Below are 109,295 nucleotides of genomic sequence, written 5' to 3'. Positions count from 1 at the left end.
GGGCGGCGCCGCGGCGCGCGGCCCGGCCGGCCTGGGCGACCACCGCCACCGGGGCGCGCCGCCGGGCGGCGGCGCCGGCCTCGGCGAGGTCTACTTCACCGGCTGGCCCAAGGCCCAGCGCGCCGCCGACCGCGACCGGCGCGCCAAGGCCCCGGTCCGCGGCGGAGGCCTGCCGCCACGGGCCGACCGCGACCTGACCGGCGCCCGCGCCCCGCTGGCCGCCGTGCCCGCGCGGGCCGCGGCGGCCGCCGACGCGGGCACCACCGCCCTCGTCCTGTACGACACCGCAGGCCCCTACGGGCACCTCGGCGAGCTGTACGCCATGGCCACCGCCAACCTCGCCGGCCACTTCGGCTCCGTGACCGCCAAGCCCGTCGCGCAGTACACCGCGGGCATGGTCGACCAGTACACGGCCACCTTCTACATCGGCTCCACCTACTACGGCGGGAGCGTCCCGGACGCCGTCCCCGCCGCCTTCTACCAGGACGTGGTCACCACCACGCGCCCGGTGACCTGGCTCGCCGACAACATCTGGTCGCTGGCGAACGCGACGGGCGTCGCCCAGTTCCAGAACAAGTACGGCTGGGACCCCACCGCGTCGTACTTCGAGGCGAACGGCAGCGTCGGCGCCGTCACACAGGTGACGTACAAGGGCCAGGCCCTCACCCGGAAGGTCCCGGCCGGCCAGGATGGCGGCGTGCTCCGCCCGGCCGTCATGACGGGGCCCGGCTACCCGGCGGTGACGCGGCTGGCGACGGCCCGTGACACCAGTACGGGCACCGACTTCCCGTGGGCGGTGCGGTCGGGCAACCTCACCTACGTCGGTGAGATCCCCTTCGCCTACGTCTCTGAGAGCGACCGGATCATCGCCTTCGAGGACCTGCTCTTCGACTCCCTCGCCCCCGCCACCACCGAGCGGCACCGGGCCATGATGCGGCTGGAGGACATCAGCCCCAACTCCGACCCGGCGCAGCTGCGGGCCATCGCCGACTACCTCGCCGCGGAGCAGATCCCGTACGGCATCAACGTGATCCCCGTCTACACCGACCCCAAGGGCACCTACAACAACGGCCGGCCGGAGACCGTCACCCTGGCGCAGCGCCCGCAACTGGTCTCCACCCTGAAGTACATGCTCCAGCACGGCGCCGTCCTGATGAACCACGGCTACACCCACCAGTACGGGAACACCGCCAACCCCTACAACGGCGTCACCGGTGACGACTTCGAGTTCTACCGGGCCCACGTCGACGCCTCCGACAACGTGGTCTACGACGGCCCGGTCGCCGGGGACTCCGCCCTGTGGGCGCAGACCCGGGTCACCCTGGGCCTGACCCAGTTCGCCCTCGCCGGACTGCCGGCCCCCAAGCTGTGGACCACCCCGCACTACGCGGCGTCCGCCACCGACTACAAGGTCTTCGCCCAGAACTACACCGCGCGCCTGGAGCGTTCGCTGTACTTCTCCGGCACCCTCGGCGGCGGCACGGCCGACCCCAACCGCTTCATCGGGCAGTTCTTCCCCTACGTCGTCAAGGACGTCTACGGCACCAAGGTGCTGCCCGAGAACATCGGCAACTACGAGCCCGAGGCCTACAACAACCACCCGGCACGCCTGCCGGCCGACCTGATCGCCTCGGCCAGGGCGAACCTCGCCGTCCGCGACGGCTTCGCCAGCTTCTTCTACCACCCCTACTACCCGGTCCAGCCGCTCAAGGAGACGGTCGAGGGCATCCGCGCCCTGGGCTACACCTTCGTCAGCCCCGCGACCGCCGCGTGACCCTGTTCCGGAGGACCGCCGCCGCGACCGTCGCGGCGGCGGTCCTCGCCCTCACCGCCGGCTGCGCCGCCGTCGGCGCCTCGCCCGCGGACCGCCCCGACGACCGGCCGCAGGAGCACCCCGGGACCGCCGCGGATGACCGCGTCCGCGGCATCGCGCTGCCCTCCTGGGCCTCCGACGACTACGACAGCCCCGCCGCCGGGCGCTACCTGCGCGGTATCGCCGACACCGGCGCGCGGTGGGTGTCCTTCACCCCCACCTGGTACCAGTCCGCGGTCCACGACTCCTCGATGCGCACCACGGAGGAGACCGCGAGCGACGCGAGCCTGCGGCGGATCGTCCGGCAGGCCCACGCCGCCGGGTTGAAGGTGCTGCTCAAGCCGCACGTCGACCTCACCGGCGGCGGCGACCGGGCCGGCATCGCACCCGCCGACCCCGACGCGTGGTTCGCCGCCTACACCCGCTTCATCACTCACTACGCGGAACTGGCGGGCCCGCTCGGCGTCGAGCAGTTCTCCGTCGGCACCGAACTGGCCGGCACCTCACGGGACGGCGGGCGCTGGCGTGCGGTGATCCGCGCCGTCCGGCGGGCCTACGACGGTCCGCTGGTCTACGCCGCCAACTACGACGAGTACCGGCACGTCCCCTTCTGGGGCGCCCTCGACCTGATCGGCGTCGACGCCTACTGGCCGCTGGCCGACCGCCCCACCACCGACGCCGGCCGGCTGCGTGACGCCTGGCGGCCCGTCATCCGGGAACTGGCCGGCTACTCCGCCCGGCACCACCGCCGCGTGCTGTTCACCGAGGCCGGTTACGTCAGCCAGCGCGGGACGACCACGGCGCCCTACTCCTGGACCGTCAGCCGGCAGCCGGGGGATGCCGAACAGGCGGCCGCCTACCAGGCGCTGCTCACCGCGCTGGACGGGGAGCGCTGGTGGGCGGGGGTGTGCTGGTGGATGTGGGACGACTGGCCGGACAGCGGGGAGACCCCGGCCCGGCTCGCGTACAGCCCGCACGGCAAACCCGCGGAGGAGGTACTGCGCCGCTGGTGGCGCACATGAGCGTGACAATTCAGGCGAAACGCTGACATTGTGTCGTCATGACGGCTCTCGCACCCGGCGCAACCGAGGACACGACGGACTTCGCCGACGCCGACCGGGGATTCCTCGGTGCCCTGACCCCCGGCCGCATCACCGACGGCGAGGGCCGGGTGGTCTGGGACGGCGACGCGTACTCCTTCCTGCAGGGCCCGTGCCCCGACACGGCGCACCCGGGCCTGTGGCGGCAGAGCCGGCTCGCCTCCAAGCAGGGCCTGTTCGAGGTCGTCGAGGGCATCTACCAGGTACGCGGCCTCGACCTGTCGAACATGACCCTCGTCGAGGGGGACCGCGGGGTCGTCGTCATCGACCCGCTCCGCTCCGCGGAGTGCGCCGCCGCCGCGCTCGCCCTCTACCGCGAGCACCGGGGCGACCGGCCCGTCACCGCTCTCATCTACAGCCACTCGCACGTCGACCACTTCGGCGGCGCCCGCGGCGTCCTGCCCTACGGTCACGACCCGGTGCCCGTCCTCGCCCCGGCCGGCTTCCTGGAGCACGCCGCCGGCGAGAGCGTCGACGCCGGGGTCGCGATGACCCGCCGCGCCGTCTACATGTACGGCTCCGAACTGCCCAAGGGCCCGGCCGGGCAGATCGGCTGCGGCCTCGGCCAGACCGCCTCCACCGGCACCGTCACCCTGATCCCGCCCACCGTGCACGTCACCCGCACCGGCCAGGACGAGACGATCGACGGGGTCCGGATCATCTTCCAGCTCACCCCGGGGGCCGAGGCGCCCGCCGAGATGAACTTCCACTTCCCCGCCAAGCGGGTGCTGTGCATGGCGGAGAACGCCACCCACACCATGCACAACGTCCTGACCCTGCGCGGAGCGCAGGTCCGCGACGCCCGGCTGTGGGCGCACTACCTCAACGAGGCCCTGGTCCTCTTCGGCAACGCCTCCGACGTCGTCATCGCCTCCCACCACTGGCCGACCTGGAGCCGCGAGGGCATCCACCGGCTGCTGTCCCACCAGCGCGACCTGTACGCCTACCTCCACGACCAGACTCTGCGGCTGATCAACCAGGGCCTCACCGGCAGCGAGATCGCCGAGGAACTGACCCTGCCCCCCGCCCTGGAACGGCTCAACGCCAACCGCGGCTACTACGGCTCCCTCAGCCACAACGTGAAGGCCGTCTACCAGCGCTACATGGGCTGGTTCGACGGCAACCCGGCCCACCTGTGGCAGCACCCCCCGGCGGCGGAGGCGCGCCGCTACGTGGACTGCCTCGGCGGCACGGACGCCACCGTCGCCAAGGCCAGGGAGTACACCGAGGCGGGCGACCTGCGCTTCGCGGTCACCCTGCTGGGCCACGCGGTCTTCGCCGACCCCGGCCACGCCTCCGCGGCGGAGGAACTCGCCCTGCTCTACGAGCGCCTGGGGCACGGCTGCGAGAACGGGCCCTGGCGCAACTTCTACCTGATGGGCGCACAGGAACTGCGGCAGGGCGTCACCCGGACCCCGGTCGTCATCGCCAACCCGGACGTGATGACCGCCCTCACCGTCGACCAGCTCATCGACTCCCTCGCCATCCGCGTCAACGGCCCCAAGGCGTGGGACGTCCACCTGACCATCGACTGGCGCCTCACCGACGAGCACCGCAGCTGGCACCTGACCCTCTCCAACGGCGCCCTCACCTACTTCTCCACCCAGGACGGGCGCCCCGCCGTCCGGCACGCCGACCTGACGCTCACCCTCACCCGGCCCGAGCTGCACCGGCTCCTCGCGGGCGGCCGCTTCGAGGGCGTGGAGCACGAGGGGGACCTGAAGGTGGTCGCCACCCTCGTCGGACTGCTGGACGCCGCCGACCAGGACTTCCCGATCGTCACACCGTGAAGACCCCCGGACATCGCACCGTCGAGGCGAACGGAATCCGGCTGCACATCGCGGAGGAGGGCGAGGGCCCGCTCGTACTGCTGCTGCACGGCTTCCCCGAGTGCTGGTACTCCTGGCGCCACCAGTTCGCGCCGCTCGCCGCCGCCGGCTACCGGGTGGTCGCCCCCGACCAGCGCGGCTACGGCCGCAGCGAACGGCCCACCGCCGTCGACGTGTACACCGTCCTCGACCTCGTCGGCGACGTCGTCGGCCTCGTGCACGCCCTCGGCGAGAGCCGGGCCGTCGTCGTCGGCCACGACTGGGGCGCCCCCGTCGCCTGGCACACCGCGCTGCTGCGGCCCGACGTCGTCCGCGCCGTCGCCGGCCTCAGCGTCCCGCCGGTCCCGCGCAGCGGCGGCACTCCGCCGCTGCGGTCCGTGCGGGAGCTGTACGGCGGGCGCTTCTACTGGAACTACTTCGAGCGGCCCGGCGTCGCGGACGCCGAGTTCGCTGCCGATCCGCGGACCACCTTCCGCCGCTTCCTGTACGGCGCCTGCGGCGACAACCCGGCCAACGACCCCGTGCCGGCCCAGCCCCTCGTCCCGCCCGGCGGCGGCTTCCTCGACATCGTCGAGGAACCCAAGGAACTCCCCAACTGGCTCACCGAGCAGGACCTGGACGCCTTCACCGCCGAGTACGCGGGGTCGGGCTTCACCGGCGGCCTCAACTGGTACCGCAACCTTGACCGCAACTGGCGGCTGACCGCGCCCTGGGCCGGCGCCTCCCTCCAGGTCCCCGCCCTCTACGTCACCGGCGACCGCGACCTCGTCCACGGCTTCCCGGGGATGTCCGAGCTGATCCCGGCGCTGCGGCAGCTCCATCCCACCCTGCGCGAACCGGTGGTGCTGCCCGGGTGCGGGCACTGGACCCAGCAGGAGCGCCCGGCGGAGGTCAACGCGCTGCTGCTGGACTTCCTGCGGGAGGCCGCGCCCCCCACCGGCTGATCACGTGCCGGATCAGGTGTCGCACTCCAGCACGGTCCGGCACAGCCCGCACCGTGCCTTCACCCGGCCCCGCACGGGCACCCGGATGCGCTGGTGACAGGTGGGGCAGGGGAAGGAGACCCGCTGGGGGTCGCCGTCCTCGAAGGCGTAGCCGGCCGACGGGTACGCGCCGCCGCGGCGCCGGTCGTGGGCGTACCGGCGGCGGCCCGCCCAGCCGCAGCCGACCATCGGCGGATGGCGCAGATCGGCCTCGGCGACCCGCAGCCCGGCCCGGTAGGCCTCCCGGGCCCGCGGGCTGGTGAGCCACGGCTCGATGTCGTCGCCGAAGGCCAGCGCGCGTTTGGCCAGGACGTAGCCGAACTCCTCCGGGGTCAGATAGCCCAGCTTGGAGGCGGCCGTGGTCAGCCGCTCCCCGCGCAGCGCCGGCTCCTCGCGGTAGGAGTCCAGCAGCAGCCAGCCCGCGCCCAGGTAGGTCGTGGCGGTGTCGGTCAGGATCTCGTTCTCCCGTACCCCGGGGAACTCCAGGCCGAGCCGGTGCAGGTAGACGTGCATGACCTCGTGCGCCAGCACCGCCCCCACGTCGCGCCGGTCGTCCCGGAAGCGGGCGTGCAACTCCACGAAGTACTCGGGCCCGGCGGCCAGTTCCACATTGCCCGCGTGCACCATGTCCCGGAAACTGACCACCATGCGGGCCTCCGGCAGACGGAAGTGCTGCACGATGGCCCGGGCCACCCGCTGGGCGCCCAGATGGAGGTCCTCGTCCGCGGGGAAGGCCACCGCCTCGGGGCGCACGCTCGCCGGGAAGCGGCTCACCGTGTCGTACGACAGCCGCCGGTACAGCGCGGTCAGGGCGGCCCGCACCTGCTCCAGGTGCGGGAAGCCGTGCTCGATCGGGCTGGACGACGGCTCGGTCACGGCGCCTCCCCAAGCGGGTACGACGCTTCGAGCCTACGCGTCGACCCAGGCCGTTGTCGCCGTGCGTTCCGGCCCGGTGCCGCTCGCCGCGCCGGCCACCGGCACGCCCAGCGCGGCCAGCCGCGCGGCGGCGCTCGGCGCGGTGCCGCCCTCCGCCTGGTACACGCTGAGCAGCAGCCGCCCGCCAGGCTCCACGAGCTCCGCCAGCAGCCTGTGCACCAGGTCCGCGAGCCTGCGCTCGGGCACGCAGTCGGCGAGGGTGTGCACGAAGGTGAACCGCGCGCCGTCCGCCGGCCGCCAGTCCAGCGCGTTGCCCACCGATATCCGCCCGGCCCAGTGCGGCAGCCGGCGCCGGGCCAGCTCGACCAGGCGCGGGGCGAAGTCCACCCCGTGGGGCTCGACCACCCGGCCCCGCTCCGCCGCCCACCGCCGCACGGACTCCATCAGCAGCCCGTTGGCGCAGCCTACGTCCAGGAAGGTGCCGTCCTTGTGCAGCGCCTCGACCACCATCGAGCGCCGCGCCCGCCACTGCTCCGGCTCCCGGCCGAAGCCCGATCCTCCCTCGGGTGTGGTCGCCCGCAGGTAGGCGGGCTCCAGCAGACGCAGGTTGTCGGCGAAGTACGAAGCGTCGTCCTGCTCCCGGAAGGAACGCGCCGCGTCCAGTACGGCGCGCCGCTCGGGGCCGCGGGGGAGCATGCCCGCGATCGTGCCGGCGTCGGCCACGACCAGGTCCGCGTCGGCGGCGTGCGGCCGGCGGCCCCGGTAGCGGTCGCCGTCCAGCCAGGCGTAGAGCCGCTGTTGCCCCGCGTCAAAGGCGAAGGGGTGTACCCGCTGCCGGTAGTAGCCGGCGGTCTCCAGCGGCACGCGGGCGGCGGTGTCGAGCATCCAGTCCTCACCGGGCAGCACCTCGCCCGAGGGCAGGCGGACCACCCCGTCCCCGCCGCGCACCGCGCCCGTCAGGCCGCCCGGCAGGAACGGTACGAAGGTGACCCGGCGCACCGATGCCGGGTCCGGGTCCCGCTCGAGCGGTTCGTACGTTGTCCGCCCCGTGTCCATACCGCCCCCCTCGGCCGAGTCCGCCCGTGGCGGCGGCATACAAACACCGTACAACCGGCCACCGACACCCGGCCGGTGTCCTTCGGCGGGTCCGGGGCGACGGCGTGACCGTCACGCCGGGCCCGCGGGATTCGGCGCCTGCCCGTAGCAGAGGCAGAACGGGTGCCCGGCCGGGTCGGCGAAGACCCGGAAGCCGCTGCGCTGGCCGCCGCTGTCGTGCAGGAAGGTGGCGCCCAGCGCCACGACCTCTTCGTGGGCCCGCTCCACGTCGGCGCGGGTGGGGACGTCGAAGTCCAGGTGGAACTGCTGGGGGTGTTCCGGGTCGGGCCAGCGCGGCGGCCGGTGGAAGGGCACCTCCTGGAAGGCGATCCGGGTTCCGTCCGGGGCCGTCAGGGTCACCCACGAGGGGTCCGCGGTGTCCAGGGCCCAGCCCAGGATGCCCTGGTAGAAGCTGCCCAGCGCGGCCGGGTCCGGGCAGTCGATCACGGTGCACTGCAAGGTGGCGATCATCCGCCGAGCCTGCCCGGCGTCCTCCTGCGGACGCAAGGCCCGCCGCCGGGACCATACTTTCGGCTGATACGGAACCGGTCCGGCGGGGGAGGCCCCGGCACCCCCGGACTCCGTACGGTGGGAGCCGTGGCCGGCCGTCCGTCGCCCGGCGGCCGGCCACGACATCCGTACCGTCGTCGCCCGAAGGACCCCGATCCATGTCCGCCGCATGTGCCGCCTCCGCCGCAACCGTCCGGATCTCCTCCGCGCGGAACGCCGCCGTCGTCCGGCGCGCGGCGCTCGCCGTCCTCGCGGTCGCCGCGGTGTGCGTGGCCAAGGCGGCCGGGGTCCCCGGCTCCCTCGGCGTCCCCGGGGCGGCGCTGACCGGCGTGCTGCTGCTGGCGGCGGGCGTCTGCGGCGTCCTCTACGCCGTCCGCTCGAGGTGAGCGGGCGGATGCGGATGACGCACCGTCGCATCAACGTCCTCGCCCTCGTCCTCCTCGCGGTCGCGGCCGCCGCGACCGTCTGGGCGGTCACCCATGCCGGGCAGGGTGACGCCGTCGCCGTGGTCCACGGCAGCACGCCCGCCCGCGCCTCCGACCCGGACGGGCACACCCCCGTACGGATCGACATCCCCAGCGCCGGCGTCCACGCCCGGGTCGTCGACCTCGGGGTCACCGACGACGGCACCCTCCAGACCCCCGCCACCGAGCAGGGCCGCTACGCCGGCTGGTACGACCGCAGCGCCACCCCCGGCGACACCGGCACCTCCGTGATCGTCGGCCACGACAACGGCGGGCGCGGACGCGCGGTCTTCCACGACCTGCACGTGGTGCGCCCCGCCGACATCGTCGTCGTCACCCGTCGTGACGGCAGCCGCGCCCGCTTCACCGTCACACGGGTCGAGCGCGTCCCCCGGCAGGCCTTCCCCGCCCAGTACCTGCGCACGGAAAGCGAGGGAACCGCCCTGCGGCTCGTCACCTGCGCGCGCGAACGGCAGGAGGGCGGCCGGCCCGCCGGGATGCTGGTCGTGGAGGCGGCCGTCGTCCGCACCTCTTGAGCCGCATCTCCTGAGTCGCGCCTCTTGAGCCGCGCCGCCCGGGTCGCGGCCCCGCCACCGCCCCGGTTGCCGCGGCATTTCCGGCGGAGGATCGTGAAGAGCGGGGCTGTCCTCGCATCGGACGACGGAGCCGAGGGCCCTCGCCGCCGCCGGCCACCCGGTTCCCCGCCGCCCCGGGCCCCGCCCGCCGCTCGCACGGTCACGCCCCCGTCACCCGGGTCGCTTCGGGCACCCGGGACGCAGGGTCACGGGAGGCCGCGATGTGTTTCGTCCATTCCGGTACCGCAGGCGCCGCCGGCCTGGTGCAGCAGGCCTCCGCAGGACCGGGGGCGGCCGCGCTGTCGGCACTGGCCGCGGGTGGCGGAACGGTCGGCGGCATGGACGTCGCCGGCGCCGGCAGCCCGGACGTGACGACGGGACCGGACGGGGACAGGGTCGTGGACGGGTTCGGCCGGGTGCTGCACAACCGGTGGAACCGGGACCTGCGTCCGGTCACCACGGTACGGCCGGGCGAGGTCGTCCAACTGCTGTGCCGCGACGCCCTGGACATCGGCGCCGCGGCCCGGACGATGACCCCCGAGGGGACCCTGACCATCGACCTGGGGAAGGTCCATCCGCTCACCGGCGCCATCGAGGTGGCGGGCGCGAAGCCGGGCGACATCCTCGAGGTCGAGGTGCTGGACATCGCCCCCCTCGTGGACTTCGGCTACGTCGTCATCAGCCCCGCCCTGGGCCTCTTCGGATCGCTGCGCCCCGAACTGCTCGCCCCGCTCGCCCCCTGGAGCGAGGCCTCCCAGCTCAGCGACCCCACCCCGGGACCGGCCGCCGGGGCCCTGCCGGAGGACCAACCCCACAACAGCGGCGCCCCGTTCATCCAGTTGTTCGGCTTCGAGCGCGGCCAGAACGCCGGGTTCGCCACGTTCACCGGCGCCGACACCGGACGGCAGGCCCGCATCCCGATCGCGCCCTTCATGGGGATCATGGGCGTCGCGCCCCTGCGCAAGGGCATGTACCGCACCTTCCCGCCCGACGTCAGCGGCGCAATGGGCGGCAACACCGACATCCGGCAGCTCGTCAAGGGAACGCGGGTACAGATCCCTGTCTACGCCGAGGGGGCGCTGTTCTCCGCCGGGGACGGACACATGGCGCAGGGCGACGGGGAGGTGACCGGGACGGCCATCGAGACGCTGATGGCGGTCACGGTGCGCTTCGGCCTGATCCCCGACACGGTGATCGCCGGCCCCCGGGCCGTCGTGCCCGCCGCGGACCCTACCCAGTTGGTCATGCCCGAGGAGATGCTCGCGCAGGGCTATTACCAGACGACCGGCACCGGACCGGACCTGATGGAGAACGCCAAGAACGCGGTCCGGGACATGATCGACTGGCTCGTCTGCGACCAGGGGCTGAGCCTGCACGAGGCCTACACGCTGTGCAGCGTGGCGGGCGACCTGAAGATCAACGAGACCGTGGACCTGCCGTCCTGGCTCGTGTCGATGACCCTGCCGCGCGGCATCTTCACATGACGGCACGCCGGGACCGGACGTCCGGATGCCCGGGCGGCCGATCCCCGCGGCGGCGGGCCACGGGGAACCCCCGTGCGCCGCGGGCCGGGCATGGGGCAGCATGACGGCATGCCTGCTCTCACGCGTGCCGAGGCCGAGACCCGCGCCCGGCAGATCGCCGTCCAGCACTACACCGTCGACCTGGACCTCAACCGCGGCGACGAGGTGTTCGGATCGACCACCGTGATCCGCTTCACCGCCCTCGCCGACGGCGACACCTTCGTCGAGCTGAAGCCCGCCGCGCTGCACAGTGCCGTCCTGGACGGGCGGCCGCTGGACGTCGCGACCCTGGACGACAACCGGCTGCCGCTCACCGCTCTCGCGGCCGGCCCGCACGAACTGCGGGTCGAGGCGGACATGCGGTACTCCCGCACCGGCGAGGGCATGCACCGCTTCACGGACCCCGCCGACGGCGAGACCTACCTGTACACCCAGCTCTTCCTGGACGACGTGCAGCGCGTCGTCGCCGCCTTCGACCAGCCCGACCTCAAGGCCGTCTTCGAGGTCACCGTGACCGCGCCCCCCGAGTGGACCGTCCTCGGCAACGGCGTCGCCGAGCGCACCGGGGAGGCCGAGGGCCGCTGGCGCGTCGCGGCGACCCCGCCGATCAGCACCTACCTGCTCGCCGTCGCCGCCGGACCCTGGCACTCGGTGCGCACCGAGCACGCGGGCCTGCCCTTCGGGCTGCACTGCCGCCGCTCCCTCGCACCGCATCTCGACGCCGACGTCGAGGAGCTCTTCGACATCACCCGGCGCTGCTTCGACCGGTACCACGAGCTGTTCGAGGAGCCGTACCCCTTCGACTCCTACGACCAGGCCTTTGTGCCCGAGTTCAACGCGGGCGCGATGGAGAACCCCGGCCTGGTCACCTTCCGCGACGAGATGGTCTTCCGCTCCGCCGTCACCGACACCGAGCGGCAGACCCGCGGCATGGTCGTCGCCCACGAGATGGCCCACATGTGGTTCGGCGACCTCGTCACCCTGCGCTGGTGGGACGACATCTGGCTCAACGAGTCCTTCGCCGAGTACATGGGCTACCAGGTGCTCTCCGAGGCCACCCGGTTCACGGGCACGTGGACCGACTTCGCCGTCGCCCGCAAGGGCTGGGGTTACGACGCCGACCAGCGTCCCTCCACCCATCCCGTCGCCCCCGCCCCGGAGGCCGTCCCCGACACCGCCTCGGCGCTGCTCAACTTCGACGGCATCTCCTACGCCAAGGGCGCCTCCGCGCTGCGCCAGCTCGTCACGTGGCTCGGCCGCAAGGACTTCCTCGCCGGCATCAACGAGCACTTCGCGCGGCACCGCTTCGGCAACGCCGCCCTCGCCGACTTCATCGACTCCCTCTCCCGCGCGACCGACCGCGACGTCCACGCCTGGGCCGACCGCTGGCTGCGCACGACCGGCGTCGACACGCTCACCCCCGTCCCCGTGGGCGCCGACGACGGCTGGCGGCCGGACGTCACGCACGAGGGCAGCCGGCCGCACCGCATCTCCGTCGCCGCGTACGACCGTGCCGACGCCGACCCGGCCCGGCTGGTGCTGCGCGAGCGCTTCGAGACCGACGTGCCCGCGAACGGCGAGACGCCCGGTGTGCGTCCCGGCCCCCGCCCCGACCTGGTGCTCCTCAACGACCAGGACCTGACGTACGCCAAAATCCGCTTCGACGCGCAGTCCTGGGACACCCTGGTCGCCGCGCTGCGCGGCCTGCCGGACCCGCTCAGCCGCGCCCTGGTCTGGAACGCCGCCCGCGACCTCGTCCGGGACGGCGAACTCCCGCCCACCGCCTACCTCGACGTCGCCCGCGCCCACCTGCCGCACGAGACCGACATCGCCGTCGTCCAGGGCGTGCTCGGCTTCGCCCGCGGGCAGATCGCCGACCGCTACCTCCCCGCCGCGGAACGCCCCGGTGCGCTCGCCACCATCGAGGCGCTCGCCCGCGACCTGCTCACCCGCAAGGACCCCGGGCTGCGGCTGGCCGCGACCCGCGAGCTCATCGCCGCCACCGCCGACCCCGGCGCCCTGCGCGGCTGGCTCACCGAGGGTGCCCTGCCCGGCGGGCCCGGGCTCGACCCCGAACTGCGCTGGCAGATCCTCACCCGGCTCAGCGTGCTGGGCGCGGCCTCGGAGGAGGACATCGCGGCCGAACTGGCCTCCGACCCCAGCGCCACCGGGCAGGAGGGCGCCGCCCGCTGCCGGGCCGCGCTGCCCGACCCGGAGGCGAAGCGGGACGCCTGGGCCCGGATGTTCGACGGCGACACCCTGTCCAACTACCTCTTCACCGCGACCGCCCAGGGCTTCTGGCAGCCCGAACAGCTCGACCTCGTCCGGGAGTACGTGCCCCGCTTCTTCCCCGCCGCGGTGGCGGTCGCCGCGCGCCGGGGTCCCGCACTCGCCGAGGCCGCGGGCCGCTGGGCCTTCCCCGTGCCCGTCGTCGAGCCGGCCGTGCTCGACCTCGGGGAGGAGTGCCTTCGTACCGGTGAACCGGCGCCCACCCCGGCCCTGCGGCGCCGCCTCGCCGACCAACTCGACGACCTGCGGCGCGCTCTGCGCGTCCGCGCGGCCTCCGCGTAGCGGGTGCGGTGCCCGGGGTTTGTGCGGGCCGGTCGTCCGTGTGCGGGTCGTTTGCGCCTGCGGCGGGCGGTTTCCCCGCCGCCCGCCCGTGGCCCCGGTCGGTCAGTGACCGCCTCGCTGCGTGCGTTGGGGGTCGGGGCCGCGCCGGCGCACGTCCTCAGCGCTCGCGGATTTGCCGGGCCATTGCGTCACCGGCATCACCGCTCGTCGCTTCCGGGCGCACCCCGCCACACCCCCTCCCGTCGTGTGGGCGCATGACGGCCGGTGGGGGTGAGGAAGCGGTCCGGGGTTGCCGCACATGCCCTACTGACCCCCCACCGGGCGTTGGTCGCTCGTGATACGGAGGGGGTGGGGTCGTAGGGGTGGGCGTTCTGGACGCTGACGTGTATTTGTTGTGCGGCAGAGCGGCACCGATCCGGACCGCCCGCCATGCACATAAATATGCGGTACAGAATGCCCACCCCGGAGGCTCCACCCCCGGCCCACCCACGAAACCCGGCGAGACCCGCACCAACCAACCGGGGCCACGGGCGGGCGGCGGGGAAACAACCGCACCGCAACCACGAACCGCGCCGCACATGACGGCTGGGCGAACACCCCCGTGGGCGCGCCGGGGCGGCGACCGTTCGGGGTGCGGGGCCAACACCCGGGGCGGGGGAGCGTCGTTACGCAGGTCGCCCAGCGCGTACGCGCCGGTGATCCGCGACAACGGAGGCGCCGACTCCATGCCACCCCATCTCGCCGGCGGAAGTGAAGGGCCGGACAGACTGCGCCCGTTGGTCGACGTCGTGCTCGACGCGCTCGCGGCGGGGGCGGCCGTCCGCAAGGGGCCGCTCCCCGCGGGTGGTCCGGGGGCGGTCGTGCGGCGGGTGGGGGAGGTGCTGGGGGAGGCCCTGCCGGAGGACGGCACCGGGGCGACGGAGGCACTGCGGGCGCTGGTCGGGGTCGTCGCCGAGGGCGCGGCCGATCCGGCGGACCCGTTGTGCGCGGCGCATCTGCACTGCCCGCCGCTGGGCGCGGCCGTGGCGGCAGACCTGGCCGCGAGCGCGCTCAACCCCTCGATGGACTCCTGGGACCAGGCCCCGGCCGCGACCGCGCTGGAAGCGGAGGTCACCCGCGCGCTGGCGCGCTTGGTCCACCCGGACGCGGCGGCACCAGACGCGCTGATCACGACGGGCGGCACGGAGTCCAACCAGCTCGCGCTGCTGCTGGCCCGGGAGGGCGCCCCGCGAGTGCGGATCGTCGCCGGGGCCAACGGGCACCACAGCGTGCCGCGCGCCGCCTGGCTGCTCGGGATGCCCGCCCCCGTCGTCGTGGACACCCCGGGCGGGGTGCTCGACCCGGAGCGGGCGCGGGCCGTGCTCGCCGCGGACGGGGGCCCGGCCCTGCTGGTCGCCACCGCGGGCACCACGGACGCGGGCGACATCGATCCACTCCCCGAACTCGCCCGCGCCGCAAGGGAGTACGGGGCGCGCCTGCACGTCGACGCCGCGTACGGCGGTTCGCTGCTGTTCAGCGACCGGGAGGCGCCGAGGCTCACCGGGCTGCGGGAGGCCGACACCGTCACCCTCGACCTGCACAAGCTCGGCTGGCAGCCCGTGGCGGCCGGGGTGCTCGCGGTGCGCGAGTCGGCGGCGCTGCGCCCGCTGGACCACCAGGCCGACTACCTGAACGCCGCCGACGACACCGAGGCCGGCTTCCCCGACCTGCTCGGCCGCTCGCTGCGCACCTCCCGCCGCCCCGACGTGCTGAAGATCGCCGTCACGCTGCGCGCCCTCGGCCGCCGCGGCCTGGGCGGGCTCGTGGAGGCGGTCGTCGACCGGGCCCGGCACCTCGCGGACCTGGTGGAGCGGCATCCCGCACTGACCCTCCGCGGCCGCCCGGCCGTCAGCACCGTGCTCTTCCGCCCCACCGGCGCCGCCGACGAGGAGGTCGCCGCCGTCCGCCGCCGGCTCATGCTCGACGGCCGCGCCGTCCTCGGCCGGGCCCGCGCCGACGGACGGCTCTGGCTCAAGGCCACCCTGCTCAACCCGACGACCACGCCCACCGACCTCGAGGCACTGCTCACGCTCGTATGCGCGACCCACCAGGAAGGCAGCACCCCCCGATGACCACCACCGACGACCACGACCCCCACCGGGACCAGCCCTTCGACCTGCTCGGCATCGGGATCGGCCCGTGCAACCTGTCCCTGGCCGCCCTCGCCGACGGCGTCCCGTACCTCAGCGCGGCCTTCTACGAGCAGGAGCGCTCCTTCCGCTGGCACCCGGGGCTGCTGCTCGACGACGCCACCCTCCAGGTGCCCTTCCTCGCCGACCTGGTGAGCCTGGTCGACCCCACGAGCCGGTGGAGCTACCTGAACTACCTCAGGACGCGTGAGCGGCTCTTCCCCTTCTACTTCGCCGAGCGCTTCCACACCCACCGCGCCGAGTACGACGCCTACTGCCGCTGGGTGGCCGAGTCGCTGCCCAGCACGTACTTCGGCCATCAGGTCGACACCGTCCGCTGGAACCCGGGGCGCGCCGTCTTCGAGGTGGACCACACCCGGCTGGACGCCGACGGGCAGGCCGAGGCCCTCGGCCGTACCTACGCCCGCAACCTGGTGGTCGGCGTCGGCAGCGCACCGTACGTGCCGGAGCCGCTGCGGCCGCTCGCCGAGTCCCCCGCCGTCCCCGTCGTGCACTCGGCGCACTACCTGGAGCACCGGGACCGGCTGCTGGCCGCCGAGCACGTCACCGTCGTCGGTTCCGGGCAGTCGGGCGCCGAGGTCTTCCTCGACCTGCTGCGCGCCCGGCCCGCCGGACGCGAACGGCTGACGTGGATCGCCCGCAGCCCCGCGTTCGCCCCGATGGAGTACAGCAAGCTCGGCCTGGAGCAGTTCACCCCCGACTACACGCGCTTCTTCCACGGGCTGTCCGAGCCGGTCCGCGACAACCTCCTGCCCCGCCAGTGGCAGCTGCACCGGGCCATCGACCACGGCACGATCGGCGCCGTCCACGACGAGCTGTACCGCCGCACCCTGGGCGGCGGCTGGCCGGACGCCGTGCTCACCCCCGGCGTGACGGTCCGCACGGCCGGCCGGATGGGCATGGGCGCCGTCGAACTCCACCTGGAGCACGAGCAGCAGGGCACCCGCAGCCGGCTGGTCACCAACGCGGTCGTCCTCGCCACCGGATACCGGGAGCGCTCCCTCGACGCGCTGCTCGCGCCGATCCACCCGTACATCCGCCGTGACGCCTCCGGCCGGCCCCGGATCGACGAGTGCCACCGGCTGGAGCTGGACCCGGTCGTCGCGGGTACCGGCGCGGCCGTCCACGTGCAGAACGCCGAACGCCACACCCACGGTGTCGGTGCCCCCGACCTGGGGCTCGCCGCGTGGCGTTCGGCGGTCGTGCTCAACGCGGTGACCGGCAAGGAGCCCTACCCGCTGCCCTCCCGTACGGCCTTCACGACCTTCGGGCTCGGCGCGGCCACCGAACCGGTCAGCCCTTGGACCGCGACTTCTCCTTCCGCAAGGCCCGCAGGTACTCGCGGTTCATAGCGGCGATCGACGGCAGCGGGATGCCCTTGGGGCAGGCCGTCGCGCACTCCCCGGTGTTGGTGCAGCCGCCGAAGCCCTGGTCGTCCATGGCCGCGACCATGTCCAGCACCCGGGTCTCGCGCTCGGGCTGCCCCTGGGGCAGCACATTGAGGTGGTTGACCTTGGCCGAGGTGAACAGCATCGCCGAGCCGTTGGGGCAGGCCGCCACGCACGCGCCGCAGCCGATGCACTCCGCGTGCTCGAAGGCGAAGTCGGCGGTCTCCTTCGGCACGGGCGTGGCGTGCGCCTCGGGCGCGCTGCCCGTCGGCACGCTGATGTACCCGCCGGCCTGGATCACCCGGTCGAAGGCCGACCGGTCGACGACCAGGTCCTTGACCACCGGGAAGGCGGCGGCCCGCCACGGCTCGACGTCGATGGTGTCGCCGTCCTGGAAGTGCCGCATGTGCAGCTGGCAGGTGGTGGTCCGCTCCGGGCCGTGCGCCTGCCCGTTGATCACCATGCCGCAGGCGCCGCAGATGCCCTCGCGGCAGTCGTGGTCGAAGGCGACGGGTTCGTCGCCCGCGAGGATCAGCTCCTCGTTGAGGACGTCGAGCATCTCCAGGAACGACATGTCGGGACTGATGTCCTCGACGCGGTAGGTGACCATGGTGCCGTCGTCCTCGGAGGACGGCTGGCGCCAGATGCGCAGGGTGAGGTTCACGCGTAGCTCCGCTGGGTGGGGTGTACGTACTCGAAGTCGAGGGCCTCCTTGTGGAGCACCGGGTCCTCGCCGGCGCCGGTGAACTCCCAGGCCGCGGCGTACGAGAACGCCTCGTCGTCGCGCAGCGCCTCGCCGTCCGGGGTCTGGCTCTCCTCGCGGAAGTGGCCGCCGCAGGATTCGGCGCGGTGCAGGGCGTCCAGGCACATCAGCTCGGCCAGCTCCAGGAAGTCCGCGACCCGGTTGGCCTTCTCCAGCGCCTGGTTGAGCTCGTCGCCGCTGCCGGGCACCTTCACCCGGCGCCAGAACTCCTCGCGCAGCTCGGGGATCCGCTCCAGCGCCTTGCGCAGGCCCGCCTCGTTGCGGGCCATGCCGCACTCGTCCCACAGCAGCTCGCCGAGCTCCCGGTGGAAGGAGTCCGGGGTGCGGTCGCCGTCCACGGCGAGCAGCAGGTTCAGCCGGTCCTCGACCTCGGCGACGGCCTCGGCGACCGCGGGGTGGTCCGGCGTCACGGTGTCGTGCAGGCCGCGCGCCAGGTAGTCGTTGATCGTGGCCGGGAGCACGAAGTAGCCGTCCGCCAGCCCCTGCATCAGGGCGCTGGCACCCAGCCGGTTGGCGCCGTGGTCGGAGAAGTTGGCCTCGCCGATGGCGAACAGGCCGGGGACGGTGGTCTGCAGGTCGTAGTCGACCCACAGGCCGCCCATCGTGTAGTGCACGGCGGGGTAGATCCGCATGGGCCGGGTGTACGGGTCCTCCGCGGTGATCCGCTCGTACATCTCGAAGAGGTTGCCGTACTTCTCCTCCACCTTGGCGCGGCCCATGCGGGCGATCGCGTCGGCGAAGTCCAGGTAGACGCCCTGGCCGCCGGGGCCGACGCCGCGGCCCTCGTCGCAGACGTTCTTGGCGGCGCGGGAGGCGATGTCGCGCGGCACCAGGTTGCCGAAGGAGGGGTAGATCCGCTCCAGGTAGTAGTCGCGCTCGTCCTCGGGGATCTCGTGCGGCGGACGGGTGTCGCCCTTGGCCTTCGGCACCCAGATACGGCCGTCGTTGCGCAGCGACTCGCTCATCAGGGTGAGCTTGGACTGGTGGTCGCCTGAGCGCGGGATGCAGGTGGGGTGGATCTGCGTGAAGCAGGGGTTGGCGAAGTACGCGCCGCGTCGGTGCGCCCGCCAGATGGCGGTGGCGTTGGAGCCCTTGGCGTTGGTCGACAGGTAGAAGACGTTGCCGTAGCCGCCGCTCGCCAGCACCACGGCGTCGCCCATGTGCACCGACACCTCGCCCGACACCAGGTCGCGGGCGACGATGCCGCGGGCCCTGCCGTCCACCACGATCAGGTCGAGCATCTCGGTGCGCGGGTGCAGTTCCACGTTGCCCGCGTCGATCTGCCGGGACAGCGCCTGGTAGGCGCCGAGCAGCAGCTGCTGGCCCGTCTGGCCACGCGCGTAGAAGGTGCGGGAGACCTGGACGCCGCCGAAGGAGCGGGTGTCGAGCAGGCCGCCGTACTCGCGGGCGAAGGGCACGCCCTGCGCCACGCACTGGTCGATGATCTGTACCGACACCTCGGCGAGGCGGTGCACATTGGACTCGCGGGCGCGGAAGTCCCCGCCCTTGACGGTGTCGTAGAACAGGCGGTGCACGCTGTCGCCGTCGTTGCGGTAGTTCTTCGCGGCGTTGATGCCGCCCTGGGCGGCGATGGAGTGCGCCCGGCGCGGCGAGTCCTGGTAGCAGAACTGCACGACGTGGTAGCCCTGCTCGGCCAGCGTGGCGCCCGCGGAGCCGCCCGCCAGGCCGGTGCCGACCACGATCACCGTGTGCTTGCGGCGGTTGGCCGGGTTGACCAGCTTCGCCTCGAACCTGCGGCGGTCCCAGCGCTCCGCGATCGGCACGTCCGGCGCCTTGGTGTCGGCGATCGGCTCGCCCAGTCGGTAATCCACGGTCAGTCCACCAATCCGGTCATCACGGAGACGGGTACGACGAGGAAGCCGGCGGTCAGCGCCGCCGCCAGCACGTTCGCCGTGATCTTCAGCGCGCGGTCGCGGCGCTTGTTCACCGCTCCCAGGGTCTGCGCGGCGCTCCAGAAGCCGTGCCTGATGTGCAGGCCGAGGGCGAGCATCGCGACGATGTAGACGACGTTGACCCACCAGATCCGGAAGTCGGCCACGATGTTCTCGTAGGGGTGGTGCTCCTTGCCCAGCGGGTTCACGGTGAGCGTGGTCAGGTCGAGGATGTGCCAGACGATGTAGAGGCCGAGGATCACCCCGCCCCAGCGCATCGTCCGGGTCGCGTAGCCGGCCCGCTGGCGCTTGTGCTCGTACTTCGCCGGGCGCGCCTTGATGTCGCGCTTGCTGAGCTGGTAGGCGGCGACGCCGTGCAGCACCACCGCGACGACCAGGCCGGTGCGCTGGATGTACAGGTACCAGCTGTTGTGCAGGGCCGGCTCTCCGATGGTGCGCAGCCACGCCGCGTAACCGTTGAACTCCTCCGGGCCGAAGAAGATCTTCAGATTGCCCAGCATGTGCGCGACCAGGAACAGCAGCATGATCACGCCGGTCCCGGCCATGACCGCCTTCTTGCCCACGGTCGAGCCCCACAGTGCCCGTAGGAGCGACGGGCGGCGGCCGGTGCCCGTCGTCGCCCTCGTCCTCGTCGTCGCCAAAGCCATGGGCTTGACGCTAGGTCTGCCTGCAACGAAAGGTCCAAGACATGTTCCGGCTCGTTTCGATAGGTGACACCTATCGCGTTATCGTGCCGACATGCAGCTGCAGCAGCTCGTGTACTTCCTGGCGGTCGCCGACACCCTGCACTTCACCCGTGCCGCCGAACGCGTCCATGTCGCGCAGCCCTCGCTGTCACAGCAGATCAAGGCCCTGGAGCGGGAGCTGGGCGCCGACCTGTTCAGCCGCGCCCGCGGCAACATCGCGCTGACCGACGCGGGGGAGGCCCTGCTGCCGCTGGCCCGCCGCATCATCGCCGACACCGAGACCGCCACCCAGGAGGTCCAGGAGCTGGTGCACCTGCGCCGCGGCCGGGTGCGCCTCGGTGCGACCCCCAGCCTCGCCACCGGCCTGCTGCCGGACGTGCTGCGCGACTTCCACGACCGCTACCCGGGCATCCGGCTGGTCGTCGAGGAGGGCGGCTCCCGCGACCTGGTGCGCGAGCTCGCCTCCGGCAGCCTCGACCTCGCGCTGATCGTGCTGCCGCTGCAGAGCCACGACCCCGCCCTGGACGCCACGCCGCTGCTCCACGAGGACCTGGTGGTGGTGACCGCGGCCGACGCGCCGCCGCCCTGCGCCGGCCCCGCCATCCAGGTCGGCGACCTCAGGGACCGTCCGCTGGTCATGTTCCGCAACGGCTACGACCTGCGGGAACTCACCGTCACCGCATGCCGGGCGGCGGGTTTCGAGCCGCGCTTCGCGATCGAGGGCGGCGAGATGGACGCCGTGCTGGGCTTCGTGGAGGCGGGACTCGGTCCCGCGGTCGTGCCCAGCATGGTCGCCGGACGCCGTCCCAGGCTGCGCACCACGCCCTTCGAGGCCCCCGGGCTGCAGCGCACGGTCGCCCTCGCGCACCGCAAGGACGCCGAGCCCCCGCGCGCCGCCCGGGAACTGCGCCGCGTGCTCCTGGAACACGTACCGGCCTGAGACCCGCGGAACGCCCGGAGGGCACGTGCGCGGCGCGCTCGTGCCCTCCGGTCCACCGCTGCGAGCCGGCCGACGGCCTAGAACACCGGGACGCCGCCGCGGGTCAGCTTCCAGTCCTGCGAGCCGAACCGCGCCGGGTCGATGGAGCCGTTGGCCTGCACCCAGGTGATGATGGTGTTCCGGATCTCCTCGGAGTTCGCCCACACCTGCTGCGCCGTGGCGACGGCGGGGAAGTTGCCGCCGCCGTTGGCCCGGTAGTTGTTGACGGCCAGCACGAAGCGGGCCGACTCGTCGATCGGCGCGCCCTGGAAGAGCACGTTCGACACCCGCGAACCGGCGGGGCGGGAGATGTCGATGTCGTAGGTGACGCCGCTGACCACGTCGTAGTTGTAGTCGGGCGTGCCGTTCGCGTTGGTCAGCTTCGCGACGTCGACGGGCGCGTCGGGCGCCGTCTGCACGAAGTAGTTCGCGGAGAACTCGATGTACGCCTTGACCTGGGCGCCGGTCAGGACCCGGGCCTCCAGGGTGTTCTCGAAGACGTACAGCCCCGCGACGTCACGGATGGTGACCTGGCCCGCCGGAATGGCTGCCGTGCGCGAGAAGCACGCCGCCTGCGACAGCACCGGCAGGGCGGCGTGCTCCGTCCCCGCGAGCGCGGCCTTGACCGTCTCGGCCTGCACGAAGTTGATGAAGTCGATGATCGGCGTGTCCTTGTACGGGGACTCCTCCGCCGACATCGCGGCGGCCGAGGTGCCGATCACCTGGTTGACGTACGCCACGACCTCCTTGTGCTCGTCCGAGAGCAGCCGGACGATCTTCGGGTCCTCCTCGACCGTGTTGGAGTTGAGGACGGACGCGCCGACGGTGACGACCTCCCACTTGCCCCGGACCAGCTCCAGGTCGAAGTCGAACACGGTCAGGCGCTGGCCCCACTTCAACGGCTCGGAGAGCACCACGCCCTGGCCGGTCTGCTTGTTGGCCACCACGTACTCGGGGATCTCGGAGTGGGCGTGGCCCACCAGGATCGCGTCGATGCCCGGCACCTGCTCGGCGACGAGCGCCGCCGCGTTCTCGATCCAGGGCAGCTGGTCACCGTAGGAGGAGGTGCCGGAGGAGCCGCTGTGTGCCGAGACGACGACCACGTCGGCGCCCATGGCGCGCAGCCGCGGGACGTACTTCGCGGCCTGCTCCTCCAGGCCCGGGAAGGTCATTTTGCCCTGCACGTTGGCCTTGTCCCAGATCGCGATGCCGGGGTTCGTCAGGCCCAGGACCGCCACCTTCACGTCGGGCGCGCCCTTCACGCGCAGCCGGTGGAAGGAGTAGGGCGGGAAGGCCGGCCGGCCCGTGCGCGCGTCGAGGGCGTTGGCGCCGAGCAGCGGGAAGTCGCACTGCTCCTCGAACTTGCGCAGCACGGGGATGCCGTAGTTGAACTCGTGGTTGCCCAGCGCCGCCGCGTCGTAGCCGATGGCGTTCATGGCCTGCGCCATCGGGTGCACCGGACCGTGCTTGGCGGTGATCGGGTCGATCTTGGCGTAGTAGTACGACAGCTGGGTGCCCTGGATGGTGTCGCCCGCGTCGATGAGCAGGGTGTTGCCGCGGCCCTTGGCGGCGCGCTGCTGGGTGACCAGGGTGGAGATCTTGGCCAGGCCGACGTCGTTGTGCGCCTTGTCGTCGTACTCGGCGTCGGTGAAGTAGTCCCAGTTGAAGACGTTGCCGTGCAGGTCGGTGGTGCCGAGGACGCTGAAGGAGTACTTCTTCGGCGTGTGTCCGTGCCCGTCCCCGTGGCGCCCGGTGGCCTGGGCCGGAGCCGCGCCGGCCACGGTGCCCGCCGTGCCGGCCAGCGCGAGTCCCGCGCCGGTGGCGGCGGAGCGGTTGAGGAAGTCCCTGCGGTTCAGCGGCATACGTCGGCTCCTGGAGTCCGGGGGCGCCCCCGGCGGTCGCCAGGGGCGGGATGATCGTCTGTTTGTGCTGTTAACGCGCGTAGATTCTGGCGCAAGGGTGCTCCCGGCAACACCCCCGCCAGGTTGCGAACAGATGACTCGTCACGGCCGCACGGGCCTGGCAGGGTGGGACGCATGACCACAGAACAGGCCAGGACGTACCCGACGCCCGAGACCCCGCACGTGGGGGTACGGGGTGAGGCGACCCTCGAGGTCGAGCCCGAGCTCGCCCGGATCGCCGTCACCGTCAGCGCCCGGGGCACCGACCGCCGCGCCACGCTGGACGACCTCAGCCGGCGCAACGCGCAGGTGCTCGACCTCGTCAAGGGCTGTACCGACGCGGTCGAGAAGCTGGAGACCGGCGCCTTCGTGATCACCCCCGAGCTGCGGGAACGGGGCCGGGGCGAGCGCGTACGGGCGTACCACGGCAGCGTGCGCGTGGGCGCCACCCTCACCGACTTCACCGCGCTGGGGGAGCTCACCACCCGGCTGGCCGATCTGGAGCTCACCCGTGTCGACGGCCCCTGGTGGTCGCTGCGCCCCGGCTCTCCGGCCTACGGCGAGGCCCGTCGGCAGGCCGTGCGCGACGCGGTGCAGCGCGCCCGCGAGTACGCGGAGGCGCTCGGCGCCCGCCTGGTGGCCCTGGTCGAGCTGACCGACGAGGGGCTGCAGCAGTCGGCGCCCTTCCGCGCCGCCCGTCCGGCGATGCGGACCGCCGCCTTCGCGGCGCCCGGCGGCGCCGAGGAGGCGGCCCCGGCCCTTGACATGGAACCGGAGCGACAGAGCGTGTACGCGCAGGTCACCGCTCACTTCACGATGACGGCCCCCGACCTGTCCGCCTGAGCCGGCCGCTCCGGCGGTGTGCTCATCAGAGCGGACCGCGGCTCACTTCACCACTTGTCAACATCCGTTAATCAGGCTGACGTTGGACAGTCGCCTTCCACGAGGTACCTACTGTGAAGTAGGTCATAGGCTCGCTCCATGCGCCGAGCAAAAATCGTCTGCACCCTCGGGCCCGCCACCGACTCCTACGACCGAATCAAGGCCCTGGTCGAGGCCGGTATGGACGTCGCCCGCCTGAACATGAGCCATGGCTGCCACGCCGACCACGAGGAGCGGTACCGGCGCGTGCGCAAGGCCGCCGACGAGAGCGGCCGGAGCGTCGGGATCCTCGCGGACCTTCAAGGCCCGAAGATCCGGCTGGGACGCTTCGCGGAGGGCCCCGTACTCCTTGAACGCGGTGACGAGTTCACGATCACCACCGAGGAGATCGAGGGCGACCGCCTGGTCTGCGGCACCACCTACAAGGGCCTCGCCGCCGACGTCACGCGCGGTGAGCGGATCCTCGTCGACGACGGCCGCGTCACCCTGGAGGTCACCGGCGTCGAGGGCCCCCGGGTCCGCACCCTGTGCATCGAGGGCGGTCTGATCTCCGACAACAAGGGACTCAACCTCCCCGGCGTCGCGGTCTCCGTCCCCGCCCTGTCCGAGAAGGACGTCGAGGACCTGCGCTGGGCGCTGCGCACCGGTGCCGACGTCATCGCGCTCTCCTTCGTCCGCAGCGGCCGGGACGTCGAGGACGTGCTGCGCATCATGCGCGAGGAGGACCGCCGGGTCCCCGTCATCGCCAAGATCGAGAAGCCGCAGGCGGTCGACAACCTGGAGGAGATCGTCGCCGCGTTCGACGGGATCATGGTGGCCCGCGGCGACCTCGGCGTCGAGATGCCGCTGGAGGCCGTGCCCATGGTGCAGAAGCGCGCCGTCTCCCTCGCCCGGCGGAACGCCAAGCCGGTGATCGTCGCGACGCAGATGCTGGAGTCGATGATCGACTCCTCGCGCCCCACCCGCGCCGAGGCCTCCGACGTCGCCAACGCCGTCGTGGACGGCGCCGACGCGGTCATGCTCTCCGGTGAGACCAGCGTCGGCAAGCACCCCGTCGAGACGGTCCGGACCATGGGCCGGATCGTCGCCGCCGCCGAGGAGGACATGCTCGCGGCCGGCCTGCCGCCGCTGACCGAGCAGAACAAGCCCCGCACCCAGGGCGGCGCCGTCGCGCGCGCCGCCGCGGAGATGGGCGACTTCCTCGACGCCAAGTACCTGGTGGCCTTCACCCAGTCCGGCGACACCGCCCGGCGGCTCTCCCGCTACCGCTCCCCGATCCCCGTGCTCGCCTTCAGCCCCGAGCCGGCCACCCGTTCCCAGCTCAGCCTCACCTGGGGCGTGGAGACCTTCCTCGGGCCGATGGTGCAGACGACCGACGAGATGGTCGACCAGGTCGACGAGGAACTGCTGCGGATCGGCCGCTGCCAGGAGGGCGACGTCGTCGTCATCACGGCGGGCTCGCCGCCCGGTGTCCCGGGGACCACCAACCTCGTGCGCGTGCACCGTATCGGGGAGGACGACTCCCCTTCGGCCCGCTGACGTCGCCGGCGCCGCCCGTGGCCGGGCGGCGGCCGCGCGCCTCCAGCACGAGCGCGAGCGACAGCAGTGAGAGGCCGAGCAGCAGGGAGCCCCACGGCAGGTAGGAGGTCATCAGCAGCACCGCCTGCCGCTGGGACTTCACCAGGGCCACGGTGTGCCGGACGTAGTCCTCGCGCATCTTCACGTGCCCGGCGAACGCGGTGATCGGCTGCTGCTTCCCGTCGGTGAAGCGCATCTCCTCGCGGTGGACCTCCTCCCCGTTGACCGGGGCCCCGGTGACGGGGTCCACCCAGAACATGCGCTTGGTGGTGTACCAGCGCTCCATGCCCATCGCCGCGACGGTCTGCGGGGTGACGCCCTCGACCGGCATCCTCTGCGGCAGCGGCACCTTGGTCCAGGGCACGGTCTGCTCGAAGTAGTAGACCTCCAGGCCGCGGAACTGCTGCGTGCCCCGGTAGTGGATGGGCGCGGAGGTCCGCGCCTGCGCGTCGAAGTAGTAGTAGTCCCGCTTCTCGGTGAGGAAGGGGAACTTGAACTCGACGCCCCGGCGTTCGACGGCGTCCCCGTCGACGCTCTCGCCTCCGGCGTGGACGGGCTCCTGCGTGTGCGCGTCGAAGACGTACCGCTCCGGGACCTGGGAGACCATCGCGCCGTCCGGGCCCACCACGTAGGCCAGGCCGTCCCACACGACGACGTCACGGCCGGTGGCCCGGTCGACCCGGCGGGCCTCCTCCACGTTGCCCTTGAGGGTCTGCACGATGCTGACCTTGGAGACCTTCTTCGGCCGCATCGTGCCGTAGTCGAGCAGCGTGGCGTCCCGCGCCTCCAGGACGACCGCCTGGTACTGGCCCGCGGGGATCTTGGCCAGCCGGGGGAACGCGTACCAGCGGACGAGGGGCGACAGGGCGGTGAAGAACACCGCGAGGGACAGGAGGACCAGGCTCGACCTGCGGCGCATGGGACCGCCCTTCTACGGGTGCGCGGGGACGGTGGTGAGCAGCGGCTCGGGGGAGGTGCTGCCGTCCGGCGGACCGATCGCGGTCACGAGGAGGACGATCGCGAACGCGGCGACGAGTCCGATGGCCGCGGCGATGACTGCGCGCATGGCCGTACCTCCCGGTCGTACGGCTACGTCGGCTGGGCCGGTGCACCGTAGCAACCGGGAGTTGAAATGAGAACAGGTTCTACGGCGTCAGTTGGCCGGTCCGGAGGCGGTGCCGCCCTCGGTCTCCGTCGGTGACGGGCTGTCGCTGGGGGAGGCGGTCGCACACGGGTCGGGCGTACCGGTCGGTGACGGGGAGCCCGTGTCGGTGGGGCTCGCCGTGGGCGTCGCGGGGTCCGTCGGGCAGGACGGCGGGTCCGTCGGGTCCGACGGGTCCGTCGGACCCGTGGTGGGACCCGTCGTCGGCGAGTCCGTGGGAGAGGTCGTCGGCGAGGTCGTCGGAGAGGGGCTGCCCGGCGGGGTCCCTATCGTGCCGCTGGAGGACGCGGTCGGCCTCGGCGTCTTCGTCGGGCGGGGCGAGGAGCTCGCGCTCGGGGACTTCGTCGGCGAGGGGGAGGCCGAGGGCGTCGTGGAGGACGGCGGGTTGTCGGGCGTGTCGCTGCCCGCGCCGCCGATGTCCGGGAGGGAGACGACGTCGCCCTCGCGGAAGTGCTCGTACCAGGACAGGACGGTGTTCAGGTACGCGGTCGAGTGGTTGTAGCCCAGGATCGCCTGGTGCAGATTGCTCTCGATCGACAGGTCGCGGTTGCCCGCGCAGAGGTAGCGGCCGGCGGCGAGCGCCGCGTCGAATATGTTGTTCGGGTCGCTGACGCCGTCTTCGTTGCCGTCGGCGCCCCAGGTCTCCCAGGTCGACGGGATGAACTGCATCGGGCCTATCGCACGGTCGTGGACGGTGTCCCCGTCCCACTTGCCGCCGTCGGTGTCCGTGATGTTCGCGAAGCCGTTGCCGTTGAGGACCGGGCCCAGGATGGGGGAGAGCGTGGTGCCCGAGGCGTCGACGTTGCCGCCGCGCGCCTGGTTGGACTCGACCTGGCCGATCGCGGCCAGCAGTTCCCAGCGCATGTTGCAGCCCGGGTCGCTGGCGGCCAGCGCCGTCTCGGCCCTGCGGTAGGCCTCCAGGACGGACGCCGGCAGGCCGGTGCCGTCGGGGGTCACGGTGCCGGTACCGGTGCCGGTGCCCGGAGTGGTGGAGCTGCCCGGAGCGGGCGTGTTGAGCGGCGGGAGCTCGGTGAAGTAATCGGACGAGCCACCGTCGATGGGGTCGCCCGGCGGGGGCACGATCGGGGCCCCGGCGCTGGTGTTGAGGATGCCCGGCAGCAGTCCGGGGGCCTGGGAACCCGTCAGCGCCGCCATGGCCGCGGCGGCCACCGCGGTGCCCGCGACTCCCCTGCGGATCCGCCGTCCGTACCGCGCTCGCATACCCGGTGCCCCTCCCGAAAACCGTGCTGCCCGTCTCCCTGCGTGGCAACCCTGGTGACCCTACGGCAACTTCCTGAACGGAGCTACCGTCCCGGACGTCGCATACTGATCGGACAGACATGTTCCGGAAGAGGTTGCATGCCGTTCACGATGAGTCATGCGCTGGCAGTGCTGCCGGGTCTGCGGCAGGACCGCGCCGGCACCGTACGGGGCCGCGGCCCGCTCGTGGCGGCCGCCCTGGTCGCCGGCTCCTTCGCGCCCGACGTGCCCTACTTCGCCGATTCGCTGGTGCGGGGCCTCTTCGGCTACGGGCAGCTCACCCACGCCCCGCTGGGCGTCGCCCTCGTGGACCCGGTCGTCGCGGCCGGTCTGGTGGGCGGCTGGGTGGCGCTGCGCGGCCCCCTGGTGGCCCTGCTGCCCGAGCGCCGGCAGGCGAGGATCGCCGCACTGGCGGGCGTCGGCGACCGCCTGCGGCCCACGGCGCGCTCGGTCGCGGCCTTCTGGCTGTCGGCCGCCGCCGGGGCGACGACCCACGTGGTCTGGGACGCCTTCACCCACCCCGGACGGTGGGGCGTGCGCCTGCTGCCCGTGCTCGACCACGAGGTGCACGGCACGGCCCTGCACAAGTACGTCCAGTACGGGAGCTCGGCCGTGGCGCTGGCCGTGCTGGGCTGGTACGGCCTGCGCGCCCTGAGGGCCGTGCCCGATCCGGCCGAAAACCGCCCCTCCCTCGTGCCCCGGCTCTCACGCCGGGCCAGGCGGCTCGCCCTGGCCGTCCTCGGTGCCACCACGGCCGGCGGAGCCGCCGTACGGGCGGAGCAGTGGTACGGGGCGACCGGCGACGCGGCCGGGATGATCCCGGCCGGGCTCTTCGGCGCCGGAGCGGGACTCGCCCTGGCCGCCGCGACCTGCGCCGGCGCGGTGCGCCTCACGCACCGCGCCGCCCGCCGCGACGGCCGGGGGACACCCGGTCAGTGGGCCGCCGACTCCCAGTCCGCGCCGACACCCACGGAGACGTCCAGCGGCGCCCGCAACGGGTAGGCGGCCGCCATCTCGCGGCGGACCAGCTCCTCCACCGCGGCCCGCTCGCCGGGGGCGACCTCGACCACGATTTCGTCGTGCACCTGGAGCAGCAACCGGGACCGCAGCCCCTCCCGGGCCAGCGCCGCGTCCACCTTCAGCATCGCGATCTTGACGATGTCGGCGGCCGAGCCCTGGATCGGCGCGTTGAGCGCCATCCGCTCGGCCATCTCACGGCGCTGCCGGTTGTCGCTGGTGAGGTCCGGGAGGTAGCGGCGGCGGCCCATCAGCGTCTCGGTGTAGCCCGTGACCCGGGCCTCCTCCACCACGCGCTGCAGATACTCCCGCACGCCGCCGAAGCGCTGGAAGTACGTCTCCATCAGGCCGCGCGCCTCGGCCGCCTCGATGCCCAGCTGCTGCGACAGGCCGAAGGCCGACAGCCCGTACGCCAGGCCGTACGACATCGCCTTGATCTTGCGGCGCATCTCGGCGTCCACCTGCTCCGGCGGCACCGAGAAGACGTAGCTGCCGACGGTGGTGTGCAGGTCCTCGCCGGAGTCGAAGGCCGCGATCAGCCCCTCGTCCTCCGACAGATGGGCCATCACCCGCAGCTCGATCTGGCTGTAGTCGGCCGTCAGCAGCGACTCGTAGCCCTCGCCGACCACGAAGCCGCGGCGGATCGCCCGGCCCTCGTCGGTGCGCACCGGCACGTTCTGCAGGTTGGGGTCGGTCGACGACAGCCGGCCCGTGGCCGCCACGATCTGGCTGAACGTGGTGTGGATCCGCCCGTCGGGGGCGATCGTCTTGACCAGACCCTCGACCGTCACCCGCAGCTTCGCCTGCTCCCGGTGCCGCAGCATGATCACCGGCAGCTCGTGCTCGGTCTGCGCCGCCAGCCACGCCAGCGCGTCCGCGTCGGTGGTGTAACCCGTCTTGGTCTTCTTCGTCTTGGGCAGCCCCAGCTCGCCGAAGAGGACCTCCTGCAGCTGCTTGGGGGAGCCCAGGTTGAACTCGTGGCCGACCGCGGCGTGCGCCTCCTTCACGGCGAGCTGCACCTCGCCCGCGAACCGCTGCTCCAGGCGCTCCAGATGCTCGCGGTCCGCCGCGATGCCCGCCCGCTCCATGCGCGCCAGCAGCGCCGACGTCGGCAGCTCCACCTCGCGCAGCAGCCGCAGCGCGCCGTCCTGCTCCAGCCGCGCGGCGAACGCGTCGCCCAGGTCCAGCACGGTGCGCGCCTGCACCATCAGGGCCTCGGACTCGGCCTCGTCGTCGGCGCCGAACGCCAACTGGCCGTCCTCGCCGCCCGCCGGGGCCAGCTCCCGCCCCAGGTACTCCACCGACAGGTCGTCCAGCGCGAACGAGCGGCGGCCGGGCTTCACCAGGTACGCGGCCAGCGCCGTGCACATCGTGACCCCGTCCACGCTCCAGCCGTGCTCGGCGAGGACCCGCGTCACGTTCTTGGCGTTGTGCAGCACCTTGGGCCGTGCGGCGTCCGCCAGCCACGCCGCGAAGGCCCGCTCGTCCTTCTCGTCCAGCGCCGCCGGGTCGAACCACGCCGCCGGCCCCTCCGCCGTCGCCAGCGCCACCTCGGACACGCTGCCGGCGCCCAGCGCCCAGGCGTCGACCGTCGCCACGCCCAGCGGCCCGCCGGCGTGCTCCGCCAGCCAGTCCGCCAGCTCGCCCGCGGCCAGCACCCGGCCCTCGACGGCGACGCCGCCGGCGACCTCCTGCGCGCCCTCCTCCGCGGCGCCCGGGTCGGCCGCGTACAGCCGCTCCCGGAAGTTGGGGTGGCGGAACTCCAAGGTGTCCAGCACCACGTTGAGCGCGTCGCGGTCGTACGGCTGCCGCGCCAGCTCCTCCGGCCCGCACGGCAGTTCCACGTCCCGCACCAGCTCCGTCAGCCGGCGGTTCAGCTTCACCGACTCCAGGTGGGCGCGCAGGTTCTCGCCCGCCTTGCCCTTCACCTCGTCCGCGCGCTCCGCGAGTTCCGCGAAGGAGCCGAACTGGTTGATCCACTTGGCGGCGGTCTTCTCGCCGACGCCCGGGATGCCCGGCAGGTTGTCGGACGGGTCGCCGCGCAGCGCGGCGAAGTCCGGGTACTGCGCGGGGGTCAGCCCGTACTTCTCCTCGACCTTCCCGGGGGTGAACCGGGTCAGCTCGGAGACGCCCTTGGTCGGGTACAGCACCGTGACGTGGTCCGTGACGAGCTGGAAGGAGTCACGGTCGCCGGTGACGATCAGCACGTCGTAGCCCAGCGCCTCCGCCTGCGTGGCCAGCGTGGCGATCACGTCGTCCGCCTCGTAGCCCTCCGTGGCGAAGCGCTGCACCTTCATCGTGTCCAGCAGCTCGCCGATCAGCGCCACCTGGCTGCGGAACTCGTCCGGCGTGGCGGACCGGGTCGCCTTGTACTCCGGGAACTCCTCCAGACGCCAGGTGTGCCGCGAGACGTCGAACGCGACCGCCAGATGCGTCGGCTGCTCGTCACGCAGCGTGTTCGCCAGCATGGAAGCGAAGCCGTACACCGCGTTCGTCGGCTGGCCGGTGGTGGTGTTGAAGTTCTCCACCGGAAGCGCGTAGAAGGCCCGGTACGCCAGCGAGTGCCCGTCCAGCAGGAGCAACCGGGGCCGCTCACCCCCCTGGGGTGCGGTGCCGGTCGCTGCGTTCGTCTTCTCTGCCTTTGCTGCCACGTCCCCGATCCTCCCACGCCCGACTGACACTGCCGGTCCGCCGTCTCGTCGTGGCAGGATCGGAACCATGGCAGGCAAAGCACCCGCAGGCGACCCCGTCCAGGACGCACCCGAGGTCAGCGCACCGCAGCACGCCGCTGCCGGGCTCCCGGCCATCGGGCACACCCTGCGCATCGCGCAGCAGCAGATGGGGGTGCGCCGTACCGCGCTCACCCTCCTCAAGGTCAACCAGAAGGACGGCTTCGACTGCCCCGGGTGCGCCTGGCCAGAGCCGGAGCACCGGCACACCGCCGAGTTCTGCGAGAACGGGGCCAAGGCGGTCGCCGAGGAGGCCACCCTGCGCCGGGTCACCCCGGACTTCTTCGCCGCGCACCCCGTCGCCGACCTCGCCCGGCGCAGCGGCTACTGGCTGGGCCAGCAGGGCCGCCTCACCCAGCCCATGTACCTGCCCGACGGCGCCTCCCACTACGAGCCCGTCCCCTGGGAGCGCGCCTTCGAGATCGTCGCCGACGAGCTGAACCGTCTGACGGGCCCCGACGAGGCCGTGTTCTACACCTCCGGCCGCACCAGCAACGAGGCCGCCTTCCTCTACCAGCTCTTCGCCCGCGAGTTCGGCACCAACAACCTGCCCGACTGCTCCAACATGTGCCACGAGTCGTCCGGCTCCGCGCTCGCCGAGACCATAGGCATAGGCAAGGGCAGCGTCCTGCTGGAGGACCTGTACCGCGCCGACCTGATCATCGTCGCCGGCCAGAACCCCGGCACCAACCACCCCCGGATGCTCTCCGCCCTGGAGAAGGCCAAGGCGGGCGGCGCGAAGATCGTCACGGTCAACCCGCTGCCCGAGGCCGGTCTGCAGCGCTTCAAGAACCCGCAGACCCCCAAGGGCCTCGCCGGTATCGGCACCCCGCTCGCCGACCTCTTCCTGCAGATCCGGCTCGGCGGCGACCAGGCACTCTTCCGCGCCCTCAACAAGGCGCTCCTGGAGGCCGAGGACCGGGCGCCCGGCACCGTCCTCGACCGGGCCTTCATCGACGGGCACACCCACGGCTTCGAGGAGTGCGCAGCCGCCGCCCGCGCCACCGACCCCGACGAGGTGCTGCGCGCCACCGGGCTGCCGCAGTCAGACATCGACCGGCTGCTGTCGATGGTGCTCGACGCCAAGAGCGTCATCGTCTGCTGGGCCATGGGCCTCACCCAGCACAAGCACTCCGTGCCCACCATCAAGGAGGTCGTCAACTTCCTCCTCCTGCGCGGAAACATCGGCCGTCCCGGCGCCGGCGTGTGCCCCGTGCGCGGCCACAGCAACGTCCAGGGCGACCGCACCATGGGCATCTACGAGAAGCCGGCGCCCGCCTTCCTCGACGCCCTGGAGAAGGAGTTCGGCTTCGCCCCGCCCCGCGAGCACGGCCTGGACACCGTCGCCGCCATCCGCGCCCTGCGCGACGGCGACGCCAAGGTCTTCTTCGCCATGGGCGGCAACTTCGTCGCCGCCTCACCCGACACCGACGTCACCGAGGCCGCCATGCGCCGCGCCCGCCTCACCGTGCACGTGTCCACCAAGCTCAACCGCTCCCACGTCGTCACCGGCGCCCGCGCCCTGATCCTGCCCACGCTGGGCCGCACCGAGAGGGACGTCCAGACGGCGGGCGAGCAGTTCGTCACCGTCGAGGACTCCATGGGCATGGTGCACGCCTCCCGGGGCGGGCTGGATCCCGCGGGCCCCCTGCTGCTGTCGGAGCCGGCCATCGTCTGCCGCCTCGCCCGCGCGGTCCTCGGCCCCGGCAGCCGCGTGCCGTGGGAGGAGCTCGAGGGCGACTACGACCGGATCCGCGACCGCATATCCCGCGTGGTCCCCGGCTTCGACGACTTCAACGTCAAGGTGCGCCGCCCCGGCGGCTTCACCCTCCCGCACGCCCCGCGCGACTCCCGCAGCTTCCCCACCGCCACGGGGCTGGCCAACTTCACCGCCGCGCCCCTGGAGTACCCGCACGTGCCCGAAGGCCGGCTGCTGCTGCAGACGCTGCGCTCGCACGACCAGTACAACACCACCATCTACGGCCTCGACGACCGCTACCGCGGCATCAAGGGCGGTCGCCGGGTCGTCCTGGTCCACCCCGACGACGCCGCCGCCCTCGGTTTCGCCGACGGCGCCTACACCGACCTCGTCAGCGAGTGGACGGACGGCACCGAACGCCGCGCCGAGGGCTTCCGGGTGGTCCACTACCCGACGGCCCGAGGCTGCGCCGCCGCCTACTACCCGGAGACCAATGTGCTGGTCCCGCTCGACCACACCGCCGACACCAGCAACACCCCGGCTTCCAAGTCGGTCGTCGTCCGGCTGGAACGGACCACCCCGGTCGGCGGTCCCCAGTGACCGTCCGGTAGAAAACGGGCCTGTACACCGAACGACGACGATCGGAGCCACCGTCCATGGGCGAGCAGACCACCACCAGCCTTTTCTCCCCGGAGGTCATCGAGCAGTATGCCGGACTGGGCGTCGACCTGGTGGCGCTCTTCTCCGCCGGCGACCTCGGCTCCCGCATGGGCGTCGAGATCGTCGAGGCGACCGCGGAGCGCGTCGTGGGCACCATGCCCGTCGAGGGGAACACCCAGCCGTACGGGCTCCTCCACGGCGGCGCCTCCGCCGTCCTGGCGGAGACCATCGGGTCCATCGGCGCCATGCTGCACGGCGGCCCCGGCAAGATCGCCGTCGGGGTCGACCTCAACTGCACCCACCACCGCGGACTGCGCTCCGGCCGGGTCACCGGGGTCGCCACCCCCGTCCACCGCGGCCGCTCGTCGGCGACCTACGAGATCGTCATCAGCGACGAGCAGGACCGCCGGGTCTGCTCCGCCCGCCTCACGTGCGCCCTGCGCCCCGCCACCCCGGCCACCCCGGGCACCGTCGCCCCCTGACGCCCGCCCGCACGGCACACGAGCCCCGCACGGCACGCACAAGGAGAACGGCCCCCGGAATCCTCCGGGGGCCGTTCTCCTCGCCGTGTGACGCGCCGTACGACGCCGGACGTTACGCCGCGCCCTCACCGAGGTACGCCGCACGCACGCGCGGGTCGGACAGCAGGGCCGATGCGTCGTCCTCCATGACGATCGCGCCCGTCTCCAGCACATAGCCGCGGTCGGCCAGCTGCAGCGCCTGCGAGGCGTTCTGCTCCACCAGCAGCACCGTGGTGCCCTGGTCGTTGATCTCCTTGATGATCTCGAAGATCTGCTGGACGATCAGCGGCGCCAGCCCCATCGACGGCTCGTCGAGCAGCAGCAGGTTCGGGCGGCCCATCAGGGCCCGGCCGATGGCCAGCATCTGCTGCTCACCGCCGGACAGGGTGCCCGCCAGCTGCGTACGCCGCTCCGCCAGGCGCGGGAAGAGCGTCAGCACACGGTCCAGGTCGTCCTTGGAGACGCCCTTGAACCGGTACGCGCCCATCTCCAGGTTCTCCAGCACCGTCATCACCGGGAAGACCCGGCGGCCCTCCGGCGACTGGCCGATGCCGAGCTCCACGACCTTGTGCGCGGGAACGCCGTCGATCCGCTCACCGCCGAGGCGCACCTCGCCGTGGCGGGGCTGCAGCAGACCGGAGATCGTGCGCAAGGTGGTGGTCTTGCCGGCGCCGTTCGCGCCCAGCAGGGCCACGACCTCGCCCTGCCGGACCGTCACGTTGATGCCCTTGAGCGCCTGGATCGCGCCGTAGAACACCTGCAGGTCGACCAGCTCCAGCATCGCCGGGGCCTGGGCGACGGAACCGTCCGTCGCCTTCTCGAAGTTGGCGGCCTCGGTCATCGGCCCTCCTCCTCGGACTCACGCGGTGCGGGGACTTCCGGAGCGTCGGCCGTGTGGTGCGACTCGACGATCTCCACCATCTCCGCGACGGCCTCCACGGCCTCCTCGTCGGCCGAACCCAGGTACGCCTCGATCACCGCGGGATCGCGCTGCACCTCCTCGGGCAGACCCTCGGCGATCACCTTGCCGAAGTTCAGCACCATGACGCGGTCCGCGACCGACATCACGAGCTTCATGTCGTGCTCGATCAGCAGCACGCTGACGCCCAGGTCCTGGTTGATCCGGCGGATCAGCTGCTCCAGCTCCAGCTTCTCCGTCGGGTTCGTACCGGCCGCCGGCTCGTCCAGCAGCAGCACCTTCGGGTCGGTCGCCAGCGCCCGCGCGATCTCCAGACGCCGCTGGTCACCGTAGGAGAGGCTGGCGGCCAGCTCGTTGTGCTTGCCCGACAGGCCCACGTACGACAGCAGCTCCTGCGCCCGGTCGTCGCTGGCCTTCTCGTCCCGGCGCGCCCACGGCAGGCCCAGCATGATCGAGATCGCTCCCGACTTCTGCCGCGACTCCGCCGCGATCTTGACGTTCTCCAGCGCCGTCAGGGCGCTGAAGAGCCGGATGTTCTGGTAGGTCCGGGCGACACCGTAACGGTTCACCAGGTACGGCTTGGCGCCGAGCAGTTTGTGCTCGGAACCGCCCTCCGCGTGGAAGGTGATCGTGCCCTCCTGCGGGACGTACACGCCCGTCAGGGAGTTGAACAGCGAGGTCTTGCCCGCGCCGTTCGGGCCGATCACCGCGAGGATCTCGCCCCGCCGCATCGTCAGGTTGACGTCCGACAGGCTGGTGAGACCGCCGAACCGCAGCGTCACGCCACGGGCCTGCAGCACCGTACCGCCGGTCTGCGCGGGCTGCACGCCCGCTTCCTCCACCGCGTTCACGACTTCACGCCTCCCGTCGGCTCGGTCATCGCATCGGCGTCGCCGATGCCCGCCTCCGCCATGTGCAGCTCACGCTGCCTGCGGCGGGAGGGGATCACACCCTGCGGACGGAAGATCATCATGATGACGAGCAGCGCACCCAGGTAGATGAAGCGGTCCTGCTCCGGCACCAGGTCACGCAGCGCGTTCGGCAGCCACACCAGCAGCGCGGCACCGAACAGCACGCCCGCGATGGAGCCCATGCCGCCGAACACCACGTACGCCAGCGCGAGCACCGACAGCACGATGGTGAAGTTCTCCGGGTTGATGAACCCGACCTTGCTGGAGTAGACGACGCCCGCCAGACCCGAGGTCGACGCGCCGATCGCGAAGGCCAGCAGCTTGTACCGGACGGTGTTGATGCCCGTCGCGGAGGCGGCCACCTCGTCCTCCCGGATCGCCGTCCAGGTGCGGCCGATCCGCGAGTGCTCCAGGCGGTTGTACAGGAAGATCAGCACCACCAGGAAGAACAGCAGCAGGTACCAGTACGGCAGCGGGTCCAGCGTCCAGTCGTAGTTGATCGGACCGATGTGGATGGACGGGTGCGGGATGCCGATGACACCCCGCGAACCGTTGGTGAAGCCGTCCGAGTTCTTCGCGACCAGGTACACGATCTCGTGGAAGCCCAGCGTCACGATCGCGAGGTAGTCACCGCGCAGCCGCAGCGTCGGGGCACCCAGCAGCACACCGGCGATCAGGCAGGTGACGATGGCGAACGGGATCGACTCCAGCGCGCCCACCGTGAACGGCGGCTTCACCGGCATGTGGCCGGTCCAGAAGGCGCAGGAGTACGCGCCGATCGCGTAGAAGGCGATGAAGCCCAGGTCCAGCAGACCGGCCCAGCCGACCACCACGTTCAGACCGACCGCGATGATCATGAAGATCCCCATCTGCGTGACGAGGACCTCCTGCCAGAACAGGCTGGTGTTGGCGGGGATGACGATCGCCAGCACCAGGACGAGCACCAGTCCGCCCAGCCGCAGCCAGCCGTTGGACCGGAACATCGCCCGGGTCGGCTCCAGCGACTTGTTGACTCCCTGCGCACCCTGCCGGGCCGCGTCGCGCACCGGAGCACCGAACTCCACCAGCGCCCACACACCCACCATGATGGCCAGGCAGATCCACAGCCGCGCCGACTGGAAGGCGCCGGTGAACGCCGACAGCCTCTCCGCCGGGTTGCCGTCCTCGCCCGTCATCAGCGCCAGGATGAAGCCCAGCACCAGCATGCCGAGCAGCCGCGTCCAACGGGGCTGCTGGTACCAGGCCTTGCGGCGCAGTTTCGCCACGTCCACCGAGAAGGACTTGGCAGCGGTCGCGTTGCTCATGCCGACCTCCCCAGACGCTCGCCCATGATGCCCGTCGGACGGAACATCAGCACCAGGATCAGGATCACGAACGCGGTCACGTCGATCCACTGGGTGCCGAAGAGCGGGGAGCTCAGGTTCTCGACGATGCCCAGCAGCAGACCGCCCAGCATCGCACCACGGATGTTGCCGATACCGCCCAGCACCGCCGCCGCGAAGGCCTTGATGCCCGGCAGGAAGCCCACGGTGAACCAGACCTGGCCGGAGATGCCGAAGCCGTACAGGAAGCCGGCCGCACCACCCAGCAGACCGCCGATGATGAACGTACGGGAGATGATCTTGTCGATGTCGACACCCATCAGACCCGCCGTCTCGGCGTCCTGCGCCACGGCCCGGATGCCCGCACCCATCTTCGTGCGGTTGACCACCAGGTCCAGACCGATCATCATCGCGACCGCGGAACCGATGATGATCAGCTGAGTGATCTTCACCGGGGTGCCGAAGACGCTGAAGACCTCACCGTTGGTGTACAGCTCCGGCATCGGCACGGGGTTGCGGCCCCACAGCTTGCCCGCCAGGTTGTACAGGAAGAACGACGCGCCGATGGCGCTGATCAGGAAGACCAGCTTGGGGGCGTTCCGCTTGCGCAGCGGCTTGTACGCCGCCTTCTCCAGCCCGAACGCGGTCAGCGCTCCGACCAGGGCGCCGGCGATCATGCCGACGATCACCCAGACGACGGAGGTGAACCCGTGCGGGGACTGCGGGGCGAGCTCGGAGAGCACGACGAGCGAACCGAAGCCGCCCATCATGAAGACCTCGCTGTGGGCGAAGTTGATGAGCTGGAGCACGCCGTAGACCAGGGTGTACCCGATCGCGATGACGGCGTACATGGACCCCGTCGTCAAGCCTGGGATGAAGTAGTCCCAGAAGTTGTGGAAGAGATTCATCGTGCGTGGGAATCCTTGCTGAAGCCGGTGAAGGGCGGCGAAAACGCGTCCGACACAGCGATGGGGAGCGCGGGGCGGCGGCCGGAATCCGTGCCGCGCCCCCCACCCCCCACCTCAGGTGTCAGTTGCCGGGTCAGCTGGCGCTGAGGGTGGCCACGTCACCCAGGTAGCCGATCTTGCCGTCGGCGACCTGGTACAGGTACACGTTCTTGACCTTCAGCTCACCCTTGTCGTCGAAGGCGAACTCCTTGGTCAGGCCCTTGTAGTTGACACCCTTCAGGGCCGCCAGCAGCTTGTCGCGCGTGACGTCCTTGCCGAGCTTCTTCATCTCGGAGATGATCAGGTTCGCGATGTCGTACGACTCGGCCGAGTAGGTGCCCGGAGGCGTGTTGAACTTCGCGGTGTACGCCTCGGTGAACGCCTTGGTGCTCTCGTTCTTCGTGGCGTCGGTGCACGGGCAGGTCAGGAACCAGTTGTCGGCCGCGGCGCCGGCCAGCTCCACGAACTTCGCGTCGTTGGAGCCGTCACCCGAGATGCCGATGCCCTTGAAGCCGCCGTCGGCCAGCTTCTTGGCGAACGGCGCCAGGTCCGCGTAGTAACCCGCGTAGATCAGCGCGTCGGCCTTGGAGTTGACGACCTTCGTCGCGGCAGCGGTGTAGTCCGGGGTCTTCGCCGGGACGGAGTCCGTCTCCACCGTGACGCCCGCGGCCTTCAGGCTGTCGATCGCGACCTTCGACAGACCGACGCCGTACTCGCTCTTGTCGTCGATGACGAAGACCTTCTTGGCCTTCTCCTTCTTCGACAGGTACTCGGCCATGCCGGCACCCTGCTCGTTGTCGTTCGGCGCACCGCGCAGGAACGAGGTGAAGCCCTGGTTCGTCAGGTCCGGGTTCGTTGCCGACGGCGTCACCGCGGCGAGCTGCGCCTGGGCGTACAGCCCGCCCGCGGCCTTCGTCGGGCCCGAGAACGCGGGGCCGACGACGGCGACGACGCTGGTGTCACCGATCAGCTTCTGAGCGGCGGCGGGCGACTGGTCCGGCAGGCCCTGGTCGTCGCCGTCCACGACCTTCAGCGTGAAGGGCAGGTCGCCCTTCTTGTTGGCCTCTTCGACGGCCAGCTTCAGGCCGTTGTCCTCGTTGATGCCCAGCGCGCTGTTGTCGCCGGACAGCGGACCCTGGAAGCCGATGGAGAACGTCGGCTTGCCGCCGCTCTTGCCGCCGTCGTCCTTGCCGCCACCGCACGCGGTGAGCGCGAGAGCGCCAACTGCCACCGGGATAGCGAACTTGACGAACTTGTTGTTGAGCACTACGACCCCCTGGAGCCGCCCAATGAGATTACGAGTCGGCGGGCCGTAGGCCCTCCGGATTGCGACCGCGTGAACATCACGCGGGTTGGCGGGAATGTAATCCGCTGATCAGGCACACAGATAGGTCGTAGGAAGATATGTGATCGGACGGTGACCTGGGTCATGTGCCGGAAACAGAACGGTCCTTACCGGTAACCGGACGACCAGAGGGGGAGAGATGCAGACAAAGGTCCGATTTGGCGGCCTTGCGCGACGGCCGGCCCGCCGGCCCGTCGTGACCGCCCTGGCCGGAGCACTCGCCGGAGCCACGCTAGCGGCCCTCACCGCCGCCGCGATATGGCCCCACCCTTCCCCGGCCGCGACCGGCCAACCCCTCCGCCAGCTCGAAATTCCCCTCGACGCACCCGCCGTCAAGGCGGGGAACCTCGAATTCCGCGCCCTCGCCCTGCGTTGCGGCATCGCCGTCATCGTCGGCACCCACGCGGAGCACCCCGCCAAAGGCCGCCTCTGCCGCGTCCGCGTCGGCGTCACCGTCGACGACTCCGTCAGCGCGCGCCTCGACAACGACCTCCACCGGCTCGTCCTCGCCGACGGCAGCAGGCACTCCATGGACTGGGAGGCCATGCAGATCAAGCGCCAGCCGCTCACGATCGACATCGGCGCCCACGACAGCGCCCAGTACGACCTCTGGTTCGACATCCCCCGCGACGCCGCCGTCGACCACCTCGCCGTCACCAACGACAAAGGGATGCCCGCATCGGACATCCCCTTGCCACGGCGCGACTGGCCCGACCACTCGGCCTGAACCGGCCGCCGGCCCCAACCGGGCCCCAGGCGGCGCTACTTGACGCCGCCGTCCACCTCGTCCAGCACGGCCTGCGCCACCGCCTGCATCGTCATGCGGCGGTCCATCGACGTCTTCTGGATCCACCGGAACGCGGCCGGCTCCGACAGCCCGTACTTCGTCTGCAGGACGCTCTTCGCCCGGTCCACCAGCTTCCGCGTCTCCAGCCGCAGGCTCAGGTCCGCGACCTCCGCCTCCAGCGCCCGCAGCTCCGTGAAGCGCGACACCGCCATCTCGATGGCCGGCACGACGTCGCTCTTGCTGAACGGCTTCACCAGATACGCCATGGCACCCGCGTCCCGGGCCCGCTCCACCAGCTCGCGCTGCGAGAAGGCGGTGAGCATCAGCACCGGCGCGATCTTCTCCTTGGCGATCCGCTCCGCGGCGGAGATCCCGTCCAGCACGGGCATCTTCACATCCAGGATCACCAGGTCCGGCCGCAGCTCCTCGGCGAGCTTCACGGCCGTCTCGCCGTCCCCCGCCTCACCGACGACGGAGTAGCCCTCCTCCTCGAGCATCTCTTTCAGGTCCAGCCTGATCAGAGCCTCGTCCTCGGCGATCACCACGCGGGTGGTCTGCGGCGGTACGTGCGACTGCTCGTCAACGGGCTCGGCGGCGCTCACGGGACTCCTCGTTCCAGGGCAGGTGCTGCCCCAAGAGCCTACCTATCTCCGGTATGTTTAGGACACGGAGGGTATACGCTAGCCTTCGCTTCAAAGGGAGCCCCGGTAGCCCAGCGGTAGAGGCAATGGTCTCAAACACCATATAGCGTGGGTTCGAATCCCACCCGGGGTACTCTGCCTTCAAATTCAAGGCGTTTATCACTCAGGGTGATCTTCACTGAGTCGAGTGAGCGGCGGTGGATTCCCGGCCATGCGTGGCTGGAATCACGCCAAAGTCGTGCGTGTGTACGACCTGGAAATGCGCCGCCGGGCCCTCGCGCTCCTCGCCGAGGGACGGAGCCTCAACTCCGTGAGCCGGATGACCGGCGTGTCCCGTTCCGCCATCCGCGACTGGCGCACCCGCGTCGAACCCAGGCGGAGCGGCACGGACTGCGTAGGCCGGGCCTCCGGCCCCGCCTACGCCTATCTGCTCGGGCTCTACCTCGGCGACGGCTGCATCAGCCCGCAGCCGCGCGGCGGCCACGCCCTGCGCATCGTGTGCGCGGACGCCTGGCCCGGCCTGATCGACGCGTGCGAGGTGGCCATGAAGGCCGTCCGGCCCGGGAACTCCGTGTGCCGCGTCCACTCCCAGGGCTGCACCATGGTCACCTCGTACAGCGATCACTGGCCCTGCCTCTTCCCCCAGCACGGACCCGGCAGGAAGCACGAGCGCCGCATCGCCCTGGAGCCCTGGCAGCAGGCCGTCGTCGACGAGCGGCCCTGGGACTTCCTGCGCTGGCTCATCCATTCGGACGGGAGCCGGGTCGTGAACCGGATCACGCGCACCGCGGCCGGCGAGACCGGGCACTACGAGTACCCGCGCTACTTCTTCACCAACAGGTCCGACGACATCCGGCGGCTGTGCACCGACACCCTCGACACCCTCGACGCCCTCGGCGTCGCCTGGCGGCAGGCCAACGCCTGCAATATCTCCGTCGCCCGCCGGGAGGCCGTCGCGCTCATGGACCGCTTCATCGGTCCGAAGCATTGAGCCGGGCCTTGGTGTGCCGGGTGGCGACCGCCGTCGTGGGGTCCTCGGGCCAGGGGTGCTTGGGGTAGCGGCCGCGGAGTTCGGCGCGCACCGCGCGGTAGCCGTCGCGCCAGAAGGAGGCGAGGTCGCCGGTGACGGCGGCGGGGCGGCCCGCGGGGGAGAGCAGGTGGACGAGGAGGGGGACGCGGCCCCCGGCGATGCGGGGGGTGGTGGTCCAGCCGAAGAGCTCCTGGAGCTTGGCGGCGAGGACGGGGCGGTCGTCGTCGTAGGAGACGCGGACCTTGGAGCCGGAGGGGATCTCCAGGCGTTCCGGGGCGAGTTCGTCGAGACGGGCGGCGTCGCCGGTGGCCCAGGGCAGGAGGCGGCCCAGGGCGGTGCCGGCGTCGACGCGGGCGAGGTCGGCTCGGCGGCGGGCGGTGGCCAGTTCGGGGGCGAGCCACTCGTCGGCGCGGGAGATCAGGGCCTCGTCGGAGACGTCGGGCCAGGGGGCGCCGATCTCGCGGTGGAGGAAGGCGAGGCGCAGGCGCAGGGTGTCGGCGTCGCGGGTCCACTTCAGCAGGCGGGGTCCTTCGCGGCGGAGGCCGTCGAGGAGTGCGGTGCGCAGCCGGTCGGGATCGGGGTCGGGGAGGGGGCGGGTGGCGAGGGTGATCGCGCCGAGGCGGGCGGCGTGGTGGGCGGTGACGTCGCCGTCGGTCCAGGTGACCTCGTCGGTCTCGGTGAGCAGGGGCGCGGCTGCGGTGCGGGCGGTGTCCTCGTCGATGACGGCGGCGAGGCGTACGCGGGCGGAGGGTGAGCCGGCGGGGCGGTCGGCGACGGCGACGGCGAGCCACTGGGGGGTGCCGAGGCGGGTGCCGTCGGCGAGGTCGGCGGCGGTGCCGGAGGCCATCAGGTAGCCAGAGCCAGAGCCAGAGCCAGAGCCAGAGCCAGAGCCAGAGCCGGCCCCGGTGCCTCCGCGGCGGCGGGCGACGCGTTCGGGGAAGGCGAGTGCGGTGAGGAGCCCGGCGGCGGTGTCGTCGGTGAGCGCGGTGGCGGGGTGGTCGGGGGCCGCGGCGGCCAGGCGGCGGGCCTCGCGGCGCCAGCGGTCGGCGTGGGCGTCGTGTGCGCGGCGGGCGGTGCGCCAGGCGGCGGCGAGGTCGTCGCCGTGGTCGCGCGGGGGTTGCTCGGAGAGCAGGGCGACGATGTCGGCGGCGCGGCGGGTGCCGGTGCGGGGGGCGCCGTCGAGGAGGGCACGGGCGAGGCGGGGGTGGAGGCCGATGCGGGCCATGCGGTCGCCGCGGTCGGTGGTGCGGCCGTCGGGGCGGAGGGCGCCGATCGCGGTGAGGACGTCGTGGGCGGCGGCGAGGGCGCCGGGCGGGGGCGGGTCGAGGAGGGCGAGCCCGGTGGCGTCGGCGTCGCCCCATGCGGCGGCCTGGAGGGCGAAGGGGGTGAGGTCGGCGACGGCGATCTCGGGGGAGGGGAAGCGGGGGCGGCCGGTGTCCTCGGCCTTGTTCCAGCAGCGGTAGGCGGTGCCGGGGGCTTCGCGTCCGGCGCGTCCGGCGCGCTGGGCGGCGGTGGCGAGGGAGGCCCGGACGGTGGTGAGGGAGCCGAGCCCGCGGGCGTGGTCGGTGCGGGGTTCGCGGGCGAGTCCGGAGTCGACGACGACGCGGACGCCGGGGACGGTGAGGCTGGATTCGGCGACGGAGGTGGCGAGGACGACGCGGCGCCGGGTGCCGTCGCCGCCGCGGAGCACGGCGTCCTGGACGGCGGCGGGTGCCTGGCCGTGGAGTTGGAGGATCTCGGCGTTCGTGCCGTCGAGCAGGCCGGCGACGCGCGCGATCTCGCCGGTGCCGGGGAGGAAGCACAGGACGTCGCCGTCGTCGGTGCGCAGCGCGGTGCGGACGGTGCCGGCGACGTGGTCGAGGAAGGCGGGGTCGACGCGCATGCCGTGGGGCGGCCGGATGCCGTGCGGTGGGGGTGCGTGGGTGACGGCCACGGGGTGCATGTGTCCCCGGGCGTGGACGACGGGTGCGTCGCCGAGCAGCCGGGACCAGGCGTCGGCGTCGGTGGTGGCTGAGGCGGCGACGATGCGCAGGTCGGGGCGGAGGGCGGCGCGCACGTCGAGCAGGAAGGCCATGGCGGTGTCGGCGTCGAGGTGGCGTTCGTGGCACTCGTCGAGGAGGACGGTGGTGGTGCCGGCGAGCTCCTGGTCGCGCTGGAGGCGCTGGAGGAGGACGCCGGTGGTGACGACCTCGACGACGGTGCGGGGGGAGACCTTGCGGTCGCCGCGCACGGTGTGGCCGACGCGGCCGCCCGGTTCCTCGCCGAGGAGCCAGGCCATGCGGCGGGCGGCGGCCTTGGCGGCCATGCGGCGTGGTTCGGCGACGACGACGGTCCGTTCGGGCCGGTCGTCGAGGAGTCCGGCGAGGGCGAGCGGGACGAGGGTGGTCTTGCCGGTGCCGGGCGGGGCGGCCAGGACGGCGCAGCCGTGGCCCTCCAGCGCGTCGTGGAGGGCGGGCAGGGCGGAGCGCACCGGGAGGGCGGCGAGGGCGTCCTCCCGGAGCCGCGCGGGGCGGGGGGTCACGGGGCGACGCAGACGAAGATCGCGGTGCCGGGGACGACGCGGCCGCGCAGCGGCGACCAGCCGCCCCATTCCGCGGTGTTCCAGGCGGGCCACTCGGGTTCGACGAGGTCGACGAGGTGGAAGCCGGCTGCGCTGAGTTCGCGGACGCGGTCGCCGAGGGTGCGGTGGTGCTCGACGTAGACGGCGTGCCCGGTCTCGTCCTGTTCGACGTAGGGGGTGCGGTCGAAGTAGGAGGCGGAGGCGGTGAGTCCCTCGGGGCCGGGTTCGTCGGGGAAGGCCCAGCGGATGGGGTGGGTGACGGAGAAGACCCAGCGGCCGCCGGGGCGCAGGACGCGCCGGACCTCGCGCATGACGTGGGCGGTGTCGGCGATGAAGGGGAGGGCGCCGTAGGCGGAACAGGCGTGGTCGAAGGAGGCGTCGGCGAAGGGGAGGGCGCCGGCGTCGGCCTGGATGAGCGGGAAGGCCGGGAAGGCCGGGAAGGCGGGGACGGTGGTGGCGGGGGAGGCGGCGGCGCGCGCGTCGTCGATGCGGCGGGCGTGCTGGAGCTGGCGGTGGGAGAGGTCGAGTGCGACGGGCCGGGCGCCGTGCGCGGCGAGCCAGCGGGAGCACTGGGCGGCGCCGGCGCCGATCTCCAGGACGGCGGCGCCCTTCAGTCCGGCGGCGGGTCCGAGGAGGTGGAGCTCGTCCTCGGTTGCTCCTTCCGGGCCCCAGACGAAATCGGCGTCGCCGAGGAACTCGCCGTGGTCGCTCTGGTACTCGTCGGCGTTGCGGTCCCACCATCCGCGGTTGGCTCGGCTGCTCTCCGTGGCGCCTGCGACACGGCGCGTGGCCTCGGGTTCTTCGGGGAAGGGCCGGGGGGCCGGTGCTTGGATCATTGCGCTGGTCGTCGTACCCTCTGTGGTGACCTGTGGCTGCGGTGCCGCCGCTGCACGTCCATGTACCAGTGCCCGGTACGGGGTGTTACGCCCGTGGTGTGCTCTTCGTGCATTGACCGTGCCCGGCTGCCCCCGTATGCTACAAGTTGCGCTGCGAGCCTGCGCGCCTCGGACGGAGCAGGCTGCGCTCACATCTGTTGTAAACCTCTCGGCCTTGCGGGCTGTCCGGAATCGGCAGGAGCGAAACGGGCTTACGGCGTAGCAGTACCTACGACTTCATGTCCGTACCGGAGCCCTTTTCCTAATGACGAGCAGCACCGAGGCCCAGGCCCCTCGTACCACCCCGCAGGTGGCGGTCAACGACATCGGTTCCGAGGAAGCCTTCCTCGCCGCGATCGACGAGACGATCAAGTACTTCAACGACGGCGACATCGTCGACGGCGTCATCGTGAAGGTCGACCGGGACGAGGTCCTGCTCGACATCGGTTACAAGACCGAGGGTGTCATCCCCTCGCGCGAGCTTTCGATCAAGCACGACGTCGACCCCAACGAGGTCGTCGCCGTGGGCGACGAGATCGAGGCCCTGGTCCTCCAGAAGGAGGACAAGGAGGGTCGTCTGATCCTGTCCAAGAAGCGCGCCCAGTACGAGCGCGCCTGGGGCACGATCGAGAAGATCAAGGAAGAGGACGGCATCGTCACCGGTACCGTCATCGAGGTCGTCAAGGGTGGTCTCATCCTCGACATCGGCCTCCGTGGCTTCCTCCCCGCCTCCCTGGTCGAGATGCGCCGTGTCCGCGACCTCCAGCCGTACGTCGGCAAGGAGCTCGAGGCCAAGATCATCGAGCTGGACAAGAACCGCAACAACGTGGTCCTGTCCCGTCGTGCCTGGCTGGAGCAGACCCAGAGCGAGGTCCGCCAGACCTTCCTCACCACCCTCCAGAAGGGTCAGGTGCGCTCCGGCGTCGTCTCCTCCATCGTCAACTTCGGTGCCTTCGTGGACCTGGGTGGCGTGGACGGCCTCGTGCACGTGTCCGAGCTGTCCTGGAAGCACATCGACCACCCCTCCGAGGTCGTCGAGGTCGGCCAGGAGGTCACGGTCGAGGTCCTGGACGTCGACATGGACCGCGAGCGTGTCTCCCTGTCGCTGAAGGCGACCCAGGAAGACCCGTGGCAGCAGTTCGCCCGGACCCACCAGATCGGCCAGGTCGTCCCCGGCAAGGTCACCAAGCTGGTGCCGTTCGGTGCGTTCGTCCGCGTGGACGAGGGCATCGAGGGTCTGGTCCACATCTCCGAGCTGGCCGAGCGCCACGTGGAGATCCCGGAGCAGGTCGTCCAGGTCAACGACGAGATCTTCGTCAAGGTCATCGACATCGACCTCGAGCGCCGTCGCATCAGCCTCTCGCTGAAGCAGGCCAACGAGTCCTTCGGTGCCGACCCGGCCTCGGTCGAGTTCGACCCGACCCTGTACGGCATGGCCGCGTCCTACGACGACCAGGGCAACTACATCTACCCCGAGGGCTTCGACCCCGAGGCCAACGACTGGCTCGAGGGCTACGAGAAGCAGCGCGAGGAGTGGGAGCGCCAGTACGCCGAGGCGCAGACCCGCTTCGAGCAGCACCAGGCGCAGGTCATCAAGTCCCGCGAGGCGGACGCCGAGGCTGCGGCCGCGGCCGGCGAGGCGGCTCCGGCCGGCCCGACCGGTGGCTCGTACTCCTCGGAGTCCGGTGACCAGTCCGGCGCCCTCGCGTCGGACGAGGCGCTGGCCGCGCTCCGCGAGAAGCTGGCCGGCGGCCAGAGCTGATCGCAGGGCGTACCGCCCACGCACCACGGAAGGACCCGCTCTCCCCTGGAGGGCGGGTCCTTCCGCGTTCGCCGGGTCCGGACGGGAATGCGCGGGCTGTACGGTCCGTTGCACCGAGAGTTGACGAAGACCGAAGGAAGGGTGCGCAGTGCTGGATCCGCAGGGGCTGTACGCATACGAGCCGGGCGGGGCAGAGGCGGTCGACGAGGCGTTCGGTGAGACCGGACCCGTGCTGCTGTACCACTTCGACGGCTACATCGACGCCGGGGAGACCGGCAGCCAGGTCGTCGAGGAGCTGCTGGAACGGCAGGAGCACCGGCTGGTGGCGCGTTTCGACGCCGACCGGCTGGTGGACTACCGGGCGCGCCGTCCGCTGATGACCTTCCAGCGGGACCGCTGGACGGGGTACGAGGCGCCGGAGATCGCGCTGCGGCTGGTCCGGGACAGCACGGGTTCGCCGTTCCTGCTGCTGTCGGGCCAGGAGCCGGACATCGAGTGGGAGCGTTTCGCGGCGGCGGTGGTGGAGATCGTGGAGCGGCTCGGTGTGCGGCTGGCGTTCAACTTCCACGGCATCCCCATGGGCGTTCCGCACACCCGTCCGGTGGGGCTGACACCACATGGCAACCGGCTGGACCTGGTGCCGGGCCACCGCGCCTGGTTCGACGAGGCGCAGGTTCCGGGCAGTGCCGAGTCGCTGATCGAGTACCGGCTGGCGGAGGCGGGCCGTGACGTGCTGGGTGTCGCCGCCCACGTACCGCACTACCTGGCGCGTTCCGGTTACCCGGACTCCGCGCTGGCGGTGGTGGAGACGCTGACGGCCGCCACCGGCCTGGTGCTGCCGCAGGTGGCGCACGCACTGCGGATGGAGGCGCACACCGTGCGCGCCGAGATCGACCGGCAGGTCGCCGACGGCGACGCGGAGCTGGTCGCGGTGGTGCAGGGTCTGGAGAACCAGTACGACGCGCTGGCGGGCGGCAGCAGCCGTCAGAACCTGATCGCCGAGCCGGTCGAACTGCCGTCGGCGGAGGACCTGGCGGCGGAGTTCGAGCGTTTCCTCGCCGACCGCGAGGACGACGGCTCCTGACCGACCGGGCTCGTTGGTGTGCGGGGGCACCGGTAGTCTCGCGCCATGGTCAAAGTGGGGCTGACGGGCGGGATCGGGGCGGGCAAGAGCGAGGTGTCGCGGCTGCTGGCCTCGTACGGGGCGGTGCTGGTCGACGCCGACCGGATCGCACGTGAGGTGGTCGAGCCGGGCACACCCGGGCTGGCGGCCGTGGTCGCGGAGTTCGGCGAGGGGGTGCTGGCCGCCGACGGGTCCCTGGACCGGCCGAAGCTGGGCGCGATCGTCTTCTCCGACCCCGAGCGACTGCGGGCGCTGAACGCGATCGTCCACCCCCTGGTCCGGGACCGTTCGGCCGCGCTGGAGCAGGCCGCGGGCCCGGACGCCCTGGTCGTGCACGACGTGCCGCTGCTGACGGAGAACGCCCTCGCGCCGCTGTACGACGTGGTCGTGGTGGTGGACGCCGCCCCGGAGACCCAGCTGGACCGGCTGGTGCGGCTGCGGGGCATGGCCGAGGAGGACGCCCGGGCCCGGATGGCCGCCCAGGCGACCCGGGAACAGCGGCTGGCGATCGCCGACATGGTGATCGACAACGACGGGCCGCTGGAGGCGCTGGAGCCCCAGGTCCGGCAGGTGTGGGAGCAGTTGCGTCAAAAGATCGTCAAGAGCTGATCCGGAACCCTCTCCGGGCGCGTCCATGGGGCAGTAGCGTCGCTGCGCCGTGGACAGGAGGGGGATGGGGATGGAAGCCGTGTGGGCCGCGATCGGAATCGCCGTCGTGGTGCTGGGTCTTGGTGGTCTCAAGAGCAGTTTCCGGGTGATCAGGCAGTACGAGCGGGGTGTGGTCTACCGCTTCGGGCGGGTGCGGCCGCAGGCCAAGCAGCCGGGGCCGCGTCTGCTGGTGCCGTTGATGGACCGGATGACCAAGGTCAACATGCAGGTGGTGACCATGCCGGTGCCCTCGCAGGAGGGCATCACCCGGGACAACGTCTCGGTGCGGGTGGACGCCGTGCTGTACTTCCGGGTGATCGACCCGATCAAGGCCACGGTGGACGTGCAGAACTACCAGTTCGCGATGTTGCAGGTGGCCCAGACGTCGCTGCGCTCGGTGATCGGCAAGAGCGAGCTGGACGACCTGCTGTCGGGGCGCGAGGCCATGAACGAGGGCCTGGAGCTGATGCTGGCCACGCCGGCCGTCGAGTGGGGCATCCACATCGACCGGGTGGAGATCAAGGACGTGGCCCTGCCGGAGTCGATGAAGCGGTCGATGGCGCGGCAGGCCGAGGCGGACCGTGAGCGCCGGGCGCGCATCATCACCGCCGACGGTGAGCTGCAGGCCTCGCAGAAGCTGGCGCAGGCCGCGTCCGCGATGGACGGCACTCCGGCCGCGATGCAGCTGCGTCTGCTGCAGACGGTCGTGGAGGTGGCCGCGGAGAAGAACTCGACGCTGGTCATGCCGTTCCCGGTGGAGATGCTGCGCTTCTTCGAGCGGGCGTCCGGAGCCGAACGCCCGGCCGCCGAACCGGCCCCGCTTCCTGCGCCTGCGCCTGCTCCCGCATCTGCGCCTGCCCCCGCACCTGCCCTGGTTCCCGCGCCGGTCGCGGAGCCCGCGCGGCCCGTCGCCGAGGTCGACGCCGCGGCGCCGGTGGCTCTGGAGGCCGCGAAGGGCAACGAGGGGCCCGTGGTGCCGGCCGAAGGGCGTCCGGCGGACGAGGAGGCCTGAGCACCCTCCGCGGTGTTCCCCTGGGGAATGCATATGCGGATGGTGATGTTGGGTAGTTGTCACCTGTTGAATGCCCGGGGAAGGAGGCGGCTGTGCCCGAGCAGAGCCCCGAGAACCACGTCATCGACTTCCGCGCGGCGGAGCAGTTGCTGGCGGCCCGCGACGCCCGTGGGGCGGTGAAGCTGCTGGACTCGGTCATCGCCGCCCACCCGGAGAACACTGCCGCGCGTCTGCTGCGCGCACGGGCCTTCTTCCTGGCCGCGCAGCTGCGCCCGGCCGAGCTGGAGTTCCAGGTCGTCCTGGAGCGCGAGCCGGACAACGCGTACGCGCACTTCGCCCTCGGCCGGACCCTGGAGCGTTCGGGACGCTCCGGCGAGGCGCTGCGGCACTTCCGGCTGGCGGCGGCGCTCGACCCCAAGCCCGACTACCTTCAGGCGGCCCGGTTCCCCGGCCCGGCGTGAGCCAGGGTGGGTAGTTCGCCCGGTTTTGCGACGAACACCCCTCGCGTCACATTGATCCGTATCGTCCCTCCCGTTACGGTTCCGGGGCACGCGTTCTGACGCAGCCCCAACTGTCGGGAGCCGGCTGTGACTCGAGTGACCAGGCGGATGCTGCTGGGTTCCGCCGCCGCGACCGCGGCGGGTGCGGTGTTCCCGGCGGGGGCGGCGGCCGCGGCGACGGCCGTCTCCTTTGACACCGCTCCCGCGCAGGCCGCGCTGACCCGCCTGCTGCCGCGGCACGCGGGGCAGTTCCGGCTCGTCGCACTGGACCGGGGGAACGGCGGCAAGGACGGCGAACGCTCCGACCGCTTCCGGATCGCCGGCGCGCGCGGCCGGGTCGAAGTGGCCGGGACCTCCCCGGCCACACTGCTGTGCGGCGTGCGCTGGTACCTCAAGCACGTGTGCGGCGTGGGCGTCTCCTGGGTGGGCGACAGCCTGGACGCCCTGCCCGCGACACTCCCCGCGCCGCCGCCGGGCGGCATCACCCGGCGCGCCACCGTGCCGCACCGCTTCGTCCTCAACGACACCAACGACGGTTACACCGCCCCCTACGCCGACTGGTCGCGCTGGGAGCGCTTCATCGACGTCCTGGCCCTGCACGGCTGCAACGAAGTGCTGGTGGTGGCCGGTGCCGAGGCCGTGTACCGGCGCGTACTGCGCGAGTTCGGCTACTCCGACAAGGAAGCCCTGGCCTGGCTGCCGGCGCCGTCCCACCAGCCGTGGTGGCTGCTGCAGAACCTCTCCGGATACGGCGGCCCGCTGACCGCGGGCATCGTCGACGCGCGCGCCACGCTGGGCCGCAGGATCACCGCGCGGCTGCGGGAGCTGGGCATGGCCCCGGTGCTGCCGGGTTACTTCGGCACCGTCCCGGACGGCTTCGCCGGTCGCAACGCGGGGGCGCGCGTCGTCCCCCAGGGCACCTGGCACGGATTCGCCCGCCCGGACTGGCTCGACCCGCGTACCGGCGCCTTCGCCGCCGTGGCCGCCTCCTTCTACCGTCATCAGAAGGAGGTGTTCGGTGAGGCCGCGTACTTCAAGATGGACCTGCTCCACGAGGGCGGCACCGCGGGCGGTGTGCCCGTGCCCGCGGCCGCCCGCGGCGTGCAGGCGGCGCTGCGCGCGGCGCACCCCCGCGCGACCTGGGTGATCCTCGGCTGGGAGAAGAACCCGCGGGCCGACCTGCTGGGAGCCGTCGACAAGGAGCGGATGCTCGTCGTGGACGGTGTCTCCGACCGCTTCGCCTCAGTCACCGACCGCGAGCGGGACTGGGCGGGCACCCCGTACGCCTTCGGTTCCATCCCCAACTTCGGCGGCCGGACGACGATCGGCGCGAAGACCCATGTGTGGGCGGACCGATTCTTCAGCTGGCGGGACAAGCCCGGCAGCGCCCTGGCCGGCACCTGTTACCTGCCGGAGGCCGCCGAGCGCGACCCCGCCGCCTTCGAGCTGTTCTGCGAACTGCCCTGGCACGAGCGGCGGGTGGACCTGCCTACCTGGTTCGACACCTACGCGCGGACCCGCTACGGCGCCGCGGACGGCCAGGCCCGCGTCGCCTGGCAGGCACTGCGCCGCACCGCCTACCGCCACGACGCCCTGGAGCGCGCCGACGCCCACGACAGCCTCTTCACCGCCCGTCCCTCGCTGACCGCCGACTCCGGCAGCGTGTACGCGCCGAACACCCTCACCTACGATCCCGCCGCCTTCGACGCGGCGTTCACCGCACTGCTGGCGGTGTCCGCGGGGGCGCGCGGCCGGGACGCCTACCGCTACGACCTGACCGACGTCGCCCGGCAGGCCGTCGCCAACCGCAGCCGGCAGCTGCTGCCCCAGCTGCGGGCCGCGTTCGCGCGCGGCGACGAGGCGGTCTTCCGTCAGCTGTCGGAGCTGTGGCTGCGGCTGATGCGGCTGGCCGACGAGGTCGCCGGCGGCCACCGGGCGTTCCTGCTCGGCCCCTGGCTCGCGGAGGCCCGGGCCTGGGGAGGGACGGACGCGCGGCGCGCCGGACTCGAGCGCACCGCACGGGTGCTGACCACCACCTGGGGCGGGCGCGCGACCTCGGTGTCTCTGCACGAGTACGCCAACCGGGACTGGAACGGCCTGGTCGCGGACTTCTACCTGCCGCGCTGGCGAACCTTCCTCGACGAGTGCGCCGCGGCCCTCACCACCCGCCGTACACCGCGGGCCGTCGACTGGTACCGGGCGGAGGAGCCCTGGACGAAGCGCACCGGGAGCTACCCCACCCGGCCCACCGGCGACGCCCACACGCTCGCCCGGCGCGCCCACGAGATCCTCGCCGCGGCCCCCTACCAGGGAACGCTGACGGTGACCGCGGAGCCCGCGGCGCTGCGGCCGGGCGGCCGGGCACTGGTCACCGCGGAGTTCACCAACACCAACGGGCTCGCCCCCACCGGCACGGTGGGTTTCTCCCTGACCACGGACGGGGTACGGGCCGCACCGCGCGGGGCGCTGTCGTTGCCGCGCGTGGCGGCCGGTGGCACCGGCCGTGCGACCTGGCACGTCACCGCGCCCGACGCACGTCCCGAGCGGCCGCTGTCGCCGCTGCGGTACGAGGCGCGCGCCGCGTACGAGCCGGTGCCGGGCGGCGCGCGGGTGCCCGCGGTCGCCACGGGGGACCTGTACGTCGCGGGCCCGCTGGAGCGTGCGTACCGCACCGTCGACGGCACCGGCGCCGTCTTCGGGCAGCTCGGCGACCGCTTCGCCATCGACGGCGCCGGGCGCGACCTGTGGAAGGGCACCGCCGAGTTCGCGGCGCTCCTGCGGCGCGGCGCGCTGCGGGACGGCGGGACGGTCACCACCCGGGTCGACAGCCAGGCCGAGACCGCCGCGTGGGCGCGGGCGGGCATCGTCGTCCGCGACGACCTCGACGATCCGGCCGCCCCCGGCTTCCTGAACCTGGCGGTGAGCCCCGGCCACGGGGTGACGCTGTCGTACGACTCCGACGGCGGCGGGCAGTTGAACCGCTACCGGCGGCTCGCCGGTGTGCGGGCCCCGGTGCTGCTGAGGCTGCGCCGCCGGGGCCGCGCCTACACGGGGGAGTGCAGCACCGACGACGGGACGACCTGGCGGAAGGTGGCGACCGTGACCGTCCCGGCGGCGGCCCGGACGCAGGACGTGGGGCTCTTCATGACCGCGGGGAACGGCGGTACGGGCGACCGCGGCCTGGTGGAGTTCACCGGCTTCCGCATCGGCTGATCCCGGCGGCCCCCGGGCCGTCAGCGGGTGCCGCCGCCCGTCCCCACGGCGGCGACGAGGGCGGCCAGGGCGTCACCGAGCCGGTCGAGCCCCTCGCCCGGGGCGCCTCCGGGCTCCGTCATGTACCCGTCCCGGCGTATCTCGACCATCAGCGCCGACACCTCGCGGACCTCGCCGTAGTGCTTCAACGGCACATAGGTGCCGGCGAACGGCGAGTCGAGGCCGAGCTCGCCGCAGGGCGCGAAGGCCTCGCGGGCGGCGTCCAGCAGCCAGGCCGGGGTGTGGAAGGGGTCGGTGCCCAGGCAGACGGCGGGGCGGGGCCCGTCGCCGTGCAGTTCGTAGGGGAGCGGCGTGCCGGGGTAGGAGTGCACGTCGATGACGACCGCCCGGCCGGTGGCCGCCAGCCGGTCCTGGACGGCAGCCGTCATGGCGGCCGCGTACGGCTCGAAGTAGGTCTCCAGCAGGGCCCGTTCGTGCCGCGGGTCGTCCTTGCGCAGCGGCGCCCCGTGCGAGGTGCGGGTGTAGACGGCGCCCATGCCGACGGCGCGCATCTCCTCCCGCTCGTCCGGGAACCGCTCGGGGTCGACCACCAGCCGCGACAGGAGGTTGGTGAACTGCCAGGCCCCGGTCCGCGCCGCGACGCGCGCGGCGATCAGGTCGGTGTGCGCGTCCGTCATGTGGTCGAGCTCGGCCGCCAGCGCGGCGTCGTCCAGGAGGATGCGCCCGCGGACGTGCCCGGGCACGGCGCGGGCGCTGTGCGGAACGTGGAGGAGCACCGGTGAGTCCGGCGCGCCCTCGCTGATGCGGAAAGTCGATTCGTCCATTTCTCCACCCCTCCCCGGCCCCCCGCCGGTGTCATCCGTCGCTGCGACGCCGCCGCCCGCAGCGATGTTGACAATGCGTCAGAACAGCGGCTCCGGCAGCACACCCTCCAGGGCCAGCAGCGAGCGCTTGATGTCGAGCATGCGCAGGCCCCCGCCGAAGCCGCCGATGCCCCCGTCGCTTTCCAGCACCCGGTGGCACGGGACGACGACGGGCAGCGGGTTGGAGCCCATGGCCGTCCCCACGGCCCGGGCAGCCCCCGGCTCGCCGACCCGGTTCGCCAGGTCCTGGTAGCCGACCACGCTGCCGAACGGGACGCCGCCCGACAGCTCCCGCAGCACACGGCGGTTGAAGCCGGTCGTCAGCGACCAGTCGAGGTCGAGGTCGAAGGTGTGCCGCGTCCCGGCGAAGTACGCCTCCACCTGGGGTATCGCCTCGTCCAGCCGGGCCCCCGCGGCGCTCGCGGGCCCGGGCCTGCGCGCGGGCACGGCGCCCAGCCGGGAGCAGATCCGCTCCAGCACGGCGGGTGCCTCGTCCTCGCCCGTCCGGAAGGCGACGTGGACCAGGCCCTGCCCGGTCGCGGCGAGCATCAGCGGCCCGATCGGTGCCTCCAGCACCGTCCAGGCGACCTCGGCGGTGGGGGTCTGCGGTTGCGTCACGCTCCCCAGCCTAGGACGGGGCACCGACAACCGGTCCCGGACGTGGTCCCACGAGGCTCCCGGGCGGCGACGGCAACCCGCCGCACGCCCCGCCACCCGGGAGGGTGGCCGTTCTCGACAGGTATGTCACAAGCGGTGGTTGACCGGTGGGAGTGGGGATGGGGCGCGCATGACGCGAATCGACTTCAGCCCCGCCGTCCGCCGGCTCGCCCGCGAGCAGGACCGGGTCGCCACCGTCGCCCAGCTCGCCGCGGTGGGCGTGCCGCAGAGCAGGCTGCGCGAGTGGTGCCGCCCCGGCGGCCGGTGGCAGCGGCCGCTGCCCCGGGTGGTCGTCCTCCACACCGGTCCGCTCACCGCCGCGCAGCGGTCCAGGGCGGCCCTGGCCTTCGCCGGGTACCCGCAGGTCCCGGCCATGATCACCGGCGTGGCGGGGCTCGCCCTGCACGGGGTCGGTGTGGCCGTGCCGCCGTGCGGGCTCCCGGTGGTGGACGTGCTCGTCCCGAGCGAGCGGCGCATCCGCACCCACACCTGGGTGCGGGTCCACCACGGCCGTGGCCTCCCCGCGCCCGACACCGTGGACGGCGTGCCCGTGGCGCCGGTGGTCCGGGCGGCCGCCGACGGCGTACGGGAGTCCATCGACCCCGAGTGGGCCCTGGAGGTGGTGCGCGAACTGGTCATAGCGCTCGGCGTGCCCGCCCGCGCGCTCGCCGCCGAACTGGGCGGCGCGGTGCTGGCCCGGCGCCCCGCCGTGGCGGCCCTGCTGGACTCCATGGACAGCGGCCCGCGTGCGGCCGCCTCCGCCGCGCCGATGGCCCGCGCCCTGGTGGCCAGATCCGGTCTGCGGCAACCGCTGTGGCGCCCCACGCTCCAGCTCGACGGTGCCTTCCTGGGTTCGCCCGACGCCTACTGGGTGCGCGACGGCCTCGTCCTGGATCTCGGCCCGGGGACCGTGCGCGGCCGGCTGGAGGCGCTGGGGCTGTGCGTGCTGCGGGTCGCGCCGGCCGCGTTCACCCGCAGTCCGGCCGAGGTCGTCGCCGCCCTGCGCACCGCCCTGGCGGCAGGGCCGTACGGGCCGCTGGACCGGATCACGGCGCTGCCCGGGGCGAGATGACGGTGCTGTCGGTCGGTGTGCCGTGCCGGCCCGCCACCGTCGCGCTGTGGACGGCGCTCACCGTGCGGCGCATGTTCGCCGGTGTCCTGGCCGGCCTTGTCCTGGGCTTCGCCGTCATCGCCATGCACTGCATCGGCATGGCCGCGCTGACGGTCCACCTGCACAGCGGCGGCCGGGAGGAGGCGAGCGGGGCGGGACCGGCGGCGCTTTTGGCCCCGGTGCTGATCGGCCAGGTCGTCTTCCTCTTCCTCGCCGGGGTCGTCGTCACGCCCGATCCGCCCGTCGGCGACTTCGATCAGCGGCCCGCGCCCGCCCGCGGCCGGCGCTCCTCGAAGGCGGCCCGCTCCTCGTTCCGCCGCCCGCCCCTCACGCGTCCGCGAGCGCCCGCGCGAACGCCAGTGACGGCTGGTCGATCCCGCTGCAACGGGTCGGTGCCGTCTCCATGGTGTCGCCCTCGCAGGCCCGGTCCCGGTCGGCCGACCACATGGACAGTCCGCCCAGCCCCTTGTCGCGGGCGAATGCGGCCAGTTGTGCCGCGTCCCGCAGGGTGAAGACCTCGCCCTCGATGTCGTTCACCCCGATCATCGGCGTGACCGTGAGGGTCCGCCATGCCGCCGTGTCCGGGAGACCCAGCAGCGTCTTGAGCTGCCGGTGCGCCGCGGTGGCCGCCTGGATCGCGTACCGGCCCATGTCGCCGGTGTACGACTCCCCGTAGTCCATCGCCATGATGTTGACCGCGTCGACGCGCACCCCCTGCCGCCGGGCGTCCGCGAGCAGCGCCGAGGCCTCGGGGGTCAGCCCGGACGGCATCACGGGCAGCGTGAAGGAGACCGACAGCCTCCGCCCCTCGCGCTCCGCGTTCCTCTGGAGGCGGGCGACGGCACGCGCCCGGCGGGTGTTGGCGGCGGTGTCCGCGAGGTCGTCGCCCTCGACGTCGAAGTCGACCCCGGTCAGCCGGTAACGGCCGATCACATCGCCGTAGACGGAGACGAGTCCGTCCACGTCCTCGCACGCCCCGGCGAGTTCCGTGCCGTCGGCGCCGCCGAACGAGACGCGTACGTCGCCGCCGGCGGCCCGCAGCGCGGAGATCCGGCCCGCCAGGCCGCCGTGGGCGATGCCGTCGCGGCCGTCCCAGGTCGGGGCGCAGCCGTCGCCCGCGGTGACGAACCCGAGGGTGAAACCGTCGGCGCCGGTCCTCCGGGCCGCGCCCGCCAGGTCGTACGCGGTCGAGCGCGAGGCGTCCACGTACGGGGTGAAGGCCACCTCGGCCACCGGTTCCCTCCCCTCGGGCGTGCGGGGAGCCGGGGATCCGGCGGGCTCCCGGCCGACGAGGAGGGAGGCGGCCGTGGCGGCGACGGCGACCGTCACGAGCCCGGTGATCATCTGTGCCGTGCGGCTCATCATGACGGAGAGACTATCTGCCCCGGGAATTTCGGATCGCACTTTCCCGGAATTGGAGAAAAGGGTCCGTGGCTCATTCATGGGATTAATTCCTCGATGAATCCATGGAATTCATGAGGGGAATTTACTGCTAGCATTCCGGCCATGCATTCCCTCTCCCGACGGGCGTGTCCCCGTGGGCGGTCCACGGAGGAAGGGCCCGTGTTCGTCGACGCGTCGGGCCGCCGGGCGCGCATTATCCGGCGCGCCGGAACAGCCGTCGGGGTCGCCTGCGCGGGATATGCCGTTCTGCTGGGCGTGGCTTTGGCGGGAGGCACCCCTTTCGCGCCCGCGACCCTGATCCCGGGCGCCGACGTCCCCGGGGGCGCTTCGGCGCAGGCGGAGGCGGGTGGGAGAAACAGGGGCGTCCACGAGCGTGCCGCAAGCGCCCCGGGCACCCCTCACGCGCCCGCACCGGCGGCCCGCCCCGCCGCCGCGCCCACCGTTGTCGCGGCCGCCGAGGTGACCCCATCCGCCACCGGGGGCCGCGTCACGGCCTCCACGACCCCCTCCGCCGCTCCCGGCGGGACGGGCGCCCCCACCGCGACGGCGAGCGCCTCCCCGCGCCCCACGTCCCCGCGCACCCCCACGGCACCGGCGTCGCCGTCCGCCTCCCTCCCGGCGACACCCGGGCCGGACACCCCCGCGTTCCCCCCGGGCGACGCCGGCGGCGACCCGGTGCCCGGCGACGGCTGGGACGACTGAGCGGCCATGGCGCGGACGGCCCGGCACGCGGCACCCGGTGCGATCACCAAGGTGGCGTCGGCCGGCCGGCAGGCCGTGCCCAGACCACGCGTCGTGATGGCCGTGCTGGGCCTGTTCGTGCTGGTGTGCGTGATGCTGCTGGACGGCTACCTGCACTCGGAGATCGGCAACGACAGCCGTGTCCACGAGTCCGGGAGCTCGGACCGGGTGCCCGCCGCCGTCCTCGAGGGCGGCCCCGTGCTGACCTTCGGCGCCGACGGCGAGCCCGTCAGCCACACCCTGCCGCCGAAGACCATCGCGCTCACCTTCGACGACGGCCCGGACCCCAGGTGGACCGCGAAGGTGCTCGCCGTACTGCGCGCACACGACGTGCCCGGCACCTTCTTCGTCGTCGGCCAGATGGCCGCCCGGTACCCCTCGCTCATCCGCGACATCGTCGACTCCGGCGGCGAGATCGGCGTCCACACCTTCTCCCACGTCGACCTGGCGTACCAGAGCAGGGCCAGGATCGACCGCGAACTCGCCCAGACCCAACTGGCGCTCGCCGGCGCCGCGGGCATCACCACCTCGCTCTTCCGCGCCCCGTACTCCTCCGAGCCCGACGCCGTGGACGACACCATGTGGCCCGTCTACCGCTACCTCGGCACCAAGGGCTACATCAGCGCCTTCGTCGACACCGACAGCGAGGACTGGCGGCGCCCCGGCGTCGCCCGCATCGTCCGCGACGCCACCCCGAGGAGCGGCAAGGGCGCCTCCGTGCTCTTCCACGACGCCGGGGGCGACCGCTCCCAGACCGTGGAGGCGCTCGGCACGTACATCGACACGATGAAGGCGAAGGGCTACACCTTCACGACGCTGACCGCGAGCCTGGGCGCCACGACCGCCAACCACCGCGCCGGCGGTGCCGAGTTGTGGCAGGGCCGCGCCCTCATCGGGGTCGTGGCCCTGGCCGAGTTCACCATGCCCGTCCTGTTCTGGCTGCTCGTCGTGGTCGGCGTCGCCGTCCTGGCGCGCTTCGCCCTGATGCTGGTCCTCGCCCGCCGGCACGCCAGGATCCGCGGCCGCCGCCGCTTCAGCTGGGGGCCGGCGGTCACCGAACCGGTCAGCGTCATCGTGCCCGCGTACAACGAGAAGGAGTGCATCGCCAACACGGTCGGCTCGCTCGCGGCGAGCACCCACCCGGTGGAGATCATCGTCGTGGACGACGGCTCGACCGACGGCACCGCGGGCATCGTCGAGGCGATGGGCCTGCCCCAGGTGCGCGTCGTGCGCCAGGAGAACGCGGGCAAACCCGCCGCGCTCAACCGCGGCCTGGAGCAAGCCCGTCACGACCTCGTCGTGATGATGGACGGCGACACCGTCTTCGAGCCCGGCACCGTGCACCGGCTCGTCCAGCCCTTCGCCGACCCAGGGGTCGGTGCCGTCGCCGGCAACGCCAAGGTCGGCAACCGCACCACGGTGATCGGCGCCTGGCAGCACATCGAGTACGTGATGGGCTTCAACCTCGACCGCCGCATGTACGACCTGCTCGGCTGCATGCCCACCGTGCCGGGCGCCGCCGGCGGCTTCCGCCGCGCCGCCCTCCTCGACGCCGGGGGCATGAGCGGCGACACCCTCGCCGAGGACACCGACATCACCATCGCGCTGCACCGCGCGGGCTGGCGCGTGGTGTACGCCGAGCACGCCCGCGCCTGGACCGAGGCGCCGGGCACCATCGGCCAGTTGTGGCGGCAGCGCTACCGCTGGAGCTACGGCACCATGCAGGCGCTGTGGAAGCACCGGCGCTCCCTGGTGGACCGCGGGCCCTCGGGGCGCTTCGGCCGGGTCGGCATGCCGCTGGTCGTGCTCTTCCAGATCGTCACGCCCCTCTTCGCGCCGCTGATCGACCTCCTGACCGTCTACGGCGCCGTCTTCGTCGACCCGGTCAGGTCGCTCCTCGCCTGGGCCGCGCTGATGTCCGTGCAGCTGCTGTGCGCGGCCTACGCGTTCCGTCTGGACCACGAGCGCTACCGCCACCTGCTGATGCTGCCGCTGCAGCAGATCGTCTACCGGCAGCTGATGTACCTCGTCCTGATCCACTCCTGCGTGACGGCCATGACAGGAGGCCGGCTGCGCTGGCAGAAGCTCGAGCGGACCGGCGAGGTCGGTTCCCCGCAGCCCTCCGCGGGAGCCGCCCGATGACCGCGTCCGACACCTCCTTCCCGCCCTCGCACCTGCCCCGGCCGAGGAGCTCCGGCCGGCATGCCGCCCCCCGCCGCACACGGACGGCCGCCCCTGCCGACCCCGCCGCCCCGGACGGCGGACGCGACCGCTACCTGGACCTGCTGCGCGCCCTGGCGCTCGTCCGGGTCGTGACGTACCACACGTTCGGCTGGGCGTGGCTGGGTCTGGCCTTTCCCTCCCTCGGTGTGATGTTCGCCCTCGCGGGATCCTTCATGGCCCGGTCCCTGGAGCGGCGCGCGCTGCCCGTCGTGCGGCGGCGGCTGCGCAGGCTCCTGCCGCCGTTGTGGTGCCTCGGCGCCGTCCTGGTGCCGGCGATGCTGCTCCACGGCTGGGCCCCGGGCGAGCACCACGCGGGGCGCTGGTGGGCGCGGCTGGTCCTGTGGGTGGTGCCGGTGGCCGACCCGCCCGGCAGCGCATGGGCCGAGCAGGCCACGGGGGTCCTGTGGTACGTGCGCGCCTACCTGTGGTTCGTCCTGCTCTCGCCGCTGCTGCTGCGCGCGTTCCGGCGGTCGCCCTCCGTCGCGCTCGTCGCCTCCCTCGCCCCGGTCGTGCTCCTGCAGACGCTCTGGAGTCGGCCGGAGGGACCGGCCTGGAGCGCCGTCACCGACCTGGCGACCTTCCTGACCTGCTGGCTGCTGGGCTTCGCCCACCGCGACGGGCTGCTCGACCGCGCACCGGCCGGCCTGGTGCCGGTCCTGGCGGCCGTCGCCATGACGGCCGGCGGCTGGTGGGCCTCGTCCCACCAGGTGGACGGCTCGTACGACCTCAACGAGATCCCGCTCGCGCAGGCGCTGTGGTCGGCCGGCTTCGTCCTGCTCCTGCTGCGCTTCCGGCCGGGTGCCGGCCCGACCGGGCGGATCCGGCCGCTGGACCGGCTGGTGCGGATCTTCAGCGCCCGCGCTGTGACCGTCTACCTGTGGCACGAGGTCGCGCTCATGCTCAGCGTCCCCCTGATCGACCTGATGTGGCGGGTCAGGGCCTTCGAGCTGTACCTGCCGCTGGACAGCACCTGGTTCCAGTTCGCGGTGGCCTGGGTGCTGATCGCGGTCGCGGTGCTGCTCCCTGGCCGGGTGGAGGACCTCGCCGCGGGGCGCCCGCCCCGCCTCCTGCCCTGATCGGGGCAGGTCGGAGCCGGTTGTCGGTGGGGGGTCGTACCGTTGACCCATGCGGCCCGTATCAGACATCGAACGCAGTGTGGCGCCCTTCGAGGTCGTCAGCCCCTTCCAGCCCAGCGGCGACCAGCCGACCGCCATCGACGACCTCGAGCGGCGCATCCGCGCGGGCGAGAACGATGTCGTCCTGCTCGGCGCCACCGGTACCGGCAAGTCGGCGACCACCGCCTGGATGATCGAGCGGCTGCAGCGCCCGACCCTGGTCATGGCGCCCAACAAGACCCTGGCCGCCCAGCTGGCGAACGAGTTCCGCGAGCTGCTGCCGAACAACGCGGTCGAGTACTTCGTGTCGTACTACGACTACTACCAGCCCGAGGCGTACGTCCCGCAGACGGACACCTACATCGAGAAGGACTCCTCGATCAACGAGGAGGTCGAGCGGCTGCGCCACTCCACCACCAACTCGCTGCTGACCCGCCGAGACGTGGTCGTCGTCGCCTCGGTGTCCTGCATCTACGGCCTCGGCACGCCCCAGGAGTACGTCGACCGCATGGTGCGGCTCAAGGTCGGCGACGAGATCGACCGGGACGCCCTGCTGCGCAAGTTCGTCGACATCCAGTACGCGCGCAACGACGTGGCGTTCACCCGCGGCACCTTCCGGGTGCGCGGCGACACCATCGAGATCTTCCCGGTCTACGAGGAGCTCGCCGTCCGCATCGAGATGTTCGGCGACGAGATCGAGGCCCTGTACACGCTGCACCCGCTCACCGGCGAGATCATCACCGATGACCAGCAGCTCTACGTCTTCCCCGCCACCCACTACGTCGCCGGCCCCGAGCGCATGGAGCGGGCCATCACCGGCATCGAGAAGGAGCTCGGCGAGCAGCTCGCGGTCATGGAGAAGCAGGGCAAGCTGCTGGAGGCCCAGCGCCTGCGGATGCGCACCACGTACGACATCGAGATGATGCGCCAGATCGGCACCTGCTCCGGCATCGAGAACTACTCACGGCACATCGACGGCCGTGAGGCGGGCTCCGCCCCGTCCACCCTGATCGACTACTTCCCCGAGGACTTCGTTCTCGTCATCGACGAGTCGCACGTCACCGTGCCCCAGATCGGCGCCATGTACGAGGGCGACGCCTCCCGCAAGCGCACCCTGGTCGACCACGGCTTCCGGTTGCCCTCCGCCCTCGACAACCGACCGCTGAAGTGGGAGGAGTTCCTGGAGCGGGTCGGCCAGACGGTCTACCTGTCGGCCACTCCGGGCAAGTACGAGCTCTCCCGCGGCGACGGCGTCGTCGAGCAGATCATCCGCCCGACCGGCCTGGTCGACCCCGAGGTGATCGTCAAGCCCACCAAGGGGCAGATCGACGACCTCGTCCACGAGATCCGGGTGCGCGCCGAGCGCGACGAGCGCGTCCTGGTCACCACGCTCACCAAGAAGATGGCCGAGGACCTCACCGACTACATGCTGGAACTCGGCATCCAGGTGCGGTACCTGCACAGCGACATCGACACCCTGCGCCGGGTGGAGCTGCTGAGCGAGCTGCGGGCCGGCGAGTTCGACGTGCTGGTCGGCATCAACCTGCTCCGCGAGGGCCTGGACCTGCCCGAGGTGTCGCTGGTCGCCATCCTCGACGCCGACAAGGAGGGCTTCCTGCGCTCCGGCACCTCGCTGATCCAGACCATCGGCCGCGCGGCGCGCAACGTCTCCGGCCAGGTCCACATGTACGCCGACAAGATCACCCCGGCGATGGAGAAGGCCATCGACGAGACCAACCGGCGCCGGGCCAAGCAGATCGCCTACAACGAGGAACGGGGCATCGACCCGCAGCCGCTGCGGAAGAAGATCGCCGGCATCATGGACTCCTTCGCCCGCGAGGATGCCGACACCGAGGAGCTGCTGGGCTCGGGCCGCCAGCGTTCGCGCGGCAAGGCGCCGGTGCCGGGGCTGTCCGCCAAGGCCGGGGAGAAACGGGAAGCCAAGAGCCTGCCCGCCGCCGAACTGACCGACCTCATCGGCGAGCTGACCGACCGGATGCACGCCGCCGCAGCGGACCTGCAGTTCGAGGTCGCGGCCCGGCTGCGCGACGAGGTCGGCGAACTGAAGAAGGAACTGCGGCAGATGCGGGAGGCCGGCGTGGCCTGACCGTACCGGCTGTCGAATCTCTTGCCGAACCACGGTGCCCTACCCGTGCGTCTCCCCATAGGGTGCGGAGCAACCGCACGTCGGCAAAACGGTTGAGAGGGGACAGCGCGTGACGGTCAATATGACCAAGGGTCAGAAGATCAGCCTGCAGAAGTCGGACGGGGGGACGTTGTCGTCGGTCCGCATGGGGCTCGGCTGGCAGGCCGCCCCGCGTCGCGGACTCTTCGGCAGCCGCACCCGGGAGATCGACCTGGACGCCTCCGCGGTCCTGTTCGCCGACAAGCAGCCCGTGGACGTGGTGTTCTTCCGGCACCTCGTCAGCGACGACGGCTCGGTGCGGCACACCGGCGACAACCTGGTCGGCGGTGCGGGCCAGGGCGGCGACGACGAGTCGATCCTGGTCGACCTGCAGCGCGTGCCGGTGCACATCGACCAGATCGTCTTCACGGTCAACTCCTTCACCGGGCAGTCGTTCCAGGAGGTGCAGAACGCCTTCTGCCGCCTGGTCGACGAGACCAACGGCCAGGAGCTGGCGCGCTACACCCTGACCGGCGGTGGCGCCTACACCGCGCAGATCATGGCGAAGGTGCAGCGCAGCGACGCCGGCTGGTCCATGACGGCGATCGGCACCCCGGCCAACGGCCGTACCTTCCAGGACCTCATGCCGGCGATACTGCCGGCGCTCTGACCGGGCACAGGGGGGCGCGGGCATGACCATCGAGCTGGTCCACGGGCAGAACCATCCGCTTCCCGGCACCTCACTGGAGGTCCGGGTGTCGGCCGGTACGCCGGTGGTGGCCGGCGTCTCGCTGGGCGACGGGCAGGGCCGCGTGAGCGGCCCCGGTTCCGTCGCCCACCCCGGGGCGCCGCGGCTGCCCGGCATCGAGGTGCCCGCGGGCCTCGCCGCCGAGCAGCGCGTCACCGCCGACCTGACGGCCGTCCCGGCGGACGTGGACCGCGTCCACGTCCTGCTGGCGCTGCCGCCGGTCACGGGGGCGCCGACCCGCTTCGGGGCGTGCCCCGCGCCCCATCTGACCGTCGCCGGACCCGACGGGGCACCGGTCGTGAGCTTCACCGTCACCGGGCTGAACGCCGAGGCCGCGATCGTCGCGCTGGAGCTCTACCGCCGCCAGGGCGCCTGGAAGGTGCGGGCGCTCGGCCAGGGCTACACGGGCGGGCTGGCCGAGCTGCTGCGCGACCAGGGGCTCGACCGTCCCGCCGCGGACGCCGTGGCCGCCCGGGTGGCGGACGCCGTACGCCCCGCGCCCGCGGTGCCCGCCCCGCCGCCCCCGGTCACCCCGACACCACCGTCGACCCCGACACCGACCCCGCCTCGCGTTCCCCCGGCCGGCGACGCCGCCGGCTCCGTCCCGCACACCGTTCCGCCGGCGTCCGCGCCCGCCGCCGGTGATGCCGCGGGCTGGAGCATGGAGGAACGGCTCTACAACCAGGTCTGGGGCATGTTCGAGGACCTGGCCCGCACCATCGCGGCCTACCGCAGTGCCGTCGACTTCGCCGAGTCCCGGCTCCACCAGGAACTCGACACGGTCCTCGCCGACCCCCGCACCCGTGTCGGCCCCGCCGCCGAGGCCGCCCGCGACCAGGCAAGGGCCCGCCAGGCCGAGCTGGTGGACCGGGCCCGCACCGTGCTCGACCGTGACCTGGCCCAGCTGACCGCCGAGGCCGAAGTGGTCGAGCCCGCTCTGCCGCCGCCCTACGCGGGCTGGGAGAGCCCCGTCTGGCACGGTTACCGCGTCCCCGAGGAGCCGCCGATGGCGGTCCGGCTCGGCGACCTCCACCTGCCCGAACGCCCGGAACTGCGCATCCCCCTGCTGGTCCGGCTGCCCCTGGAGCGCGGGCTGTGGGTGGACAGCGCCCAGGACCGCCGCCGGGCCGTGGACGTGGCGGTGGCGCTCGCCGCCCGCCTGCTCGCCTCCCACCCGGCCGGGGAGTGTGCCGTCCACGTCGTCGACCCGGCGGGCTCCGCCGCGACGGCGCTGGCCCCGTTCACCGACTCCGGCGCGCTGCGCGAGCCGCCCGCCACGGGCGCCGCGGGGGTGGCGGCGCTGCTCGCCCGGCTCACCCAGCGGGTCGACCTGGTGCAGATGGCGCTGCGCGCCGACGTGCCCTTCGAGGTGCCCCCGGGCGTCGACCCGGCCCGCCAGGTGCTGGTCGTCAACGACTTCCCGTACGGGTTCGACGACCGGACGATCCACCAGCTGCGCTACCTCGCCGACGAGGGCCCGCAGGTCGGCGTCCACCTGGTCCTGGTCGCCGACCGCGAGGACGCCCGCGAGTACGGCCCGCTCCTCGACCCGCTGTGGCGTTCGATGATGCGGCTGACCCCGCAGCCGGACGACCACCTCGCCGACCCCTGGGTCGGCCACGCCTGGACGTACGAACCGCTGCTCGCCCCGGCCGGCAGCGCGGTCCTTTCCCGGGTGCTGCGCCAGGTGGCCGCCGCGCGCCGGACCTACGACCCCGGCCGCCACTGATCCGTCCGGTCCGTCCGGTCCGTCCGGTCCGTCCGGCCGGATCGGCGGGGCTGCGGCACGCTGTACTGATTGACCATCACTTTACTCTCTTTACCTTTCCTTGGGATTTCATGTACTCTCCTTTACGCGGAGGGGAGTACTCCCTGCAGTGCGGTGCATCCCGTCATCACGGGCCGGAACGGCCCCGGGACACCGGCCCCGGCCCACGGCCGGGGTGGAAGAGACCTCCGGCAGCGACAACGCTGACAATTGCCAGCCCATCTGCCGGAGGCATCGCGTGGATGTATCCCTGACCCTCTGGGTGCTGACCATCGCCGGTCTGTGCGCCCTCATCGCCGCCGACTTCTTCATCGGGCGCAAGCCCCATGACGTGTCGGTCAAGGAAGCCGGCGCCTGGACGGTCGTCTGGATCGTCCTGGCCGCCCTCTTCGGGCTCGGACTGCTGTTCTTCGCCGGCGGACAGCCCGCCGGCGAGTTCTTCGCGGGCTACATCACCGAGAAGTCGCTCAGCGTCGACAACCTCTTCGTCTTCGTGCTGATCATGGCGAAGTTCGCGGTGCCGTCCCAGTACCAGCAGCGCGTGCTGCTCTTCGGCGTGCTCATCGCACTGGTCCTGCGCGCCCTCTTCATCGCCGCAGGCGCCGCCATCATCGCCAGCTTCTCCTGGGTCTTCTTCATCTTCGGCGCCTTCCTCATCTGGACCGCGTGGAAGCTGGTCCAGGAGGCCCGGGCCGAGGAGCACGACGAGGAGTTCGAGGAGAACAGGCTGCTGAAGGCCGCCGAACGCCGCTTCGGCGTCGCCGACCGCTACCACGGCACCAAGCTCTTCATCCAGCAGAACGGCAAGCGGATCATGACCCCGATGCTCGTGGTCATGCTGGCGATCGGCACCACCGACGTGCTGTTCGCGCTGGACTCCATCCCCGCGATCTTCGGTCTCACCCAGGACCCGTACATCGTCTTCACCGCCAATGCCTTCGCCCTGATGGGCCTGCGGCAGCTGTACTTCCTCATCGGCGGTCTGCTGAAGAAGCTGGTCCACCTCTCCTACGGGCTGTCGATCATCCTCGGCTTCATCGGCGTGAAGCTCGTGCTGCACGCCCTGCACGAGGTCGGGGTGCACGTCCCGGAGATCAGCATCCCGTTCTCCCTCGGCTTCATCGTCGTGGTCCTCGCCGTCACCACGGTGACCAGCCTCATGGCGTCGAAGAAGCAGGCTGCCGAGGAGAAGCGCGACGAGGAGCACGTCGACGTCTGACCCGGGGCCCCTCAGCCCGGACGGGGTGCGCGGCGGTCCGCCGCGCACCCCGCCGTCGCGTCCGGCGCGGCGGCGCCCCGGGTCTCCGGCAGTGCCGCGAAGCACCCCAGGCTGAGCAGCGCCACCGCCGCGACGTACACCGCCACGGGCCACGGCGTGCCGGAGCCGGCCACCAGCCGGGTCGCCACCACCGGGGTCAGGGCGCCGCCCAGGACGCCGCCGAGGTTGTAGCCCAGGGCGGCGCCGGTGCAGCGCACCCGGGGCGCGTACAGCTCCGGAAGGTACGCGCCCACCACGGCGAACACCGTGATGAAGGCGAACAGCTCCGCGGCGGACCCCAGGGCGATCGCGACCGGCGAGCCGCTCGCCAGCAGCCCGGCGTACGGGAAGACCACCACACCCATCGCCGCCGTACCCGCGAGTGCCATCCGCCGGCGTCCGAAGCGGTCGCCCAGCAGCCCCACCAGCGGCGTCAGCGCCCCCTTGAGCAGGACGGCCACCAGGACGCAGCCCAGCACGACCGTGCGGTCCATGCCGAGGTGCTCCGTGGTGTACGCCAGCGACCAGGTGGTCACCGTGTAGAAGACGGCGTAGCCGCACGCCATGGCGCCCGCCGTCAGCAGCACCAGGCGCCCGTGCTCGCGCAGCAGCTCCGAGACGGGCACCCGGGCCAGGTCCCCGCGCCCCGCGGCCGCCGCGAACGCGGGGGTCTCCGGCAGCGCGGCCCGCAGCGCAAGCCCTGCCAGGGCGAGAACGCCCGCTACCCAGAACGGCACCCGCCAGCCCCAGGAGCGGAAGGCCGCGTCGCTCAGCCCCGCGGACAGCGCGAGCACGATCCCGTTCGCCAGCAGGAAGCCCACCGCGGGACCGGTCTGCGGCAGGCTCGCCCACAGTCCGCGGCGCCGCTCCGGCGCGTGCTCCGCGACGAGGAGCACCGCCCCGCCCCACTCGCCGCCCAGCCCCAGCCCCTGCAGGAACCGCAGGGCCACCAGCAGCACGGGCGCAGCCGGGCCGATCGCGGCGTATCCGGGTACGCAGCCGACGGCGGTGGTCGCCAGCCCGGTCAGCAGCAGGGAGCCGACCAGCACCGGGCGGCGTCCGACGCGGTCGCCGATGTGACCGAAGAGGACCGAGCCGAGCGGGCGGGCGACGAAGCCCACGGCGAAGGTGCCGAACGCGGCGAGGGTGCCGGCCAGCGGCGAGGCGTCGGGGAAGAACAGCGGTCCGAGGACGAGTGCGGCCGCGGTGCCGTAGGCGAAGAAGTCGTAGAACTCGATCGCGGTCCCGGCCGCCGACGCGGCGGCGATCCGGGCCATCGAGGGGGAGGTGGGGAGGGAGGTGCGCACGTGGGTCCAACGACCCACGCGCGCGGGGGTGGCGGCGCCCCGGGCGGGCGCCGCCGTGGGGCCGTCACCAGCCCCGTTCGCGCCATTCGTCGAGGTGCGGGCGCTCGTCGCCGAGCGTGGTGTCCTTGCCGTGGCCGGGGTAGACCCAGGTCTCGTCCGGGAGGCGGTCGAAGAGCTTCGCCTTGACCCCCTCGAAGAGGCTGCTGAAGTGGTCCGGGTTGTTGTGCGTGTTGCCCACGCCGCCGGGGAAGAGGCAGTCCCCGGTGAAGATGTGCGGGTGCCCGTGGGGGTCGTCGTAGATGAGGACGATGCTGCCGGGCGTGTGGCCGACCAGGTGCCGGGCGGTGAGCTCGACCCGGCCGACCTGGATCCGGTCGCCGTCCTCGAGGGGCACGTCGGTGGGGACGGGGATCCCCTCGGCGTCGTGGCGGCCCGCGTAGGTACGGGCGCCGGTGGCGTCGACCACGGCCTGCAGCGCCTGCCAGTGATCGGCGTGCCGGTGCGTGGTGACGACGGACGCGAGACCGTCGTTGCCGGCGACCTCCACGAGCGTGTGCGCGTCGTTCGCCGCGTCGACGAGCAGCTGCTCGTCGGTGGCGCGGCAGCGCAGCACGTACGCGTTGTTGTCCATGGGGCCGACCGCGACCTTGGTGATGATGAGGTCCTTGAGTTCGTGCACGTCGGGCGCGCCCCCGACCGTGACCTCGCCGCTGTACGTCATGGCGTCAGCCTAGTGGCGGCAGCACCGGCAGCGGCACGTCCGGCTCCGCGGTCAGGTCCTCGCCGTCGGAACGGCCGCTGATCCAGGCGAGCAGCGCGTGCCGGGGGCCGCCGACGGTGAGTTCGGGCTCGGTGGCGGCGCCGATCACCCACTTCTCTCCGCTGTCGGAGTCGTGGATGCGGACGGCTGCGACGCCCTCGTGACCGGACAGGTCGTCGATGATGGCGCCGAGCTCCCGGGCCGCGAAGTCCTCGGGCAGGTGCGCGCAGGTGTACTCCAGGCCGAGGTCGACGTGGTGGAAGTAGATCTCCATGAGCCGCAGGTACGGGATCTCCGCCGCGGCGATCACCCGGCCGGAACGCATGACGACCTGCGCGGCCCAGTTCTGCGGCGGGAGCTCCTCGATGGCCAGGGCCAGCCGGTCCGCGGAGATCCGCAGGTCGTCGAGGTGCTCGTCGAGCGTGCGGCCGGCGCCCTCCTCGATGTCCCTGTTCCGGCTGTCGCCGCTCTCGTACTGCGGGGTCTCCTCGCCGGTGCGGGCCCAGACCAGCAGGTTGACCAGGGAGTCGGCGTTGCGCGCGAGGTGCGCCAGCACGTGGCCGCGGGTCCAGCCCGGCAGCCGCGAGGGCTCGGTGACGGACGCGGAGGGCATGGCGGCCACGGTCTCGATCAGTCGTTCGGTGGCTTCGCGGAGTTCGGCCGCATCGTGGTCGGGGTCGGGTCGTTGGACAGACACGGGGCCTCCTGGTCGGACCTGATCGACGTCTCCACGGAGACGCTAGCGCGGGACACTCATTCGGGTGAAGCTGCCGCACCGATGCCGGAAATCGAATGTGCGTGCTATAGGCTCGCTGTGGATCGCAACCGGAAGAAAACTCGTCGGCGCCCCGTTTAGGCTGTCTGGGGGTGCTGTCCCCTTGTCTGCCTTTTGAAAGGTGCGCACTGGCGTGGCCGATCGTCTCACCGTCCGTGGCGCTCGCGAGCACAATCTGAAGAACGTCTCGCTCGACCTGCCACGGGATTCGCTCATCGTGTTCACCGGCCTCTCGGGGTCGGGTAAGTCCTCCTTGGCGTTCGACACGATCTTCGCCGAGGGCCAGCGTCGCTACGTGGAGTCGCTCTCCTCCTACGCGCGGCAGTTCCTCGGCCAGATGGACAAGCCGGACGTCGACTTCATCGAGGGCCTGTCGCCCGCGGTCTCGATCGACCAGAAGTCCACCTCGCGCAACCCGCGCTCGACGGTCGGCACGATTACCGAGGTCTACGACTACCTCCGCCTGCTCTTCGCCCGCATCGGCAAGCCGCACTGCCCCGAGTGCAGCCGGCCGATCTCCCGGCAGTCGCCCCAGGCGATCGTGGACCGGGTGCTGGAGCTGGAGGAGGGTTCCCGCTTCCAGGTGCTCTCGCCGCTGGTGCGCGAGCGCAAGGGCGAGTTCGCCGACCTCTTCTCGGACCTGCAGACCAAGGGCTACAGCCGGGCCCGGGTGGACGGCGCGACCGTCCAGCTGACCGACCCGCCGAAGCTGAAGAAGCAGGAGAAGCACACCATCGAGGTGGTCATCGACCGCCTCACCGTCAAGGAGAGCGCCAAGCGCCGGCTGACCGACTCGGTCGAGACCGCCCTGGGCCTCTCCGGCGGCATGGTGATCCTGGACTTCGTCGACCTCCCCGAGGACGACCCGCAGCGCGAGCGGATGTTCTCCGAGCACCTCTACTGCCCGTACGACGACCTGTCCTTCGAGGAGCTGGAGCCGCGCTCCTTCTCCTTCAACTCGCCCTTCGGCGCGTGCCCGGAGTGCACCGGCATCGGCACCCGCATGGAGGTCGACCCGGAGCTCGTCATCCCCGACGAGGACAAGTCCCTCGACGAGGGTGCCATCGCCCCCTGGTCGCTCGGCCACACCCGGGACTACTTCCAGCGCCTGATCGGCGCGCTCGCCGACGAACTGGGCTTCCGCACCGACATCCCCTGGGCAGGGCTGCCGCAGCGCGCGAAGAAGGCCCTGCTCAACGGCCACAAGACGCAGATCGCGGTGCGCTACCGCAACCGCTACGGGCGTGAGCGCTCCTACACCACCTCCTTCGAGGGCGCGATCCCGTTCGTCCGGCGCCGGCACGCGGAGTCCGAGAGCGACTCCAGCCGTGAGCGCTTCGAGGGGTACATGCGCGAGGTGCCCTGCCCCACCTGTGAGGGCACCCGCCTGAAGCCGATCGTGCTGGCGGTCACCGTCCAGGAGAAGTCCATCGCCGAGGTCGCCGCGATGTCCATCAGCGACTGCGCGGAGTTCCTGCGCGGCATGAAGCTGAGCGCGCGCGAGAAGACCATCGCCGAGCGGGTGCTCAAGGAGGTCAACGAGCGGCTGCGCTTCCTGGTCGACGTCGGCCTGGACTACCTCTCGCTCAACCGCGCGGCCGGCACCCTCTCCGGCGGCGAGGCCCAGCGCATCCGGCTGGCCACGCAGATCGGCTCGGGCCTGGTGGGCGTGCTCTACGTGCTGGACGAGCCGTCGATCGGCCTCCACCAGCGCGACAACCACCGGCTCATCGAGACCCTGGTGCGGCTGCGCGACCTCGGCAACACCCTGATCGTGGTGGAGCACGACGAGGACACCATCAAGACCTCCGACTGGGTGGTGGACATCGGCCCGGGTGCGGGTGAGCACGGCGGCAAGGTGGTGCACAGCGGTTCGCTCAAGGAGCTGCTGCGCAACAAGGAATCGCTGACCGGCCAGTACCTCGCGGGCAAGCGCCAGATCCCGATCCCGGACATGCGCCGCCCGGTCAACGGGGAGCGCCGGCTGACGGTGCACGGCGCCCGGGAGAACAACCTGCGGGACATCGACGTGTCCTTCCCGCTGGGGGTCTTCACGGCGGTCACCGGGGTCTCCGGCTCCGGCAAGTCCACCCTGGTCAACGACATCCTCTACACCCACCTGGCCCGTGAGCTGAACGGCGCCCGGGGTGTCCCGGGCCGGCACACCCGGGTGGACGGGGACGACCTGGTCGACAAGGTGGTCCACGTCGACCAGTCGCCGATCGGCCGCACCCCGCGGTCCAACCCGGCCACGTACACGGGTGTCTTCGACCACGTCCGCAGGCTCTTCGCGGAGACGATGGAGGCGAAGGTGCGCGGCTACCTGCCGGGCCGCTTCTCCTTCAACGTCAAGGGCGGCCGCTGCGAGAACTGCTCCGGCGACGGCACCATCAAGATCGAGATGAACTTCCTCCCGGACGTCTACGTGCCGTGCGAGGTCTGCCACGGTGCCCGGTACAACCGGGAGACCCTGGAGGTCCACTACAAGGGCAAGTCCATCGCCGAGGTCCTGGACATGCCGATCTCCGAGGCGCTGGACTTCTTCGAGGCCGTCCCGACGATCGCCCGGCACCTGCGCACCCTCACCGAGGTCGGACTGGGCTACGTCCGGCTGGGCCAGTCCGCCACGACCCTGTCCGGCGGTGAGGCGCAGCGTGTGAAGCTCGCCTCCGAGCTGCAGAAGCGCTCCACGGGCCGCACGGTCTACGTGCTGGACGAGCCCACCACGGGTCTGCACTTCGAGGACATCAGCAAGCTGATCAAGGTGCTCTCCGGGCTGGTCGAGAAGGGCAACACCGTGATCGTCATCGAGCACAACCTCGATGTGATCAAGACGGCCGACTGGGTCATCGACATGGGCCCCGAGGGCGGCAGCGGCGGTGGCCTGGTGATCGCCGAGGGGACCCCCGAGCAGGTCGCGGGCGTGGGCGCGAGCCACACCGGCAAGTTCCTGAGGGACATCCTGGGCGCCGAGCGGATCTCCGACGCCCCGCCCGCCCCGGTCAAGAAGCGGGCCGCCCCGCGGAAGAGGGCGGCGGCGAAGGCCTGACAGCGGGCTCAGAGTTTCGGCACGTAAGGTACAGCTTTCAAGCTCTTTCCTTACGTGCCGAAGCGGAGTCCCACATGGCCGACACCACCGCCCCGCCCCCCTGCCGCCGTACCCTCCTGAAGGGCGCGGCCCTCGCCGGCGTCGCCGGGGTCGCCCTCACCGCTTGCGGTGGTTCCGGCACGACGGTCTCCGACGGTCCCGTCGAGCTGGGCGCGGCCACCGAGGTCCCGGTCGGCGGCGCCAAGCTCTACCGCGAGGCCAGGATCGTCGTCGCGCAGCCCACGCAGGGCAGCTACCAGGCCTTCAGCGCCGTCTGCACCCACCAGGGCTGCACCTGCGACAAGGTCGAGGGCACCGCCCTGTCCTGCCCCTGCCACGGCAGCGTCTTCGACGCCGCCACCGGCGCCGTCCGCAACGGCCCCGCGACCAAGCCGTTGGCCAAGGTCGACGTCCAGGTCAAGGACGGCAAGCTGGTGGCCGTGACCGGGGCCTGAGACGGCGGGAATGTCACCTCCAGTCAGTAGGGTGGTGGCATGGCCGATCCCTCCAGCTACCGCCCCAAGCCGGGACAGATTCCGGACTCTCCCGGGGTGTACAAGTTCCGGGACCAGCACGGCCGGGTGATCTACGTCGGGAAGGCGAAGAGCCTGCGCCAGCGGCTCTCCTCGTACTTCCAGGACCTCGCGAACCTGCACCAGCGCACCCGCACGATGGTCACCACCGCCGCCTCCGTGGAATGGACGGTGGTGGCCACCGAGGTCGAGGCACTGCAGCTGGAGTACTCCTGGATCAAGGAGTTCGACCCGCGCTTCAACGTGAAGTACCGGGACGACAAGAGCTACCCCTCGCTCGCCGTCACCCTGAACGAGGATTTCCCCCGCGTCCAGGTGATGCGCGGCCCCAAGCGAAAGGGCGTGCGCTACTTCGGCCCCTACGCGCACGCCTGGGCGATCCGCGAGACGGTGGACCTGCTGCTGCGGGTCTTCCCCGTGCGCACCTGCTCCTCCGGGGTGTTCAAGCGCTCCACGCAGATCGGCCGCCCCTGTCTGCTCGGTTACATCGGCAAGTGCTCGGCCCCCTGCGTCGGCCGGGTCAGCGCCGAGGAGCACCGCGAACTGGCCGAGGAGTTCTGCGACTTCATGGCCGGCCGCACCGGCACCTACCTGCGCCGCCTGGAGCAGCAGATGAGGGACGCCGCCGCCGCGATGGAGTACGAGAAGGCGGCCCGGCTCCGCGACGACATCGAGGCGCTCAAGCGCGCCATGGAGAAGAACGCGGTCGTCCTCGCCGACGCCACCGACGCCGACCTGATCGCCGTCGCCGAGGACGAGCTGGAGGCCGCCGTCCAGATCTTCCACGTCCGCGGCGGCCGGGTGCGCGGCCAGCGCGGCTGGGTCACCGACCGGGTCGAGGAGGTCGGCACGGCCGAGCTGGTTGAGCACGCCCTGCAGCAGCTGTACGGCGAGGAGCGGGGCGAAGGGGTGCCGAAGGAGGTGCTGGTGCCCGCGCTGCCCGACCCGTACGAGCCGGTCCAGCAGTGGCTCACCGAGCGCCGCGGCTCCCAGGTGAGCCTGCGGATACCGCAGCGCGGCGACAAGAAGGACCTGATGGCCACCGTGCAGCGCAACGCCCTGCAGGCGCTTGCGCTGCACAAGACCAGGCGCGCCTCCGACCTCACCACGCGCTCCCGCGCGCTGGAGGAGATCGCCGAGGCGCTCGACCTGGACTCGGCGCCGCTGCGCATCGAGTGCTTCGACATCTCCCACCTCCAGGGCGACGACGTCGTCGCCTCGATGGTGGTCTTCGAGGACGGGCTGGCCCGCAAGAGCGAGTACCGCCGCTTCCAGATCAAGGGCTTCGCCGGCCAGGACGACGTCCGGTCGATGCACGAGGTGGTCTCCCGGCGCTTCCGCCGCTACCTGCTCGAGAAGCAGAAGACCGGCGAGTGGGTCGACGGCGACGGGGACGGTGACGGCGGCGAGGGGAGCGGCGGCGAGGTGGCCGGCGGACCCATCGACCCGGACACGGGCAGGCCGCGCAAGTTCGCCTACCCGCCGCAACTGGTCGTCGTCGACGGCGGGCAGCCGCAGGTCGCCGCGGCCCAGCGGGCCCTGGAGGAGCTCGGCGTGGAGGACGTGGCCGTGTGCGGCCTGGCCAAGCGCCTGGAGGAGGTCTGGCTGCCCGGCGATGACGACCCGGTCATCCTGCCGCGCACCAGCGAGGGGCTGTACCTGCTGCAGCGGGTCCGCGACGAGGCGCACCGCTTCGCCATCGCCTACCAGCGCAACAAGCGTTCCAAGTCGATGAAGGCCGGTGCCCTGGACGCGGTGCCGGGACTCGGCGAGAGCCGCCGCCAGGCGCTGCTGAAGCACTTCGGCTCGCTCAAGCGGCTGCGGGCGGCGACGGTAGAGCAGATCTGCGAGGTCCCCGGCGTCGGGCGGCGCACCGCCGAGGCCGTGCTCGTCGCGCTGGCCGCGGCCGCCCCCGCCGGACCGGCGGTGAACACGGCCACAGGAGAGATCATTGAGGAAGAGGGGACGGTCGGTCCGGTGACCGTGCCCACGGAACGGGGACACGACTCATGAACGCGAACGACGGAGGCGGAGAACAGGTGACGACCGGAGGAGCGGGCGAGGCCGCCGAGGCCATCCCCGAACTCGTGATCATCTCGGGCATGTCCGGTGCCGGGCGCAGTCACGCGGCCAAGTGCCTGGAGGACCTCGGCTGGTTCGTCGTGGACAACCTGCCGCCGGCCCTGATCCCCACCATGGTCGACCTCGGCGCCCGCTCCCAGGGCAACGTGGCACGCATCGCGGTGGTCGTGGACGTCCGCGGCCGGCGCTTCTTCGACAACCTCCGAGAGTCCCTCGCGGACCTGGACTCCAAGGGCGTCAAGCGCCGGGTGCTCTTCCTGGAGGCCTCCGACGAGACGCTGGTCCGCCGCTTCGAGTCGGTGCGCCGCCCGCACCCGCTGCAGGGTGACGGACGCATCGTCGACGGGATCGCCAAGGAGCGGGAGCTGCTGAGCGAGCTGCGCGGCGACGCCGACCTGGTGATCGACACCTCCAGCCTCAACGTCCACGAGCTGCGGGCCAAGATGGACGCGCAGTTCGCCGGGGAGGAGGAGCCGGAGCTGCGGGCCACCGTCATGTCCTTCGGCTTCAAGTACGGCCTCCCCGTGGACGCCGACCTGGTCGCGGACTGCCGCTTCCTGCCCAACCCGCACTGGGTGCCGGAGCTGCGGCCGTACACCGGTCTCAACGACGAGGTCGCCACCTACGTGTTCAACCAGCCCGGCGCCAAGGAGTTCCTGGACCGCTACGCCGAGCTGCTGCACATCGTCAACGCCGGCTACCGCCGTGAGGGCAAGCGCTACGTGACCATCGCGGTCGGCTGCACCGGTGGCAAGCACCGCAGCGTCGCCATGTCCGAGCGCCTGGCCGCGCGCCTGTCCGCCGACGGGGTGGAGACGGTGGTCGTCCACCGGGACATGGGGCGCGAGTGATCAGGACGACTCGGCGCTTGCGCCGGTCGGCAGGGCGCAGCGGGGTCACACCCAAAGTGGTGGCATTGGGAGGCGGGCACGGGCTGTCCGCCTCCCTCTCCGCCCTGCGCCGTATCACCCAGGACCTGACCGCGGTGGTCACGGTCGCCGACGACGGCGGTTCCAGTGGCCGTCTGCGCCAGGAGATGGGGGTGCTGCCGCCCGGCGACCTCCGCAAGGCGCTGGCCGCGCTGTGCGGCGACGACGAATGGGGCAGGACCTGGTCCCAGGTCGTCCAGCACCGCTTCGTCAGCCAGGGCGAACTGCACGGCCACGCCGTGGGCAACCTGCTGATCGTGGCGTTGTGGGAGCAACTCGGCGACCCCGTGGCCGCCCTGGAGTGGGTGGGCCGGCTGCTCGGCGCCCACGGCAGGGTGCTGCCCATGTCGGCGGTGCCGCTGGAACTCACCGCCACGGTGCGCGGTCACGACCCGGAGGCGCCGGACGAGGTCACGACCGTGCACGGCCAGGCCACCGTCGCCCTCACCCCCGGTGAGGTGCAGGAGGTGCAACTGGTGCCGCACGACCCGCCGGCCGTCCCCGAGGCGGTGAAGTCCGTGCTCGACGCGGACTGGGTGGTGCTCGGCCCCGGCTCCTGGTTTTCCTCCGTGATGCCCCATCTGCTGGTGCCCGATCTGGTGTCCGCGCTCATGGAGACCAGGGCCCGCAAAGTGCTCGCGCTCAACCTCGCGCCGCAACCGGGTGAGACCGAGGGCTTTTCTCCGCAGCGTCACTTGGAGGTTTTGGCCCGACACGCCCCTAAACTCACCATCGACGTGGTGCTGGCCGACGAGGCCGCCGTACTCGACCGCGACAGCCTCATACAGGCAGCCGAGCGTTTGTCGGGCACGGTGGAGCTGGCCCGGGTCGCCGCCCCCGACGGGCCGCGGCACGATCCGGAACTGCTGGCGGCCGCGTTCGACCGGATTTTTCGTATGCATGGAAGGATCGGCCCATGGCGATGACGGCAGCGGTGAAGGACGAGATCTCCCGGCTTCCCGTCACCCGGACCTGCTGCCGCAAGGCGGAGGTCTCGGCGATCCTGAGGTTCGCGGGCGGACTGCACCTGGTCAGCGGACGCATCGTGATCGAGGCGGAACTGGACACCGGCATCGCCGCGCGCAGGCTGCGCAAGGACATCCTGGAGATCTTCGGGCACTCCTCGGACCTGGTGGTCATGGCGCCCGGCGGGCTTCGCCGCGGCAGCCGGTACGTGGTGCGGGTGGTCGCCGGCGGTGACCAGCTGGCCCGCCAGACCGGGCTGGTGGACGGCCGCGGCCGCCCCATCCGGGGCCTGCCCCCGCAGGTCGTGTCGGGGGCCACTTGCGATGCCGAGGCGGCCTGGCGCGGGGCGTTCCTGGCCCACGGCTCCCTCACCGAACCGGGCCGTTCCTCGTCGCTGGAGGTCACCTGCCCCGGCCCCGAGGCGGCCCTCGCCCTGGTCGGTGCGGCCCGCCGGCTGCAGATCGCCGCCAAGGCGCGCGAGGTGCGGAACGTGGACCGGGTGGTCGTCCGTGACGGTGACGCCATCGGCGCGCTGTTGACGCGGCTCGGCGCGCACGAGTCGGTGCTGGCGTGGGAGGAGCGGCGGATGCGGCGCGAGGTGCGCGCCACGGCCAACCGGCTCGCCAACTTCGACGACGCCAACCTGCGCCGCTCGGCCCGCGCCGCGGTCGCCGCGGGCGCGCGCGTGCAGCGGGCGCTGGAGATCCTCGGCGACGACGTGCCCGAGCACCTCGCGGCGGCCGGCCGGCTGCGCATGGACCACAAGCAGGCCTCGCTGGAGGAACTGGGCTCGCTCGCCGAACCGCCGCTCACCAAGGACGCGGTGGCGGGTCGGATCCGCCGCCTGCTGGCGATGGCCGACAAGCGCGCCTCGGACCTCGGCATCCCGGGCACCGAGTCCAACCTGACCGAGGAGATGGTGGGCTGAGCCCGGCGCGGCCCGCCCGCCCCGTCCGGTTACCGGTCCGTACGGCGGGCACCCGTGGCGCCGATGTCACCGCCGGGTGCCCGGGGAGGTAGGGTCGTCCTTGGTCGGGGACATCCCAATACGTCGCAGCCGGAGCGAAATGGCTTCCGGCACACCAGCGAGGAGATCGGTTCGTGACGATCCGCGTAGGCATCAACGGCTTCGGTCGCATCGGTCGCAACTTCTTCCGTGCCGCCCTGGACCAGGGTGCGGACATCGAGATCGTGGCTGTCAACGACCTGGGTGACACGGCCACCACCGCCCACCTGCTCAAGTACGACACGATCCTCGGCCGCCTCAAGGCCGAGGTTTCGCACACCGCCGACTCCATCACCGTCGACGGCCGCACCATCAAGGTGCTGTCCGAGCGCAACCCCGCCGACATCCCGTGGGGCGAGCTCGGCGTCGACATCGTGATCGAGTCCACCGGCATCTTCACCAAGGCCGCCGACGCCAAGAAGCACCTGGACGGCGGCGCCAAGAAGGTCATCATCTCGGCGCCCGCCTCCGACGAGGACATCACCATCGTGATGGGCGTCAACAACGAGAAGTACGACCCGGCGAAGCACAACATCATCTCGAACGCGTCCTGCACCACCAACTGTGTGGCGCCGATGGCCAAGGTCCTCGACGAGAACTTCGGCATCGTCAAGGGTCTGATGACCACCGTGCACGCGTACACCAACGACCAGCGCATCCTGGACTTCCCGCACAAGGACCTGCGCCGCGCCCGTGCCGCCGCGGAGAACATCATCCCGACCTCGACGGGTGCCGCCAAGGCCACCGCCCTGGTCCTGCCGCAGCTGAAGGGCAAGCTGGACGGCATCGCCATGCGCGTCCCGGTCCCGACCGGCTCCGTGACCGACCTGGTCATCGAGCTCGAGCGCGAGGTCACCAAGGACGAGGTCAACGCCGCGTTCCAGAAGGCCGCCGAGGGCCAGCTCAAGGGCATCCTGGAGTACACCGAGGACCCGATCGTCTCCTCGGACATCGTCAACTGGCCGGCCTCCTGCACCTTCGACTCCTCGCTGACCATGGCGCAGGGCAAGCAGGTCAAGGTCATCGGCTGGTACGACAACGAGTGGGGCTACTCCAACCGTCTCGTCGACCTGACCGTGTTCGTCGGCGGCCAGCTCTGACACCCGCTCGATCGCCCGTCATGCGATGAGGACAGGGTCCGAACGACGTGCCGTCGTCCGGGCCCTGTCCCATGACGTGGCGGTACGGGTGATCCGACCAGTCAGGACCAAGGCAGGGGAGCCTTCACCATGAAGACGATCGACGAACTCGTCGACGAGGGGGTCGGCGGCAAGCGCGTGTTCGTGCGCGCCGACCTCAACGTGCCGCTGTCCGGCACCACCATCACCGACGACGGCCGCATCCGTGCCGTCGTGCCGACCATCGCCAAGCTGGCCGAGGCCGGCGCCCGGGTGATCGTCGCCTCCCACCTGGGCCGTCCCAAGGGCGCGCCCGACCCGCAGTTCTCGCTCGCCCCCGTCGCGGCGCGCCTGGGCGAACTCCTCGGCACGCAGGTGGCCTTCGCGACCGACACGGTCGGCGAGAGCGCCCGCGCGACGGCGGACGCCCTCACCGACGGCTCGGTGGCGCTGCTGGAGAACCTGCGCTTCAACCCGGGCGAGACCAGCAAGGACGACGCCGAGCGCGGCGCCTTCGCCGGTCGGCTGGCCGAGCTGGCCGAGCTGTACGTCGGTGACGGCTTCGGCGCGGTGCACCGCAAGCACGCCTCGGTCTACGACCTCCCGGCCCGGCTGCCGCACGCCGCGGGCCTGCTGATCGCCACCGAGGTCGCCGTGCTCAGGAAGCTCACCGAGGACGTGTCCCGTCCGTACGCGGTGGTGCTGGGCGGCGCCAAGGTCTCCGACAAGCTGGGGGTCATCAACCACCTGCTGGAGCGTGCCGACCGGATCCTGATCGGCGGCGGCATGGCCTACACCTTCCTCAAGGCCCAGGGCCACGAGGTGGGCAAGAGCCTGCTGCAGGAGGACCAGGTCCCCGCGGTCACGGAGTACCTGGAGCGCGCGAAGGCCAAGGGCGTGGAGTTTGTGCTGCCCGTGGACGTCGTCGCCGCCCCGGACTTCCCGGACCTGAAGAACCCGGTCGACACCAACCCGGTGGTCGTCGGCGCCGACGCGATCCCCGCCGACCTGGAGGGCCTGGACATCGGTCCGGAGTCCCGCAAGCTCTTCGCCTCGAAGCTCGCCGACGCGGCCACCGTCTTCTGGAACGGCCCGATGGGCGTCTTCGAGCACCCCGACTACGCCGAGGGCACGCGCTCGATCGCCCAGGCCCTGATCGACAGCTCGGCCTTCACCGTGGTCGGCGGCGGCGACTCCGCCGCGGCCGTCCGTATCCTGGGCTTCGACGAGAACGCTTTCGGCCACATCTCGACCGGTGGTGGCGCGAGCCTCGAGTACCTCGAGGGCAAGACGCTCCCCGGCCTCGCCGCACTGGAGGACTGACCGATGACCTCGCGCACGCCGATCATGGCGGGCAACTGGAAGATGAACCTCAACCACCTCGAGGCCATCCACCACGTCCAGAAGCTCGCCTTCGCGCTCAACGACAAGGACTTCGACGCCGTCGAGGCCGTCGTGGTGCCGCCCTTCACCGACCTCCGGGGTGTGCAGACCCTGATCGAGGCCGACAAGCTGAAGATCAAGTACGGCGCCCAGGACCTGTCGGCGCACGACTCCGGCGCCTACACGGGCGAGATCTCCGGCCCGATGCTGGCCAAGCTGAAGTGCTCGTACGTGGTCATCGGCCACTCGGAGCGCCGGCAGTACCACCACGAGACCGACGAGCAGGTGAACGCCAAGGTCAAGGCGGCGTTCCGGCACGAGCTGACGCCGATCGTCTGCGTCGGCGAGGGCCTGGACGTCCGCAAGGCCGGCGAGCAGGTGGCCTTCACCCTCGCCCAGGTCGACGGCGCCCTGAAGGACGTCCCGGCCGAGCAGGCCGCCACCCTGGTCATCGCCTACGAGCCGGTGTGGGCCATCGGCACCGGCGAGGTCGCCACCCCCGAGGACGCCCAGGAGGTCTGCGGGGCGATCCGTGGCCGGCTGGCCGAGCTGTACGGCCAGGAGGTGGCCGACAAGATCCGCATCCAGTACGGCGGCTCGGTCAAGGCCGGCAACATCGCGGCGATCATGGCGCAGCCGGACGTGGACGGCGCCCTGGTCGGCGGTGCGGCGCTGGACCCGGAGGAGTTCGTCAAGATCATCCGCTTCCGCGACCAGTAAGTTCTGCGGCAGTAGGCTGTCGGGCCCTGCCCGAAGTACTCTGTCGGGGGTCGGAGCGCTGCGCAGCAGCGGCCCGGCCCCCGCGTCGTCCTAGGTCACCGAGAGAGTTGGTCCAGCTGTGGTCATCGGGTTCTCCATCGCCCTCATCATCTTCAGCCTGCTGCTGTTGCTGCTCGTGCTGATGCACAAGGGCAAGGGTGGCGGTCTGTCCGACATGTTCGGCGGCGGCATGCAGTCGTCCGTCGGCGGTTCCTCGGTGGCCGAGCGCAACCTCGACCGGATCACGGTTGTGATCGGTCTGCTGTGGTTTGCCTGCATTGTCGCTCTCGGGCTTCTGTTGAAGTTCCAGAAGTGACCGAGTCCCCCGCTTCCGGGGAGAACTGACGCCTCGTCGTCGGCGCGACTTATCATGGGGGGGCGTCATGGGATACGGTGCCCTTTCCCCGCAGGCGCGGGGGTGAACCGGTCTCCGTAAACTGGGCGACCTCGCAGCACCATCACGCAGGGAGTTACGACCGTGGCAAGTGGCAACGCGATCCGTGGTAGTCGGGTCGGGGCGGGGCCGATGGGAGAGGCCGAGCGGGGCGAGTCCGCGCCGCGCCTCCGCATCTCCTTCTGGTGCTCCAACGGGCACGAGACCCGGCCGAGTTTCGCGAGCGACGCGCAGATCCCGGAGACCTGGGACTGCCCGCGCTGCGGCTTCCCGGCCGGTCAGGACGAGGAGAACCCGCCGGCGCCGCCGCGGACCGAGCCGTACAAGACGCACCTGGCGTACGTGCGGGAGCGGCGCAGCGCGGCCGACGGCGAGGCGATCCTCGCCGAGGCGCTGGCCAAGCTGCGCGGAGAGATCTGAGCCGTACCGCCTGAAGCTCCACGGGCCCGGCGCGAGAGGAAGCCCCTTCTTTCGCGGACCGGGCCCGTCGTGTCCCTCCGGTGCGTAACCGGAACGTATACTCCGTGTCGTGTCTCTGGTGATCGGCATCGATGCGGGCGGAACCCGGACGCGCGCCTACCTGGCCGAGGCGGCGCCCGACGGCGTGGTGCTCGGAGAGGGTGAGGGCGGCCCCGGCAACGCGATGACCGTCGAGCGCGTGGCGCTGACGCAGCACCTCGCGGACGCCATCCGCGGCGCGGTCCCGGAGGACCGCAGGGGCGAGGTCGCGACCGTCGTGGGCGGCTTCGCCGGCGCGGCGCTCGGCACCGGCCCCGAGACGGGGCACGAACTGGCCGCCTCCTGTCTGCGCGCGGCGCTCGACGGTCACGGCGTCGGCACGCCCGACATGACGGTCTGCGGCGACATCGAGGTCGCCTTCGCCTCCGCGCCCGGCACGCCCGCCGACGGACTGGCGCTGGTCGCCGGTACCGGGGCGGTGGCCGCGCGGATCGAGAAGCGCAACCAGACCCTCGTCGCGGACGGCAACGGCTGGCTGGTCGGTGACGAGGGAAGCGGATTCTGGCTGGGCCGCGAGGTCATGCGGGCCGCCCTGCGCGCACTGGACGGGCGCGGGCCGTGGACGATCCTGGTCGAGGCCGTGCTCTCCCACTACATGGGCTCCCCCGGGGGGCCGTACCTCGCGCAGGAACGCCCCGGCGGCCATGAGTGCCACGTACTGCGCAACCGGCTGGTGCCGCTGGTGTACGCCGAACCCCCGGTCAGGCTTGCCCGGTTGAGCCCGCTCGCCGTCGCCGCCGACCGGGACGGCGACGAGGTCGCCGCGGCCCTGCTGGACGACGCCGCCGACGAACTCGCCGCCACCGTCGCCGCGCTCGACCCGCGCCCGGGTGAACCCCTCGTCGTCACCGGCGGTTTGCTGGGACCGACGGGACCGCTGCTCGGCCGGGTCGTCGCGCGTGCCGAGGAGATGGAACTTGACGTCCTGCCGGTGCGTGACGGCGGCGCGGGCGCGCTGGCGCTGGCCCGGCTGCGGGTGAACGGGGACTGAGCGGGAGCGAACCGGACGGTTCGGACGGCCCCGACAGGGCACCCCCGCGAGGGGATTGACGTGGACTAGACCTCTCGTCCATCGTTTCGGAGGAGCACCCACCGGATCACTGGACTCAGGGGGAACCGGCCATGGCCGACGACGTGACGACCACCGCTGCACGCTTCGCGGACGAGGCGAGGACGGTCATCGACCGCGTGGTCGCCGCCAACAAGGACTCCGTGGCAGCCGCCGCCCGGCTGCTCGCCGACTGCGTCGCCGCGGACGGCATCGTCCAGGCCTTCGGGACCGGTCACTCGCAGGCCACGGCGCTGGAGATCGCCGGACGCGCCGGAGGGCTGATCCCCACCAACCGCATCGGGCTGTCGGACCTGGTGGTCCGGGGCGGCGAGGACCTCTCGGTGCTCGCAGACCCGCTGCTGGAGCGGTCGCCGGGGCTCGGCAAGCGGCTGTACGAGCTGGCCGCCCCGCATCCGCGGGACGTCTTCGTCGTGATCTCCAACTCCGGCGTCAACAACTCGATCGTCGACTTCGCCCTCCATGTGAAGGAAGCGGGCCACCCGCTGATCGCCCTCACCTCGCTGCAGCACACCCGGTCCGTCCCGGCGCTGCACGCCAGCGGCAAGCACCTGGCCGACCTCGCCGACGTCGTCCTGGACAACGGCGCGCCGACCGGTGACGCCCTGCTCCCGCTGCCCGACGGCGGGTCGCTGTGCGGGGTCTCCACGATCACCTCGGCCATGCTCGTCCAGATGACCGTCGCCGAGGCCGTCGGCCTGATGACCGCCGAGGGCCACCAGGCACCGGTGTACGTCTCGGCCAACGTCCCCGGCGGCTTCGAGCGCAACCTGGTCCTGGAGCGCCACTACGGCGAGCGACTGCACCGCGGAGGGTTCTGACCAGGGCGTACGCGGCGTTGTCAGTGGCCCCCGCTACGGTCTGTGACGAAGGTCGAGGACCGGTGAGCGGGGGTTTCCATGAGCGTCGGCATCGCGTACGGCACAGAGCGCGCGCCCGGGTGGCGGGGCGGGTTCGGGCGGCTGTGGACGGCCGCGGCGGTCTCGCGGTTCGGTGACGGGCTGCGGGCGGCGGCGCTGCCGCTGCTCGCCGTGGGCCTGACCGACTCCCCGCTGCTGGTCTCGCTCGTCACCGCCGCGGGCTACGTGCCCTGGATCCTCTTCGGGCTGCTCGGCGGGACGGTGGCCGACCGGGTGGACCAGCGGCGCGCGATGTGGGCCGTGGACGCCGTGCGGGGTGCCCTCACGGCCGCCTTCGCGCTCGCGGTGTGGCTGGACCTGGCGGGCATCGCGCTGTTGCTCGTGCTGGCGTTCGCCCTGACCACGCTGCAGACCCTCTTCGACAACGCCGCGACCTCGCTGCTGCCGGCGGTCGTACCCTCCCACGCCCTCGGCCGCGCCAACGCCCGGCTGATGACCGCTCAGACCATGGCGGCGACCTTCCTCGCCGCGCCCCTGGTGCCCGTGCTGTTCGGGCTCACGGCCGCGCTGCCCTTCTGGGTGGACGCCCTCACCTATGCGGTCGCGGCCTCGCTGGTGGCCTCGCTGCGGTTGCCCGCGCCCGAACGGGCCGCGCGGGCGGCGGGCCACACCCTGCGGCAGGACATCGCCGAGGGGATACGGGTGCTGTGGCGGGACCGTGTGCTGCGGGCCCTGTGCACGGCCAACACGGTGGTCAACGTGGGCATCGGGGCGCTGGTGGCGACCCTCGTCCTCCAGGTGACCGGCTGGCTCCACGCAGGGCACGCGGGTTACGCCGTCGTGCTGTTCGCGTACGGGGTGGGCAGCGCGGCCGGAGGAGCGGCCGCCGGCCGGCTCTCGGCGCTGCTGGGCGGTCGGGTCAGGAGCCTCATACCGGGGCTCGCTGTTCAGGCCGGCTGCCTTGCCCTGGCCGGCACCGTGCGCTCCCTGGCGGTGACCGCGGCCGCGCTGGCCGTCTTCGGTGCCCTCGGCATGATGTGGAACGTCAACGAGACCACCCTGATGCAGCAGCGCACGCCCGAGAAGTTGCTGGGCCGGGTGAGCGCGGCCATGCGCACCCTGGGAGTCGCGGGGGCTCCGCTGGGAGCCCTGCTGGGCGGCGCCGTGGCGCAGATCCTCGGGCCCAACACCCCGCTGCTGCTGGCGGCCGGTCTGGTGGGCTGCGCGTTGCCCGCTCTTCGCCCGATCGTCACCACGCCAGACGGCGGACGTGAAACAACGGCGTCCAGGTAATCAACTAGTTTGGACCTGCAGCAGGAGGACGAGGAGAAGTGGACTGATGTCCGATACCAACACGCAGGGCCGAACCCGTCTCGACCAGCGGCCCGAGTGGCACGCGCTCGCCGAGCACCGCGAGGAGCTGGGCGCGACCCACCTGCGGGAGCTGTTCGACGCCGACCCGGACCGCGCCCGGCGCTACACCGTGCAGGTCGGCGATCTCCATCTGGACTACTCCAAGCACCTGGTGACCGACGAGACGCTGCGTCTGCTGCGCGACCTCGCGGCGGCCACCGGGGTCGCCGCGCTGCGGGACGCGATGTTCCGCGGCGAGAAGATCAACGTCACCGAGGACCGCGCCGTGCTGCACACGGCGCTGCGCGCCCCGCAGTCGGCCGAGATCACGGTCGACGGCGTCAACGTGGTTCCCGGGGTCCACCACGTGCTCACCCGGATGGGGAGCTTCGCCCACTCCGTCCGTACCGGCAAGTGGGTCGGCTCGACCGGACGCCGCATCAAGAACGTGGTGAACATCGGCATCGGGGGTTCCGACCTGGGCCCGGCGATGGCCTACGAGGTGCTGCGCCCGTACACCGACCGCGAGCTCACGTTCCGCTTCGTCTCCAACGTGGACGGCGCCGACCTCCACGAGGCGCTGCAGGGCCTGGACCCCGCCGAGACGCTGTTCATCGTCGCGTCCAAGACGTTCACCACCATCGAGACCATCACCAACGCCACCTCGGCGCGCGAATGGCTGCTCGACGGGCTCGGCGGCGACCAGAACGCGGTGCGCTTCCACTTCGTGGCGGTGTCCACGAACGCCGCGGAGGTCTCCAAGTTCGGCATCGACACCGACAACATGTTCGAGTTCTGGGACTGGGTCGGCGGGCGCTACTCGTACCCGTCCGCGATCGGGCTCTCGCTGATGATCGCCATCGGCGAGGAGCAGTTCCGGGAGATGCTGGCCGGCTTCCACCTGGTCGACGAGCACTTCCGCACCGCCCCCGCGGAGGCCAACGCGCCGCTGCTGATGGGTCTGCTGGGCGTCTGGTACGGCCAGTTCTTCGACGCCCAGGCGCACGCGGTCCTGCCGTACAGCCACTACCTGTCGAAGTTCACGGCCTACCTCCAGCAGCTCGACATGGAGTCCAACGGCAAGTACGTGGACCGCGAGGGACGGCCCGTCGACTGGCAGACCGGCCCGGTCGTGTGGGGGACGCCCGGCACCAACGGGCAGCACGCCTACTACCAGTTGCTGCACCAGGGCACGAAGTTCATCCCGGCGGACTTCATCGGCTTCGCCAACCCGGTCGACGAGCTGGAGCCGGCCTTCGCCGCCCAGCACGACCTGCTGATGGCGAACTTCTTCGCCCAGACGCAGGCGCTGGCCTTCGGCAAGACCAGCGAGGAGGTCCGTGCAGAGGGCGTCCCGGAGCAGCAGGTCCCGCACCGCACCTTCCGCGGCAACCACCCGACGACGACCGTCCTCGCCAAGGAACTGACCCCGTCCGTGCTGGGCCAGCTGGTGGCGCTGTACGAGCACAAGGTCTTCGTGCAGGGCGCGGTCTGGAACATCGACTCCTTCGACCAGTGGGGCGTCGAGCTGGGCAAGGTCCTCGCCAAGCGCGTGGAGCCCGCCCTGACCGAGGGCGCCGACGTCCCCGGCCTGGACGCTTCCTCGAAGGCCCTCGTGGCCACCTACCGGTCGCTGCGCGGCCGCTGAGGCGTACGGCACACGCCAAAGGCCGCAGGGCGGGCTCCGAGGAGCCCGCCCTGCGGCCTTCGCGCACGGGGCGTCCGGCGCCGGTCACCGCCTCACGGGGAGGACGGCGGGTACAGCTGCGGGGGCAGTTTCGCTGCGGCCGTACGGTCCAGCAGCCACAGCGTGCGGGCCCGCCCGTGGGCACCGGCCGCCGGGGCCTGGATCTCACCGGGCCCGGAAAGGGCGATGGCCACGGCCCCCGCCTTGTCCTCGCCCGCCGCCAGCAGCCAGACCTCGCGGGCGGCACGGATGGCGGGAAGGGTGAGCGAGATCCGGGTCGGCGGTGGCTTGGGGGAGCCGTGCACGCCCACGACCGTGCGCTCGGTCTCGCGGACCCCCGGGTGCCCGGGGAACAGCGAGGCCACGTGCGTGTCCGGCCCCACGCCGAGCATCAGCACGTCGAAGGAGGGCACCGGCCCGTGGTCCTCGGGACCGGCCGCCGCCGCCAGTTCCTGCGCGTAGGCCTCGGCGGCGGCGTCCGCGTCGTTGCCGAGCGGCCCGTCCGAGGGCGGCATGGCGTGCACCCGAGCCGGGTCGACCGGAACCGCGTCGAGCAGCGCCTCACGGGCCTGGGTCTCGTTGCGCTCCGGGTCGCCCGAGGGCAGGAAACGCTCGTCGCCCCACCACAGGTCGAGCCGCGCCCAGTCCACAGCGTCCCTGGCCGGCGAGGCGGCCAGGGCGGCGAGCAGGGCGTTGCCGTTGCGTCCGCCGGTGAGCACCACCGAGGCGGAGCCGCGGGCGGCCTGGGCGTCCACGATCTTCGTGATCAGCCTGGCCGCCGCGGCCTGCGCCATCAGCTCCTTGTCCCGGTGGACCACCACCTGGGGTGCGGTCATCGGGCGGCCGCCTTCTCGCCGGAGCCGCCGTCCTGGCCCGGTCCCGCGGCCGCGCCGGCGGGCTCGGCGGTCTCCTCGGCGCGCGCGAGCTGGTCCACGCCGAACTTGACCGCCGCGGCGTACGCCTCGTCGGGGTCGAGCCGGCGCAGCTCCTCGGCGATCAGGTCCGAAGTGGCCCGCCGCTGCAGCGCCACGTGCCGGTCGGGCTGGCCGGGGATGGCCAGCTCGGCCAGCGAGCCGGTCGGCCGGTCCAGGCAGATCTCGCCGTCCGCGGTCGCCAGCCGTACGGCGGTGATGCCGGGGCCGTCGGAGACCTTCCGCCTGACGGGCACGCCGAGCCGCCGGGCGAGCCACAGCCCGAGCAGCTCCGTGCTCGGGTTGTACGCCTCGCCCTCGACGACGGCGCCCTTGACCGCGGCCTGCTTCTGGTCCAGGGCCGCGGCCAGCACGCTGCGCCACGGGGTGATCCGGGTCCAGGCGAGGTCGGTGTCGCCGGGGGTGTACGTCTCGGCCCGCAGCCCGAGTGCCGCGACGGGGTCCTCGGTGGCCGCCGCGTCGGTGATCCGGCGAGCCGCGAGCTGGCCCAGCAGGTCCTCGGCGGGGTTCGCCGGGGCGTCCTCGGGCCACCACACCACGACGGGGGCGTCGGGCAGCAGCAGCGGCAGCACGACGCTCTCGGCGTGGTCGGCGAGTTCGCCGTGCAGGCGGAGCAGGACGGTCTCTCCGGTGCCGGACTCGCCGCCGACGCGCACCTCGGCGTCGAGGCGGGCGCTGCGCCGGTCCCGCGGCGAGCGGCCGGGGCGCTTGATGACGACCAGGATGCGCGAGGGGTGCTCGCGGGAGGCGTCCGAGGCGGCCTTGAGGGCGTCGTAGTGGTTGCCCTCGTCGGTGACGATGACGAGGGTGAGCACCATGCCGACCGCCGGGCTGCCGATGGCCCTGCGGGCCTTGATCAGCGCCGAGTTGATCTTGCTTGAGGTGGTCTCGGTCAGATCGATGTTCATGGCCGGCGCCAGCTCCTGCCGTCTCGTGCGAGCATCTCGTCCGCCGCCTTCGGACCCCAGGTGCCCGCGGTGTACTGCTCGGGCTTGCCGTGCCGGTCCCAGTACTCCTCGATCGGGTCCAGGATCCGCCAGGACTCCTCGACCTCCTGGTGCCGGGGGAAGAGGTTGGCGTCGCCGAGCAGGACGTCCAGGATCAGCCGCTCGTAGGCTTCCGGGCTGGACTCGGTGAAGGACTCGCCGTAGGCGAAGTCCATCGTCACGTCCCGGATCTCCATCGAGGTGCCCGGCACCTTGGAACCGAACCTGATCGTCACGCCCTCGTCCGGCTGGACCCGGATGACCAGGGCGTTCTGCCCCAGCTCCTCGGTCGCCGTGTTGTCGAACGGGGAGTGCGGGGCGCGCTGGAAGACGACCGCGATCTCGGTGACGCGGCGGCCCAGACGCTTGCCGGCGCGGAGGTAGAACGGGACGCCCGCCCAGCGGCGGTTGTCGATGGCCAGTTTGATGGCGGCGTAGGTGTCGGTCTTGGACTTGGCGTCGATGCCCTCCTCCTCCAGGTAGCCGAGCACCTCCTCCCCGCCCTGCCAGCCGTGCGCGTACTGGCCGCGCACCGTGTGCCTGCCGAGGTCGGCCGGCAGCTTGACCGCCTGCAGCACCTTCAGCTTCTCCTGCACCAGCGACTTGGCCTCGAAGGAGGCGGGCTCCTCCATAGCGGTCAGCGCGAGCAGCTGCAGCAGGTGGTTCTGGATGACGTCGCGTGCGGCGCCGATGCCGTCGTAGTAGCCGGCGCGGCCGCCGATGCCGATGTCCTCGGCCATCGTGATCTGCACGTGGTCGACGTAGGAGCGGTTCCACAGCGGCTCGAACATCGTGTTGGCGAAGCGCAGCGCCAGGATGTTCTGGACCGTCTCCTTGCCCAGGTAGTGGTCGATGCGGAAGACGTCCTGGGAGCGGAAGACCTGGTGGACGACCTGGTTGAGCTCCTGGGCACTGGCCAGGTCGTGGCCGAAGGGCTTCTCGATGACGGCACGCCGCCAGGAGCCCTCGGGAGGGTCGGACAGCCCGTGCTTCTTCAGCTGCTGGACCACGCTCGGGAAGAACTTGGGCGGCACCGAGAGGTAGAAGGCGAAGTTGCCGCCGGTACCGCGGGCCTTGTCGAGTTCGTCGACGGTGGCGCGCAGCTTCTCGAAGGCCTGGTCGTCGCCGAAGTCGCCGGGGACGAAGCGCATCCCCTCGGAGAGCTGCTGCCAGACCTCCTCACGGAAGGGGGTGCGCGCGTGCTCCTTGACGGAGTCGTGGACGACCTGCGCGAAGTCCTCGTCCGCCCAGTCGCGACGGGCGAAGCCGACGAGCGAGAAGCCCGGCGGCAGCAGCCCGCGGTTGGCGAGGTCGTACACGGCGGGCATCAGCTTTTTGCGTGACAAATCACCCGTGACGCCGAAGATCACCAGGCCCGACGGCCCCGCGATGCGCGGGAGCCGTCGGTCCGATGCGTCACGCAGCGGGTTGGCGCTGCTCAACGTGCTTACGCCTCCTTCGGCGCCAGGCGCTTGAGCTCGGCCTCGGTCGAGCCCAGCAGCTCGTTCCAGGACACCGCGAACTTCTCGACGCCCTCGTCCTCCAGCAGCTGGACGACGTCGTCGTACGAGATGCCGAGCGCGGCGATCGCGTCCAGCTCGCCCTGGGACTGCTCGTAGGTCCCGCGGATGGTGTCCCCGGTGACCTCGCCGTGGTCGGCCACCGCGTCCAGCGTGGCCTCGGGCATGGTGTTGACGATGCCCGGGGCGACCAGCTCGGTCACGTACAGGGTGTCCGGGTAGGCCGGGTCCTTCACACCGGTGGAGGCCCACAGCGGACGCTGCTTGTGCGCGCCCTCGTGCTCCAGCGCCCGCCAGCGGTCGGAGGAGAAGACCTCCTCGTACGCCTGGTAGGCCAGCCGGGCGTTGGCGACGGCGGCCTTGCCCTTGAGCGCCTTGGCCTCGTCGCTGCCCAGCTTCTCCAGGCGCTTGTCGATCTCGGTGTCCACGCGCGACACGAAGAAGGACGCCACCGAGCGGATCAGGGAGAGGTCCAGGCCCGCGGCCCGGGCCTTCTCCAGCCCCGCCAGGTAGGCGTCCATGACCTCGCGGTAGCGCTCCAGCGAGAAGATCAGCGTGACGTTGACGCTGATGCCCCGGCCGATCACCTCGGTGATGGCCGGCAGGCCCGCCTTGGTCGCCGGGATCTTGATCAGGGTGTTGGGCCGGTCCACCAGCCAGGCCAGCTGCTTGGCCTCCGCGATCGTGGCGACGGTGTTGTGGGCCAGACGCGGGTCGACCTCGATGGACACCCGGCCGTCCTGGCCGCCGCTGGCCTCGTACAGCGGGCGCAGCACGTCGGCGGCGTCGCGTACGTCCGCGGTGGTGATCATCCGCAGTGCCTCGTCCACCGTCAGCTTCCGTGCGGCGAGGTCGGTGAGCTGCTGCTCGTAGCCGTCACCGCCGGCGATCGCCTTCTGGAAGATCGACGGGTTGGTGGTGACGCCGACCACGTGGCTCTGGTCCATGAGCTCGGCCAGGTTGCCGGAGGTGATCCGCTTGCGGGACAGGTCGTCGAGCCAGATCGCCACGCCCTCGTCGGAGAGGCGCTTGAGTGCGTCTGTCATGGGTTCTGCATCTCCTCGGTACGTCGTATGCGTCTGTGCGTCAGCGACCGGCGGCGGCGATCGAGTCGCGCGCGGCGGCGGTCACGGCCTCCGCGGTCAGACCGAACTCGCGGTAGAGGACCTTGTAATCGGCACTTGCCCCGAAGTGCTCCAGGGACACAATCCGGCCCGCGTCACTGACGAAGCGGTGCCAGGTCAGCCCGATGCCGGCCTCGACGGCGACCCTCGCCCGCACGTTCGGCGGGATGACGCTGTCGCGGTACGCCTGGTCCTGCTCCTCGAACCACTCCACGGACGGCATGGAGACCACGCGCGCCGGGATGCCGTCGGCCTGCAGCTGCTCGCGGGCCTCGACGGCCAGCTGCACCTCGGAACCGGTCGCGATCAGGATGACCTGCGGCTGGCCGCCCTCGGCGTCGAACAGCACGTAGCCGCCCTTGGCCGCGTTCTCGTTCGCCGGGTAGGTCGGCACGCTCTGCCGGGTGAGGGCCACGCCGTGCGGGGCGGGCTTGGCGGTGTGGCGGCGCAGGATCTCCGCCCAGGCGATCGCCGTCTCGTTGGCGTCGGCCGGACGGACGATGTTGAGGCCGGGGATGGCCCGCAGCGCCGCCAGGTGCTCGATCGGCTGGTGGGTCGGGCCGTCCTCGCCGAGGCCGATGGAGTCGTGCGTCCACACGTAGGAGACGGGCAGCTTCATCAGCGCGGCCAGGCGCACGGCCGGGCGCATGTAGTCGGAGAACACCAGGAAGGTGCCGCCGTAGACGCGGGTGTTGCCGTGCAGCGCGATGCCGTTCATCGTCGAGCCCATCGCGTGCTCGCGGATGCCGAAGTGCACCGTGCGGCCGTACGGGGTCGCCTCCGGCAGCGGGTTGTCCGCCGGGAGGAACGAGGACGAGGCGTCGATGGTGGTGAGGTTCGAGCCCGCCAGGTCGGCGGAGCCGCCCCACAGCTCGGGGATCACGCCGCCCAGCGCCTTCAGCACCTCACCGGAGGCCTTGCGGGTGGCGACGTCCTTGCCCGCGGGGAACTCCGGGACCACGTCCTCCCAGCCGGCCGGGAGCTCGCCGGCGTGGATGCGGTCGAAGGTCCGGGCCCGCTCCGGGTTGGCGGAGCGCCACTCCTCGAACCGCTTGGTCCACTCCGCGTGGGCCTCGCGGCCGCGGTCGGCGACCTTGCGGGCGTGCGCCAGCACCTCGGGGGTGACCTCGAAGCTCTGCTCGGGGTCGAAGCCCAGCACCTTCTTGGTGGCCGCGACCTCCGCGTCGCCCAGTGCCGAGCCGTGGGCGGCCTCGGTGTTCTGGGCGTTCGGGGCGGGCCAGGCGATGATCGTGCGGGCCGCGATGATCGAGGGGCGGTCGGTGACGGCCCGGGCCCTGTCGAACGCGGCGTACAGGGCGTGGACGTCGAAGTCGCCCGAGGGGTCCTGCTCGATGCGCTGCACGTGCCAGCCGTAGGCCTCGTAGCGCTTCAGCACGTCCTCGGAGAAGGCGGTCGCGGTGTCGCCCTCGATCGAGATGTGGTTGTCGTCGTACAGGGCGATCAGGTTGCCCAGCTTCTGGTGGCCGGCCAGCGAGGACGCCTCGGCGGAGATGCCCTCCTCCAGGTCGCCGTCGGAGACGATCGCCCAGACGGTGTGGTCGAAGACCGACTCGCCCGGCGCCGCGTCCGGGTCGAACAGGCCGCGCTCGTAGCGGGCGGCCATCGCCATGCCCACCGCGTTGGCGATGCCCTGGCCCAGCGGGCCGGTGGTGGTCTCCACACCGGTCGTGTGACCGTGCTCGGGGTGGCCGGGGGTGCGCGAGCCCCAGGTGCGGAAGGCCTTGAGGTCCTCCAGCTCCAGCCCGTAACCCGAAAGGAAGAGCTGCGTGTACAGCGTCAGGGACGTGTGTCCGGGCGAGAGGACGAAGCGGTCGCGACCGGTCCATCCCGCGTCCGAGGGGTCGTGCCGCATCAGCTTCTGGAACAGCAGGTAGGCCGCGGGGGCGAGGCTCATCGCCGTACCCGGATGGCCGTTGCCGACCTTCTGTACGGCGTCCATCGCCAGAACCCGGGCGGTGTCAACCGCACGCCTGTCCAGCTCGCTCCACTCCAGCTCGGAGGTGGTCGGCTCGGTGCTCACCTGAGAGGGCTCCTCTCCACATGTATTACGCCGGTGACGATGTGCACACCGGGCGTTGCCGAGCCTACCCCTGCACGTGCGTGCACCTATTCGAGTGCGGGCCCGACGGCTGCGGCAACCGATCCCCGGGCAGCGGCATTCCCTCCCCGGCACCGGTGGTGTCACCAGCGTGCCCCGGTCAGCGTTTCTTCGCCTGTTGAACGCAGAACACCTTCAGGTTGCACCTCTCTTGCGCTATGGAGGCCAACACGTGGCACCCCCGGCGCGGGCGGAGTATCCGCTACGTCTAAAGTGGCGTGGTACGCGCAAGCGGAGCCGCTTGCTGGACTTTTCCTCAGGGGTGTTCGTGACGGCCGTCGAATCCCGGCCCGCCGGAGCCATCGGGTCGAGCCACCGCCACCGGCCGTTCGGTGCCCGTGTGATGGCGTTCGTGGCGCTGACCAAGCCGCGCATCATCGAGCTGCTGCTTATTACGACGGTTCCGGTGATGTTCCTGGCGGCAGGCGGTGTTCCCGACCTGTGGCTGGTCGCGGCGACCATGGTCGGCGGCTACATGTCGGCGGGCGGCGCCAACGCCCTCAACATGTACATCGACCGTGACATCGACGCGCTCATGCACCGTACGGAGCAGCGCCCGCTGGTCACCGGCATGGTCGCGCCGTGGGAGTGCCTGGTCTTCGGCATCACGCTTTCGGTGGTTTCCACCGCCTGGTTCTGGGTGCTCGTCAACCCCCTGTCGGCGGCGCTCTCCCTCGCGGCCATCCTCTACTACGTCTTCGTCTACACCCTCGGCCTCAAGCGCCGCACCGCCCAGAACATCGTCTGGGGCGGCATCGCCGGCTGCATGCAGGTGCTCATCGGCTGGTCGGCGGTGCGGAACGAGCTGGCCTGGGCGCCCTTCGTCCTCTTCCTCGTCCTCTTCTTCTGGACGCCGCCGCACTACTGGCCGCTGTCGATGAAGGTGAAGGACGACTACGAGCGCGTGGGCGTGCCCATGCTGCCGGTCGTGGCGGGCAACGTCGTGGTGGGCCGCCAGATCGTCATCTACAGCTGGGTGATGGTGCTGGTCTCGCTCACCCTGTGGTGGCCGCTCGGCGCGGCGAGCTGGTTCTACGCCGCCGCCGCCGTGCTGCTGGGCGCCTTCTGGCTGGTGGAGGCGCACGCCCTGTACGCGCGGGCGAAGGCCGGCGTGGTCGGCGCCAAGCTCAAGGAGATGCGGCTGTTCCACTGGTCCATCACCTACGCGACGCTCCTGTTCGTCGCCGTCGCCGTGGACCCCTTCCTGCGCTGATTACCGGCGGGTAGCATTCTGTCCATGGCAGAGACCCAGGAAGCAGTCACCCAGGCCGCGGACCGCCGCGCCGCGGCCCGTGCCGAGCGCCGTGCCGCCCGCCTGGCGAAGCAGATCACCGCGTTCGCCAAGAGCCACGGCGGCGGTGCCGAGGGCCAGATCGCCTACATCGGCGAGGTCGGCGCCCGCATCGTGCTCGTCGGCGAGAACGGCGAGTGGGGCGACCTGGTGGCCCCCACCTACGACATCGCCCGCAGCGCCGTCGAGCGCTCCGGGATCACCGTGCACGAGTCCTTCGACGGCGACTTCGCCGCCAAGGTGCGCACCGGCCGCTACGAGTGGTCGCGGATGGCCGGAATCCAGATCGGCGGCCCCGCCAACACCTGACGCCGGGCCCGTCCGCCGGAACCATGGACCATGGGAGTGGTCCGGTTGACGAGCGGGAACGAGGAGGCGCCGGTGGAGAGCGAGGAACGCGACGAGCGGCGGCTGACGGCCCGCCGGGAAGCGGCGCGGCTGTCCGCGGAGGGCGTGCGCGCCGTCGCCGTCAGCTGGGTCGACAACGCGGGCATCAGCAGGGCCAAGACCGTGCCGACCGCCCGGCTGCCGCAGGCCGCGCACCGAGGGGTGGGCATGTCGCCCGTCTTCGACGTCTTCACGTCCGACGACTTCATCACCTCCTCCCCGCTCATCGGCGGCCCCGACGGCGACCTGCGGCTCTTCCCCGACCTGGACCGCCTGACCGTGCTGGCCGCCCGGCCCGGCTGGGCCTGGGCCCCGGCCGACCGCTACGACCAGGAGGGCCGTCCGCACCCCGGCTGCCAGCGGTTGTTCGCCCGGCGCATGACGGAGCGCGCCGCCGAGCGCGGCCTGGAGCTGCGGATGGGCTTCGAGACCGAATGGGTCGTGGTCAAGGACGACGGCAGTGGCGACTGGGCCTCCCGCGGTCCGGCCTACGGGATGACGCGGGTGACGGAACTCTCGGACTACCTGCTCGACCTCCACGACGCGCTCGCCGCCCAGCACATCGAGGTCCTGCAGGTGCACCCCGAGTACGCGCCCGGCCAGTTCGAGGTCTCCACCGCGCCCGCCGACCCGGTCCGCGCGGCCGACGAGGTCGTCCTCGTCCGCGAGACCGTACGGGCGGTCAGCGCCGCGCACGGCCTGCGTGCCAGCTTCGCCCCGGCCGTCGTCGCCGGGCAGGTCGGCAACGGCTGCCACCTGCACCTGAGCCTGCGCGAGCACGCGCACAACCTGCACCGGGACCCCACCGCCCCGTACGGCCTGGCGCCCGCCGCGAACACCTTCCTGGCCGGCGTGCTCGACGCCCTGCCCGCCCTGTGCGCCATCGGCGCCCCCTCCCCGGCCAGCTATCTGAGGCTCGCCCCCTCCCGCTGGGCCGGGGTGCACCGCTGCTGGGGCGTGGAGAACCGCGAGGCGGCGCTGCGCCTGGTGCCGGGCGAGGCCGACGACCCCGACGGCGGCCACGCCGAGCTCAAGCCCTTCGACGCCGCCGCCAACCCCTACCTGCTGGCCGGCTCCGTCATCGCGGCGGGCCTCGCCGGGCTGCGCGACGGCGGGGGGACGCTGCCGCCGCCGGTCAGCGGGGACCCGGCCGGGCGCGGCGACCAGAAGCGGCTGCCCACCTCGCTCAGCGAGGCCGTCTCGCACCTGGTGCGCAGCGGGACGCTGAAGGAGGCCCTGGGGGAGGCGCTGTTCGGCGCGGTCGTCGCGGTGCGGCGCGCCGAGGCCGAGGCGCTGGCCGAGTACGGCCCCGCCGAGCTCGCGGAGGCCACCCGGTGGCGGTGGTGATCGAGCTCCCGCCGCTGGTCGACCACCACTGCCACGGCGTCGTCCGCGGCGAGCTCGGCATCGCGGCCTTCGAGACGTACCTCACCGAGTCCGACGCGCCCGCGGCGCCCGGCACCACCTTCTTCGACACCCAGACCGGCTTCGCCGTCCGCCGCTGGTGCCCGCCCCTGCTCGGCCTGGAACCGCACTGCCCGCCGGCGCGCTACCTCGCGCGGCGCCGCGAACTCGGGGTGTACGAGAGCATGCGGCTGCTGCTGCGGGGCAGCGGCATCGGCACGTACCTCGTCGACACCGGACTGTCCGGGGACCTGACGACGCCCGCGGAGCTCGCCGCGGCCGGCGGGGCGGCGGAGCGGGAGGTCGTGCGGCTGGAGCGGCTCGCCGAGGACGTCGCGGGGGCCCGCGACGGGGCCGGGGCCCTGGTCGAGGGCATCGCCGAGGCCGTCCACGGCGCCGCGCGCACCGCTGCCGGTTTCAAGTCGATCGCCGCCTACCGCCACGGCCTGGGCCTCGCCCCGGAGCCCCCGGCGCCGGGCGAGGTCCGGCACGCCGCCGGGGCATGGCTGGAGGCCCGCCGCGCCGGGCCCGCCCGGCTCGACGACCCCGTCCTGTTGCGGCACCTGCTGTGGACGGCCGTCGCGACCGGGCTGCCGCTGCAGCTGCACACCGGATTCGGCGACCCGGATCTGCGGCTCGACCACGCCGACCCGGCACTGCTGACGGACTTCGCCCGGGCGACCGCGGGCACCGGCACCGACCTGGTGCTGCTGCACTGCTACCCGTACCACCGCCAGGCGGCGTACCTGGCGAACGTCTTCCCGCACGTGTACGCGGACGTGGGCCTCGCCCTCACCCACGTGGGGGCACGGGCGGGCGCGGTCCTTGCGGAGTTCCTGGAGCTGGCGCCGTTCGGGAAGCTGCTCTTCTCGACGGACGCCTACGGGCTGCCCGAGCTGTACGTGGCCGGGGCCGAGGCCTTCCGCGGCGCGGTGCGCGAGGTGCTGGGCAGCTGGGTCGCGGACGGCGCCTGGTCCGCGGCCGACGCCCGGCGCGTGGCGGCCATGGTGGGCGCGGACAACGCGCGGCGGGTGTACCGGCTGCCGTGAGCGGGACCTTTGGCGGAGGCGTGGGCGGCGTGTCGGTGCTGCGGCCGGTGCGGGTGCGAGTTCGTCTCGCGCCCTTCGGGCGCAAAGATGCGGGCTGCGGAGGGGAGGGTTGGGGCGGAGCCTTGGCAGCGCTGTGCTGGTGGGTGCGTGGCCGGGGTTCAGGCTCCGGAGCGGGTGGGGTTTCCGGTGCCTTGGGTCTCGTTGCCGTCCGCGGGTGCAGATGGCCGCTTCCACGCCTTCGGTGGGTGGTGGGCGCGCCCGCCGTGACCGGCGTCTGCGGCTGATTCGGGGTGCTGTCGAGGGGGCGGCGGGAGATCGGGCTCGCTTACGCCGACTATGTCGGTGGAACAGGGCCCGATGTCGGGGAATCACCCGCAGACGCCGGTTACGGCGGGCGCGCCACCCACCAGGGTGGGCGTGGTCACCGGCCATCTGTACCCGCGGACGGCGACGAGACCCGCGCCCATGAACAGCGGACCCCGCTCCGGAGCCTGAACCCTCACCACACACCCACCCGCGGACCGCACACCGGGAGACCGGCCCCACCCTCCCCAGCCGCAGCCCGCGGCTTTGCGCCCGAAGGGCGCGAGACGGCGGGAGAGCCGACCGGCGGGCACCGCACCACCGCCCGCCCCGACGCCACGGGGCAGCCGCTACGCGGCCGGCGCGGGCTCCGGGGCGGACGCGACGACCGCGCGCGCGGGCTCCTCGGGCTCGGTCGCCGGACGCTCGCGCATGGAGAGCAGCACCCGCAGCACCGCGATCCACACCAGCGTCGAGCCGAGCATGTGGAGGGCGACCAGGACCTCGGGCAGCTTCGTGAAGTACTGGACGTAGCCGATGACGCCCTGCGCCAGCAGTACGACCAGCAGGTCCCGCACCCGGGCCCGCGGCCCCGCGGGGGCGTCGACGGCGCGCAGCACGAACCACAGGGCGATCGTCAGCCCGCACACCACCCATGCCAGGTCGGCGTGGAGCTGCGAGATGGTCTCCCACTTCACCGGGACGCGCGGCACGTCGCTGCTGTCGCCGGCGTGCGGTCCGGCTCCCGTCACGAGCGTGCCGACCGCGATCAGGGCTCCGGAGGCGGCGATCAGGACCCATGCCAGCTGCCTGACCGGTTTGCCGACCAGCGGGCGCGGTGCCGCGTCGCCCTCGCCGGCCCGCTGCCACATCAGCAGCGCGACGGCGATCAGCGCGCTGGAGAGTAGGAAGTGCGCCGCGACGGTGTAGGGGTTGAGACCGGTCAGGACGGTGAACCCGCCGAGCACGGCGTTGCCCATGACGACCCAGAACTGGGCCCAGCCGAGCCGGGTCAGCCCGCGCCGCCACGGCTTCGCGGCCCGCGCGGCGATGATCGCCCAGCCCACGGCCGCGCACAGCACGTACGTCAGCATGCGGTTGGCGAACTCGATCGCCCCGTGCAGTCCCATCTCGCTGGTCGCGGTGAGGCTGTCGTCGGTGCACTTGGGCCAGGTCGGGCAGCCGAGGCCCGAGCCGGTCAGCCGGACGGCACCGCCGGTCACCACGATGACGACGCTCATGACGAGCGCGGCCAGCGCGGCCCGCCGGACCGTCTCCGGGGACGGGGTCCAGCGCTGGGCGATGAAGGCCAGGGGGTTTCGCACGGCTTGGCCTGCTTGGCTGAGATTCGGCACGGCCACCATCGTAGGCGCCTCCTTGTGCAATCCTTCACGAGGGGGACGCCCAGGGGAGGGGATGGGGGACATGACCGACGTCGACCGGCGGAAACTGCTCTACGGAGGCGCCGCGGCGGCGCTCACGGGGATCGGCGCGGCAGCGTACTCCGCCGCCGACACACCCGCCGCCGAGGCCGTCCGGCAGCCCAGGAGCGCCGCGCACCCCGGTGTGGTCGACGTCGTCGCGGACTTCGGCGCCAAGGGCGACGGCACCACCGACGACAGCAAGGCGTTCGCGGACGCCTACCGCTACGCCGAGTCGCGGCTGGACGACCACACCGGCCGCACGGTGATCGACGTCCCGCCCGGCAAGTACCTGATCACCGAGCCCGGCGCGCTGCTCGACGGCGACGACCCGTCCAACGCGGCCAACGGGCTGCGCTTCCGCGGCGCGGGCCTGCGCATCAGCGAGATCGTCTTCGCGCCGCGGGAGCCCGCGGGAGCCTTCCTCTGCCGCAACGACGACATGTGGCAGAACATCGCCTTCGAGGGACTGCGTTTCACCTCCGGCACCCCGGGCGCGTCCTTCTTCTCCTCCTACTCCACCGGCGGGGCGGCGAACTACCGCTTCACCGACTGCGAGTGGATGGGCGAATGGGAGTACGGCATCGCCCTCGACGGCACCAACACCAACTCCGAGATGCGCTGGGAGGCCTGCCGGGTGGGCGGCGCCTACCGCGGGGCGTTCCTCTACTCGGGCCTGTCCAAGCGCTCGGAGAACCCCGAGCAGCAGGACCAGTTCCTCAACTACTGGTTCACCGACATGAACGTCACCTACGAGTGGGGCAACTTCCTGGAGTTCCCCTACGGCGGCTCGGTCACCTGCCGCGCCGGGAGCTACATCGTCACCGGGCGCCGCCCGACGCCCCACCCCGACTACGGCTACGAGAGCGCGTTCTTCCGATTCCCCCGAAAGCAGCACTTCAGCTCGGTGCAGCGCTTCCACGCCGAGGACATACGTTTTGAGCTGCGCAACGCCGACACGGTCGTGATCGACTGCGAATGGGGCGGCGGCACCGTCCACTTCAACGACTGCGACGACACCGCCAACGCCTTCAAGTCCTTCGCCCCGCAACTGCGGGCCCACCGCTACACGCTGGGCCCGCGCGGCCCGCTGGTGCGCTACGACTCCTGCCAGCTCACCGGCGCACACCGCTACCGCACCGACGGCTCCGCCGAACTGCCCACGACCGTGCGCTACGACATGTGCCTGCTGGCCAGCCACGCCCCGGAGAGCGGCTTCCTGGCCCTCGACGAGGGCCAGGGCACCGGCTTCGCCCGCTTCGTGGACTGCGTCACTCCCACCTGAACCAGCGCGCCGCCGCGCCGAGGCCCAGCACCGCCCACGCGGCGAGGACGCCGAGGTCGCCCCACGGCATGCCCGCGCCGTGCTGCAGGACGTCGCGCAGGCCGTCCGACAGGGCCGAGATCGGCAGCAGTTCCAGGACGGAGCGTGCCGCGCCGGGGAACCTGTCCAGCGGCACGATCACCCCGCCGCCGACGAGCAGCAGCAGGAAGACCAGGTTCGCGGCGGCGAGCGTGGCTTCGGCGCGCAGCGTCCCGGCCATGAGCAGGCCGAGGCCGGAGAAGGCCGCCGTGCCCAGGGCGAGCAGCAGGAGCACCGCGAGCGGGTTGCCGTGCGGCGACCAGCCCAGGGCGAACGCGATCACGGTGAGCAGGACGACCTGCAGGATCTCGGTGACCAGGACCGAGCCGGTCTTGGCGGTCATCAGCGCCCAGCGCGGCAGGGGGGACGCGCCGAGCCGCTTCAGCACGCCGTAGCGCCGCTCGAAGCCGGTCGCGATGGCCTGGCCGGTGAAGGCGGTGGACATCACCGCCAGCGCGAGGATGCCGGGGGTGAGGAAGTCGACGGCCTCGCCGGCGCCGGTGTCGACGATGTCGACGGCGCTGAACAGGACCAGCAGCAGCGTGGGGATGACGACGGTCAGCAGCAGCTGCTCGCCGTTGCGCAGCAGCATCCGGGTCTCCAGCGCGGTCTGCGCGCCGATCATCCGGGGCAGCGTGGCCGCGCCGGGGGCCGGGGTGAAGGTGCCGGTGGCGGTCACGAACGCAGCTCCTTGCCGGTGAGCTCGAGAAAGACGTCCTCCAGGGTGCGCCGCTCGACCGCGAGGCGGTCCGGCATCACGCCGTGCTGGGCGCACCAGGAGGTGACGGTGGCCAGCATCTGCGGATCGACCTTTCCCTCGATCCGGTAGCTGCCCGGGGTCAGCTCCACCGCGGCGGAGTCGGCCGGCAGCGCCTTGAGCAGGGAGGCCAGGTCCAGGCCCGGGCGGCCGGAGAAGCGCAGCGTGTTCTCGGCGCCGCCGCGGCACAGTTCCTCGGGGGTGCCGCTCGCTATCACGCGGCCCTTGTCGATGATCGCGACGTCGTCCGCGAGCTGCTCGGCCTCGTCCATGAAGTGGGTGGTCAGCACGACGGTGACGCCGTCGGCGCGCAGCTCGCGGACGAGTTCCCAGGTGCTGCGCCGGGCCTGCGGGTCCAGTCCGGCCGTCGGCTCGTCCAGGAACACCAGCTCCGGGCGGCCCACGACGGCCATCGCGAGCGCGAGCCGCTGCTGCTGGCCGCCGGAGAGCCGGCGGTACGGGGTGCGGCCGCAGGACTCCAGGCCGAGCCGTTCGATCAGCATGGCCGGGTCGACGGGGTCGGCGTGCAGTCTGGCGGTGTGCCGCAGCATCTCCTCGGCGCGGGCACCGGCGTACACGCCGCCGGACTGCAGCATCACGCCGATCCGGGGCCGCAGCGCGGCGGCCTCCCGCACCGGGTCGAGTCCCAGCACCCGCACCCGGCCGCCGTCCGGACGGCGGTATCCCTCGCAGGTCTCGACGGTGGTGGTCTTCCCGGCTCCGTTGGGTCCGAGCACGGCGGTCACGGTGCCCCGGGCGACGGTCAGGTCGAGCCCGTCCACCGCGGTCTTGGCGCCGTAACGCTTGACCAGTCCCGTCATCTCGACCGCGGGGTCCATTTGCATGACGGGAAGTCTACGAACCCGCGGGGGGCGCTCCGCCGGGAGGGCGGTGCCACGTGCCGCCGCCGCAGGTCGTGGCCGGTGGACGGCGGGCTTCCCCGGGCGGCGGGGAAGATCGTTTCCGCAGGTCAGGTTAGGTTTCCCTAAGTGACGCAGCAGACATCCACCCCGGGGGCCGCCGCTTGCCTCTGCGAGATGAATTACGCAACACTGGCCTTGTGAAAAACGTGTCCGAGGCTCAGGAGGAGCAGACGACCGGGGAGCGGAGCACCCGCAACCGGGTCGCCCGGTCCGTCCTGGTCCACGGGCCGTCGACCGCCGCCGACCTGGCGGAACGGCTCGGGCTGACGCAGGCGGCGGTACGCCGTCACCTGGACGCGCTCGTCGCCGAGGACATCGTCGAGCCGCGCGAGAAGCGGGTCTACGGGAACCGCGGCCGCGGCCGCCCCGCCAAGGTGTTCGCCCTGACCGACTGCGGCCGCGACGCCTTCGACCAGGCCTACGACCAGCTCGCCGCCGACGCGCTGCACTGGATCGCCGAGTCCGCCGGCGGTGGGCAGCAGGGGGAAGCGGCGGTGTCCGCCTTCGCCCGCGCCCGGGTCGCCGCGCAGGCCGAACGCTACCGGGCGGTCGTCGAGGCGGCCGGCCCCGAGGAGCGCACGCAGGCACTGGCCGAGGCGCTCAGCCAGGACGGGTACGCTGCCACGACGCGCAATGCGCCCGCCTCCGCCGGTGAGCAGCTCTGCCAGCACCACTGCCCGGTGGCCCACATCGCCGAGCAGTTCCCGCAGCTGTGCGAGGCGGAGGCCGAGGTCTTCTCCCGCCTGCTCGGGACCCATGTACAACGGCTGGCGACCATCGCCCACGGAGACGGTGTCTGCACCACCTTCGTGCCGAAGGCGGCGTCGCCGTCCGGATCCACCGCACCGAACAACACCGCAAGCAACGCCGGGAGGAACCCCGCATGACTGCCCCCCTGGAGACGGCTCACCCTGAACTCGAGGGTCTGGGCAACTACGAGTACGGCTGGGCCGACTCGGACGTAGCCGGTGCCGCCGCCCGTCGTGGCCTGAACGAGGACGTCGTCCGCGACATCTCCGCGAAGAAGAACGAGCCCGAGTGGATGCTCAAGCTGCGTCTCAAGGGCCTGAAGCTCTTCGGGAAGAAGCCCATGCCCACCTGGGGCTCGGACCTGTCCGGCATCGACTTCGACAACATCAAGTACTTCGTGCGGTCCACGGAGAAGCAGGCGGAGTCCTGGGAGGACCTGCCCGAGGACATCAAGAACACCTACGACAAGCTGGGCATCCCCGAGGCGGAGAAGCAGCGGCTGGTCGCGGGCGTCGCCGCGCAGTACGAGTCGGAGGTCGTCTACCACCAGATCCGTGAGGACCTGGAGGAGCAGGGCGTCATCTTCCTGGACACCGACACGGCGCTCAAGGAGCACCCGGAGCTGTTCCAGGAGTACTTCGGCACCGTCATTCCTGCGGGTGACAACAAGTTCGCCTCCCTGAACACCGCGGTGTGGTCCGGCGGCTCCTTCATCTACGTGCCGAAGGGCGTGCACGTCGAGATCCCGCTGCAGGCCTACTTCCGGATCAACACCGAGAACATGGGCCAGTTCGAGCGGACGCTGATCATCGTCGACGAGGACGCCTACGTCCACTACGTCGAGGGCTGCACCGCGCCGATCTACAAGTCGGACTCGCTGCACAGCGCCGTGGTCGAGATCATCGTGAAGAAGGGCGGCCGCTGCCGCTACACGACGATCCAGAACTGGTCGAACAACGTGTACAACCTGGTCACCAAGCGCGCCGTGGCGTACGAGGGCGCGACCATGGAGTGGGTCGACGGCAACATCGGCTCCAAGGTGACGATGAAGTACCCGGCCGTCTACCTGATGGGTGAGCACGCCAAGGGCGAGACCCTGTCGATCGCCTTCGCGGGCGAGGGCCAGCACCAGGACGCCGGCGCCAAGATGGTGCACATGGCGCCGAACACCTCCTCCTCGATCGTCTCCAAGTCGGTGGCCCGCGGTGGTGGCCGCACCTCCTACCGCGGTCTGATCGAGATCGGCGAGGGCGCCGCCGGCTCCAAGTCCAACGTGCTGTGCGACGCGCTGCTGGTGGACACGATCTCCCGCTCGGACACCTACCCGTACGTGGACGTCCGCGAGGACGACGTGTCGATGGGCCACGAGGCGACCGTCTCCAAGGTCAGCGAGGACCAGCTCTTCTACCTGATGAGCCGCGGCCTGGAGGAGACCGAGGCGATGGCCACCATCGTCCGCGGCTTCGTGGAGCCGATCGCGCGCGAGCTGCCCATGGAGTACGCGCTGGAACTCAACCGGCTGATCGAGCTGCAGATGGAGGGCGCGGTCGGCTGACGCCGGTCCCGCACCCTCCGCCGGGGTCACCCCCGGCTATCCCGTCAAGCTCGTGAGCGAGCCAAAGGGCGCGCCGGTGCCGAAAGCGACGAGACCAAGCGACCGAGGAACGAGGGAGCGCAGTGTCGAGGAGCGTCGGCGCCGGGTTCAAGCGCCCGGAGGCGAGCGAACACAGAAAGAGGCAGTAGTACAGCCATGGCTGAAACCATCCCGGCCGCCGGTGCCACCACCGAAGGCGCCATCCAGGTCGGCCAGCCCCGGGACGCCCGGGTCAGCGCACCCGCGTCGTACGACGTGGCCGACTTCCCCGTGCCGCACGGCCGCGAGGAGGAGTGGCGCTTCACCCCGCTGGAGCGGCTGCGCGGCCTGCACGACGGCACCGCCGTCGCCACCGGTGGCGGCGTCAAGGTCGAGGTGAGCGCCCCCGCGGGCGTCACCGTCGAGACCGTCGGCCGGGACGACGCCCGGGTCGGCAAGGCCGGCAAGCCGGTGGACCGGGTCGCCGCCCAGGCGTACAGCTCCTTCGAGAAGGCCGGTGTCGTCTCCATCCCCAAGGACGCGGTGCTCTCCGAGCCGGTGCGGATCTCCGTGCACGGCCAGGGCGGGGTGGCCTTCGGCCACCAGGTCATCGAGGTCGGGGCCTTCGCCGAGGCGGTCGTGGTGATCGACCACACCGGGGACGCCGTCCTCGCCGCCAACGTCGAGTACCTGATCGGCGACGGCGCCAAGCTGACCGTCGTCTCCGTCCAGGACTGGGACGACACCGCCGTGCACGCCGCCCAGCACACCGCGCTGGTCGGCCGCGACGCGACCTTCAAGTCCGTCGTCGTCACCTTCGGCGGCGACGTGGTGCGGCTGCACCCGCGGGTCGTCTACGGCGCGCCGGGCGGCGAGGCCGAGCTGTACGGCCTGTACTTCACCGACGAGGGCCAGCACCAGGAGCACCGCCTCTTCATCGACCACGACACCCCGCACTGCCGGTCGAACGTGGCGTACAAGGGCGCGCTGCAGGGCCGGGACGCGCACGCGGTGTGGATCGGCGACGTGCTCATCCGCGCCGAGGCCGAGGGCACCGACACCTACGAGCTCAACCGCAACCTGGTGCTCACCGACGGCGCCCGGGTCGACTCGGTGCCGAACCTGGAGATCGAGACCGGCGAGATCGTCGGCGCCGGCCACGCCTCGGCCACCGGCCGCTTCGAGGACGAGCAGCTGTTCTACCTGATGGCCCGCGGCATCCCGGCCGACGAGGCCCGCCGGCTGGTGGTGCGCGGCTTCTTCGCCGAGCTGATCCAGCAGATCGGTGTCGCCGACCTGCAGGAGCGCCTCCTGGAGAAGATCGACGCGGAGCTGGAGGCGTCCGTCGTATGACCACTGCTGAAGGCTTCGTCCGCGCCTGCGCGCTGAGCGAGCTCGAGGAGGACACGCCCAAGCGTGTCGAGCTCGGCGGCGTGCCGGTGTCGGTCGTGCTCACCGAGGGCGAGGTGTTCGCGATCAACGACATCTGCTCGCACGCGAACGTCTCACTGTCCGAGGGCGAGGTGGAGGACTGCCAGATCGAGTGCTGGCTGCACGGCTCCTCCTTCGACCTGAGGACCGGCAAGCCGTCCGGGCTGCCCGCGACGCGGCCCGTTCCCGTGTACCCCGTTCAGATCCAAGGGGACGATGTGCTCGTCTCCGTCACCCAGGAGTCCTGAGACACCCATGGCAACGCTTGAGATCCACGACCTGCACGTCTCCGTCGAGGCCGAGAACGGTCCGCGGGAGATTCTCCGCGGTGTCGACCTGACCGTGAAGCAGGGCGAGACCCACGCCATCATGGGCCCGAACGGCTCGGGCAAGTCGACCCTGGCCTACTCGCTCGCCGGCCACCCGAAGTACACCATCACCGGTGGCACCGTGACGCTGGACGGCGAGGACGTGCTGGCCATGTCCGTCGACGAGCGGGCCCGGGCGGGCGTCTTCCTGGCCATGCAGTACCCGGTCGAGGTCCCCGGCGTCTCCGTCTCCAACTTCCTGCGCACCTCGGCCACCGCGATCCGCGGCGAGGCCCCGAAGCTGCGCACCTGGGTGAAGGAGGTCAAGGAGGCCATGGAGCGCCTGCACATGGACCCCTCCTTCGCCGAGCGCAACGTCAACGAGGGCTTCTCCGGCGGTGAGAAGAAGCGCCACGAGATCCTCCAGCTCGAACTGCTCAAGCCCAAGATCGCGATCCTCGACGAGACCGACTCCGGCCTGGACGTCGACGCGCTGCGCATCGTCTCCGAGGGCGTCAACCGGGTGCGCGAGAGCGGTGAGGTCGGCACCCTGCTGATCACCCACTACACCCGGATCCTGCGCTACATCAAGCCCGACCACGTCCACGTCTTCGCCGCGGGCCGGATCGCCGAGTCCGGCGGTCCGGAGCTCGCGGACAAGCTGGAGGCCGAGGGCTACGAGGCCTATGTGAAGGGAGGCGCGTCCGAGTGACACCGCAGCTGCCGGGCCTGCTGGACACCGAGGCGATCCGCAAGGACTTCCCGGTGCTGGACCGCCTGGTCCACGACGGG

At 72.0% G+C, this 109,295-nt stretch carries 91 protein-coding genes and 1 tRNA gene (1 of these 92 cut by a window edge); 58 read left to right on the top strand and 34 right to left on the bottom strand.

Annotation, left to right across the window (positions count from 1 at the left end; translation table 11 throughout):
• The 4 genes from ACFW3D_RS14135 to ACFW3D_RS14120 form a co-directional block, all read left to right on the top strand.
• The coding region (locus ACFW3D_RS14135) for a DUF2334 domain-containing protein (RefSeq protein ID WP_500504390.1) at positions 1–1,774 on the top strand (1,774 nt) is incomplete at its 5' end.
• A complete protein-coding gene (locus tag ACFW3D_RS14130) occupies positions 1,771–2,835 on the top strand; it encodes a glycoside hydrolase family 113 (protein WP_500504389.1) in 1,065 nt (354 codons plus the stop codon). The genes ACFW3D_RS14135 and ACFW3D_RS14130, both read left to right, overlap by 4 nt.
• A 38-nt stretch (positions 2,836–2,873) precedes the next feature.
• Entirely contained in the window at positions 2,874–4,703 is a 1,830-nt protein-coding gene (locus ACFW3D_RS14125; RefSeq protein WP_500504388.1) for an alkyl/aryl-sulfatase, read from the top strand.
• Positions 4,700–5,686 carry an alpha/beta fold hydrolase gene (locus ACFW3D_RS14120; RefSeq protein WP_500504387.1) on the top strand — a complete coding sequence of 329 codons (987 nt, stop codon included), beginning with the start codon at positions 4,700–4,702 and terminating at the stop codon, positions 5,684–5,686. The genes ACFW3D_RS14125 and ACFW3D_RS14120 overlap by 4 nt, the downstream gene beginning before the upstream one ends.
• A gap of 12 nt (positions 5,687–5,698) precedes the next feature.
• On the opposite strand, the gene ACFW3D_RS14115 is transcribed toward ACFW3D_RS14120, so the two are convergent.
• From ACFW3D_RS14115 to ACFW3D_RS14105, 3 genes are all read right to left on the bottom strand, one after another.
• Positions 5,699–6,601 (bottom strand): hypothetical protein, encoded by a 903-nt coding sequence (locus tag ACFW3D_RS14115; RefSeq protein ID WP_500504386.1) that lies wholly within the window; start codon positions 6,599–6,601, stop codon positions 5,699–5,701.
• 33 nt (positions 6,602–6,634) lie between these two features.
• Entirely contained in the window at positions 6,635–7,657 is a 1,023-nt protein-coding gene (locus ACFW3D_RS14110) for a class I SAM-dependent methyltransferase (RefSeq protein ID WP_500504385.1), read from the bottom strand.
• Between the two features lie 111 nt (positions 7,658–7,768).
• Positions 7,769–8,167 (bottom strand): VOC family protein, encoded by a 399-nt coding sequence (locus ACFW3D_RS14105; protein ID WP_500504384.1) that lies wholly within the window; start codon positions 8,165–8,167, stop codon positions 7,769–7,771.
• A gap of 197 nt (positions 8,168–8,364) precedes the next feature.
• On the opposite strand from ACFW3D_RS14105, the gene ACFW3D_RS14100 reads away from it, so the two are divergent.
• The 6 genes from ACFW3D_RS14100 to ACFW3D_RS14075 all read left to right on the top strand — a co-directional run bounded on the left by ACFW3D_RS14100 (position 8,365) and on the right by ACFW3D_RS14075 (position 16,880).
• Complete coding sequence (locus tag ACFW3D_RS14100) at positions 8,365–8,592, top strand: hypothetical protein (protein WP_500504383.1); 228 nt, start codon at positions 8,365–8,367, stop codon at positions 8,590–8,592.
• A gap of 8 nt (positions 8,593–8,600) precedes the next feature.
• On the top strand, positions 8,601–9,206 hold the full coding sequence (locus tag ACFW3D_RS14095; RefSeq protein ID WP_500504382.1) for a sortase domain-containing protein: 606 nt from the start codon (positions 8,601–8,603) through the stop codon (positions 9,204–9,206).
• Positions 9,207–9,466: 260 nt separating this feature from the next.
• Positions 9,467–10,729, top strand: coding sequence for an acetamidase/formamidase family protein (locus ACFW3D_RS14090; RefSeq protein WP_500504381.1), 1,263 nt, complete (start codon positions 9,467–9,469; stop codon positions 10,727–10,729).
• A gap of 108 nt (positions 10,730–10,837) precedes the next feature.
• Complete coding sequence (pepN, locus tag ACFW3D_RS14085) at positions 10,838–13,339, top strand: aminopeptidase N (RefSeq protein WP_500504380.1); 2,502 nt, start codon at positions 10,838–10,840, stop codon at positions 13,337–13,339.
• 725 nt (positions 13,340–14,064) lie between these two features.
• On the top strand, positions 14,065–15,450 hold the full coding sequence (locus ACFW3D_RS14080) for a pyridoxal phosphate-dependent decarboxylase family protein (protein ID WP_500504379.1): 1,386 nt from the start codon (positions 14,065–14,067) through the stop codon (positions 15,448–15,450).
• A complete protein-coding gene (locus ACFW3D_RS14075) occupies positions 15,447–16,880 on the top strand; it encodes a lysine N(6)-hydroxylase/L-ornithine N(5)-oxygenase family protein (RefSeq protein WP_500504378.1) in 1,434 nt (477 codons plus the stop codon). Before ACFW3D_RS14080 ends, ACFW3D_RS14075 begins: the two co-directional genes overlap by 4 nt.
• Here ACFW3D_RS14075 and ACFW3D_RS14070 read toward each other — a convergent pair.
• Genes ACFW3D_RS14070 through ACFW3D_RS14060 form a run of 3 tightly spaced genes read right to left on the bottom strand, consistent with a single transcriptional unit; the run spans position 16,822 to position 20,239 of the window.
• A complete protein-coding gene (locus tag ACFW3D_RS14070) occupies positions 16,822–17,580 on the bottom strand; it encodes a succinate dehydrogenase/fumarate reductase iron-sulfur subunit (RefSeq protein WP_500504377.1) in 759 nt (252 codons plus the stop codon). The two genes, ACFW3D_RS14075 and ACFW3D_RS14070, sit on opposite strands and share 59 nt — an antisense overlap.
• Positions 17,577–19,511, bottom strand: a complete 1,935-nt coding sequence (locus ACFW3D_RS14065; protein WP_500504376.1) for a fumarate reductase/succinate dehydrogenase flavoprotein subunit — start codon at positions 19,509–19,511, stop codon at positions 17,577–17,579. Before ACFW3D_RS14065 ends, ACFW3D_RS14070 begins: the two co-directional genes overlap by 4 nt.
• 2 nt (positions 19,512–19,513) lie before the next feature.
• Complete coding sequence (locus ACFW3D_RS14060) at positions 19,514–20,239, bottom strand: succinate dehydrogenase cytochrome b subunit (protein WP_500504375.1); 726 nt, start codon at positions 20,237–20,239, stop codon at positions 19,514–19,516.
• 91 nt (positions 20,240–20,330) lie between these two features.
• On the opposite strand from ACFW3D_RS14060, the gene ACFW3D_RS14055 reads away from it, so the two are divergent.
• Positions 20,331–21,218 carry a LysR family transcriptional regulator gene (locus ACFW3D_RS14055; RefSeq protein WP_500504374.1) on the top strand — a complete coding sequence of 296 codons (888 nt, stop codon included), beginning with the start codon at positions 20,331–20,333 and terminating at the stop codon, positions 21,216–21,218.
• A gap of 77 nt (positions 21,219–21,295) precedes the next feature.
• Here ACFW3D_RS14055 and ACFW3D_RS14050 read toward each other — a convergent pair whose 3' ends face one another.
• Positions 21,296–23,119, bottom strand: a complete 1,824-nt coding sequence (locus ACFW3D_RS14050) for a bifunctional metallophosphatase/5'-nucleotidase (protein WP_500504373.1) — start codon at positions 23,117–23,119, stop codon at positions 21,296–21,298.
• A gap of 174 nt (positions 23,120–23,293) precedes the next feature.
• Here ACFW3D_RS14050 and ACFW3D_RS14045 point away from each other — a divergent pair, with 174 nt between their 5' ends.
• Together ACFW3D_RS14045 and pyk are read left to right on the top strand one after the other, a co-directional pair.
• The gene (locus tag ACFW3D_RS14045; protein WP_500504372.1) at positions 23,294–24,001 is read left to right on the top strand and encodes an SIMPL domain-containing protein; all 708 of its coding nucleotides are present in this window, start codon (positions 23,294–23,296) and stop codon (positions 23,999–24,001) included.
• Between the two features lie 138 nt (positions 24,002–24,139).
• Positions 24,140–25,579, top strand: a complete 1,440-nt coding sequence (gene pyk, locus ACFW3D_RS14040; RefSeq protein WP_500504371.1) for a pyruvate kinase — start codon at positions 24,140–24,142, stop codon at positions 25,577–25,579.
• On the opposite strand, the gene pgfA is transcribed toward pyk, so the two are convergent.
• From pgfA to ACFW3D_RS14025, 3 genes are all read right to left on the bottom strand, one after another.
• Complete coding sequence (gene pgfA / locus ACFW3D_RS14035) at positions 25,488–26,537, bottom strand: cell envelope lipid trafficking protein PgfA (RefSeq protein ID WP_500504369.1); 1,050 nt, start codon at positions 26,535–26,537, stop codon at positions 25,488–25,490. The genes pyk and pgfA overlap by 92 nt on opposite strands.
• A 12-nt stretch (positions 26,538–26,549) precedes the next feature.
• Complete coding sequence (locus tag ACFW3D_RS14030; protein WP_500504368.1) at positions 26,550–26,684, bottom strand: SPW_0924 family protein; 135 nt, start codon at positions 26,682–26,684, stop codon at positions 26,550–26,552.
• Between the two features lie 87 nt (positions 26,685–26,771).
• Positions 26,772–28,001, bottom strand: a complete 1,230-nt coding sequence (locus ACFW3D_RS14025) for a lytic transglycosylase domain-containing protein (protein ID WP_500504367.1) — start codon at positions 27,999–28,001, stop codon at positions 26,772–26,774.
• Between the two features lie 138 nt (positions 28,002–28,139).
• Between ACFW3D_RS14025 and ACFW3D_RS14020 the strand changes: the two genes are divergently transcribed.
• Positions 28,140–29,042 (top strand): DUF4184 family protein, encoded by a 903-nt coding sequence (locus ACFW3D_RS14020; protein ID WP_500504366.1) that lies wholly within the window; start codon positions 28,140–28,142, stop codon positions 29,040–29,042.
• Here the strand turns inward: ACFW3D_RS14020 and polA are convergent.
• Positions 28,973–31,708, bottom strand: coding sequence for a DNA polymerase I (gene polA, locus ACFW3D_RS14015; protein ID WP_500504365.1), 2,736 nt, complete (start codon positions 31,706–31,708; stop codon positions 28,973–28,975). The two genes, ACFW3D_RS14020 and polA, sit on opposite strands and share 70 nt — an antisense overlap.
• Positions 31,709–31,775: 67 nt before the next feature.
• On the opposite strand from polA, the gene ACFW3D_RS14010 reads away from it, so the two are divergent.
• Both ACFW3D_RS14010 and ACFW3D_RS14005 read left to right on the top strand, forming a co-directional pair.
• On the top strand, positions 31,776–34,085 hold the full coding sequence (locus ACFW3D_RS14010) for an FdhF/YdeP family oxidoreductase (protein ID WP_500504363.1): 2,310 nt from the start codon (positions 31,776–31,778) through the stop codon (positions 34,083–34,085).
• Positions 34,086–34,141: 56 nt separating this feature from the next.
• Positions 34,142–34,627, top strand: coding sequence for a PaaI family thioesterase (locus ACFW3D_RS14005; protein WP_500504362.1), 486 nt, complete (start codon positions 34,142–34,144; stop codon positions 34,625–34,627).
• Between the two features lie 112 nt (positions 34,628–34,739).
• Here the strand turns inward: ACFW3D_RS14005 and ACFW3D_RS14000 are convergent, their stop codons facing one another.
• The 5 genes from ACFW3D_RS14000 to ACFW3D_RS13980 all read right to left on the bottom strand — a co-directional run bounded on the left by ACFW3D_RS14000 (position 34,740) and on the right by ACFW3D_RS13980 (position 39,996).
• On the bottom strand, positions 34,740–35,507 hold the full coding sequence (locus ACFW3D_RS14000; protein WP_499511272.1) for an ABC transporter ATP-binding protein: 768 nt from the start codon (positions 35,505–35,507) through the stop codon (positions 34,740–34,742).
• Entirely contained in the window at positions 35,504–36,436 is a 933-nt protein-coding gene (locus tag ACFW3D_RS13995; RefSeq protein WP_500504361.1) for an ABC transporter ATP-binding protein, read from the bottom strand. The genes ACFW3D_RS14000 and ACFW3D_RS13995 overlap by 4 nt, the downstream gene beginning before the upstream one ends.
• Complete coding sequence (locus ACFW3D_RS13990) at positions 36,433–37,800, bottom strand: branched-chain amino acid ABC transporter permease (protein WP_500504360.1); 1,368 nt, start codon at positions 37,798–37,800, stop codon at positions 36,433–36,435. Before ACFW3D_RS13990 ends, ACFW3D_RS13995 begins: the two co-directional genes overlap by 4 nt.
• Positions 37,797–38,726, bottom strand: coding sequence for a branched-chain amino acid ABC transporter permease (locus ACFW3D_RS13985; protein ID WP_354795890.1), 930 nt, complete (start codon positions 38,724–38,726; stop codon positions 37,797–37,799). The genes ACFW3D_RS13990 and ACFW3D_RS13985 overlap by 4 nt, the downstream gene beginning before the upstream one ends.
• A 133-nt stretch (positions 38,727–38,859) precedes the next feature.
• Complete coding sequence (locus tag ACFW3D_RS13980; RefSeq protein WP_500504359.1) at positions 38,860–39,996, bottom strand: branched-chain amino acid ABC transporter substrate-binding protein; 1,137 nt, start codon at positions 39,994–39,996, stop codon at positions 38,860–38,862.
• 253 nt (positions 39,997–40,249) lie between these two features.
• On the opposite strand from ACFW3D_RS13980, the gene ACFW3D_RS13975 reads away from it, so the two are divergent.
• Positions 40,250–40,837: a hypothetical protein gene (locus ACFW3D_RS13975; protein ID WP_500504357.1), complete on the top strand. Its 588-nt coding sequence runs from the start codon at positions 40,250–40,252 to the stop codon at positions 40,835–40,837.
• A gap of 35 nt (positions 40,838–40,872) precedes the next feature.
• On the opposite strand, the gene ACFW3D_RS13970 is transcribed toward ACFW3D_RS13975, so the two are convergent.
• Positions 40,873–41,499 (bottom strand): ANTAR domain-containing response regulator, encoded by a 627-nt coding sequence (locus tag ACFW3D_RS13970; RefSeq protein WP_500504355.1) that lies wholly within the window; start codon positions 41,497–41,499, stop codon positions 40,873–40,875.
• A 99-nt stretch (positions 41,500–41,598) separates the two neighbouring features.
• On the opposite strand from ACFW3D_RS13970, the gene ACFW3D_RS13965 reads away from it, so the two are divergent.
• Both ACFW3D_RS13965 and ACFW3D_RS13960 read left to right on the top strand, forming a co-directional pair.
• A tRNA-Leu gene (locus ACFW3D_RS13965) sits at positions 41,599–41,671 on the top strand.
• A gap of 111 nt (positions 41,672–41,782) precedes the next feature.
• Positions 41,783–42,529 (top strand): helix-turn-helix domain-containing protein, encoded by a 747-nt coding sequence (locus ACFW3D_RS13960; RefSeq protein WP_500504353.1) that lies wholly within the window; start codon positions 41,783–41,785, stop codon positions 42,527–42,529.
• Here the strand turns inward: ACFW3D_RS13960 and hrpB are convergent.
• Positions 42,510–45,038: an ATP-dependent helicase HrpB gene (gene hrpB / locus ACFW3D_RS13955; RefSeq protein WP_500504401.1), complete on the bottom strand. Its 2,529-nt coding sequence runs from the start codon at positions 45,036–45,038 to the stop codon at positions 42,510–42,512. The genes ACFW3D_RS13960 and hrpB overlap by 20 nt on opposite strands.
• A gap of 47 nt (positions 45,039–45,085) precedes the next feature.
• Positions 45,086–45,964: a class I SAM-dependent methyltransferase gene (locus tag ACFW3D_RS13950; RefSeq protein ID WP_500504352.1), complete on the bottom strand. Its 879-nt coding sequence runs from the start codon at positions 45,962–45,964 to the stop codon at positions 45,086–45,088.
• Between the two features lie 304 nt (positions 45,965–46,268).
• On the opposite strand from ACFW3D_RS13950, the gene rpsA reads away from it, so the two are divergent.
• The 6 genes from rpsA (at position 46,269) to ACFW3D_RS13920 (ending at position 54,261) form a co-directional block, all read left to right on the top strand.
• Positions 46,269–47,765 (top strand): 30S ribosomal protein S1, encoded by a 1,497-nt coding sequence (gene rpsA / locus ACFW3D_RS13945; RefSeq protein ID WP_500504351.1) that lies wholly within the window; start codon positions 46,269–46,271, stop codon positions 47,763–47,765.
• Between the two features lie 148 nt (positions 47,766–47,913).
• Positions 47,914–48,849 carry a PAC2 family protein gene (locus ACFW3D_RS13940; RefSeq protein WP_500504349.1) on the top strand — a complete coding sequence of 312 codons (936 nt, stop codon included), beginning with the start codon at positions 47,914–47,916 and terminating at the stop codon, positions 48,847–48,849.
• A gap of 45 nt (positions 48,850–48,894) precedes the next feature.
• Positions 48,895–49,497, top strand: a complete 603-nt coding sequence (gene coaE / locus ACFW3D_RS13935) for a dephospho-CoA kinase (protein ID WP_500504348.1) — start codon at positions 48,895–48,897, stop codon at positions 49,495–49,497.
• Positions 49,498–49,567: 70 nt separating this feature from the next.
• Complete coding sequence (locus ACFW3D_RS13930; protein ID WP_500504400.1) at positions 49,568–50,548, top strand: slipin family protein; 981 nt, start codon at positions 49,568–49,570, stop codon at positions 50,546–50,548.
• 92 nt (positions 50,549–50,640) lie between these two features.
• A complete protein-coding gene (locus tag ACFW3D_RS13925; protein ID WP_500504347.1) occupies positions 50,641–51,009 on the top strand; it encodes a tetratricopeptide repeat protein in 369 nt (122 codons plus the stop codon).
• 147 nt (positions 51,010–51,156) lie between these two features.
• Positions 51,157–54,261, top strand: coding sequence for an alpha-N-acetylglucosaminidase (locus ACFW3D_RS13920; protein WP_500504399.1), 3,105 nt, complete (start codon positions 51,157–51,159; stop codon positions 54,259–54,261).
• Positions 54,262–54,281: 20 nt separating this feature from the next.
• Here the strand turns inward: ACFW3D_RS13920 and ACFW3D_RS13915 are convergent, their stop codons facing one another.
• Together ACFW3D_RS13915 and ACFW3D_RS13910 are read right to left on the bottom strand one after the other, a co-directional pair.
• The gene (locus ACFW3D_RS13915) at positions 54,282–55,085 is read right to left on the bottom strand and encodes an N-formylglutamate amidohydrolase (protein ID WP_500504346.1); all 804 of its coding nucleotides are present in this window, start codon (positions 55,083–55,085) and stop codon (positions 54,282–54,284) included.
• A gap of 78 nt (positions 55,086–55,163) precedes the next feature.
• Positions 55,164–55,742 (bottom strand): methylated-DNA--[protein]-cysteine S-methyltransferase, encoded by a 579-nt coding sequence (locus ACFW3D_RS13910; RefSeq protein ID WP_500504345.1) that lies wholly within the window; start codon positions 55,740–55,742, stop codon positions 55,164–55,166.
• 169 nt (positions 55,743–55,911) lie between these two features.
• Between ACFW3D_RS13910 and ACFW3D_RS13905 the strand changes: the two genes are divergently transcribed.
• The gene (locus ACFW3D_RS13905; RefSeq protein ID WP_500504344.1) at positions 55,912–56,853 is read left to right on the top strand and encodes a hypothetical protein; all 942 of its coding nucleotides are present in this window, start codon (positions 55,912–55,914) and stop codon (positions 56,851–56,853) included.
• A 366-nt stretch (positions 56,854–57,219) separates the two neighbouring features.
• Here ACFW3D_RS13905 and ACFW3D_RS13900 read toward each other — a convergent pair whose 3' ends face one another.
• Positions 57,220–58,257, bottom strand: coding sequence for a chitinase (locus ACFW3D_RS13900; protein WP_500504343.1), 1,038 nt, complete (start codon positions 58,255–58,257; stop codon positions 57,220–57,222).
• A 437-nt stretch (positions 58,258–58,694) separates the two neighbouring features.
• A complete protein-coding gene (locus tag ACFW3D_RS13895; RefSeq protein WP_500504342.1) occupies positions 58,695–58,934 on the bottom strand; it encodes a hypothetical protein in 240 nt (79 codons plus the stop codon).
• Between the two features lie 70 nt (positions 58,935–59,004).
• Here ACFW3D_RS13895 and ACFW3D_RS13890 point away from each other — a divergent pair, with 70 nt between their 5' ends.
• From ACFW3D_RS13890 to ACFW3D_RS13865, 6 genes are all read left to right on the top strand, one after another.
• Positions 59,005–61,179: a bifunctional polysaccharide deacetylase/glycosyltransferase family 2 protein gene (locus ACFW3D_RS13890; RefSeq protein ID WP_500504340.1), complete on the top strand. Its 2,175-nt coding sequence runs from the start codon at positions 59,005–59,007 to the stop codon at positions 61,177–61,179.
• A complete protein-coding gene (locus ACFW3D_RS13885; protein ID WP_500504339.1) occupies positions 61,176–62,336 on the top strand; it encodes an acyltransferase family protein in 1,161 nt (386 codons plus the stop codon). Before ACFW3D_RS13890 ends, ACFW3D_RS13885 begins: the two co-directional genes overlap by 4 nt.
• Positions 62,337–62,385: 49 nt before the next feature.
• The gene (uvrB, locus tag ACFW3D_RS13880; protein WP_500504337.1) at positions 62,386–64,482 is read left to right on the top strand and encodes an excinuclease ABC subunit UvrB; all 2,097 of its coding nucleotides are present in this window, start codon (positions 62,386–62,388) and stop codon (positions 64,480–64,482) included.
• A gap of 109 nt (positions 64,483–64,591) precedes the next feature.
• The gene (locus tag ACFW3D_RS13875) at positions 64,592–65,170 is read left to right on the top strand and encodes a TerD family protein (RefSeq protein WP_500504336.1); all 579 of its coding nucleotides are present in this window, start codon (positions 64,592–64,594) and stop codon (positions 65,168–65,170) included.
• 22 nt (positions 65,171–65,192) lie between these two features.
• A complete protein-coding gene (locus ACFW3D_RS13870; RefSeq protein ID WP_500504335.1) occupies positions 65,193–66,977 on the top strand; it encodes a TerD family protein in 1,785 nt (594 codons plus the stop codon).
• A 277-nt stretch (positions 66,978–67,254) separates the two neighbouring features.
• On the top strand, positions 67,255–68,235 hold the full coding sequence (locus tag ACFW3D_RS13865; RefSeq protein WP_500504334.1) for a TerC/Alx family metal homeostasis membrane protein: 981 nt from the start codon (positions 67,255–67,257) through the stop codon (positions 68,233–68,235).
• Positions 68,236–68,246: 11 nt separating this feature from the next.
• On the opposite strand, the gene ACFW3D_RS13860 is transcribed toward ACFW3D_RS13865, so the two are convergent.
• From ACFW3D_RS13860 to ACFW3D_RS13850, 3 genes are all read right to left on the bottom strand, one after another.
• The gene (locus ACFW3D_RS13860) at positions 68,247–69,551 is read right to left on the bottom strand and encodes an MFS transporter (RefSeq protein WP_500504398.1); all 1,305 of its coding nucleotides are present in this window, start codon (positions 69,549–69,551) and stop codon (positions 68,247–68,249) included.
• Positions 69,552–69,645: 94 nt separating this feature from the next.
• Positions 69,646–70,302: an MBL fold metallo-hydrolase gene (locus ACFW3D_RS13855; protein WP_500504332.1), complete on the bottom strand. Its 657-nt coding sequence runs from the start codon at positions 70,300–70,302 to the stop codon at positions 69,646–69,648.
• A gap of 4 nt (positions 70,303–70,306) precedes the next feature.
• On the bottom strand, positions 70,307–71,038 hold the full coding sequence (locus ACFW3D_RS13850) for a maleylpyruvate isomerase family mycothiol-dependent enzyme (protein WP_500504331.1): 732 nt from the start codon (positions 71,036–71,038) through the stop codon (positions 70,307–70,309).
• 199 nt (positions 71,039–71,237) lie between these two features.
• Here ACFW3D_RS13850 and uvrA point away from each other — a divergent pair, with 199 nt between their 5' ends.
• From uvrA to pgi, 15 genes are all read left to right on the top strand, one after another.
• Positions 71,238–74,165 carry an excinuclease ABC subunit UvrA gene (uvrA, locus tag ACFW3D_RS13845; protein ID WP_500504330.1) on the top strand — a complete coding sequence of 976 codons (2,928 nt, stop codon included), beginning with the start codon at positions 71,238–71,240 and terminating at the stop codon, positions 74,163–74,165.
• A gap of 74 nt (positions 74,166–74,239) precedes the next feature.
• Entirely contained in the window at positions 74,240–74,659 is a 420-nt protein-coding gene (locus ACFW3D_RS13840) for a Rieske (2Fe-2S) protein (protein ID WP_500504328.1), read from the top strand.
• A 39-nt stretch (positions 74,660–74,698) separates the two neighbouring features.
• Positions 74,699–76,750 carry an excinuclease ABC subunit UvrC gene (gene uvrC / locus ACFW3D_RS13835; protein WP_500504327.1) on the top strand — a complete coding sequence of 684 codons (2,052 nt, stop codon included), beginning with the start codon at positions 74,699–74,701 and terminating at the stop codon, positions 76,748–76,750.
• Positions 76,747–77,670, top strand: coding sequence for an RNase adapter RapZ (gene rapZ / locus ACFW3D_RS13830; RefSeq protein WP_499606123.1), 924 nt, complete (start codon positions 76,747–76,749; stop codon positions 77,668–77,670). Before uvrC ends, rapZ begins: the two co-directional genes overlap by 4 nt.
• A gap of 17 nt (positions 77,671–77,687) precedes the next feature.
• Complete coding sequence (locus tag ACFW3D_RS13825) at positions 77,688–78,674, top strand: gluconeogenesis factor YvcK family protein (protein WP_500504326.1); 987 nt, start codon at positions 77,688–77,690, stop codon at positions 78,672–78,674.
• Positions 78,665–79,642 (top strand): DNA-binding protein WhiA, encoded by a 978-nt coding sequence (whiA, locus tag ACFW3D_RS13820; protein WP_319136625.1) that lies wholly within the window; start codon positions 78,665–78,667, stop codon positions 79,640–79,642. Before ACFW3D_RS13825 ends, whiA begins: the two co-directional genes overlap by 10 nt.
• 173 nt (positions 79,643–79,815) lie before the next feature.
• Entirely contained in the window at positions 79,816–80,820 is a 1,005-nt protein-coding gene (gap, locus tag ACFW3D_RS13815; protein WP_500504325.1) for a type I glyceraldehyde-3-phosphate dehydrogenase, read from the top strand.
• Positions 80,821–80,949: 129 nt separating this feature from the next.
• On the top strand, positions 80,950–82,161 hold the full coding sequence (locus tag ACFW3D_RS13810; RefSeq protein WP_500504323.1) for a phosphoglycerate kinase: 1,212 nt from the start codon (positions 80,950–80,952) through the stop codon (positions 82,159–82,161).
• 3 nt (positions 82,162–82,164) lie between these two features.
• Positions 82,165–82,941: a triose-phosphate isomerase gene (gene tpiA, locus ACFW3D_RS13805; protein ID WP_500504322.1), complete on the top strand. Its 777-nt coding sequence runs from the start codon at positions 82,165–82,167 to the stop codon at positions 82,939–82,941.
• A gap of 118 nt (positions 82,942–83,059) precedes the next feature.
• Positions 83,060–83,296 carry a preprotein translocase subunit SecG gene (gene secG / locus ACFW3D_RS13800; protein WP_018557252.1) on the top strand — a complete coding sequence of 79 codons (237 nt, stop codon included), beginning with the start codon at positions 83,060–83,062 and terminating at the stop codon, positions 83,294–83,296.
• 162 nt (positions 83,297–83,458) lie between these two features.
• Positions 83,459–83,794, top strand: coding sequence for an RNA polymerase-binding protein RbpA (locus ACFW3D_RS13795; RefSeq protein ID WP_361803309.1), 336 nt, complete (start codon positions 83,459–83,461; stop codon positions 83,792–83,794).
• A gap of 109 nt (positions 83,795–83,903) precedes the next feature.
• Positions 83,904–84,884, top strand: coding sequence for an N-acetylglucosamine kinase (locus tag ACFW3D_RS13790; RefSeq protein ID WP_500504321.1), 981 nt, complete (start codon positions 83,904–83,906; stop codon positions 84,882–84,884).
• A gap of 131 nt (positions 84,885–85,015) precedes the next feature.
• Positions 85,016–85,783, top strand: a complete 768-nt coding sequence (locus tag ACFW3D_RS13785; RefSeq protein WP_500504319.1) for a sugar isomerase domain-containing protein — start codon at positions 85,016–85,018, stop codon at positions 85,781–85,783.
• Positions 85,784–85,861: 78 nt separating this feature from the next.
• Entirely contained in the window at positions 85,862–87,115 is a 1,254-nt protein-coding gene (locus tag ACFW3D_RS13780; RefSeq protein ID WP_500504318.1) for an MFS transporter, read from the top strand.
• A gap of 46 nt (positions 87,116–87,161) precedes the next feature.
• Positions 87,162–88,823: a glucose-6-phosphate isomerase gene (pgi, locus tag ACFW3D_RS13775; RefSeq protein ID WP_500504316.1), complete on the top strand. Its 1,662-nt coding sequence runs from the start codon at positions 87,162–87,164 to the stop codon at positions 88,821–88,823.
• A gap of 92 nt (positions 88,824–88,915) precedes the next feature.
• Here the strand turns inward: pgi and pgl are convergent, their stop codons facing one another.
• Genes pgl through tkt form a run of 5 tightly spaced genes read right to left on the bottom strand, consistent with a single transcriptional unit; the run spans position 88,916 to position 95,465 of the window.
• Positions 88,916–89,698, bottom strand: a complete 783-nt coding sequence (gene pgl / locus ACFW3D_RS13770; RefSeq protein ID WP_500504315.1) for a 6-phosphogluconolactonase — start codon at positions 89,696–89,698, stop codon at positions 88,916–88,918.
• Positions 89,695–90,702 carry a glucose-6-phosphate dehydrogenase assembly protein OpcA gene (opcA, locus tag ACFW3D_RS13765; RefSeq protein ID WP_500504314.1) on the bottom strand — a complete coding sequence of 336 codons (1,008 nt, stop codon included), beginning with the start codon at positions 90,700–90,702 and terminating at the stop codon, positions 89,695–89,697. The genes pgl and opcA overlap by 4 nt, the downstream gene beginning before the upstream one ends.
• Positions 90,699–92,222 (bottom strand): glucose-6-phosphate dehydrogenase, encoded by a 1,524-nt coding sequence (zwf, locus tag ACFW3D_RS13760; RefSeq protein ID WP_500504313.1) that lies wholly within the window; start codon positions 92,220–92,222, stop codon positions 90,699–90,701. The genes opcA and zwf overlap by 4 nt, the downstream gene beginning before the upstream one ends.
• Positions 92,223–92,227: 5 nt before the next feature.
• Positions 92,228–93,346 carry a transaldolase gene (gene tal / locus ACFW3D_RS13755; RefSeq protein WP_500504312.1) on the bottom strand — a complete coding sequence of 373 codons (1,119 nt, stop codon included), beginning with the start codon at positions 93,344–93,346 and terminating at the stop codon, positions 92,228–92,230.
• 40 nt (positions 93,347–93,386) lie between these two features.
• Positions 93,387–95,465: a transketolase gene (gene tkt / locus ACFW3D_RS13750; protein ID WP_500504311.1), complete on the bottom strand. Its 2,079-nt coding sequence runs from the start codon at positions 95,463–95,465 to the stop codon at positions 93,387–93,389.
• A gap of 340 nt (positions 95,466–95,805) precedes the next feature.
• Between tkt and ACFW3D_RS13745 the strand changes: the two genes are divergently transcribed.
• The 4 genes from ACFW3D_RS13745 (at position 95,806) to ACFW3D_RS13730 (ending at position 99,674) form a co-directional block, all read left to right on the top strand.
• Positions 95,806–96,756: a heme o synthase gene (locus ACFW3D_RS13745; protein WP_500504397.1), complete on the top strand. Its 951-nt coding sequence runs from the start codon at positions 95,806–95,808 to the stop codon at positions 96,754–96,756.
• Between the two features lie 24 nt (positions 96,757–96,780).
• Complete coding sequence (locus tag ACFW3D_RS13740) at positions 96,781–97,143, top strand: hypothetical protein (protein ID WP_500504309.1); 363 nt, start codon at positions 96,781–96,783, stop codon at positions 97,141–97,143.
• 72 nt (positions 97,144–97,215) lie between these two features.
• On the top strand, positions 97,216–98,568 hold the full coding sequence (locus tag ACFW3D_RS13735; protein WP_500504396.1) for a glutamine synthetase family protein: 1,353 nt from the start codon (positions 97,216–97,218) through the stop codon (positions 98,566–98,568).
• Positions 98,565–99,674 (top strand): amidohydrolase family protein, encoded by a 1,110-nt coding sequence (locus ACFW3D_RS13730; RefSeq protein WP_500504395.1) that lies wholly within the window; start codon positions 98,565–98,567, stop codon positions 99,672–99,674. Before ACFW3D_RS13735 ends, ACFW3D_RS13730 begins: the two co-directional genes overlap by 4 nt.
• A gap of 653 nt (positions 99,675–100,327) precedes the next feature.
• Here the strand turns inward: ACFW3D_RS13730 and ACFW3D_RS13725 are convergent.
• Complete coding sequence (locus ACFW3D_RS13725) at positions 100,328–101,341, bottom strand: COX15/CtaA family protein (RefSeq protein ID WP_500504308.1); 1,014 nt, start codon at positions 101,339–101,341, stop codon at positions 100,328–100,330.
• Positions 101,342–101,402: 61 nt separating this feature from the next.
• On the opposite strand from ACFW3D_RS13725, the gene ACFW3D_RS13720 reads away from it, so the two are divergent.
• Positions 101,403–102,683, top strand: coding sequence for a glycosyl hydrolase family 28-related protein (locus ACFW3D_RS13720; protein ID WP_500504307.1), 1,281 nt, complete (start codon positions 101,403–101,405; stop codon positions 102,681–102,683).
• On the opposite strand, the gene ACFW3D_RS13715 is transcribed toward ACFW3D_RS13720, so the two are convergent.
• On the bottom strand, positions 102,670–103,386 hold the full coding sequence (locus ACFW3D_RS13715; RefSeq protein ID WP_500504394.1) for an ABC transporter permease: 717 nt from the start codon (positions 103,384–103,386) through the stop codon (positions 102,670–102,672). The two genes, ACFW3D_RS13720 and ACFW3D_RS13715, sit on opposite strands and share 14 nt — an antisense overlap.
• Positions 103,387–103,436: 50 nt before the next feature.
• Positions 103,437–104,363, bottom strand: a complete 927-nt coding sequence (locus ACFW3D_RS13710; protein ID WP_500504306.1) for an ABC transporter ATP-binding protein — start codon at positions 104,361–104,363, stop codon at positions 103,437–103,439.
• Positions 104,364–104,578: 215 nt separating this feature from the next.
• Between ACFW3D_RS13710 and ACFW3D_RS13705 the strand changes: the two genes are divergently transcribed.
• The 6 genes from ACFW3D_RS13705 to ACFW3D_RS13680 form a co-directional block, all read left to right on the top strand.
• Positions 104,579–105,328 (top strand): helix-turn-helix transcriptional regulator, encoded by a 750-nt coding sequence (locus tag ACFW3D_RS13705; protein WP_500504305.1) that lies wholly within the window; start codon positions 104,579–104,581, stop codon positions 105,326–105,328.
• Positions 105,325–106,746 (top strand): Fe-S cluster assembly protein SufB, encoded by a 1,422-nt coding sequence (sufB, locus tag ACFW3D_RS13700; protein WP_354798656.1) that lies wholly within the window; start codon positions 105,325–105,327, stop codon positions 106,744–106,746. The genes ACFW3D_RS13705 and sufB overlap by 4 nt, the downstream gene beginning before the upstream one ends.
• A gap of 195 nt (positions 106,747–106,941) precedes the next feature.
• Entirely contained in the window at positions 106,942–108,117 is a 1,176-nt protein-coding gene (gene sufD, locus ACFW3D_RS13695) for a Fe-S cluster assembly protein SufD (protein ID WP_500504304.1), read from the top strand.
• Complete coding sequence (locus ACFW3D_RS13690) at positions 108,114–108,443, top strand: non-heme iron oxygenase ferredoxin subunit (RefSeq protein WP_018560671.1); 330 nt, start codon at positions 108,114–108,116, stop codon at positions 108,441–108,443. The genes sufD and ACFW3D_RS13690 overlap by 4 nt, the downstream gene beginning before the upstream one ends.
• A 7-nt stretch (positions 108,444–108,450) precedes the next feature.
• Positions 108,451–109,215, top strand: coding sequence for a Fe-S cluster assembly ATPase SufC (sufC, locus tag ACFW3D_RS13685; RefSeq protein ID WP_500504303.1), 765 nt, complete (start codon positions 108,451–108,453; stop codon positions 109,213–109,215).
• Positions 109,212–109,295, top strand: partial view of a cysteine desulfurase gene (locus ACFW3D_RS13680; RefSeq protein ID WP_500504302.1) — the beginning only. 1,176 nt of this gene lie beyond the right edge of the window; the window shows 84 of its 1,260 coding nt (coding positions 1–84); the start codon lies at positions 109,212–109,214; its stop codon lies off the right edge, out of view. Before sufC ends, ACFW3D_RS13680 begins: the two co-directional genes overlap by 4 nt.

The sequence above is a fragment of the Streptomyces sp. NPDC058864 genome (assembly GCF_042742985.1).
GTDB lineage: Bacteria > Actinomycetota > Actinomycetes > Streptomycetales > Streptomycetaceae > Actinacidiphila.
This window is presented reverse-complemented; position numbering and strand designations above follow the sequence as displayed.

What these genes read in the sequence shown, in the direction of transcription:
- ACFW3D_RS13720 (WP_500504307.1), top strand. Translation starts at nt 101,403, where the DNA reads ATGACCGACGTCGACCGGCGGAAACTGCTCTACGGAGGCGCCGCGGCG.
- ACFW3D_RS14105 (WP_500504384.1), bottom strand. Translation starts at nt 8,167, where the DNA reads ATGATCGCCACCTTGCAGTGCACCGTGATCGACTGCCCGGACCCGGCC.
- ACFW3D_RS13900 (WP_500504343.1), bottom strand. Translation starts at nt 58,257, where the DNA reads ATGATGAGCCGCACGGCACAGATGATCACCGGGCTCGTGACGGTCGCC.
- tpiA (WP_500504322.1), top strand. Translation starts at nt 82,165, where the DNA reads ATGACCTCGCGCACGCCGATCATGGCGGGCAACTGGAAGATGAACCTC.
- uvrC (WP_500504327.1), top strand. Translation starts at nt 74,699, where the DNA reads ATGGCCGATCCCTCCAGCTACCGCCCCAAGCCGGGACAGATTCCGGAC.
- ACFW3D_RS13920 (WP_500504399.1), top strand. Translation starts at nt 51,157, where the DNA reads ATGCTGCTGGGTTCCGCCGCCGCGACCGCGGCGGGTGCGGTGTTCCCG.
- ACFW3D_RS14100 (WP_500504383.1), top strand. Translation starts at nt 8,365, where the DNA reads ATGTCCGCCGCATGTGCCGCCTCCGCCGCAACCGTCCGGATCTCCTCC.
- ACFW3D_RS14090 (WP_500504381.1), top strand. Translation starts at nt 9,467, where the DNA reads ATGTGTTTCGTCCATTCCGGTACCGCAGGCGCCGCCGGCCTGGTGCAG.
- ACFW3D_RS13930 (WP_500504400.1), top strand. Translation starts at nt 49,568, where the DNA reads ATGGAAGCCGTGTGGGCCGCGATCGGAATCGCCGTCGTGGTGCTGGGT.
- ACFW3D_RS13785 (WP_500504319.1), top strand. Translation starts at nt 85,016, where the DNA reads ATGGCCGACGACGTGACGACCACCGCTGCACGCTTCGCGGACGAGGCG.
- ACFW3D_RS14030 (WP_500504368.1), bottom strand. Translation starts at nt 26,684, where the DNA reads ATGCGCGCAGTCATCGCCGCGGCCATCGGACTCGTCGCCGCGTTCGCG.
- pgi (WP_500504316.1), top strand. Translation starts at nt 87,162, where the DNA reads ATGTCCGATACCAACACGCAGGGCCGAACCCGTCTCGACCAGCGGCCC.
- ACFW3D_RS14080 (WP_500504379.1), top strand. Translation starts at nt 14,065, where the DNA reads ATGCCACCCCATCTCGCCGGCGGAAGTGAAGGGCCGGACAGACTGCGC.
- ACFW3D_RS13890 (WP_500504340.1), top strand. Translation starts at nt 59,005, where the DNA reads ATGGCGCGGACGGCCCGGCACGCGGCACCCGGTGCGATCACCAAGGTG.
- ACFW3D_RS13780 (WP_500504318.1), top strand. Translation starts at nt 85,862, where the DNA reads ATGAGCGTCGGCATCGCGTACGGCACAGAGCGCGCGCCCGGGTGGCGG.
- opcA (WP_500504314.1), bottom strand. Translation starts at nt 90,702, where the DNA reads ATGAACATCGATCTGACCGAGACCACCTCAAGCAAGATCAACTCGGCG.
- ACFW3D_RS13840 (WP_500504328.1), top strand. Translation starts at nt 74,240, where the DNA reads ATGGCCGACACCACCGCCCCGCCCCCCTGCCGCCGTACCCTCCTGAAG.
- pepN (WP_500504380.1), top strand. Translation starts at nt 10,838, where the DNA reads ATGCCTGCTCTCACGCGTGCCGAGGCCGAGACCCGCGCCCGGCAGATC.
- rpsA (WP_500504351.1), top strand. Translation starts at nt 46,269, where the DNA reads ATGACGAGCAGCACCGAGGCCCAGGCCCCTCGTACCACCCCGCAGGTG.
- ACFW3D_RS13950 (WP_500504352.1), bottom strand. Translation starts at nt 45,964, where the DNA reads ATGATCCAAGCACCGGCCCCCCGGCCCTTCCCCGAAGAACCCGAGGCC.
- ACFW3D_RS13710 (WP_500504306.1), bottom strand. Translation starts at nt 104,363, where the DNA reads ATGCAAATGGACCCCGCGGTCGAGATGACGGGACTGGTCAAGCGTTAC.
- ACFW3D_RS14020 (WP_500504366.1), top strand. Translation starts at nt 28,140, where the DNA reads ATGCCGTTCACGATGAGTCATGCGCTGGCAGTGCTGCCGGGTCTGCGG.
- whiA (WP_319136625.1), top strand. Translation starts at nt 78,665, where the DNA reads ATGGCGATGACGGCAGCGGTGAAGGACGAGATCTCCCGGCTTCCCGTC.
- ACFW3D_RS13985 (WP_354795890.1), bottom strand. Translation starts at nt 38,726, where the DNA reads ATGAATCTCTTCCACAACTTCTGGGACTACTTCATCCCAGGCTTGACG.
- sufC (WP_500504303.1), top strand. Translation starts at nt 108,451, where the DNA reads ATGGCAACGCTTGAGATCCACGACCTGCACGTCTCCGTCGAGGCCGAG.
- tal (WP_500504312.1), bottom strand. Translation starts at nt 93,346, where the DNA reads ATGACAGACGCACTCAAGCGCCTCTCCGACGAGGGCGTGGCGATCTGG.
- sufB (WP_354798656.1), top strand. Translation starts at nt 105,325, where the DNA reads ATGACTGCCCCCCTGGAGACGGCTCACCCTGAACTCGAGGGTCTGGGC.
- sufD (WP_500504304.1), top strand. Translation starts at nt 106,942, where the DNA reads ATGGCTGAAACCATCCCGGCCGCCGGTGCCACCACCGAAGGCGCCATC.
- pgfA (WP_500504369.1), bottom strand. Translation starts at nt 26,537, where the DNA reads ATGCGCCGCAGGTCGAGCCTGGTCCTCCTGTCCCTCGCGGTGTTCTTC.
- uvrB (WP_500504337.1), top strand. Translation starts at nt 62,386, where the DNA reads ATGCGGCCCGTATCAGACATCGAACGCAGTGTGGCGCCCTTCGAGGTC.
- ACFW3D_RS14110 (WP_500504385.1), bottom strand. Translation starts at nt 7,657, where the DNA reads ATGGACACGGGGCGGACAACGTACGAACCGCTCGAGCGGGACCCGGAC.
- ACFW3D_RS13740 (WP_500504309.1), top strand. Translation starts at nt 96,781, where the DNA reads ATGGCAGAGACCCAGGAAGCAGTCACCCAGGCCGCGGACCGCCGCGCC.
- pgl (WP_500504315.1), bottom strand. Translation starts at nt 89,698, where the DNA reads ATGACCGCACCCCAGGTGGTGGTCCACCGGGACAAGGAGCTGATGGCG.
- ACFW3D_RS14045 (WP_500504372.1), top strand. Translation starts at nt 23,294, where the DNA reads ATGACCACAGAACAGGCCAGGACGTACCCGACGCCCGAGACCCCGCAC.
- ACFW3D_RS13990 (WP_500504360.1), bottom strand. Translation starts at nt 37,800, where the DNA reads ATGAGCAACGCGACCGCTGCCAAGTCCTTCTCGGTGGACGTGGCGAAA.
- ACFW3D_RS14095 (WP_500504382.1), top strand. Translation starts at nt 8,601, where the DNA reads ATGCGGATGACGCACCGTCGCATCAACGTCCTCGCCCTCGTCCTCCTC.
- pyk (WP_500504371.1), top strand. Translation starts at nt 24,140, where the DNA reads ATGCGCCGAGCAAAAATCGTCTGCACCCTCGGGCCCGCCACCGACTCC.
- ACFW3D_RS13855 (WP_500504332.1), bottom strand. Translation starts at nt 70,302, where the DNA reads ATGACGTACAGCGGCGAGGTCACGGTCGGGGGCGCGCCCGACGTGCAC.
- ACFW3D_RS14000 (WP_499511272.1), bottom strand. Translation starts at nt 35,507, where the DNA reads ATGACCGAGGCCGCCAACTTCGAGAAGGCGACGGACGGTTCCGTCGCC.
- ACFW3D_RS13975 (WP_500504357.1), top strand. Translation starts at nt 40,250, where the DNA reads ATGCAGACAAAGGTCCGATTTGGCGGCCTTGCGCGACGGCCGGCCCGC.
- rapZ (WP_499606123.1), top strand. Translation starts at nt 76,747, where the DNA reads ATGAACGCGAACGACGGAGGCGGAGAACAGGTGACGACCGGAGGAGCG.
- ACFW3D_RS14025 (WP_500504367.1), bottom strand. Translation starts at nt 28,001, where the DNA reads ATGCGAGCGCGGTACGGACGGCGGATCCGCAGGGGAGTCGCGGGCACC.
- ACFW3D_RS14010 (WP_500504363.1), top strand. Translation starts at nt 31,776, where the DNA reads ATGGCAGGCAAAGCACCCGCAGGCGACCCCGTCCAGGACGCACCCGAG.
- ACFW3D_RS14125 (WP_500504388.1), top strand. Translation starts at nt 2,874, where the DNA reads ATGACGGCTCTCGCACCCGGCGCAACCGAGGACACGACGGACTTCGCC.
- ACFW3D_RS13810 (WP_500504323.1), top strand. Translation starts at nt 80,950, where the DNA reads ATGAAGACGATCGACGAACTCGTCGACGAGGGGGTCGGCGGCAAGCGC.
- ACFW3D_RS13885 (WP_500504339.1), top strand. Translation starts at nt 61,176, where the DNA reads ATGACCGCGTCCGACACCTCCTTCCCGCCCTCGCACCTGCCCCGGCCG.
- ACFW3D_RS14055 (WP_500504374.1), top strand. Translation starts at nt 20,331, where the DNA reads ATGCAGCTGCAGCAGCTCGTGTACTTCCTGGCGGTCGCCGACACCCTG.
- ACFW3D_RS13725 (WP_500504308.1), bottom strand. Translation starts at nt 101,341, where the DNA reads ATGGTGGCCGTGCCGAATCTCAGCCAAGCAGGCCAAGCCGTGCGAAAC.
- ACFW3D_RS14005 (WP_500504362.1), top strand. Translation starts at nt 34,142, where the DNA reads ATGGGCGAGCAGACCACCACCAGCCTTTTCTCCCCGGAGGTCATCGAG.
- ACFW3D_RS14050 (WP_500504373.1), bottom strand. Translation starts at nt 23,119, where the DNA reads ATGCCGCTGAACCGCAGGGACTTCCTCAACCGCTCCGCCGCCACCGGC.
- ACFW3D_RS13715 (WP_500504394.1), bottom strand. Translation starts at nt 103,386, where the DNA reads ATGATCGGCGCGCAGACCGCGCTGGAGACCCGGATGCTGCTGCGCAAC.
- ACFW3D_RS14060 (WP_500504375.1), bottom strand. Translation starts at nt 20,239, where the DNA reads ATGGCTTTGGCGACGACGAGGACGAGGGCGACGACGGGCACCGGCCGC.
- coaE (WP_500504348.1), top strand. Translation starts at nt 48,895, where the DNA reads ATGGTCAAAGTGGGGCTGACGGGCGGGATCGGGGCGGGCAAGAGCGAG.
- ACFW3D_RS14075 (WP_500504378.1), top strand. Translation starts at nt 15,447, where the DNA reads ATGACCACCACCGACGACCACGACCCCCACCGGGACCAGCCCTTCGAC.
- ACFW3D_RS13915 (WP_500504346.1), bottom strand. Translation starts at nt 55,085, where the DNA reads ATGGACGAATCGACTTTCCGCATCAGCGAGGGCGCGCCGGACTCACCG.
- ACFW3D_RS13860 (WP_500504398.1), bottom strand. Translation starts at nt 69,551, where the DNA reads ATGGCCCGGATCGCCGCCGCGTCGGCGGCCGGGACCGCGATCGAGTTC.
- ACFW3D_RS13870 (WP_500504335.1), top strand. Translation starts at nt 65,193, where the DNA reads ATGACCATCGAGCTGGTCCACGGGCAGAACCATCCGCTTCCCGGCACC.
- ACFW3D_RS13690 (WP_018560671.1), top strand. Translation starts at nt 108,114, where the DNA reads ATGACCACTGCTGAAGGCTTCGTCCGCGCCTGCGCGCTGAGCGAGCTC.
- ACFW3D_RS13905 (WP_500504344.1), top strand. Translation starts at nt 55,912, where the DNA reads ATGACGCGAATCGACTTCAGCCCCGCCGTCCGCCGGCTCGCCCGCGAG.